Source organism: Pseudomonas sp. MF6747, assembly GCF_963890955.1.
Lineage (GTDB): Bacteria > Pseudomonadota > Gammaproteobacteria > Pseudomonadales > Pseudomonadaceae > Aquipseudomonas.
This window is the reverse complement of record NZ_CAWPSZ010000006.1, coordinates 172,268-264,123: the sequence shown is the minus strand read 5'-3', so window position 1 is coordinate 264,123 and position 91,856 is coordinate 172,268. Positions and strand designations below refer to the sequence as shown.

The window sequence follows — 91,856 nt, the reverse complement described above, 5'->3', positions numbered from 1 at the left end:
CCATGGATGGCCCGTCACGGCGGCCCACGGATTCAAGCCGGAGTGAGGGCATGCCGAGCCTAAGCGAGGCACCGAGTGGTGGGGCAAAGACCTTTTGGTTACTTTTGGCTGGGCCGGCATTCCGGGCGTTTGCCAAAAGTGACCCGCTGTAAGAGCGGAACCACCAGCCGCCCTTACCGCAGCAACGGATATGCCCCCAATCCACCTCCCCCCATTCGCCCAGACAGCCCTGCGGTAGGTGCCCACCCGGCATTTCACAGCTACAATGCCCGCCTCAACCGTGACAAGCCTGACTAAAAAAACTATGTCCTTGCCCAAGCATCACCTGGAATTGCTCAGCCCGGCCCGCGATGTCGCCATCGCGCGCGAGGCTATCTTGCATGGCGCCGACGCCATCTACATTGGTGGACCAAGCTTCGGCGCACGCCACAACGCGTGTAACGAGGTGAGCGACATCGCTCAACTGGTCGAATTCGCCCGCCGTTACCACGCCCGCGTATTCACCACCATCAACACCATCCTGCACGACAACGAACTGGAACCCGCGCGCAAGCTGATCCATCAGCTGTACGACGCCGGCGTCGATGCGTTGATCGTGCAAGACCTGGGCGTGATGGAGCTGGATATTCCGCCCATCGAGCTGCACGCCAGCACCCAGACCGACATCCGCACCCTGGGCCGCGCCAAGTTTCTCGACCAGGCCGGTTTCTCGCAGTTGGTGTTGGCCCGCGAGCTGAACCTGCAGGAAATCCGCGCAATCGCCGATGAAACCGATGCCGCCATCGAGTTCTTCATCCACGGCGCCCTGTGCGTGGCGTTCTCCGGGCAATGCAATATCTCCCACGCGCAAAATGGCCGCAGCGCCAACCGTGGCGATTGCTCCCAGGCCTGCCGCCTGCCGTACACCTTGAAAGATGACCAGGGCCGCGTGGTGGCCTTTGAAAAACACCTGCTGTCGATGAAAGACAACAACCAGAGCGCCAACATCCGCGCGCTGGTCGAAGCCGGTGTGCGTTCGTTCAAGATCGAAGGCCGCTACAAGGACATGGGGTATGTGAAAAACATCACCGCCTATTACCGCCAACGCCTCGACGACGTCCTCGAAGACCGCCCTGACCTGGCGCGCGCTTCCAGCGGCCGTACTGCGCATTTCTTCCTGCCCGACCCGGAAAAAACCTTCCACCGGGGCAGCACCGACTACTTCGTCACCGACCGCAAGATCGACATAGGCGCCTTCGACACGCCCACCTTCACCGGCCTGCCGGTGGGTGTGGTGGAAAAAGCCGGCAAGCGTGACTTGCAGGTAGTCACCCATGAGCCGCTCTCCAACGGCGACGGCCTCAATGTGCTGATCAAGCGCGAAGTCGTGGGTTTTCGCGCCAACATCGCCGAACCCAAAGGCGAGTTCGAAGAAGACGGTGAGAAACGCTACCGCTACCGCGTCGAGCCAAATGAAATGCCGGCCGGCCTGCACCCGTTGCGCCCCAACCATCCGCTGAACCGCAACCTCGACCACAACTGGCAACAAGCCCTGCTCAAGACTTCGGCCGAGCGCCGTATTGGCCTGCAGTGGGTCGCGCGCCTGCGTGAAGACCAGTTGGACGTGACCGCGACCAGCGAAGAAGGCATCAGCGCCAGCGTCACCCTGCCCGGCCCGTTCGGCGTGGCCAACAAGCCGGAACAGGCGCTCGACACCCTGCGCGACCTGCTTGGCCAACTCGGCACCACCGAGTACCACGCCACGCACATCGAGCTGGATGCGCCGCAGGCATTCTTCATCCCCAACTCGCAGCTCAAGGCCTTGCGCCGTGAGGTGATCGAGGCGCTGACCGCCGCCCGCGTTGCCGCTCACCCACGGGGGGCACGCAAGGCTGAGACGTCGCCGCCGCCGGTGTACCCGGAAGCGCACCTGTCGTTCCTGGCCAACGTCTACAACCAGAAAGCCCGGGACTTCTACCACCGTCACGGCGTGAAGCTGATCGACGCCGCCTTTGAAGCCCACGAAGAAACTGGCGAAGTGCCGGTGATGATCACCAAGCACTGCCTGCGGTTCTCGTTCAACCTGTGCCCTAAACAGGCCAAGGGCGTGACGGGGGTGAAGACCAAAGTGGCGCCAATGCAACTGATCCACGGTGATGAAGTGCTGACCCTGAAGTTCGACTGCAAACCGTGCGAGATGCACGTGGTGGGCAAGATCAAGGGCCACATCCTTGGCTTGCCGCAGCCGGGCAGCGGCGTGGGCCATTTCAACCCGGAAAACATCATCTTTCAGGGCACGCACTAACCCTTGGGGAGCGGGGCCACCACCAGCCCCGCTGCAACCCCGCTGCCGCCAGCAGAATCGCAACGACCCCCAGCCATTGCAGCCAACCCAGGCGATGCCCAAAGGCGAACCAATCGACAAAGATCGCCGCAATCGGGTAGATGAACGACAGCGCGCCGGTAAGGGCGGTCGGCAGTTTCTGGATCGCCCCGTACAGCAACACATACATCAAACCGGTGTGCACCATGCCCAGCGTGACCAGCGCAGCCCAGGCCTGGGTCGCGGCAGGCAAGCTGTGCCAGGGCACCAACGGCGCCAGCAAAAGTGCGCCGGTAATCACCTGGATCAACGCCATCAAGTGGGGTGGAACGTCCTTCAAGCGCTTGATGATCAACGCGGCAATCGCATACAAAAACGCTGCGCCCAACGCCAGGGCAATGCCGGTCAGATAATCCCCGCCAGCGCTTTGCTGTTCGCCATGGGCGGTGACAATCGCCAACATGCCGAGGAACGCCACGCTCAACCAGGCGAGCTTCTGCACGGTGATCTTCTCACCCAGAAACAGCGCCGCCAGCATCACCAACATGAACGGCTGCACGTTGTACACCGCCGTGCTGATGGCAATCGATGCACGTGAATAGGATTCGAACAACAGCAACCAGTTGCCAACGATGGCCACACCACTGAGCATCGCCAGGCCGAGCTTGGCCCGGGTCAGCAGGTCTCGGCGCAAGTAACCCAACCACGCACACACCAGCAACAGCGTCAGCGCGCCAATCACGCAGCGCCAGAACACCACTTCGATCACCGACACGCCAGACACCAGCACAAACCAGCCGATGGTGCCCGAAATCAGCATGGCGGCGACCATTTCCCACGACCCGCGACGAATAGATGTGTCCACGATGGCGCTCCTCAAGTGAGGCTCAATTATGGCAATCTGCCGGTCAGCGCCTCCAGCGACTAAAGTAGGCAAAAACCCTCGATTACCTTTTTTAATTAGGCAGGCCGCATGATTGACTCTATCGACCAGCAACTGATCGCCGCCTTGATGGACGACTCGCGCCTGTCGCTCAAGGCGTTGGCGGGTATTACCGGGCTGTCTTCGCCCAGCGTGGGCGAACGTCTGCGCCGTTTGGAGGAGCGCGGCGTGCTGACCCATTACACCGTCGACATCGACCCCAAACACTTCGGCTATTTGCTGCAAGCCATCGTGCGTATCCGCCCATTGCCCGGCAAATTGCAGGAGGTGGAGCGCCAGATCCAGGCGATTCCCGAGTTCACCGAGTGCGACAAGGTCACGGGTGAAGACTGCTTTATCGCGCGCCTGCACGTGCGCACCATGGACCACCTCGACACCCTGCTGGACCGGATCAACGCCTATGCCGAAACCAACACCGCCATTGTCAAGAAAACCCCGGTCAAACGGCGTTTGCCACCCCTGGCCGATTCGTGATTGCACGTCACTAACGCAGTGACGTAATCGCTATTCTGTCATCGCCGGCCGAACTTTATGCTGGGCTCCACACATTGGAACCCACAGGGGTAAAGCGCATGTACGTAATCACTGGCATCACAGGCAAAGTCGGCGGCGCCCTGGCGCATAACCTCCTCAAGGCAGGTCTGCCGGTTCGCGCCGTCATTCGCGACGCCGGCAAAGCGGCATACTGGGCCGACCAGGGCTGCGAAATCGCGTTCGCCGCGATGGAAGATGCACAGGCGTTGACCGAAGCGTTCAAGGGCGCGACCGCCGTGTTCATCCTGCCGCCACCGGGCTTCGATCCGCAGCCTGGGTTTCCTGAAGCACGTGTGGTGATAGCGGCTGTCAGCCAAGCGCTCAAGGCTGCCGCGCCACAAAGAGTCTTGTGCCTGTCGACCATCGGCGCGCAGGCCAAAGAGCTCAACCTGCTGACCCAGCGCACGCTGATGGAGCAGGCGTTGAGCGCCCTGGACATCCCCGTAACCTTCCTGCGCCCGGGCTGGTTCATGGAAAACGCCGCCTACGACGTCAGCAGTGCGCGTGACACCGGTGTGATCCACAGCTTCCTGCAACCGCTGGACAAGCGCATACCAATGGTTGCCACGGCCGACATCGGCACACTTGCCGCGCAGTTGTTGCAGCAAGACTGGGCCGGCCACCGCGTAGTCGAACTGGAAAGCCAATGGGTCAGCCCGAACGACATCGCCCAGACCCTGGCACAAGTGCTCGGCCGTGACGTGCGTGCCGACGTGGTTGAGCGCGATACCTGGGAGCCGTTGCTGCGTGGCCAAGGTGCACACAACCCACTGCCGCGCATGCGCATGGTCGACGGTTTCAACGAAGGCTGGATCTGTTTCGAGCACGATCAGGTGCTCAAGGGCACAACCTCCCTGCTCACGGTATTGCGCGAGCTGGCAGGTAAAACCGCGGAGTCGAATGCCTGATGAACCTGCCTGAATTGGGTTTCGGTACCTTCCGTATGCCCGGCGATGACTGCCGGGCGGTGGTTGAAAGTGCCCTGGCGCTGGGTTACCGGCATATCGACACCGCCGCCCTGTACGACAACGAAGCCGCCGTTGGCCAGGCCATCAAACATTCGGGCATCCCCCGCGACGAGGTGTTCCTGACCACCAAGGTCTGGCATGACCAGTTGGCGCCGGCCGCGCTGCAAAAAGCCTTTGAGCTGAGCCTCGGCAAGCTGGCGGTGGACTACGTCGATCTGTTCATGGTGCATTGGCCGGCTGCCGACATGGACCTGCCCGGCGTGATGAACGCTTTGTTGGCTCTGCGCGACAGTGGCCGCGTGAAGCACATTGGTGTGTGCAATTTCAACATGCCGATGCTGCGCGAGGCGATCGATGTGCTGGGCACGCCGATTGCCGCGGTACAGGTGGAATACCACCCGTTCCTCGACCAGAGCCGCCTGCTCAATTACCTGCGCGGCAAACGCATCCCGATGGTCGCGTATGCGCCGTTGGCACAGGGTCGCGCGGCCACTGACCCGGTACTCACACAGATCGGCGCCAAGCACGGCGCCAGCGCGGCGCAAGTCGCCCTGGCCTGGTTACGCCAACAAGGCGTGGCGGCGATTCCCAAAGCCCAGCGCCCGCAAAGCCAGCAAGCCAACCTCGATTCGCTGCACGTCCCACTCGATGAGCAGGATATGCAAGCCATCGCGCGGTTGCCCAAAGACCAACGCTTTGTGCAGCCGCCGTTTGCACCGCAGTGGGATGCGCTGTAAGCCGATTGAGTGGCTGGTGGGCTAGTTGTAGTCAGTGGGCCTCCTGTGGCGAGCGGGCGGGTTGTGGCGAGCGGGCTTGCCCCGCGTTGGGGCGCGAAGCGGCCCTGAAACCTGACGACTCAATTCATTGGAAGAAACGCGGTGACTGTCCTGGGGCTGCTTCGCAGCCCAACGCGGGGCAAGCCCGCTCGCCACAGCCCGCACGCTCGCCACAGTAAGCCCGCTCACCACAAGCCCGCTTGCCACAAAAGGCCCGTGGAAATATGGGGACACGGAAGTCAACGCGGGTGTTCCGGCTGCGCTGCTAGCGTCACAGCTTCTTATCCATGCAAGGAGCAACGGATTGTCTCGTCAGCCCAACTCTCACCGATTACGCCGCGGTCGTTACTCAGAATCAGGGCGTGCTTATTTGGTTACCGTCGTCGTGCATCAGCGCCAACCCTTGTTCAACAGTTTTGAGCTGGGACGATTATTGGTAGCAGAATTCAAACGAACCCACGACGCGGGTCAAGTCAACTCACTGGCGTGGGTGATCATGCCAGATCACTTTCATTGGTTGTTCGAGCTGCATAACTCGACCCTGCCCGATGTGATGCGCCAGACCAAGTCGCGCAGTACGCTGAGTATCAATCGGGCCCGAGGCAGCCGGGAAAGATTCTGGCAGCGCGGCTATCACGACCGTGCTGTGCGGGCCGAGGAAGACGCTAGGAAAATAGCTCGCTACGTGATTGCCAACCCTCTACGAGCCGGGCTGGTCGAGCACATTGGTGATTATCCGTTGTGGGACGCGGCCTGGTTGTAACGCTGCAGACTCACGTGGCAAGCGAGCCTCTTGGGGTAGATGGGATTTCTGTGGTGGACGGGCTTCCTGTGATGTACGGGCATCCTGTGGTGGACGGGCTTGCTGTGGCGAGCGGGCTTGCCCCGCGTTGGGGCGCGAAGCGGCCCTGAAACCTGAAGACTCAATTCATCGGAAGAAACGCGGTGACTGTCCTGGGGCTGCTTCGCAGCCCAACGCGGGGCAAGCCCGCTCGCCACAGCCAGGCTGCTCGACACAGCAAGCCCGCTCACCACGAGACGCCAGATCAGTCGTGCAGCGCCTTCGCCGCAACCAGTAACCCTTGGAACTTGCGATAGCGCGCTTCCAACACCGGCTGCTGCGTCGCATCAGGCCAATACCGCGCCTTGACCGGCATGCCCGCGTGCAACAGCGACACGCCCTGCCCGATCGCCACAAACCCCAGCTTCGCCGCCCCAATACACGCGCTCAATTCGCTGCCCTGCAAGGTAAAGATCTCGCGCTGCAGGATGTTCGCCAACAACTGCGCCCAGTACTCGCTGCGCGCGCCGCCGCCCACCAAAGCGCAGGCGCCGACGCTGGCGCCGGCCGATTGCACGGCGTGCAAGGCATCGAGCAAGCCAAACCCCACGCCTTCCATCACGGCGTAACCGAGCATCGCCGGGGTGCAATCGTGGCCCAGGTTCATGAAACCGCCGCGCAGCAATGGGTCGTTGTGCGGCGTGCGTTCACCGGCCAGATAGGGCAAAAACAGAGGTGTGTCCAACGGTACCGGCTGCCCCATCGGCAACTGCGCCTGCACCTGGTCCAGTAGCGTTTGTTCGTCCGGCATACCGGTCAAGCGTGTCACCCAGCGCAGGCAACTGGCCCCGGCCAGCATGGCGCCCATGGTGTACCAGCGATCAGGCAGCGCGTGGCAGAAGCTGTGCACGGCGCTGGCCGGGTTGCCGGCGGCATGATCGGTGATGGCGACGATGGCCGCGCTGGTGCCCAGGGTGATGAAACCGTCGCCGGCATTGATTGCGCCGATGCCGACGGCCGCCACCGGGTTATCGCCGCCGCCACCGGCAATCACCACGCCGGGCGACAAACCCAGCCCGCTCGCCGTCACGTAACCCGCCAACGCACCGCCTTCCACCAGCCTGGGCATTTGCGCAGGCGCAAGCCCCGTGGCACGCAGCATCGGCGCGAACCATTCGCGCTGCGCCACGTCCAGCCACAGTGTGCCGGCCGCATCGGACATCTCGCTGATGCGCTCGCCACTCAGGCGTAAACGCAGGTAGTCCTTGGGCGAGAGCACGCAGTCAATGGCCTTGAACACCTCGGGTTCATGCTGCTGCAACCACAGCAGTTTCGGCGCGGTCAGCCCGGCCATGGGCAGGCTGCCGGTGACTTCGGCGAAGCCGGGCCCGAGCTGCTCAGCTTGGGCGACAGCACGCGAGTCGTCCCACAGGATCGCCGGGTACAACACCCGGTCGTCATCCCCGAGCAACACGGCGCCGTGCATCTGCCCGGACAACCCAATGCACACCACACGACTGAACGCCGCATGCGCACGCAACTGCTCAAGCGCCTGCAAACAGGCCTGCCACCAGTCTTGCGGGGCCTGTTCGGACCAGCCGCTGTGGCGTCGCGAGACACTCAAGCGCACACCGGCGTGGGCCAGCACGGCGCCGTCGACGTCCATCAGAATCGCCTTGAGTTCAGAGGTGCCCAAATCAATACCGAGGGAAACAGGACTGCTCATACGTGGGTCATTCCAATCCAATACAGCCACATGAATTACGGTATTGCAGGCTCGGCGCCAGGCGCACACTTTGCACCGGCGCGGCCGGCGAGGCCATGCGTTGCAGCAGCATCTGCACCGCGCGCGCGCCCAGCTCCTGGACCGGCTGGGCAATCAAGGTCAGGCGCGGCACGAAAAAATCCGCCCAGTCAAAATCATCAAAACCCACCAGTGCGACCTGCCCCGGCACCTCGACCCGCGCGTCTCGCAGCGCGTGCATGGCGCCCAGCGTCATCAGGTTATTGCCCGCCATGATCGCCGTAGGCGGCGCACTCAGGGCCAGCAACTGCGCGGTCGCGACGCGCGCCGGCTGGCTGTTCGAGCCACCGTTGACCAGTAACTGCGGGTCAAACGCCACGCCTGCCGCCTGCAACGCGGCCCGGTAACCCGCCACGCGCTCATCGGTAGTGCCCAGCCCCGCGCGCCCGGCAATAAAGCCGATCCGGCGGTGCCCATGTTCAATCAAGTGCGCGACCAGGGCCTGGGTGGACTGGGTATTCTCCACCCCGATCTGGTCAAACTGCGTGCTCATCATGCGGTCCACCAGCACCGTGGGCATTTCATTCGCCTGCAAATACTCCAGGGCTCTGGAATCGGTGGACGGAGCCAGCAAAATCCCGTCAACCCGCCGATGATGCAACGCCGTGACCACTCGCAGCTCCTGCTCCGGGTCGTCGTGGGGGTCGACAAACAGCATCATGTAGCCGTGCTTGGCGCACTCGGTTTCAATCGCGTGCACGGTTTCGCTGAAGTAATGGTTGGACAGCGCCGAGATCGCCACGCCAATCGTGCTGGTGCTGGAACGGGCCAGCGAGCGCGCCAGGGTATTGGGGATGTAGCCCAAGTCCTGAATCGCGCGCTGCACCGCTTGCACCGTGGCCTCGCTGACCTTGCGGGTGCCGTTCAACACGTGGGACACGGTCGACGTCGACACCCCCGCCCTGCTTGCCACGTCATCCATGGTGACCACGACGCTTTCCCCTTTACTCAATGACTCAATGTTTACTCGACCAACCGCTGTACGTAGCCACGTTGTCGCGGGTGATCAGTTTTGGCGTGAGCAGGGTAACCGCTTCGGCCGGGGCCTTGTCATTGAGAATGTCGTTGCCCACGTTGACGGCGGTCTGGGCCATGGCCCAAGGGTCCTGGCTGGCCGAGGCCTGGATTTGCGTGTCGGTCTTCAGCGCGTTTTCGATGTCTGGCGCGCCGTCCACCGAGGTGATGAGGATGCCGCTGCGTTTAAGCTGCTTGGCCGCCAGGTCGCTGCCGATGGCTTGCGGGTCGTTGATTGCGAACAGGCCGTCGATTTTCGGGAAACGCGTGAGGTAACCCTGCATCACGTTCAGGCCACCTTCGCGCGAGCCTTTGCCGTCCTGGTCATCGGACAGCACCTTGATGTTTGGCGCACCGGCGAAGGCGGCCTTGCAGCCTTTGACGCGGTCGGTCACGGCAGTGACTTGCGGGCCATTCTGGATGATCACATTGCCCTTGCCGCCAAGCTTGTCCACCAGGAACTGGCACGCCAGTTTGCCGGCTTCGACGTTGTCGGTTTGCACGGTGGCGTTCACGCCCTTGGCGTCCACATCCACAGCCACCACGACAATGCCGGCATCCCGGGCTTTTTTGATGGCCGAGGCCATGGCCGATGGGTCGACGGCGTTGAGCAGGATCAGATCGACCTTGGACGAAATGAAGTTGTCGATCTGCGAGAACTGCTTGCTCAGGTCATAGTCGGCCGACACCGACGTCACTTTGACATTGGGGTTCAGCTCTTTGGCCCGCGCCGTGGCGCCATCGGCCAGGGTCACAAAATACGGGTTGCCGAGCGAGCCCATGCTGATGCCGAGGGCCTTGAGTTCGCGGGCTTCCACGGTGTGGGAGATCAGGGCAGCCAAGGCCATAACAGGAAAGAGGCGTTTGAAGTTCATGCGGGACTCTCTTGTGATTGTTGTTGGAGTGAAATCAGGTCCGTGCACCGGACTGGCGATAGCGATCCAGCGCCACCGCGCCGATGATCACAATGCCCTTGATGATGTACTGCCAGATATCCGATACACCCAACAGCACCAGGCCGTTGGTGAGCACCGCGATAATCAGCGCTCCGATCAGCGTGCCGCCGATGGTGCCGACGCCGCCGGTAAAACTGGTGCCGCCAAGAATCACTGCAGCAATCGCGTCCAGCTCATAGGATTGCCCCAGTTGCAGGCCATTGGCGGCGAACAGGCGTGAGGCGCTCATCACCGCGCCCAGCCCGGCCAGTGCGCCGGACATGGCGTAGACGAACAGCAGCACTTTCCACACCTTGATCCCCGACAGCCGCGCAGCCTCGGGGTTGCCGCCCACCGAGTAGATCTGCACGCCCATGACGGTGCGGCGCAGAATGAACCACGACAGCGCCACCACCGCGACGGCAATGATCACCAGCCACGGCACGCCCAGCACCGAGTCATTGCCGATAAATGCAAACGGAAGGTCGGGGTTGAACACGGTTTTGTCATCCGCCAACAACCGCGCCAGGCCGCGCATGGCGGTCAGTGCGCCCAGGGTGACGATAAACGGCGGCAGGCGCATGAAGGCGATCAGCCCGCCATTGACCAACCCCAGCAACAGACCGAAACCGATGCCGGCAGCAATCCCGAACATGCCGAACTGTGGCGACATCGAGGCCTGCAACGCGACCACGGCGGACGCCGCGAGAATCGCGCCGACGGACAAGTCGATGCCCGCCGTCAGAATCACAAAAGTCATGCCTGCCGCCAGCACCACATTCACCGAGGCCTGCTGGGTGATGATCGACAGGTTCTGCACGGTGAGGAAGTTTTCACTGGCCAGGGCAAACCCCACCAACAGCAATATCAGCACCGGCAGCATGCCGACCGTGCGCATCAGCTCGCGAACGCGCTCGGCCTTGCCGATAGGTGCGAGGGTCAATGTGTTGTTGTTTGAATCAGCCATGGGCAGCCACCTGATCGCCACCGGTGGCGAGGTCAATAATACTTTCCTGGGAAATGACGTGGCCGGATGCCCCGCCGACTTCGGCCACCAACTGGCCTTCGCGCATGATCAACACGCGGTCGCACGTGCCGATGATTTCCGGCAACTCACTGGAGATCACCACAACGCCAACGCCGGCCAGCGCCAGTTGATTGATGATGCGGTAGATCTCGGACTTGGAGCCGATGTCCACGCCCCGCGTTGGTTCGTCGAGGATCAGCACATGCGGCTTGACCTCCAGCAGCCGCGCCAACAGCACTTTCTGCTGGTTGCCGCCGCTCAAGGCGCCGACATTGACCTTGCCCGACGCCACCCGGATCGACAGCGATTTGATCGCATCATTAGCGCGCTGCCAGCCGTGGCCGCGGTCCAGCACGCCGCCTGTGTGCGCGTCCGGCACACAGGCGCAGACGTTGATGTTGTCGGCCACGCTCATGTCGAGGAACAGGCCCTGGGCCTTGCGGTCTTCGGTGAGGTACACCACGCCGGCGCGGATCGCATCAGCCGGGTTGCGCAGTTGAGTCACGGTCTTGCCCACCACTTCAAGTGTGCCGCTGGTGCGCGGGTCGGCAGCAAAGATCAGCCGCGCCAGCTCCGTGCGCCCTGCCCCGACCAGCCCGGCAATGCCCAATACCTCACCGGCATGCAGGTCGAAACTGCAGGTGCGCACGCGCTTGCCGTCGGCCATGTCACGCACGCGCATCACCACGTTGCCGGGGTTATAGGCGGCGTGTTCCTTCTTGTAGAACCCGGAAAGATCGCGGCCGACCATCATTTTTACCAGCACCTCGGCCGACAACGCTTCGCGCGTCAGCTCGCCGATGTACTGGCCGTCGCGCAGCACCGAAACCCGGTCCGACAACTCGTAGATCTCGGCCATGCGGTGGCTGATGTAGATAATCGCCAGGCCCTGGCTGCGCAGCTGTTTGATCAAGGCAAACAGGCGGTCGGTCTCACGCGATGACAGCGGCGTGGTGGGCTCGTCCATCACCAGGATCCTGGCGTGGGCATGCAGGGCGCGGGCGATTTCCACCAACTGGCGCTCGGCAATCGACAGGCTGCTCACCGGAGTGGTGGGTTTGAACTCGGCGCCCAGGCGTTGCAGCACCTCGACGCAGCCGGCTTGCATGCCCTTGCGGTCGATGGTCCAGCCGCGCCGCAGTTCGCGGCCCAGGTAGATGTTCTCGGCCACGCTCAGGTTGGGGCACAGGCTCAGTTCCTGGTAGATCACGGCGATGCCGAGGGTCTTGGCGGTGGCGGGGTCGAAGGTGGCGACGGGCTGGCCGTCGATGCGGATTTCACCGCCGGGATCGGCCTGGTAGGCGCCGGAGAGGATTTTCATCAGGGTGGATTTGCCGGCCCCGTTCTCCCCCATCAACGCGTGGATTTCACCGGGGTAGACTTTCAGGCCGACATTCTTGAGCACGCGCAAACCGTTGAAGGTTTTGCTGATGCCCTGCATCTCAAGCAAGGGTTCAAGGCTCATGGATGAGCTCCTGGCATTATTATTTTTGTAGTCGAGTGCTGCCGACTCTAGTCCAGTTACATTTCCTTACGCAAGCGCTTGCGTGCGCCGTTTATCGATTGATTAAACGTTTCACCAAGTGCACAAGCGCGAATTGCGCATGCCGGCGCGGTGCATGAAATGAAATTTATACGCCAGCGGAATAAAACCCCGCGCCCGTCCGTTCTGCCCGCAGTCATTGGAAGAAATCAGGATGCGTCATGACCTCCAACGCAAGCGTTGTCGTTTACATCTGGTATCCCCACGGGGCTGATGCCGCGATGTACATCGGAGACCCGGTGATCGGCAAGATGATCGAAGTGCGATACGACCGTTACCGCAACGACGGCGAACGTGATCGCGACCGCGCCTTTATCGAGCAATTCAACACCAGCTACGTCAGCTGGTGGCCCGAAGGCAGAGCCGCCTTGACCGGCAAGCAGCGCCAGGAGCGCAACCTGTTCCTGGAGTCCGACATCAGCGCCGAAGGCTGCCGACCGCATGTGGTCTATACCGTTTGCGGCCTGAACCTGCAGGCCATGCAGGCCGAGTGGTTCAACATCCGCAACAAGCCCAACGCGCATTACCAGATGCTGCGCAAGAGCTGCTCCACCGTGGTACTGCGGGTGCTCAAGGCCGGTGGCGCGCTGAACACGCTGTCGGCGGCCAAACGCGCGTGGTTTTCCAACAACCTCTACGTGACGCCGAAAAACGTCGCGCAAATCTGCAATGAACTGCGCGACGCAGGGCTGGCGACCAAAGCTAAAAGCCAGAACTGCCCGGAAAAAGGCTCGTTCATGTTCGGGCTTCGGTAGGTTTCCTGGTGCCGGTGCCTGACCGCTTGTCTGTGGGAGCTGGCTTGCCTGCGATGGCATCAACCGTGTGGGCCTGATGGACCGAGGCGCCTGCATCGCAGGCAAGCCAGCTCCCACAGACAAGCAAAAGCACTGCGGTGTTGGCAGTTGAACTCGGTCGACTTGTGGGAGCGGGCTTGCTCGCGAAGGCGGTGGGTCAGTCAACTCATGTGTAGCTGAACCACCGCCTTCGCGAGCAAGCCCGCTCCCACATTTGGATCGCAGTGCATCAGATAGAGGTGCGTTGCTGTGCTGTTGATCCGCTTTTGCTTCAACCACTCAGGTCGGCTTTCAGGCCGCCGTGCTCTGCTGTTGATCTTGATCTGATCGACACGTTGAAGATCGACATCGCGTTTATTCGCGAAGTCACCACCAACCCGCAAGACGCGGCCATCACCCGCACGATCATTGAACTGGCCCATAGCCTGAGCCTGCAAGTGGTCGCCGAAGGTGTCGAAACCCAGGATCAGCTGGCATTTTTGAAAGCCGCCGGCTGTGATCAGATTCAAGGGTACTTGTTCAGCCGGCCATTGCCCGCCATCACGCTGGAACGCCTGCTACTGGAGCGACTGCCGAGGCTCTGAAATCTCTTCGCGCAAACACTCGATCAGCCCGCGGTGTGTCGCACTCAATCGCCCCGCGCCACTGACCAGCGCCAGCTCCGAAGGCGCCACCGGCGGCAGTTGCGTGCAGATTCGATGGCTGGCCAGCACGGCGCTGTTGGGCAGGATGCTGACGCTCAGCCCGGACGTCACCGCCGCCTGGATGCCAGTCAGGCTATGGCTGCCGAACGCCACGCGCCAACTGCGTCGAGCCTTGTCCAGGGTGCGGATGGCGCGTTGGCGGTAGATACAGCCTTGGGGGAATAATGCCAGCGGCAAGGTCTCGGCCTGCAGGTCCTGGCCCGCGCCGCACACCCACACCAGCGGCTCCGGCCAACTGGCATGGCACTCGCCGCTGCCGGGCTCGCGCTTGATCAGGGCGATGTCGATCTCGCCGTTTTCCAACTGGCGACGCAAGTCGGTGCTCATGCCGCTGACCGTTTCCAGCCGCGCTTCAGGGTAAGTGCGCACAAACCCCGAGAGCATCGAGGCCATGCGCGTGGCGTCAAAATCTTCGGGTACACCCAGGCGCACCGGCACCACGCTGGCCTCGGTACTCAGCGCCTCGCGGGCTTCGCGCGACAAATTCAGCAGCCGGCGCGCGTAGTGGGTCAGCAACTCGCCATGCTCGGTGGGGCTGACCTGCTGGCCGGAGCGGTCACGCACCAACAGCACCTGGCCGGCGCTTTCTTCAAGCTTGCGAATCTGCTGACTGACCGTGGATTGAGTGCGGTGCACGCGCTCCGCGGCGCGGGTAAAACTGCCTTCGTCCACCACGCAGACCAGGGTGTGCAGCAGCTCGAGATCAAACATGGCGGCGACCTTCATATCGGATATTCAACTGTGTGGCAGAGGTTAATTTAATTTCCAACTGACCGCCACGTTTCCTATGCTGCCAGGGTCACTCACTTTCCGCACAGGTGCCCCATGCCCCTTGAGAACACCCCTCGCCCGCTCTGGTTGACCTTTGACTGCTACGGCACGCTGATCCAGTGGGATGAAGGCCTGCGCGCCGCGATCGATAAAATCCTCGACGAAAAAGGTGATCATCAGGTCGACCGGGATACCTTGCTCAGCGCCTACGATCATCACGAGCACACCCTGGAACAGACGCCACCGCATCGCAGCTTTCGCACGCTGGCAGGCTTGAGCATGCAGTTGGCGCTGAACGCGTTGGGATTGCCGGCCAATGAGCACGACGGCACCCTCCTCACCGACAGCATCAGCGCGATGCCGCCGTTTCCTGAGGTCGTGGGGACGCTCCAGCAGCTTAAAGCGATGGGGTTCAAGTTGTGCATTGTCTCCAATACCGACGATGACGTGATTGCCGGCAATGTTGCGCAGTTGGGCGGCGCGATTGATCGAGTGATCACTGCGCAACAGGCAGGCGCCTACAAGCCCGATCGACGTCTGTTCGACTACGCCCATGAGCAGTTGGGCGTGAACCTCGACCAGGTCGTGCATATCTGCGCCAGCCCGCACCTGGACCACGCGGCCGCGCGGGATATCGGCTTTCGGTGTGTATGGATCGACCGTGGCACCGGCCGCCAGTTGCTGGCGGACTACACGCCTGATGCGATTTTGCCGACGCTTGACCGCGTGCCTGAGCTGTTCAAGGCCGTGGGGTGGTGAGGCCTATCGAAATCACCTGACGCGCCGCGATCCAACGGTGGGAGCGGGCTTGCCCGCGACTGCGCAGTGTCATTCACTGAATCGGTCGGCTGATACGCCCTCTTCGCAAGCAAGCCCGCTGCCACATTGGGGCGTGTACAGGCAGCACTTTATGGGTCCAGCACCCCGCCGCTGTAGCTGTCGGATAGACGCGCGCCCGTAAATTTGGCGACGACCGAACCTTGCGCCACCAGGCGCTCGCGGTGGCGGGTCACCATGCGCCCGGCTTGCGCGGCGTGCAGGGTCACCTCCGACGTCGGCTCACCGGGCCTTGCGATGATCCGAGCGAAACGCTGGCCTTCCTCGACCTCATCGCCGAGTGCTTTTTCGAACACCAGTACACCGGCACAGGGCGCCAGCAGGGTCTCCATGCAGCCCATGTCCACCACTTCTCCCTGCCATTCGTTGATGGCCGCCACTTCATCGATCACGCCATTGATGCACAGCCACGCCCATAAGCCATCGGCGTCTTGCCGCGCCAGCGCATCGCTGACATCAGCCTGGCCGCGCAATTCGACAGTCGCCGCCAACTGTGGCGCCGCGTGGTTGATGAGGGTTTCTTCAAAGGAGCCATCCCCGCCGTCATCCCAGACGATCACCACGTCCACCTGCAACGCCGCCGCCAGCGCCAGGCCTTGCTCCGGCCAGAAACGGCGATGGATGTAGAGGTAAGGCAGCGCCTCATCATCGGTGTGCAGGTCCAGCACCAGGTCGGCGTCGGCGGCCAACTGCACCAGGCTTTTTTGCCACTGCGCCAGGTTGGTCGCCGGGCGCTCCATGGCCAGTGAGTGGTCGAAAGCGCGGTTGAAGTTCTGCCCGGTGGCGTCGTGAAAGCGCCCCAGCAGCCGGCCCTGACGAAATTGGCCGATGCCGAACGGGTTCGCCTGGGGCACAACAGTAACAGTGCCGCGCAGCCGCCCTTGAGCCTGGCAGGCCTGCAAACGCGGGAGCAACTGGTGCAGCACCAGCATCCCGGCGATTTCATCGGCGTGCACGCCCGCCTGCAGGTGCACCCTGGGCCCGCTGCCGTCGCCTTCGAAACGCCAGGCGCCGATGTGCAGCGGGTTGCCTGCATCGCCTTGAACCTGCCATGAAAGGTCGCTTGCCATGCCTTGCCCTCCTCTCATCATTTAATCGCTAGAGATTGAACACGTGTTCAACTAACCTGAGCGCTCTGGTCATCAATACAAGGCACTCCCGTGACTGTCGACCCTCCCAAACTGCGCCGTGCCGACCCCGACGAACGCCGGGACTTGCTGATCGCCGCCACACTCACCAGCCTCGCACGCGACGGTCACGCAGGCATTTCCGTGCGCCGGATCGCGGCCCAGGCCGGGGTTTCCGTAGGCCTGCTCAACCATCATTTCGGCAGCATCGATGCGCTGATCGCCGAGACCTACCACAAGCTGGCCAGTGAGCTGACCAGTGCCCTCTGGGCGCAAGTCGAGCAGGCCGAAGGCGCCGCCGCACGGCTGGATGCGTTTCTCAGCGCGTCCTTTTCGCCACGGGTGATGGACCCCGACCTGCTCGGCGTGTGGGTGGTGTTCTGGAGCCTGATCCGCCACTCGCCCCATGTGAACCAGTCCCACGAAAACAGCTACCGCGCCTACCTGGCGCTGATCCAGCAACTGCTCGACGACCTGGCCCGCAGCGAAAACCTGGTGATCCACGACAGCCACCTGGCTGCCATCGGCCTATCGGCGATGCTTGACGGGCTCTGGCTCGAGGGGTGCCTCAACCCCGGCACGTTCAGCCCCGCCAACGGCTTGCACATCTGCCGCTGTTGGGTACAGGGATTGCGTCACGGCGCATTCGGCGCCGACCACGTCCTGTGATTCAGGGTGGCGCGCGCTGAGCATCGCCAAGGTGCCGCTGAGCGCAATCAGCACCGCACCGATGATCAGCGACACATCCATCGAGGTGTCCCAGATCAGGCTCGACAACACAAACGCCCAGATCAACCCGGTGTACTCGAACGGCGCGAGCAAGGTCGCGGTGGCGCGGCGGAAACTCGCAAACAGCAGGAATTGGCCAACGCCGCCGACCAGCCCTGCCGCCAGCATGCCCAGCCACGCGGGTGTCGGCGCCGGGGTGTGGGTCCACGGCAAGGTCACGCCCATGCACACCACAAACACCGCATTGGTGATCAGCATCTGCTCGAGTACCGAGGTAGTCGGGTCGACCTGGCGCAGCTGGATATAAGTGAACGCCCAGCACAAGGCGGCCGCCAGGGTCAGCGCGATGGGCAGCGGGTCAACCATGTGGCTGGGACGACAGGCAATCACCACGCCGACGAAGCCGATGAGCAGCGAAACCCATTGGCCACGACTGGCGCGCTCCTTGAGGATCAGCGCTGCGAGCAGCGTGACCATGATCGGAGCGGAGAAATACAGGGTGGTCATTTCCGCCAGGGTCAGGTCTTTGGCGGCGGTGTAATACAGCACCCACGCCAGCAATGACAGCAGGCCGCGAATGATCAGCAGCTGGCGACTGGCCGAAGTCCACGCCCGGCGCAACAGGCCCATGCGCCCGGCGATCACACACGCCCCCACCACCACCAGGCTGCGCCAGAACAGAATGCTGAATACCGAATAATCGGCCACCAGCCATTTGATCACGGCGTCCTGCAACGCCAGGAACGCGTAGGCCAATGAGCACAAGGCAATGCCTTGCAGCGCGCGGTTCTGCTTCATCCTGCCGACCTGCGCAGCGGCGTGCCGCGCCGTTCGGCGATGGCGTAGACGCCTTCAATGAGGAAGGTCAGGCACAGGTAGACACCGGCCACCAGCAGCAGCGGTTGATAAATCTGCAAGGTCTGCGCGCGTACCACGTTGGCCGCGCCCAGCAGGTCGACCACGGCAATCGTCGAAGCAAGCGCAGTGGACTTGAGCAACATCACCGTCTCCCCGGCCAGGGTCGGCAGCAGCAGCCGCATCGCGCGTGGCAACCGCACCCGCAGCAACGCCTGGCGCGTGGTCATGCCAAAGGCAGACGCGGCCTCCATCTCGCCCTTGGGCACGGCCAACAGGCCGCCGCGGATCACTTCGCCCACATAAGCGCCCACCGACAGCACCAGGGCGAACACGATGTACCAATAGCCGTCGCGCAGAAAGGGCCACAGGAAACTGCTGCGCACCATCGGGAACTGCGCAAACAGGCTGCCCAGCCCGTAGTAAAAAATGTAGATCTGGATCAACAGCGGTGTGCCGCGCAGCACGCTGGTGTACGCCAGCGCACCCCGGGCCAGCCACTTGCGCTTGGACAGGCGCGCCAACGCCACCAGCACCGCCAGGGCAAAGCCGAGCACTGCCGAAATCGCCAGCAGCGACAAAGTCGTCTGCAACCCCTTGGCGATCAGCCCCGCGTAATAGCTTATCCACTCAGGCATGGCGACTCACTCGACAACCGGCATCCAGCGACGAATACGTCGCTCCAGGCGCCCGGACAGGTAGTTGGAAGCCAGCGTCACCAGGTAATACAAGGCGGCGGCCGTGAGGTAGAACAGCAAATACTGACGGGTGGAACCGGCGGCCTGCTTGGCCGTGTACAGCAGCTCGTTGGTGCCGACCACGCTGATCAAGGCGCTGTCCTTGATCAGGTTGATCCACAGGTTGGACATGCCGGCCAAGGCGTACGGCGCCATGATCGGCAAGGTCACCCGGCGGAACAGGCCAAACCCGCTCAGGCCAAACGCCCGCGCCGCCTCGATCTGACCGTGGGGAATGGCCAGGATGGCCGCGCGGAATATCTCCGAGGCATAGGCGCCCTGCACCAGCCCCAGCACCAGGATCGCCACCAGCGGGCCGCTGATGTTTACCTGTTCGAAACCCAGCCACAGCATCAGCGTGTTGAGGCCCATGGAACCTGCGTAGTACAGCAGCAGAATCAGCAGCAGTTCCGGCACCGCACGAAACACGGTGGTGTAACCGCGCATCAGCTGTGCAATCGGGCGTGGCGCGCTGAGCTTGGCGCAGGCCACCACCAGGCCGATCAGCAACCCCACCGCGAAGGCGCCGGCGGAGATTTGCAGGGTCATCCATAACCCTTTGAGCAGCGCGTTGCCCCACCCTTGTTCGCCAAAGCTGAGAAGGTCGAGCATCTTATTCGGTCTTCTGCGCGATGGGCGGGTACGGGCTGTCGCAGGTCTTGCTCACAAACGCCGGGGTCTCGCCGCGTTTGCACGGGCTGACCGACAGGCCGAAGTAATGCTGGGCCAGGTCGTCATAGTCCTTGCTCACCAGCAGTTCGCCGATCGCCTTGTCGAGACGGGCCTTGAGCGCGGTGTCTTCCTTGCGCAAGCCGGCACCCACGCCACGGCCGATGATCGGGTCGTAGGGCACGCTGGCGATATGCGCCAGGCCGCTGGCTTCAGGGGTCTTGACCATCATCGCGATGGCCGTGTCGTCGGCCATCATGTAGTCGATGCGCCCGGCGATCAGGTCGGCGTTGGCCGATTCCTGAGTGTCGTAGTACTTAAGGTCGGCGATGTTCTCGTAGTACTTTTTCAGGTAATTGGCGCTGACGGTGGAGATCTGCACGCCGATCAGCTTGCCCTTGAGGCCTTCAGGCGTGATATCCACCGTCGCGCCCTTGGGCCCTGCCACGCCCAGCAGCGAATCGTAGTAGGCACGGCTGAAGGCGATCTGTTTTTCACGCTCGTCGGTAACCGACATCGAGGAGAAAATCACGTCGATTTTCTTCGCCAGCAGCGACGGGATGATGCCATCCCAGGCCACTTCCTTGATCTGGCACTCGGCTTTCATGCCTTCACAGAGTTTGTGGATCAGGTCCACTTCAAAGCCGGACCACTCACCGTTGCCGCCTTTGACGGTAAACGGTGGATAGGGTTCTGCCGCCACCGCGAACACGATGGGTTTCTCTGCGGCCTGGATAAACCCGGCGGCCACCATCAACACTGCACTGCTCAACCACGTTGCCATGCGTCTGGATTTCATGATTTGCCCCGTCTTTTTTGGCGTTAGCGAGTTTGATGCGCGTTGACGAACTGTCGACAACGTTCACTGCGTGGGTCGATAAACACCGAGTCCGGCGAGCCGGTTTCCTCGATCATGCCTTGGTGCAGAAAAGCCACTTTGGAGGACACATCCCGGGCGAAGGCCATTTCATGGGTGACCAGGATCATGGTGCGGCCTTCTTCGGCCAGCGAGCGGATAACGCGCAGCACTTCGCCCACCAGTTCCGGGTCGAGGGCCGAGGTGGGTTCGTCAAACAGCATGACTTTGGGGCGCATGGCCAACGCGCGGGCAATCGCCACGCGTTGTTGCTGGCCACCCGAAAGAAACGCCGGGTATTCGTTGCGCTTGGCGGCAAGGCCGACGCGGTCGAGCAAGGCTTCGGCGCGCTCGATGGCCTCGGCGCGGCTTTCGCGCAGCACTTGGATGGGCGCCTCGATGAGGTTTTCCAGCACTGTGCGATGGGGCCACAGGTTGAAGTTCTGGAACACCATGCCCAAGGTCGAGCGGATGCGCACCAGCTGCTTGGCATCGGCCACCAGTGGCGCACCGGGAAGACCGTAATTCAATTTGATGCTTTCGCCATCGACATGAATGCTGCCCTGGTCGGGCACCTCGAGCATGTTGATGCAGCGCAGCAAGGTGCTCTTGCCCGAGCCGCTGGCGCCGATCAGCGAGATCACCTCGCCTTCGTGAGCCGTGAGGGAAATACCTTTGAGCACCTCGATATTGCCGAAGCGCTTATGCAGGTCGACGACTTCGATCATCGTTCTGGCTTGCGCCGGCTGCGCCACTTCGGGGGTCGGCGCGGCGGCGATACGCGGTTCAGCGACCCGCCTGGCGACAAACCCGACGATGCGTCGGCAGGCCTCGGCCAGGCGTTCTTCACCCAGGGTGAAGGACAAGCGCACAAACCCTTGCGCGGGCTCACCAAAGGCGGCGGCATCGAGCACCGACACGCCCGCCTCGCGGAACAGCCGCCAGGCAAAATCCAATGACCCCAAGCCCGTGCCGCGCACGTCCACCAGCACAAACATGCCGGCTTGCGGTGCCTGCACCTTGATGCCCGGGCAGGCACTGAGGCCTGCCACCACCAGGTCGCGGCGGCGGCGGTAGATTTCGCGCATGCCCACCGTCACCTCGTCATGGGCCAACACCGCCGCCGTGGCGGCTTCCATCACAAAGCCCGGCAAGCCATAGAGCATGCTCAGCACCAGGGTTTCGGCGTGCACGATCATCTGCGGTGCGGCGATGATCCAACCGATCCGCCAGCCGGTCATGGCGTGGGATTTGGACAAACTGCCGATCACGATGCAGCGCTCGGCCATGCCCGGCAACGCGGCAAGGCTGTGGTACTCGCCGTCGAACACCAGGCTTTCGTAGACCTCATCGACCACCACCCACAGGTCGTGGGCGATGGCCAGATCGGCAATGGCTTGCAGCTCTTGCGGATTCAGCACCACACCCGTGGGGTTGTTCGGGTTGGAGAAAAACAGCGCCCGGGTCCGAGGCGTGATCGCAGCGCCGAGCCGTTGCGCATCCAGGCGAAACCCGGACTCCGGCGAACACGGCACGCGTGTAAGCGTGGCGCCGCTGGCCTTGAGCGTGGCTTCGTAAGTGACGTACATCGGGTCGAGCACCAGCACTTCATCACCGGCTTGCAGCAGGCACAGCGAACTGATGAACAACGCGTTCTGCGCGCCGGGCACGATGATGACGTTTTCGGCGCTCAACGGGCGGGACAAGGTCTTGCTGTAGCGCGCGGCAATCGCGTTGCGCAACGCTGTACGGCCGGGGATTTCGGTGTAATGGGTGTCGCCCTCGCGCAAGGCGCTGACGGCGGCGTCGGTGATGAATGACGGGGTGGCGAAGTCAGGGTCGCCGACGCTGAGAATGATGACGTCTTCGCCCTGGCTTGCGGCGTTGAACGCGGCGTGATGGATGTCCCAGGCGGCTACGCCCTGCCCTGCAATTCGTTCAACGAAGGGGGAAAACCGCATGCCAGAGCCTCTCGTTCAAGAAGAAAGCGCGAACCCGTGCAGGTGCAAACGGGTGGATGCGGTCAACATAGTGCAAACTGAACAGTCGTTCAATGGGTAGGTTCAGGCGGGTGTCGTTTATCGGTTAAAGAGGTCGCGAATGAAGTGACCGGGTATAGGTCGCCCAGTGTTGGGCCGGTTTAAATTCAGCTCAGTGCGTGTTCAAACCCATGCGGGTACTGGCGTTGCCCAGGCGCACACCGCTGCCGTATGGGATCGCCGCAGGGGCGACAGCGACGAGCAGGAACAGCGAGGGCAACACCGTCAAGCGCAGGCAGGCAGGTCCGAAAGGGGTCAATGTGCATTCATCAAGTCACAGCGATAGTCCTGCAGCTCACCGGCCGACCCCAGGTTCAGTTCGGTCAACGCCAGGTGCGTGGTCAGCAATACCAGGCTGCCATCGGCGCGCGGTGTCATCAGCAGACTGTACTGGCTCATCGCGTCGCCCTGCGCCTCGACGTACTCACGCAGCAGGGCCAGCGGGTCCAGCGTATCGGCGTCCGCCGCCGTCAGCGTGCGGGCGCTGTAGGTGTGCCCCTTCAGGCGCGTCGGCAGCACCTGCCACTGCGCGGTGAGGTCGTTGCTGTGCTGGTTCAGCGCGGCAAACACCTCCGGGCGCAGGCACGCGATGTGCACGTGCAACTGGTTTTGCGAGCGGCCGTAACGTGAGTTGATCGCCACCGAGAGGAACGCGTCCGGAATCGGCTGTTGCAAGCCGTCGGACAACACACTGCGATGCCGCCAGGCCTGGGCAAAGTAATGCGGCAGCAACTGTCGACCCAGCGCGGGGTCTTCAATGCCGGTGACCTTATCAGCCGGAATCAACACATCATGCAGCGGGCCGTTGCGGTCTTTGAACAGCGTGTAGCCACGGTCCAGGTCCACCGCCAGGCACGGGCTGGGGTTTTGCTGCTGTTGCTGATGGGGCACGCATTGCTGGCTGACAATATGCCATAAAGCATCGGGGTTGCCCCGCCACTGCCAGGCGCCGACCAGCGCAAGCACACACAGCAAACCACCAGCGATCTTGAATACGGTACCGCGCTTCATGCAAAAAACCTCAACGTACGGGGATGTCAGTTATTTTTCTCGCTGACCTCCCTGTCGCTAGGGCTAACGTTTAGCTGGGGCCATAAATTCCGGACCAATCGGATCTTTTATCGTGCTGGCGAGAATACGGTCGATATGTGTCAAGTCGTCGGCGCTCAGGTGCCAGCCGAATGCCTCGTCGAAGCCCTTCAATTGCTCCGGCCGACGGGCACCCCACAGCGCGATCGTCGGCCCCTGGTCCAATACCCAACGCAGTGCCAGGGCCAGTACGGATTTGCCATGGCATTCGCGGGCATACACGTCCAGCGCCGCCACCGCCGCCAGGTACTGCTCGAAACGCGGCGCCCTGAACTTGGGGTCGAGATTGCGTACGTCGTCGCCCGCAAAGCGGGTGGCCGAATGCATATTGCCGGCCAGCAACCCTCGGCACAGCGGGCCATAAGCCAACACCACCAGCGAGTGTCGCTTGGCATACGGCAGGATGTCGCTGTCAATGGCGCGCTCGAACACGTTGTACGGCGGTTGCACCGTGGCCAGGGCCGTGTGACGACTGAACTCGTCCAACTGCGCACTCGAGTAGTTGCTCACGCCCACCGCCAGGATCTTGCCTTCACGGCGCAGGCGCTCCAGCGCCTCGGCGGTTTCCTGCTGGGCCACCAGCGGGTCGGGCCAGTGCACCTGATACAGGTCGATGTAGTCGGTCTCCAGGCGTCGCAATGAATCCTCGACCTCTTTGCGAATGCGCTCGGCCGTGGCATTGCGGCGTGGGGTGCCGTCTTCCCATTGCAGCCCGGCTTTGGTGGCGATGACTGCCGAGTGACGTACGCCGCGCAAGGCTTTGCCGATCAGCTCCTCGGACAGCCCAAAGCCATACACCGGGGCGGTGTCGATCAGGTTGATGCCGCAGTTCAAGGCATGGCGCAGGGTCCTGGTCGACTGTTCGTCATCCGCGCCGCCCCACAAGTGTCCGCCCATGGACCAGGTGCCAAGGGCAATCCGCGAGACCGGCTTGTCTATGCCAGAAATCCGGATGGTCTCGATGCGCATAAAAAATACCCCTGCCCACAACATTGCTTAGAAAAGCAATTACTCTAGATCATCCGAGGTTGAATAGGGCTCAACGCCGCATGCAACCGAACTCCCATAAAAGAGGCTTGAAATGGCTGCTTTCAATCGTTCCGAACTGGCCGACCTGAATGTGTTCATGGCGATCATCCGCCGTCGCAGTTTCCGCCATGCCGCCCACGAACTGGGGGTGACCACGTCGGCGTTGAGCCACACCATGCGCAACCTGGAAACCCGCCTTGGGGTCAAGTTGCTGTACCGCACCAGCCGCGCCGTGGAGCCCACCGACGCCGGCACCCTGCTTGCCGAAAAGCTCAGCCTGGGTTTTGCCACCATCCAGGACGGCCTCGACACCCTCGAGCTGTACCGTGAAGCGCCGATTGGCCGCCTGCGTCTCAATGTGCCCAGGGATGCCGCGGTGCTGCTGTTGGCGCCGATCCTCGGCGACTTCGCCACCGCCTACCCGCAACTGCGCCTGGACCTGATCGTGCAGGACGCTATGATCGACATCATTGCCGAAGGCTACGACGCCGGTATCCGGTATGGCGCGACCGTGCCACAAGACATGGTCGCAGTGCCGCTGACCGGCCCGTTGCGCTGGATCGTGGTCGCCTCCCCTGCCTACCTCGCACGTCACGGGACGCCACAGGTTCCCAAAGACCTGCTGCAACACGCGTGCATCCGCATGTACCTGGGAGACAAGACCACTTACAAATGGGAACTGGGCAACGGCCCGCGTCAACAGCGCATCGACGTGCCTGGCCATTTCAGCGCAGCCGACACTGAAACCATCGTCAATGCCGCGCTGCAAGGTGTGGGCATTGCCTACTGCCTGTCCAACCGTGTGCAACAGGAACTGGCCGACGGCCGTCTGGTGGAAGTGATGCCCGACTGGGCCTGCCTGGGCGAACCGTTGTGCATGTACTACGCCAGCCGCCGGCAATCGCAGCCAGGGTTGCGCCAGTTGATGGACATGATTCGGCTGAACACCATCGGCTCGCAGTTAATGCAAAGGCCTTGAGCCTGTAAGGGATGTCAGCCGTTGATGTAGCCGAACGGACACCCCTGGCATCTGAGCATGAAGGCTGACATCAGGGGTAAAGATTATCGCCGCCAGGCGACGGAATCGCTGCACGCACTACTGCCACAAGGGGAGGCCACGCCACTGTGCCGTGGCGTATTCCCCTGCCCAGGTGACAGACTTTATGACCCGTATTTCCAACCCTCACGCTGCGCACGTGCAGCCAACGCAGGTTCCTGACAGCAGCGTTGCGCCGCCCAGGCTCACCTCTGAGCCCGGCGCGCCCATTCAGCCAGACATCGAAGGCACCCGGGCCCACGGTGATCGCGAGCTGGCGGCTCAATACGGCGCTGCACTGCGCGGCGCAACCGGCGTGACCGCCCGCGATGCTGACCAGAAAATCTGGCCCATTCCCGCGCATTCAACCTTCGGCCAGTGGTGGGCGCAGCTGGCAAACGCCTTGCGATCACCGGACGTGGCCCAGTGGATCCATGACAAGGGCATAGACAGCCACTCGATCAGCCTCAACCCGGCGTCGGGGCGGATTCACTTCACGCTCAAGCGCTACCTGGATCCCGCCCAGACGCTGCACACGCTGGGGCTGGACGACAGAGACTGGGGCGCCATCAGCGGCCCGGTGCTCCAGGCGGCACGCGTCATCGCAGCCGGCCAGGCAGATGCGACCTTCACCCTGCCGGGCGCTACAAACGAGCACATCGCGCCCTTGGCGCTGGTGGGCAACTTCTATAAAGAGCCGCCCCACCTTTCGGGCTCAGCGCTAACACAGCGCGCCGACGTACTCAGCCGCGAGCGCCGCTTCGCCAGGCTCGACCCCGTGGTTTTTTCCGACGTGGTGGAATCCCGCAGCGAACGTGCCCTGCAAAGCCAGAAATCCGTCGTCGACGATACGCACGCGCAGCACCAGGCCGCAGCGTCGTTACGGTACTTGTCAGCGCAGTTGAAAGACGGCACGCGATCACATGCCGACATCGCCGATGAGTTACAGGAAAACACCATTCAACTGGGCACCCACAGCACTTACCGCAGCGATCACACGCAGGCGTGGGCCGAGGTCAGCCTCAAGCGGTTCCTGGAAGATAACGGCTGGGATGTGCCGACCAGCCGCGAAGCCATGGACAACCTTGCCCAAGCAATCACCACGCCACCGCCCAATACCCCCACCCACGGGAACCTTGGCGGTGCGCTGAGCTGGCCGCACCCCCTGGATCAGCGCAACCAGCGACTGTTGAGCAGCGGCCTGTACGCAGGCGCCTTTGGCGACATTGATGTGCGCCCGTTTAACAATGTCCTGGAGTACTTGCTCGACAACAGGCCCCTCACGCCCTCAGCGCTGAGCCAGCCGCGACGCTTAGTCGACGAGTTGCTCAACACGCCCAGAGGCAAGGCACTGGGCGAGGCCATCCAGGCCAGCTTCGAGGCACGGTCAATCAAGGGCAGTGCCACCGATTGGCTACTGGCGGCATTGAACGTGGAGCGTGTCAGGGTGGACGATCCGTTTGGCGCTGTGCGGCCAGACACGCCACTGAGCATTGAAGGTTACACGCTGTTCTGCGCCGAAAACGCCGGCAAGTCCGCGTCTACGATCATCAGCGAGATGGAAGAACACCTGGTGGCCACCGGGCGAGCGTCCTCCCCGGCCACCGCTTGCGTGCTGACTCACCTTTTGCTTGCCAGCCGGGCGCCGGCGCTTCTGGTCAAGGACATCCCCGATCAGGTGGCCGTGGGCACCCACAGCTGGGTCAGCTTTGCCACGGCGGTCGCGCGCATCGAGGCAAAATCGCCAGGGGCAACGGCGGCGATGAGCTATGCGCGCGTCATGCTGGAGGGAAGCATTGCACCCGTGACCGATGACGAGCGCCGCATTGAATACGCCGCCCAGCATGAAGCGATCAAGGACTGGGCCGTTGGCAATGGCCTGCACTACCCGACCACCGATGCAGCCATGGCCCTGGTGCGTCAGCGATTCAGTGCCCAGGTCAATGAGTTGAGAGAGGCTGCCCAAACGCAGATCGGCGAGATGCCGACCACAAAAGCGCTGGCGCTGGCACAACTGAAACTCGCTTTGCCGGCGATGGACCCGAACCTGTTCGAAGAAAAATGCATCACCTCGCAGCCCGCCAGCAGGCACTTCCCGGGGCCTTACTCGCTGCTGGATCTGTTTATCGACGGCAGAGCCCTGCTCGGCGCGCCCGACTCGTCCGATGATTGGGGCCGGGCCGGCCGCGCGGCTGCCAGCGCGGTGACGTTGGGCAACGTCGCTTTGCCCACGGATGGCGCGCCGGGGGCTTGGGTAGCGTCCTCGCATGCGATCAACATCAACGCCGCTCTGGCAACGCTTAAAGACCTGCCGCGTCCGCAGGATGCGTTTGATGAAGCGTTTGGGGCTTACGCCAGCCGGGTAAAAAAGACCACCACTGCGCAACTCAAGCACTTGATCGCCAAGCTGCCGCTGGAAGACCGGCAAAACCTGGAATTCGGCAAAATAAGCGTGCGCAAGGAAATTGAATACAGCCGAGACGATCGCCGCGTTGCAGAAGGCGTTCTACTGGTCGAGACCCAGCGCAATGGCAAGGCCATGACCTATGCAGTCGACCGCCTCAAGGGCACGGTGACCCGGCGGCCGGGCCAGACCTACAAAGCGTACCCACCCGCCGGCGGTTGGTATCCGTCACCCGGCAAACGCTACGATGCCGTAAAGCCTGCGGGTGAATACTCATCGGCCCTGCTGGATGAGCGCAAAGGTGCGCACACCGTGCCTGATAGCTTCGCCAGTGACCGAACCCGGTACATGGCCGATGCGCTGATCGAAGACATCAACCTGCCCGCTGTGCACCGCAGCGCCAGAGGCGTGACGACGTTCGACACTGAAGTACCGACCTATAAGGTGGTTGAGGACGTAGCGCTGAATCTGATCCCGTTCAGGTCAGCCATCAAGCATTTCATCGACGGCAACGTGAAGGACGGTGTCGTGGATCTGGCCTTCGATATCTTTGGTTTCGCGGTGGGCCTGGGGGCTGCGGCCAAGGGCACGAAAGGCGCATTTGCCGGCGCGTCGGCCATCTCCAGGCTCGGCCAGACGTTCAAGATTGTCGGGCGTGCGGCGGTCGGCTCGCTCAACCCCCTGAGCGGGGTGGATGACCTGGCGCGCGGAGTCGCCAACGGCGTCCGCAGCTTAGCCGGCGCCAGCTATAAGGGCCTCAAGCACCTGCGCGGGTCTTACCGCAGTGTCAACCTGCTTGAGTTGGCGAAAAAGCCCGATATCGCGCAAGGCACCTTCAGGGCCTCCCACCGCGCGCAAAGCACCCCAGCGCTGGCCACATTCGATGAGGCGACCCAACAGTGGTATGCCGTTAATCCGCGCACCCAACAGGCGTACGGCAAACCGCTGGAAAACTTTGTCGTCGACAGCCCCAACTCAAACGACGCCAGCAGCCTGCACGCCCTCGGCGGCGATGACCTGGTAAAGATCGCCGATCGGCAACAGGGTCTGGCGGCAAACGGCACGTTCAAGGTCGGTCAACACACTGTTGAAGGTCATGCCGTGCTGTTCCAGGGTCACTGGCACCAATACGACGCGGTAAAAAAATACCCCTTTGGCCCCCGGCTCAAAGACTTCACGCCCAAGCGCCTGGCGGCCAGTGGCGAGACCCGGACACTGGACGCCAACCTGCGCGGTTATGAAGCCAGACACATAGCCCCGCACGCGCTGTCGACCAAGGGCTTGCAGGGCAACGTGTACGTAGGCCGCAGTAAAAAAGAATATGTAAAGGTCGACGGAACACTTTATGAGTCACGCTTGAAGGATGGCCAGCGCGTCATCCGGCACCCCAATGGCACGGGGCCAGACATCGCCATCAGGGACCTCGGTGTGTCCGGCTGGGAACCCACCTCCAGGTCCGCCCGGCTGCTGGGTGGCGCTCATGACACACCCACGCCCTGGAAGTTTGGCGACAGCACTTACGTGGTCCCGATGGATGACATCGACGTCGTCGAACATGCAGCCACGCCGTTCAGGCTCAATCACAAAGGCGCCGAACACAGCGTCATCTTCGACAGTTCGGCCGGCGCGTGGAAACTGACCCCGCTCGCCACCGGTATCGATGACACGCCCGCGAAGTATTTCTGGCGAAGTGCCAAGGGCAAGTGGCAACGGGGAACGCTTGATGAGTTCAGCAAAGCTAAAAAGGCCGACGCGCATCAGTACACCTTTATTGATGTCTCACCGCCGTCGGTGCTGAAGCTGCCAAACGAGGTGAAACCGCTGCCCAAGGCGCTGCACTACTTTTGGGCCGGCCAGGAAATACCGTCGCACCTGGCCGACAACATCGCCAGGAACGCCACTCAGGCGCCCGGTTATACCTCCATTCTTCACGTCGATGCTGACAGCCCGGCGGTGTTTCAACGCATAAAAAACACGCTGGAGAGCAAGGTGCCCGGCGTGAAGATCGTGAACCTGCATGAGGACGAAGTCTTCAAGCAGCTCAGGCGCGGCGAAATGTACGATTACTTTCGGCAGGGGCAAGGCAAAAACCTGGCGGCCGCCTCGGACGTTGCGCGTTATCCCATCATGAACAAGCACGGCGGTGTGTACCTGGACACCGATGACGTCATTCAAAAAAACATCGGCACCGACGCATTGCTCGCCGGCGCTGACGATGTTCTGCTCGGCGCGCCGGTCGTGCATAGCCTGACCGACTACACGCCGTTCTATAACACCAGTAACTTCGCGACACGCCCTGGCAACCCGGTCATCGAGGCGATGATCACGCAGATGAACCAACGTTTTAAAGCCAACAAGGCGTACTTCGCGGCCAACCGCCCCACTGCCACGAAATCCGCCAATGGCCGGGTGCACTACACACCCGAATTCAGCGCTTATGAACGCAAGATATTCGAGACCGCAGGCCCGAATCTGTTCAATGACATCCTCAAGTCGAAACGGCCCGACCTGTACGACCTGGGTTTGGATGGATTAGCCAAGGAGTCCAAGCTGGTCGACGGCAGCCTCGTCTCGTCCGGCCCTATCGTCGACATTGAAAACGACGTGCTTGGCGTCTACGCCAGCAAAGGGCTTGCGCCACCGGATCATCTGCGTGAGCAGATACAAAAAATCAAACACCACTACTACCCGCTTCGCTACCGGTTCAACATCAGGATCGGCGCCGACCATTCGTGGATCAACACCTGATCCAACAACTTTGAACCAGTACCGGGTCGTGGTCCTCCAACGGCTACAAACCACGGCCACGGTGCACGTTCGATGACTTTTATTCTTTGGTTGGCCGTACTCGGCGCGGTATTGCTGACCCTCGCCCTCACCTCCTCCTACCTGCGCTGGATGCCGGTGACGACCTCGGCAGTCTGCCTGTTGCTGGGCATCGCCATCGGCCCGCTGGGCATGGACCTGCTGCAGATGGACATCAAGGCTTCCGCACGCTGGATGGAGCACTTGACGGAAGTGGCGGTGCTGTTTTCGCTGTTCGTCAGCGGCTTGAAGCTGCGCCTGCCATTGCGGCATCGCACCTGGCGCATTGCGTTTGGCATGGCAGGCCCGGTGATGTTGCTGACTATCCTGGGCAGTGGCCTCGCGCTGCATTACCTGTTCGGGCTTTCCTGGGGCGTTTCGCTGCTGGTCGGTGCCATTCTTGCGCCGACCGACCCGGTGCTGGCCGGCCTGGTTCAGGTCAACAATGCGCAGGACTACGACGCGCTGCGTTTTGGCCTGTCGGGCGAGGCCGGCTTGAACGATGGCACGGCGTTTCCGTTTGTGATCTTTGCGCTGTTATTCATGCAGCACGGCGGCTTTGACGGTGACTGGCTGGGCGGCTGGGCCCTGAAAAACCTGCTGTGGGCCGTACCGGCCGGGTTGCTGATCGGCTACTGGATGGGCCGGGGCATCGGCCGCGTGACCTTGTGGATGCGCATCACCAATGAAGACAGCACCTTGTCACCCAACGATTACCTGACGCTGGCGTTGATCGCCCTGGCCTACGTGGCGGCCGAGGCGGTGGGCGGATACGGCTTTTTGTCGGTGTTCGCCGCCGGGCTCGGCTTGCGCCAGGCAGAGTTCAGGTCCACGGGCAATTCGCAGACACCCTCCGAGCATTTGGCATTGCCGGTGGTGGGCCATCTGGAGGTGGAACCTGCGCGCGCGCTCCAAGGTGATGTCAGTGAACTGCAAGACACGCAGATCGCCGCCGGCGTGATGATGGGCGACATGCTGTCATTCGGCAGCCTGGTGGAGCGCTCGATGGAGGTTTTCCTGGTGACGCTGCTGGGGATCATTCTGGTCAGTCATTGGGACTGGCGCGCACTGCCGGTGGCAGCGCTGTTGTTTTGCGTGATTCGGCCGGCGAGTGTGCTGGCCGTGCCCTGGGGCAGCCTGATCGACTATCGGCAGCGTGGCTTGATGGGCTGGTTCGGCATTCGCGGGATCGGCAGCATCTACTACCTGTTCTACGCGCTCAACCATGGGTTGATCGGCACCAGCAGTGCGGTGGCGGTGAACCTTACGGTGTCGGTGATCGCCTTGAGCATCGTCGTTCATGGCCTGAGTACCCAGCCGATGCTGGTCTGGTATGAACGACGTGCCAAGGTGAAAGCTCAAAAGATTGCAGCTCAGTCCTGATTTTCGGTATGACCTACATCGGCCGCGTCATCCAGATCGTTCAGCGGCACTTTTGCATCATCCATCAATGAGCCCGGGTCTTCGTTGCCCGGGTCGTTGAGTTCTTCGTCGTCTTGTTCTGACATGACCGTCTCCTCTAACCGCCTTGGGTATCGATATCGGCATCCGTCTCAGGCTTGGCTTCGGGCTCAGGCTTGAAGTCGGGGCTGTAGTCGTTTTCCTTGGCTTTTGGATCGCTGGCAGGCTTGGGGTCTTTAGGCGCGTCGGCGCCAGTACCCGGCGCCGGCTCTCCACCATCAATGGCCGGGTCGTTGCGGTTGCTGACTTGCGGATCGTTGCTTGTGTTCATCGGGGTCACCTCTTCGCAGTTTCGGAAAACACATCCTGCGTAAAGGTAAGGTCCCGCGCAGGACGATGAAGTTCCGATGATTTAAGCAGCAGTGCTCAAGACACAGGGTTATCGATCTGGATGTAGAACGCGTAGACGCCCAGCAACAGCCAGAACACCATGAACAGCCACGGCGCGCGCATGGAAAACAGCAGCGACTTGCGATAGCCCTTGTGCGACGACTCGGTTTCGCAAAACAGCGGCGAATCGTCATAGGCCATGCCCATGACCGGCTCGCTGCGCAGCAATTCGCTTTGTTTGTAGTGCCAGTGGTCGATGATTTCGTACGCGGCACGGATCCCCGGCCAGGCATTCAGGGAACTGAGCACACCCAGCGAGGCCAGGAACACCGGCACGATCAGGGTGAAAAACTTGCCCCATTCCGGGTTCAGGTTGCCCATGCCGGAGACAAACGCGATGACCAGAAACGACTGCGCCGTCAGGTAGGCGTCGGTGCGGTTGGCCAGGATGGAGGTTTCGTACTGGATCTCGCGGCGATAGAAGTCAAGTCGGTCCTTGGGCGAACCAAAAATCTTGGCGTTGTGTTCACTGTGATCGTCCAGCGCTGCTTCGGGGGTGTTCGGGGAGATGATTCTGGGCACGACGGTGCTCCACAAGATTGCGAGTCTCATTAGAAGAATCAGGCAGCGGTGAAGTTCAAGTTTGTTCATGCACCATTGTGGAACAGGCCCTGCACCCTTGTAGTGAGCGGGCTTGCCCCGCGTTGGCGTGCGCAGCGCGCCTGCTTTCCCTGGGGGCCACGGCGCAGCCCAACGCGGGGCGAGGTGGCTGGCCACAGCACGCCCCGCTGCCACCATCAGCCCGCTCGCCGCAGGATTAAATCAACACAATCCCCGGTTCCGGCACACGCATTGCTTTATCCATTCATCTGCCCGGATTCAGGAGCATTCGTTACCCCCCGACCCAGAGCCGACCCCATAAGAAAGTAAGGACCAGGCCTGTTGGCACGATCAGCCACGGGCTCATAAAAAAATGCGTTTTTTAAAGCGGCAGTGCCACCCAAGCACCCCTGGGCACTGACAAGGTACTGGAATGGCTCGATCTTTCTTTGATGAAATGAATGACGCACATGGCGTGTGCCGTGCGCATTATCAGGATTTCTCCCGCTGGCTGGCCAACACGCCGCCGGAACTGCTGGCGCAAAGGCGCCGCGAAGCCGATTTGCTGTTCCACCGCGCCGGGATCACCTTCACCCTCTACGGCGACGAGCAGGACACCGAGCGCCTGATCCCCTTCGACATCATTCCCCGCAGCATCCCCGCCACTGAATGGAGCGTGATCGAACGCGGCTGTATCCAGCGCGTCAATGCGCTGAACATGTTCCTGGCCGACATCTATCACGACCAACGCATCATCAAGGCCGGGATCATTCCCGCCGAACAGGTGCTGGGCAACGAGGGTTATCAGAAGGCGATGGTCGGGCTGGACCTGCACCGCGACATCTACTCGCACATTTCCGGGGTTGACCTGGTGCGCGACGGCGACGGCACCTACTACGTGCTCGAAGACAACCTGCGCACCCCCAGCGGCGTGAGCTACATGCTTGAAGACCGCAAGATGATGATGCGCCTGTTCCCGGAAGTGTTCGCCAAGCAGCGCATCGCGCCGGTGGACCACTACCCCAACCTGCTGCTCAAGACCCTGAAAAGTTCCAGCCGCCTCGACAACCCCAACGTGGTAGTGCTGACCCCGGGCCGCTTCAACAGCGCCTTCTTCGAACACGCCTTCCTCGCCCGAGAAATGGGCGTGGAACTGGTCGAAGGCGCCGACCTGTTCGTGCACGACCTCAAGGTGTTCATGCGCACCACCGACGGGCCCAAGCCGGTGGATGTGATTTACCGGCGAATCGACGACGCCTTCCTCGACCCCAAGGCCTTCAATCCCGATTCGATGCTCGGCGTGCCGGGGCTGGTTGCCGCCTATTGCGCCGGCAATGTGGTGCTGGCCAATGCGATTGGCACCGGCGTGGCCGATGACAAGTCGATTTACCCGTACGTGCCGCAGATGATCCGTTTCTACCTGGACGAAGAGCCGATTCTGCAAAACGTGCCGACCTTCCAGTGCCGCAAGCCGGATGAACTGTCCCACGTGCTCGCCCACTTGCCGGAATTGGTGGTCAAGGAAACCCAGGGCTCGGGCGGCTACGGCATGCTGGTCGGCCCGGCCTCCACCGCCGCCGAAATCGAGGACTTCCGCCAACGCATCAAGGCACGTCCCCACGCCTACATCGCCCAACCGACCCTGAGCCTGTCCACCTGCCCCACCTTCGTCGAAAACGGCATTGCGCCGCGGCATATCGACCTGCGCCCGTTCGTGCTCTCGGGCAAGGAAACCCGCCTGGTGCCCGGCGGCCTGACCCGCGTGGCATTGAAGGAAGGCTCGTTGATCGTCAACTCGTCGCAAGGCGGCGGAACCAAGGACACCTGGGTGGTGGAGGGCTGAGTATGCTGAGTAGAACCGCCGCAGATCTGTACTGGATGTCGCGTTACCTGGAACGCGCCGAAAACCTGGCGCGCATGCTTGAAGTCAGTTACTCGCTGTCGCTGATGCCCCAGGCCGGGCACAGCGATGGGCTGGACGAACTGGCGATGGCGTTGCTCAGCAGCGGCACCCTGGAGAATTACCTGGAGCGTCACAAACAACTGGACGCGACGCTCATGCTGCACTTCTTCGCCCTCGACGAAGAAAACCCCGCCAGCATCTACAACTGCCTGCGTGCCGCGCGGGGCAACGCCCACGCGGTACGCGGACGCATTACCGCCGACATGTGGGAAAACCTTAACGCCACCTGGCTGGAAATGCGCAGCATCGCCGCCGGTGGCCTGGCGCGGCACGGCATCAGCCACTTCTGTGACTGGGTCAAGCAGCGTTCGCACCTGTTCCGCGGCGCGACGTCCGGCACCATCATGCGCAATGACGCCTACCGGTTTATACGCCTGGGCACCTTCGTCGAGCGCGCGGACAACACCTTGCGCTTGCTGGACGCGCGCTATGAGATGTTTGGCGAGGAGTCGGAAGAAGTCAGCGACTTGTCGGCACGCGGCTATTACCAGTGGAGCGCCCTGCTGCGGGCGTTGTCGTCGTTTGAGGCCTACACCGAGCTGTACCCGAATGCCTTGAATGCGCGCTCGGTATCGGAGTTGCTGCTGCTGCGCAGTGACGTGCCGCGTTCGTTGCATGCGTGTATCGAGGAGCTGAGCCATATCCTCGCGGGCTTGCCCGGCAGCTATGGGCGCACGGCGCAGCGCCTGGCGGCGGAATTCGAGGCGCGCCTGCGCTATACCGGGATCGACGAGATTCTGGAGGACGGCTTGCACAGCCGCCTGACGGACTTTATCGACACGGTGCGTGAGCTGGCACGGGCGATTCATAGCTCGTACCTGGAAGTGGTGTGAGTTGCAGTCACTTAACTGTCAGTTCGGGTGATTGACCCTGCTCAGGTGCCGCTCTTATGTTGGGCAGGTGAAAGGCCTTCCCATCCCCAGAACAGGTACAGCGCATGTCCGAACTGACACTGACCCCCGCCGCCGCTCAGACGTTGCAACGCTGGCACGCGATGCTGGCCGGGCGCGATCTGCAATCGCTGCCCGAACTGCTGGCGCCTGATGCCGTCTTCCGCTCACCCATGGCCCACACGCCCTACCCTGGCGCGCCCGTGGTGTCGATGATTCTGAACACCGTGATCACGGTGTTTGAAGACTTCAAGTACCACCGTGAACTGGCCACGGCCGACGGGCTCAGTGTGGTGCTGGAGTTCAGCGCGCGGGTGGGCGACAAGCAACTCAAGGGGATTGACCTGATTCGTTTTAATGAGTCGGGGCAAATCGTCGAGTTTGAAGTGATGGTGCGGCCGCTGAGCGGGTTGCAGGCGTTGGGGGAAGAGATGGGGCGGCGGTTGGCGCCTTATCTGGCAAAAACCAAAGGTTAAAAAATGTGGGAGCGGGCTGGCCCGCGATAGTGGTGGTTCAGTTGCATCGATGGTGACTGAACCACCGCCATCGCGGGCCAGCCCGCTCCCACATTGGTTTTGCGTCGGTTATTGGTTTTTTACCAGTACGGGTTCTGCGCGGTATTGGTCCGGGAACAGTTTTTTCAGCTGCGCCACTTTCGGCAGGTCATTGATCACGATGTAGGGGTAGGACGGGTTCTCGGTGAGGAAGTCCTGGTGATAAGACTCGGCGGGGTAAAACGCCTTGCCCATCTCCACTTTGGTCACGATCGGCTTGTCGAAGGCCTTGGCAGCGTCGAGCTGCGCGATGTAGGCCTGGGCGACTTTTTGCTGCTCGGCATTTTGCGCGAAAATCTCCGAGCGGTACTGGGTGCCACTGTCCGGGCCCTGGCGGTTGAGTTCGGTGGGGTTGTGGGCCACCGAGAAGTAGATCTGCAGCAGCTTGCCGTAGCTGACCTTGCTCGGATCGTAGGTCACCGACACCGACTCGGCGTGGCCGGTGTCGCCCTCGCTGACCGACTCGTACTGCGCCGTGTTGACCGCGCCGCCGTCGTAGCCGGACACGGCGTTTTTCACGCCCTGTACATGCTGGAACACCCCTTGCACGCCCCAGAAACAGCCACCGGCAAACACCGCGGTTTGCAGGTTGCCGGACTCGGCCGGCAGGTCCAGCGCGGGCGGCGCGATCATCACCGCGTCATCGGAGGCGCCGAAAGAAAAGGCCGAGCTTTGACCGACGAAGGTGGCGAAGGCCAATGCGGGTAAAATTTTGAGAAGCCTCATAAAACTCACTCCAGAGCGCGGTCGAGTGTGGGAGCTGGCTGGCCTGCTCCCACATTGATTGGGTTTTCACTTCAAGATTGATGGGTCAGCCGAAGGTGAAGGCATAAGCCGCCACGTGCGGGTCGAGAAATTCGATGCTGAAGGTGCGGTCCTTGACCCCGGCAGGCTGGCGCACGAGCTGATACAGGCGTTGCTCGGTCACCGTGCCGCTGCCATCGGGCGCCACATCCGTGCCGTGGGCATTGCCCGGCGCTTGGCCGTCAATCGTCACCTTGAAACGCACCGGCTTGCCATCGGCACCCGGGCCCAGCACCAGGTGCAGGTCACGGGCATGGAAGCGGTAGACGATGCGCCCGCCAGCCTGGTCGAGGGTGGCTTGCTGGCCGCCGACATTCCATCGGCCTTCCAGGGTCCAGTTGTTCAGCGCCAGAGTGCCGGCTGCCGGGTAATTCACCACGGTGTCGGTGCTCAGGGTGCCGGTGGTGACGAAGTTTTCCGCACGCTGGAAGCCCAGGTAGGTTTCCGGCGATTGCACCTCGTTCATGTCCGGCGCTTGCTGCACGCCCTTGGCGTCGGCTTCGATCAAGCCACCGGCGACGTTGGTCGCGCCAGCCTCACGCAGCAGTTGTTGAATGACGCGTTCGGACTCGGCGTAATCGCCCTCACCAAAGTGGTGATAGCGAATCTGGCCCTTGGCATCGGCAAAGTAGTGCGCCGGCCAGTACTGGTTGTTGAAGGCGCGCCAGATTTTATAGTTGTTGTCGATCGCCACCGGGTAGGTGATGCCCAGATCCTTCATGGCCTTGGTGACGTTGCTCACGTCGCGCTCAAAGGCGAACTCCGGGGCGTGTACGCCAATCACCACCAGGCCCTGGTCATGGTATTTCTCGGCCCAGGCTTTGACATACGGCAAGCTGCGCAGGCAGTTGATGCAGGAGTAGGTCCAGAAATCCACCAGCACCACTTTGCCTTTGAGCGCTTCGGCGCTCAGTGGCGGGCTGTTGAGCCACTGCACCGCGCCGTCCAGCGCCGGCAAAGCCCCTTCGATGGGCAGCGAATCGCTGTGGTTGGCCGCCGCCATCATCGCGCCGCTGTTCTGTTCGGGCTTGGCGCTGAGTGTGTTAACCAGGCTTTGTTCCAGGCCGCCGGTGGAGGCTGTCGACAAGCGCGACAGCACCCCGGTGTCCAGGCCCAGCGCGATGGCGGCCACGCCGACCAACATCAGTGCACCCAGACCGCGGCGCAGCCATTCGCCGGCGCCGAGCGACTTTTTCATCAAGCCAAAGACTTTACCGCCGACCAGCAGCGCCAGCGCCAGTGACGTCGCAGCACCGGCGGCGTAGGCCAGTAACAGCAAGGTCGTGCCGATGCTGGCGCCCTGCAGTGCCGCGCCGGTCAGTACCAACCCGAGGATGGGCCCGGCGCAGGGAGCCCAGAGCAAACCGGTGGCCACGCCGATCAGGAACGAGGCGCCCGGACGCGGTTTGGCGTCGGCTCCAGCGGCTTCGGACAGGCGACTGCCGGCGGCCACCAAGGGCCGCGTCAGGCGCTCCGACAATTGCGGCAGCAACAGCGTGAGTCCGAACAGGGCAACGCACAGCAACGCGAGCCAGCGCCCGTATTGATTGACTTGCACCACCCAACCGCCGCCCACTGCCGCCAGCGAGGCCACCAGGGCGAACGTCACCGCCATCCCCGCCAACAGCGGCAAGCCACTGCGCATAAACGGCTGCCCGGTGCGAGCGAAGACAAAAGGCAGAACAGGCAGGATGCACGGGCTGACAATTGTCAGCACGCCGCCCAGATACGCGAGAACCAGAAGCCACATGGGATCGTCCCTTATAAGTATTGATAAACATCGGCTTAAGCCGCCGTGAACGTCATGGCCGCGCCGTTCATGCAATAGCGTAGGCCGGTGGGTGCAGGGCCATCGTCGAAGACGTGCCCTTGGTGGCCACCACAGCGGCGGCAGTGAATTTCCTTGCGCACCACGCCAAAGGAGGTGTCGACGTGGCTGGCGACCGCGTTGTCCAGTGGCTGCCAGAAGCTTGGCCAACCGGTGTGGCTGTCGAACTTGGTGGCCGAGGAGAACAAAGGCAGCGCACAGCCGGCGCAGGCGAAAGTGCCTGTGCGGTGCTCATCGTTGAGCGGGCTGGTGTAAGGCCGTTCGGTGCCCTCCTCGCGCAGAATGTCGAATTGCTCGGCGCTGAGCAGGCTGCGCCACTGGGCCTCGGTGTGGTTGACCTCGAAGGTTTCCGCGGCTTCGGCGTCGGTGACCAGGTTGAGCTGTTTGAGCTGTTTGAGCAGGCCGCCGGCCAGGACGGCGACACCCAGGCCGCCGGTGGCTAGCAGTATTTGTCGGCGTGAATACATGGGATTTTCCTCATGGATGACTGGCGCTGATCGTCTGGCTGGAGGGTTTGGTGTGGCGAGCGGGCTTGCCCCGCGTTGGAGTGCGTAGCGCCCGCTTTTTTTGGGGCCGCTGCGCAGCCCGACGCGGGGCAAGCCCGCTCGCCACGGGGATCTGGCTCGCCACAAAAACCTGTCGTGTCATAACCAGCGCCCTTGCATTGAGGTCATCCTGGGCCCTGGGCGGTCGCGAAATCCTCACGCAGAGTTAAACAATTCGTGATAACTACACTGTTGCAAAACCCGCACAATGCGCGAACTACAAGCGAAGGTTTTCAGCATGGATCAGCCCAAACGTGTCCTGGTGGTCGAGGACGATGCCCATATTGCCGACTTGATCTGCCTGCACCTGCGCGACGAGCAGTTTGAGGTGGTGCACAGCGCCGACGGCAATGAAGGCCTGCACCTGCTCGAACAGGGCGGCTGGGATGCGCTGATCCTCGACTTGATGCTGCCCGGCGTCGATGGCCTGGAGATCTGCCGGCGCGCCCGCGCCATGACACGCTACACCCCGATCATCATCACCAGCGCGCGCTCCAGCGAGTTGCACCGCATCCTTGGGCTGGAGCTGGGCGCCGACGATTACCTGGCCAAGCCGTTTTCGATGCCTGAACTGGTCGCACGGGTCAAGGCGCTGCTGCGCCGCGTGGATGCAATGGCGCGCAATTTGAAAATGGACGCCGGCAGCCTCGACCTTGGCCAGCTGTTCATCAACCCGCTGACCCGCGACGCGACCCTGCAAGGCCAGCGCCTGGACCTCACGCCGCGCGAGTTCGACCTGCTGTATTTCTTCGCCCGCCAGCCGGGCAAGGTGTTTTCGCGCATGGACCTGCTCAACGCGGTGTGGGGCTACAGCCACGAAGGCTATGAACACACCGTGAACACGCATATCAACCGGCTGCGCGCCAAAGTCGAAGCCGACCCGGCCAACCCGGTGCTCATCCTCACGGTGTGGGGCCGGGGCTACAAGTTTGCCGAGAATGCATCATGAAACTGACCCTGACCCAGCGCCTGTCGGTGGTGTTCGCCGTGCTGCTGGTGATCTGCAGCGGCACCTCGGCATGGCTGCAGGTGCGCTCCAACCGCATGCATGAACTGGAAGTGGTGCAAGGCCTGTCCCGCGACCTGGCTGCGCATATTGCTCGCGACACTCAACTGATGGACGCCGACGGCCTCAAGCCCGAGGCGGTACGCAACCTGTTCAGCCAGTTGATGCTGGTCAACCCGAGTGTCGAGGTGTACTTGCTCGATATTGACGGACGTGTGGTCGGGAATGCCGCGCCCAGCGGGCACTTGCTGCGCGACAAGGTCGACCTCGCACCGGTGCGCCGATTCCTCAGCGGCGCGATGCTGCCGATCCTCGGCGATGACCCGCGCAGCGTCGATGGGCGCAAGGTATTCAGCGCGGCGCCGCTCAAGGCCAACGGCCAGCAAACCGGCTTCCTGTACGTGGTGCTGCTGGGCGAAGCCCATGATGTGTACGACGCCAAAGACGCGACGGGCATGGCGCTGAAGATTGCCTTGTGGTCCATCGGGCTAGTCGCCCTGCTCTGCCTGTTGGCCGGCTTGATCGCCTTTGCCTGGATCACCCGACCGCTGCGCCAGCTCACCGACAAGGTGGGCCGGTTCGACATCAACGGCGCCCCCAAACCCACGCAAATCAATACCCCCGAACTCGACAGCGGCGATGAAATCGCGGTGCTCGACCATGCCTTCGTACAAATGGAAAACCGCCTGGGCGAACAATGGCGCGCCATCACCCATCAGGACCAGGAACGCCGGGAAATGGTCGCGAATATTTCCCATGACCTGCGCACGCCGTTGGCGTCGCTGCACGGCTACCTGGAAACCCTGTCCCTCAAGGACGCCAGCCTCAGCCCCGACGAGCGCCGCCGCTACCTGGGCATCGCCCTCGACCAAAGCCGCAAGGTGGGCGGGTTGGCCCAGTCACTGCTGGAGCTGGTGCGCCTGGAACATGGTTTTGTGCAGCCCGTGATCGAAGGCTTTTCCCTGCCCGACCTGGTGCAAGACATCTTCCAGAAATTCGAACTCACCGCCGAAGCCCGCTCCATTACGCTCACCGCCACGCTGCCGCCACAGGTGCCGACCGTACTGGCCGACCTGGGCCTGATCGAACGTGTATTGACCAACCTGCTCGACAACGCCCTGCGGCATACACCGGTAAACGGCGAAGTCGAAGTGATCCTGGCACCCGAGGCTACTTGTGTGGCGGTCACCGTCAGCGACAGCGGCCCAGGCATCGACGCGCCGCTGCGCGAAGGCTTGTTCCTGCGCGCTTTCACCATCGGCGGCGCGCGCCGCGATGGCGGCCTGGGCCTGCGCATCGTGCACCGTATCCTGCAATTGCACGGGCGCGACATTCAATTGGTGGAGCGCCCAGGCCATGGTGCGACCTTCAGGTTCTCGCTAGAAACGCGAGCATCAGCGCGTTGACCCGCTCGGCCTGTTCGTTCTGGATCCAGTGACCGCAGTTGGCCAACACCTGCTGTTGCAGGTTGGGCACTGCGTCGGGCATGCGCTTGAGGGTGTGAGCTTCAAACACGCCAACCGGATCACGGTCGCCAATCAAGAATAATGTGGGTTGCAGCACGGGCTGGCCGGCGAGGAACTCGGTGCGCTGCCAATTGCGCTCAAAGTTGCGATACCAGTTCAGCGGGCCACGAAAACCGCACTTGCTGAAGGTGTGCACGTAAACGTCCATGTCCACTTGAGTGCACCACGTTGGCAATGCACCGGGGGCCGAGACGCCGTCGAACAAAGTGGCGTTGGCTGGCTTTTTCTGCAGGAACACGTCCTGATCCTGCATGAACAGCCGCAACGTGCGTTCGATGTCGGCATCCAGCTCCCGCTCGGCTACGCCCGGTGCCTGAAAATACAGGATGTAGTTGAAGCGATCGGCGTACAGCTCGCGCATGATCTCGATCACCGGGCGCCGCGCACGTCCGGCAAACGGCACCGACATCGTGATCAAGCGGCTGACCCGCGCAGGCTCCAGTAACGCCAGATGCCAGGCCACCACGGCGCCCCAGTCGTGGCCGACCATCACCACCTGGTGATGACCGAAATGGTCCATGGCCTGCTGAATATCGGCGCACAAGGTCAGTAATTCGTAATCGGCGACCTCGGCAGGCGAACTCGATTCGCCATAGCCGCGCATTTCGGGCGCGAACACCCGATAACCGGCGCCGGCCAGCGCGGGAATCTGCTCTCGCCAAGAGTGCCAGCACTCGGGAAACCCGTGCAGCAGCCAAATCGGCTGGCCTTGCTCGGGCCCGGCGATGTGGACGCTCAACTCAATACCGTTGACCTGAACCTTGTCATGCTGGATAGCGCTCATCACGGGCTTCCTTGTGATCGATGGTGTGAAGGTTATGCAGGGAGCGCTCGCGGTATTCGCGTGGGGTGCACTTCATCTGACGCTTGAATGCGCTGCTGAAGGCGCTGTCCGACTGGTACCCCAACGCCTGGCCGATGCTGGACACACTGCTGCCGGAGGTGTTCAAGGCCTTTATCGCCAAGTGCATGCGCCAACGGGTCAGGTACTCCTGAGGGGCCATCCCGACCTGCTGCTTGAAGCGCAAGGCAAACGTCGAACGGGACTGATTGGCAATACCGGCCATGTCACTCAAGGTCCAGCGCCGCGCCGGTTCGGCGTGCACTTGCGCAAGTACCGGTGCCAACCGTGGGTCGGTCAAGGCTGCCAACCAGCCTCGAGTGCTGGCACCCAGGGAAGATTGATAGAGCCGCAGGATTTGCACCAGCATCATTTGCGCCAAATGCTCGGTCATCAGTGCCGCGCCGAGTCTTGGGCCGGCATATTCCAGGGCCAGCCGCTCCAGACACCAGCGCAACACACCGGCCTGTTCGGACCTGGCGCTGATACGCACCACTGGCGGCAACCCATCGAGCAACAAACGCGCCTCATCGCCGTAGGTGAACAGCCCGCCGATCAGAAACAAATCCTGCGCGTCGCCCACGCGGGCGATGCCGCCCACCGCCTCGCGGTAAACGTCACGCGCGTCAACGCCCTCCGGTGCAAGGTTGCTGGACAATCTCCATGGGCGGTTGTGTGTCAGTAAAAAACAATCGCCCTCGTTCAAGGCGATGGGCACCGGCTCGCCCTTCACTTCCAGCCAACAATTGCCCTCCACCACGGCATTGAACTTGATGCCCTGCGGCGCCGGAAAATTCACCGCCCACGTGCCGCCGGCCTTCAAGCCCGCGAACAACGTGCGGTGGCTTTTCAAGAGGGCCAATACCTCGGAGAGCGTATCCATACTAAAAAGCTCCGGACGATCGCGATAGAAACACGGACTTTAGGGTATTCCGCGTCCGACCTTCAACGAAGAACATAGCCCTACCCCAAACGGAGAACCGCTATGACGCGCAAACAAGCCCCCCTCAACAGTGGTTTTGATGCCAGTACCACCGCGCTGCAAGCACTGGCCGCTAAAGACTTGCGCGCAATGACAGCCATCGTCACCGGCGGATACTCCGGAATTGGCCTGGAGGCCACTCGCGCCCTTGCAAGTGCCGGGGCACAGGTGATCGTCCCGGCGCGTGATGTGCAAAAGGCGCAGCGCAATCTGCACGGCATACAGGGCGTTGAACACGCCCGCCTGGACCTGATCGACGCGGCGTCAATTGAGCGCTTTGCCCAAGGGTTTATTGCGTCCGGGCGGCCATTGGACCTGCTGATCAATAGCGCCGGGATCATGGCCACGCCGTTGCACAGAAGCGCCGCAGGCCTGGAAGCACAGTTCGCCACCAACCACCTCGGCCACTTTCAACTGACCGCCCGGCTGTGGCCGTCCTTGTGCAAGGCTAACGGTGCGCGCGTAGTGTCGGTGTCGTCTCTGGGTCATCGCCTGAGCCCCCTTCACTTCGAAGACCCGCAGTTTGACCGGCGCGCTTATGACAAATGGCTGGCCTACGGGCAATCAAAAACCGCCAACGCACTGTTTGCGGTGGCGCTGGACACACGTGGCGAGGCCCACCACGTGCGTGCCTTTTCAGTGCACCCCGGCGAAATTCTTACTGACCTGGTTCGCTATCTGGACAAAAAGGACTTGGCGTTCGTCGGCGCGCTGGATGAACACGGCACTGTGCGTGCGGCCAGCCATTACAAAAGCCCCGCACAAGGCGCCGCGACGCTGGTGTGGTGTGGCGTCAGCCCGCAACTTGACGGCATGGGCGGCCTGTACTGCGAGGACTGTGAAGTCGCAACACCCACTGAAGATCACACCCAGCGCAGCGGCGTTCACGCCTGGGCCATCGATCCGGAGCAAGCCGAAAAACTCTGGGCGCTGAGCGAACAACTGAGCGGCATCACGCTTGAGTGACGGGCGCCCACCAGCGCGGCAACAATTGGCGAACGCGCGCATCGCCAAAGCGGTCGTCAATCAACATCACCACGCCCTCATCCTGCTGGCTGCGAATCACGCGCCCCGCCGCCTGCACCACTTTCTGAATGCCGGGGTACAGGTAGGTGTAGTCGTAACCGGACCCGAAGATCGACGCCATGCGCGCTTTCATCTGTTCGTTGATCGGGTTCAGTTGCGGCAAACCCAGGGTGGCGATGAAGGCGCCAATCAAACGTGCGCCGGGCAAATCAATGCCTTCGCCAAACGCACCGCCCAGCACGGCAAAGCCGATGCCTTGGCTGTGCTGGGTAAACTGGTTGAGAAAACCCTGGCGTTCGGCCTCGGCCATGCCGCGTGACTGCAACCACAGCGCCACCTGCGGGTGGCGCTCGGCCATTAACTGCGCCACCTGCTGCAGGTAATCGAAGCTTGAGAAAAACGCCAGGTAATTGCCGGGCCGTTGCGCGAATTGCTCGGCGATGAGCTCCACGATCGGTTCCAGCGAGGCTTGGCGGTGCACAAACCGTGTGGAGATCGCGTCGACGATACGCACCTGCAATTGCTCGGCCTTGAACGGCGATTCCACGTCGATCCAGGCAGTATCCGCTGGCAGACCGAGCAAGTCGGCGTAATAGTGGCGTGGGCTCAGGGTCGCGGAAAACAGCACGCTGCTGCGCGCGGCGGTCAGCCTGGGCCGAATGAATTCGGCCGGCACCACATTGCGCAGGCACAGGGTTGAAGCACTGCGCTTGCCACCGAACTGGCGCTTGCTGATATCAAAGATGAAGTGTTCGTTGAACAGTTCGGCAACTTTGGCAAATTGCAGCGCTTCGAAATAAAACGCCTGCAGGTCGCCGCTGAGGGCTTCGGGGTGATCGTTGAAGTAGTCGCCCAAGGCGCTGGCGCAGAGGCTCAGCGCCTGCAGCAGTTTTTCGGGTTTGTTGGCGTAGGCCTGGTACGGCGCGAGCTGGTCCTTGTGCAGGGCGTTCCATTCGCGGTTCAGACGTTGCAAGGGTTTCTTCAGCGGCTCGGGTGCGCTGTCACGCAGGGTCTTGAGGCTGTATTGGTCGAGGCTGGCGCTGTACATCGAACGCGCGCGCTCTACCAGGTTGTGGGCTTCGTCCACCAGCACGGCGGCGCGCCATTGGTTCAACTGGGCCAGGCCGAACAGCATGGCGCCAAAGTCGAAATAGTAGTTGTAGTCGGCCACCACCAGGTCGGTCCAACGCGCCATTTCCTGGCTCAGGTAATACGGGCAAACGTCATGGGCCAGCGCCACGTCGCGCAGGTTGCGCTGGTCCAGCAGGCGCACCTTGGACGCGGCCGTGCGCGCGGCCGGCAGACGATCGTAAAAGCCTTTGGCCAACGGGCAGGAATCGCCATGGCAGGCTTTGTCCAGGTGTTCGCAGGCCTTGTCCCGCGCCACCAGTTCGAGCACGCGCAGGGGCAAATCGGGGCTGCTGTCGTTGAGGACTTGGGCGGCGTCCAGGGCCAGCTTGCGGCCCGGCGTCTTGGCGGTAAGAAAAAACACCTTGTCCAGCTGCTGCGGCGCCAGGGCCTTGAGCAGCGGAAAGATCGTGCCGACGGTTTTGCCGATGCCAGTGGGCGCCTGCGCCATCAGGCAACGGCCGGTACTGACGGCTTTGTAGACCGACTCTGCCAGGGCGCGCTGGCCGGGGCGAAAGTCGGCGTGGGGGAATGCCAGGCGCTGGGCGGCGCTGTTGCGCGCGTCGCGGTGCTGCATTTCCAGTTGGGCCCAGCCCAGGAACAACGCGCACTGTTGGTTGAAGAACCGTTCAAGGTCGGCCGCTTCAAAGCGCTGGTTGAGCAGGGTTTCGCCCTCGCCGACGATGTCGAAGTACACCAGTGCCAGGTCGATTTCACCAAGGCCAAGCTTCTGGCACATCAACCAGCCGTATACCTTGACCTGCGCCCAATGCAGTTGACGGTGGTTGGTGGGCTGGGCGTCGAGGTCGCCGCGATAGGTTTTCACTTCTTCCAGGCGATTGCTGTCCGGGTCGTAGCCGTCCGCCCTGCCCCGTACTGTGAGCTGTTGGTATTGGCCTTCCAGCGCGACTTCGTTCTGGTAGTGCGCGCTGCGCCGCGACGCCACGGTGCGGTGGCCGACGATACCTTCCTGGGCGCTGGGCGACGGCGTGAAGCGCAGGTCGAGGTCGCCGACCTTGGCCGTGAATTCACACAGCGCACGCACCGCAACGCTGTAGCTCAAGCTGATTGCGCCCAGCGCACATAACAGACGGTGACCGGCATCTGGTACTCGCCACAGAACTCCAGCCAGCGCAGCTGGTTATCCTGCAGGCGGTCGCCGGGGCCCTTGACCTCGATCATGCGGTAAGTCTTTTGGGCGGGCCAGAACTGGATCAGGTCCGGCATGCCAGCGCGGTTGGCGCGGATGTCCAGCAGCAAGCGTTCAAACCAGTAGCGCAGGTGTTCGGCGGGCAAGCAGTCCAATGCTTGCTGCAGCAGGTCTTCACTGAGCAGGTTCCAGAACACAAAAGGCGACTGGATGCCCCATTTGTCGACGTAACGCTGGCGGATGGTGGCCTTGTAACGCTCATCGCCAAGCTGCTCGAAACATGCCGCGAACAACGGCGCGCGGCGCTGATGGAAATCCTCACTGTGCAAGTCCACCGGCCCGCGCTGGAACGGGTGGAAAAACGAGCCGGGCAGCGGTGCAAAAATCGCCTCCCAGCACAACAGACCGAACAGGGAGTTGATCAGGCCATTCTCGACGTAATGCACCGGCGCATCGGGCTCACTGAGGTGCGCCTGCACGCAGTACTCCACTGACATCAGCGGCTGCGGCACCTCCAGCGCCAGATCCAGACGCGTGACGGGCCGCGGCTTGGCCTTGGGCAACGCCGGCTCCCCCAGCTTGCGCCGCAGGCGTGGCAGCACGCGCAGCAGGTGTTGCTGCTCGGCGGCGCTTTCCGGAGCCTGTTGCGCGGCGCACGCCAGGGCCATGGCTTGCGGGTAATCCTCCTGGCGCTCCAGCACGCGAATCAGGCGTGAGCGGGCGCCGGGATAGGCGCATTGGCGGTAAATCCGTTGCGCCAGGTCCAGTTCGGCGCTGCGTTCGCAGTACTGGCCGATCTGGAACAACAGCTTGGCGCGACGCTTTTCCAGCCACGGGTTATCGGTGCACAGCGTAGCGATTTGCGCGAGTACGCCGTCCAGTGCTTCCCCCGCTTCAAAGGCCTGCTGGCATTGATGCAGAAATAGAAAACCGACGACGTCGTCACGGGTGCGCAGGCCGCGGGACTCGGCGCAGAACTCGACTTTTTCGTAGGTGTAGATGCCAAGGTCGGCCAGCACGAACTCTGACCAGTCTTGGTGCAGATTGCCAAAGAACATCAGGCGCAAGCGGTCGCACAGGTCCATCACAGTGAGGCTGTACAGTGCATCGCTCAGGTCCGGGCACCACTGGGCAAAGCTGCGCTGCTGCGTAAAATGCTGCGTCAATGGCGCCAGCCAGTCGGCTTTCTTGGCTTTGGGTTGATCAATCCAGGGTTTGAAGGCAGCAAGGACTTCGCCTTTTTGCAGCACGGCGAACAGCTCTTCAACGCACAGCGCGCCTTGATCATCGACCCAACCCTGCTCAATCAGCGCCAGGGCGGCCGAACGTGTGCAACCAATCTCGAGGTAATTGAGCTTGCTTGCGCGAAAATGCACGCCCTTGCGCATGACCATTCGCACCAGCAGCGCCTGTGACGCTTGCGGCAACCTGTCAAATTGCTGAATGAAATGCTGTTCGTCCGCATCAAGCAAATCTGCATAGCGCTGCACCAGCCAGTGCAGGACTTGGCGGAAGTTGTGCAGGTAATACAAGGGATTTTCGAGGGGGTTGGCCATGTCGCGCGCTGATCAAATACTGGTTATGCATACAGAGTGCCGTCGCGCACCCGTTGTTGCAATCGGTAATAGATAAATGGCGCACGCAACTTTTCTAATAAAAAGGATCAGATAGCTCAGTTGATGGCGTAACATTTACGGCCCGCACCCATAGGCTGCGGGACTTTTCAGGGTTAAAGGTAAGGGTTATGAACATGAAGAATTTGGGTCTGCCGCTGGTTGCACTCACTTTTCTGCTTTTGGCCGGTTGCTCAACGCAAACCGTGGTGACATTGCAAAATGGTACGCAGTATCTGACCAAGGACACCCCTAAAACCAAGACGGCCGATGGCTTCTACGAGTTCACCGACATCGCTGGCAAGCATGTGCGCGTCAAGGCCGATGACGTAGCGACGGTACGCAAGGAAAACTGATAAAAAAAGCCCCGCAGATGCGGGGCTTTTTGTTGCAGGTTCAGTACCGGTAGTACGGGTGGTAATACGGGTGATAGTAGGGATGGTAATAGTACGAGTGGTAGTACGGCCGGTAGCAGCATGGGCCCGGATAGGCCGGGTACACCGCACACCCGCCCAGCCCCAGCAGTACCAAGGCGCACAGCAGCAATCGAAGTCGGGACATGCTCAGCTCCTCACATGACGCGCGAAACATCTCGCAGGTGCTGATTAAACGCGTCAGGCGCACTTAATCCGTCGCAAGGCTGCGCCGCTGATCAATGAAGATTTATTTACCGAAGGATTTTCCCCGCCTGGGCGTTTAACCGATAAGCCGCTTTTATTTTCGAACGCGGCACAACGGAGGAACGACGGCCATGGCACTCATGTCCCGCACGGTACGCGCTCTTTTACTGATTCCCCTGACCCTGGCGGCCCTGGCCTGCGCGCCAGCATTCGCCGACACCCTCATCATTCGCCAGCCACCGCGGGTGATCGTGGTGCAACCACCGCCACCGGTTTATTACGGGCATTGGGGCTATGCGCCACGCCCTTACTACTACCCACATCACTATTACGGTTATGGCTATGGCTACCCCCACCGGCCCAATTGGGGCGGTGGCTGGCGGGGGCAGCACTGGTACTGATCGGTTGCGTGAGTAATCAGCCGATCACCACGCCCTCCGTCCACAGCCCGCCATGCCCCACGCCGACCAGCGTCACCGAGTCGGCCCCAAACGTAAGCACCGTATCGGCGCCAACCACCTTCGCGTGGTCACGCAGGTCGGTGCTGCCTTGCACGTCCTTGAACACCAGTTTGTCGGTGGGCTGGTAGCCAATCACGCGATCATTGCCAAAGTGGCCGCTGAACAAAAAGGTGTTGTGCCCGCTGTTGTCGCGGATCGTGTCGTTGCCTTTGCCACCCTCGATGAAGTCCGCACCTTTGCCGCCCTGGATCAGGTCGTTGCCGTCGCTGCCGATGATGAACGTGTTGCCCTTGTGGGGCTCGGCATTGCGGTTGAGGTCCTGCACCCAGGTGTTGGCCCGCGCCGGATCGGACAGGTTGGCAACAATCACCGTGGAGTCACGGGTCATCTGGTCGTAGAAGCCGGACTCGAGGATGCGCGTCATGCCATCGCCGTACGCCGTCGGCAAATGCGAGACCCAGGTGGGCAGGTTGACGATGGAAAACGGCAGCACATTCCACAGCGTCGAGGCGTAGTGGTCGTTGAAGCTGACGATGTTATCGGTGGTGGACTCGTGGGGTTTGTCGTGCACGCCCAGCGACGACAGGTTAAACGACGAGCCGTCCAGCGCGCGGAACACCGGGTCGTTTTCGTAACCGATATTGAGCACCTTGTCGCCGGCACTCTGGGTCGGCGAGGCATAGGCAACATAGTTGGCGTCCTTGTAGAACCCCGCCCATTTGTTGTTGCTCAAGTCCGCCATGCTGTTGACCGCCAGCCCGCCCAGGCTGTGGCCGCTGACCACCACATCCTTGCCGGTCAGGCCATGGGCACCGGCGTAGTCGGCAACATTCTTGAGCAAGCCGCCGAAGGCTTCGCCGGCGTAATTTTTCGCGTAATCCTTGGGCCCCAGGGCCGCGAGCAGATCGCTGATCAAGTCGCCGATCGAGTCGCTGATCAAGGTTTCCCGTGGCCCCGAAGTGCCACGAAAACCGATGCCGATTTCGAGCAGCTTGCCGGCGTCATCGTATTTGCCGAGTACCTCGACCTGGGCCGTGGTGTAGCCAGCTTTTTCCCCAAAGAAGGTGCCACGTGCATCGACCTTGCCGGCGTAGCCCAGGGCACTGGCGCTGATCGGTGTCCAACCGGCTTTCTGCACCGCCTCAAGGGCGGCTTTTTCCGAATCCGGATTCCACGGGATGCCAGGGATCACGCCCTGGGAATCCGTGCTGCCGAGCAGCGCACCGACCAGCGTGGCCGGTAGCCCCAAGCCCAACCCGTTGTGCTGGTAGCCCACGGCAAAGCCGTTATCCAGGTTGTGATAGGAATACAACGTGATCGCCATGGCATCGGCGAACAACGTTTTGGAGCCCTCGGTGCCAAGGTTTTTATAGTCAAAGATACCCATGGTAGTGCCTCTCTGTTGTTGGATTTGTAGAGAAAGCGAAAACACGTTTCAGCGACGGGCCAGGTGTCCGGTGGGAGCTGGCGTGCACCCACCGGACACCTGGCCCGCATGCAAAGGTTATGAAACCTTTAGAACGCCCAGTCGAGGCTCAGCCCCACACCGTGCACTTTGTCCTTGCTGGCCAGCAGGCCGTTGTAGTCAAAGTTCACCCGCGCCTCTTTGCTCAAGGCCAGGCTCACCCGCGCGCCCACCAGCGCGGCATCGCGCACCATCGGCGCACTCTCGACCGCGAACGACGGGCTGCCCGACGCGAACGCCAGGTGCTGCTCGGAATCGGTGCTGCTCAGGTTGTGCTGCCAGCCCAGGGTGCCGGACACCTCCAGTTGCTGGTGATCGTTCACATTGAAGGTCTTCAATGCACGCATGCCCAGGGTGCTCAACACCACATCGCGGCTGTCGTCGTGGCCCTTGAGCGCGGCGGCGTCACCTTTTTCGGTAAAGCCATCGGTGTCCAGGTGCACGTAAGCCAGGTTGGCGAAGGGCTCCAGGGCCAGCGGTTGCAGATTGACGCGGTAAGCCGCTTCGCCAAACACCTGCGTGCTGCTCGCGTCCACTTTGACTTTCTGCTTGCCGGCCACATCACCGTACTGCAGGTCGCGCTTCACATCGGCGCGATGCCAGCTGTAGGTCGCTCCCCCGCTCAAACGCAAGGCACCGATCTCATGCCCGGCGTAGGCGCCAAAGTGGTAGCTGTCGACCGAGGCACGTGAGTGGGTGTCGTTGCCCATGTTCAACGAGGTGTCGCTGTAGCCGGCGACCAGACCTATCCGGGTCGCCTCGTCCAACGCACCGTCAACGCCCACAAGCATGCCGCCCAGCGACGTGGTGTAGCCCGCCGTGTCGGTGCGGCTGTCGGTTTTGCCCCAGGCGCCCAGGGCCTTGACCCACACGTTGCCACGGCTTTCGAGGGTTTCGCTGGTAGCGCCCATCTCGCCATTGCGCAAGCGCTCGCCCACGGCTTCACGCACGTAGCGGCTGTCGTTGACCAGCGCGCTCTGCAACGCCGGGTAGATTTCGCCGGACAGTTGCTGGAACGCGCCCTGCGCCGAGGCCGCCGTCGGTGCCAGCAACAGGCTTTCGTACACCGCGTTGCCCGCGCCCAACTGGTCTGCCGCCGCGGCGACCGCACGTTGGTTGGGCGTAACGGCCACACTGGCGAAGCTGTTGGTACGCGCCACATCCAACTGCACACCGTTGGCGGCATAGTTCAACGTGCCTCCGATAAACAGGTAGTTGGGCAGAACCGCACCGAAGCTACCGGTAACCCCACCCGCGGCTTGCAGGATGTTGTACTGGCGACCGATCAGGCTCTGGGCCTGCGCGTTTGTCAGCAGTGTCGGGCTGTTTTCCAGGGCCAGGGTCACGGTGCCGCCATTGAGTGTGGCCGTGCCACCGGCGACGATCCGATCGCTGCTGGTCGGCGACAACTCGACCGCATAGGTCGAGCCCGCGTCGAAGGTGACATTGCCAGCCACATTCAGCGTGCCGATGGAATTACCCGGCGCCACGGTGCCGCCGCTTTTCGCGGACAGCGAGCCAATACGCCCCGAGCCACCGACCACGCCGCTCTGGCTCACTGTGACGTCGGAGGTAACCGAGCCATTGATCGCCAGCAAGCCCTGATTGACCAGGGTCGGGCCGCTGTAGGTGTTGTTGCCGGTCAGCACCAATGCGCCGATGCCCTGCTTGGTCAGGCCGCCGTGACCGGAGATGTTGTTGCTCCACACGTCCAGCCCGCAGTGCACGTCGGTGCACAGACGCTGGGTCGGTTTGCCGGCATCCACCACGGCGCCGATCCCTGGCAAATTCGCCACGAACTGCCCGTCGCCATACGCACCGTCGATGCGAAACTCGGCCGGGATATCAGCGCCGGTAATGAACATTCCCGGGCCGTTGACCGCCTTGCCCAGGTTGATCATGCCCCAGCCGTACAGCGCGTCGATGCCTGGCGCGCCGAGGTCGGTGGCGGTGGTTTTGAGCACGGTGGAGACCTGGTCGCCGCTCATGTACGGGAAGCGTTCCATCAACACCGCCGCAGCGCCGGCCACGTGGGGTGCGGCCATGGAAGTGCCATTTTTATTGGCCCAGTCGGTGGTGAGGTTTGACAGATCGGTGCCGTTGATGATCGAGCTGAAGATCTTGGTGCCCGGCGCCGACACGCAAAAGCTTGCCGCATACCCGCAGCGCGACGAGAACGTACTGATCACATAAGGATCAGCGCTGGCGGTGTCCGGGTTTTGCTGCAAGGCCGCCACCGACAGCCAGTTTGGCGCAATGTCCGGCACGAAGTAGGCCAGGCCCGACATCGCATCCGGGTTGTTGCGGTTGTAGTCGTTACCGGCGGCAAAGATGGTCAGCACACCACTGCGGGCCGCGTCGATTGCGCCTTGATAAGCCCCGCCGGCAAGCGTGCCGAGGATCGGCCGGATAACGTTGAACTGCGCCTGCGCTTCATTGACCGTGAAGTTGGGGAATGCCGGATCGCGGCCGCCCTTGGCGTACTGGTCACCGATGCCGATGCCCCAGCTGTTGTTGATGATGCGCGCGCCATTGGCGACCAGCCCATCCCAACCGGCTTTGTACACCGCGCCGTCGTTGCCGAGGATGATCCCGTCTTCCGGGCCCGGGTCGCCGTTTTCGGCGCTGAGGATTTGCGCATTGAACGCCACGCCATGCATCGGCCCACCATCGCGATTACCCGCGGCAATGCCGCCGACGTGGGTGCCGTGGTTACCCAGCTTGCCGTTGGAGTCTTTGGATGGCGTGCCGTCATAACGGAACGCATCGCCCGCCTTCACCGGAATGTAGGGGTCGGTGTATTGGCGAATGCCTTCGGTGACAATGGTCACCACCTTGCCGGGGCTGTCGAATTCCGGGTGCTGCGCGTACACCGGCTGGTCGAAGATCCCCAGCTTGACGCCCTTGCCGGTGTAGCCCGCGGCGTAGGCGGCATCTGCGTGCACCGCGCCCAGGCCCCAGTCGGCCTTGAATTCATTGCTGCGCCAACTGGCCGCGTCGCCCAGCTTGCCCGCTTCCACATAGGGTGCGGCCTGGGCGGTTCCCAGGCTTGCCAGGCAGCACAGCAACGCGCCGTATGGCACGCAGCTCAAGGCCTTGAGCGGGTAACCCGGGCCGGTGTGAGTGGCGGTGATTAACCCTGACTTGCGTTTGTTCACGGTGACCTTCCTTAGTTTTCTTATTGCCGGTATGTGAATCACTTTTCTTCAGCGCCGCCCGTCTAATGTGGGCGCTGGCGTGCCAGCGCCCACAGTTCTTGACCTGCGTTGCTCTCTAGAACTGCCAGTTGAGGCTCAGCCCCACGCCCTGGGTTTTCTCGCGGCCACCCAGCTGGCCGTTGTAATCCAGGTTGACCCGCGTGGTCGGGCTCAACGCCAGGCTGGCCTGCACGCCAACCAGCGCCGCGTCACGTAGCAACGGCGAACTGCGCACGGCAAATGACGGCCCGCCGGCAACAAACGCCAAGTGTTCTTCGGATTCCACCGCCGTGAGGCTGTGCTGCCAGCCCAGCGAGCCGGACAGTTCCAGTCGCTGATGGTCATTCAAAGGCAAGGTTTTCAACGCGCGAAGGCCCAGGGTGCTGAGCACCGCATCACGCCGGTCACTGCCACGCTCCAGGGCCGCGGCGTCGCCTTTTTCGTGGAATGAGTCACTGTCCAGGTGCACGTACGCCAGGTTGGCGAACGGCTCCAGCGCCAGCGGTTGCAGGTGAATGCGGTACGCCGCCTCGGTAAACAGCTGCGCCGTGCGTGCATCCAGCTTGGTCTTTTGCTTGCCGCTGACGTCGCCGTATTGCAGGTCGCGTTTCACATCACCGCGATGCCAGCTGTAGGCGCCGCCGACGCTCACGCGCCAGTCACCCAGTTCCCGCCCGGCATACGCACCGAAGTGGTAACTGTCGATGGACGCCGATGAGTGCGTGCCACTGCCCAGGTTCAAGGAGCTGTCGCTGTAGCCAGCCACCACACCCACGCGGGTCTGCTCGTCCAACACACCGTCCACACCGGCCAGCAAGCCACCGATCGAGGTGGTCGAGCCCGCGGTTTCGCTGCGGCTGTCAGCCTTGCCCCAGGCGCCGAGGGCTTTGAGCCACAGGTTACTTTCGCCGCTCACCGGTACATGGCGCAGCCGCTCACCCACAGCCTCACGCAGCTGCAGGCTGTCGTTGATCAGCATCGCGCCAATCGCTGGGTAGACCTCGCCGGACAGTTGCTGCAAGCCTTGCCGAGCGGTTGCCACGGAATCGGACTGAAGCAGGCTTTCATACACTGGGTTGCCCGCGCCCAGTTGCTCGGCAGCGGCGGCGACAGCGCGCTGGTTACGGTTGGCGGCAACGCTGGCAAAGGTCGCACCGTTGCGTCCCACGTCCAGTTGCACGCCGTTAGCCGCATAGTCGAGGGTGCCGCCGAGGAACAGGTAGTTGGGCAGCACTTGGCCAAACTGCCCCTGGATGCCGCCCGCCGCCTGCAGGATGGTGTATTGGCGGCCGATCAGGCTTTGCACCTGGCTCTGGCTCAGCAATGTCGGGCTGTTTTCCAGCGCCAGGGTGACGGTGCCGCCGCCCAGTACGGCTTTGCCACCGGCGACAATGCGGTCGCTGGTGGTCGGGGTCAGTTCCACCGCATAGGTGGAGCCCGCCCCCAGGTTCACATCGCCCGCCACCTGCAAGGTGCCGACCGAATTGCCCGGTGCCACGGTGCCGCCGCTGTTCACCGCCAAGGCGCCGATGCGCCCGGAGCCGCCGAGGGTGCCGCTGTCGTTCACCGTCACTGCCGAGGTCAGCGAGCCGTTTACCGTCAGCAGGCCGCCATTGACGCTGGTCGCGCCGCGGTAGGTGCTGTCGCCGCTGAGCAGCAAACTGCCGGCGCCGGATTTGATCAGGCTGCCTTCATACACGCGGTTCGCGGCGGCTTGATCACGGGCGGTGCCGATCGCGTAGTCGGTCTGGTCCTGCTGGCTGGCAGTCGCGCCCACGCCGTTTTGCCAGCCCTTGTCGATCAGGGTTTGCTGCCAGGCCGTGTGCTCGGCGCGGTCTTCGGCCTGGCGCTGGAGCAACGCCTGGTCGGTGATGCCGTTGCTCCACACATCGCCCTGCCCCGCCGCCAGGTTGACGTTCATCGAGCCGAGCAATTGCCCCGGCCCGTGCATCGCCCGGCCCAGGTCCGGCACGCCCCAGCCCACGGTGGTATTGGGGGCCTGAGTGATCGAGCCGTCGAGTTGCGTGGCGGTGGTCAACAGCACCTGCAACGCCTGCTCATTGTTCAGGTACGGGTAGCGTTCCATCACCAGCGCCAAGGCGCCGGTGGCGTGCGGCGCCGACATCGACGTGCCGGACTTGACCCCATAACCGCCGCCGGGAACGGTGCTGTTGATCAGCGCGCCCGGGGTGGAAATACACCAGTATTTGGCGATGCCGCACTTGTTGTATTTCTGGTTATTCGCCTTGTCCAGGCCCGACACGGCCAGCCAGTGGCCTTCCAGTTCCGGCTGGAAATAGGGCAGCGCCGAACGCACGCTGGCATTCGCGTAACCACTGTTGCCGGCGCTGAACACATTGATCACGCCGGCCTTGGCCACATCCGCTGCCGCATCCAGCCAGGTGCCCTGGTTGTAATGCTGGGCGTAGGCGGCGTGCAGGCCGTCGAGGGTCTGGTAGCTGACGTCCGGCGGCTGGCTGCCCCAGCTGTTATTGATGGCGCGCACGCCGGAATCCACCAACGCGGTGTACACCGCCTTGAAGTATTTGGGGTCCGGGGTCGGGCCAAACAGGAAGCTGTCGTTGGCGTTGGTATTGCCCACGTAGACTTGCGCGTTGTACGCCACGCCATGCATGCCCACGCCATCGCGCGCCGCGCCCATGGTGCCGGTGACGTGGGTGCCGTGGGAGTCGTTGTTGGGGTTGAGCGCGCCGGTGGTGCTGAACGCGCTGCCATTGACGTAAGTGCCGGTGGCCGTGACCGGGTGGAAGCGGTCTTTGGAGGCTTCCGGGTGATCGGTGTCGAACCCGGAGTCCAGCGCGCCGATTTTTACCCCGCTGCCGCTGATCCCGGCGGCGTAGGCCTCATTCGCCTTCTTGCGGTCCAGGCCCCAGTCACTCTGGAACTCGGCCGAACGCCAGCTGGCGGGGTTACCCAGTAAACCGGTCTCGGTGTATTGCGCCTGTGCCGCAACGGACAACAGCAGCAAGGAACCTGCGGTAAAGGGTTTGAAGCGTGATGAATCGGTGATCATCTAAACCATCCTTATTGTTTTTATAACTGCTCATTTCACCGGGCCGAACGCCTCATCGACTTTCGCCAGGTCGGTGTCGCGCAAGTTGCCCGCGTAGTAGTGCAATTTGGTCCAGGCCATCAAATAGTCATAACGCGCCTGGGCCAGGTCGCGACGGGTGCTGTACAGCTGCTGCTCGGCGTTCAACGCATCCAGGTTGACCCGCTCGCCGCCAAGGATGCTCTGCTTGGTCGATACCACCAGCGCCTCGGCCGAGGTCAGGGCTTTTTGATACGCGCGCAATTTGCTCACCCCGGACAGGCACGCGCTGAACTGGCGGCGCAGCTCGATCAGGGTTTCGCGCGTCTTGCCTTCCAGCTCGTACTCGGCCTGCTCCATGCCGCGGCTGGCTTGGCGGGTGGAGGCCGAAATGCCGCCACCGGCATACAGCGGCACGCTGACTTCAATGCCGATGGTGTTGGTGTCGTAGCGCTGGTTGTAGGTGTTGCCGCTGTCGGACTCCTGTTTGCGCGAGCTGGCATACGCGGTGATCTTCGGCAGGTGCCCGGCGCGGTTGCGCTCCACTTCATAGCGCGCCACTTCCACGGCCTGGCGTTGGGATGCGAGGGTTGGGTTATTGGTGATCGCCAGTTCATGCCAGGTGTCGTAGTTGGCCGGCGTCAGGGTGAAAGCGGCGAAGCTTTGGTTCAGTGGCGCCAAATCCTGGATGTTGACGCTCTGCACACCGATCAACGCGCCCAACTCCCTCAGCGACGCGTCCTGCTCATCCAGCGCCTGGATCTCTTCGGCAGTGGCCAGTTCATAACGCGATTCGGCTTCGAGGATGTCGGTGCGCGTGCCTTCGCCCTGCTGGAACAGGTGCTGGTTTTGCTGGAACTGCTGCTCGAAGGCCTTCTTTTTGGCGCGGGCGATGTCGATCTGGTCCTGGGCAAACAAGGCCTGGGTGTAATAGCTCAGCACCCGCACCAGCAGCGCCTGGCTCTTGTCGCGAAAGCTTTCATCGGCGAACAACGACTGGGCCACGCCCTTGCGGTAGTTGGCATAGGCTTCGTAGTCGAACAGCGGCTGTTGCAGGCTGAAGGTCGAGCCATAACTGTTGTAGTTGCGGTCGTCGCGGTAGTTGCCGCCGCGCCCGTCCGGCAGGTGCGCCTCAGAGTTGTTGCGGCCCTTGTTGTAGTTGTACGACAGCTTGGGCAGCAGCCCGGCGCGGCCGATGGTGCGGTTTTCCAGGCCGGCGTCGCGCTCCTTGATCGCGCCGAGAAACACCGGATCGTTGCGCAAGGCTTGCTCATACACATCAAACGGGCCCATGGCAGCCTGGGCAGAGCCACACATCAACAGCAGCGAAATGAACACAGGTTTCATGCTCATTCCTCGGTCAGCGCGGAGCCGGCGCGGTCCAGCAGCGGCTTGAACAGGTAATTGAGCAACGAGCGCTCGCCGGTGCGCACGAACATCTCGGCAGGCATGCCCGGCTTGATCACCAGGCCATGGAGTTTCTCCAGTGCGGCCTCGCTCACCGTGGTGCGCAGCACGTAGTACGGCTGGCCGGTTTTTTCATCAAGTATCTGGTCGGCAGAAATCAGGCTGACTTCGCCCGGCACGCGCGGGGTGCGGCTCTGGTTGAAGGCCGTGAACAGGATATCCACCGGCAAGTGCGTGCCAACCTTGTCCACCAGGTTCACCGGCAAACGCCCTTCGACTTCCAGGCGTGTGCCCTGGGGCACGATTTCCAACAGGGTTTCACCGGCACGCACCACGGCGCCCTCGGTGTGCACGCTGAGGTTGACCGCAATGCCATCGGCCGGAGCGTTGATTTCACTGTGCTGCAGGTCGAAGCCGGCCGAGGTGAGCTGCTGCTCCAGGGTCAGGCTGCGCAGCTGCGCGTCGGCCAGTTGGCTGCGCACCTCCTTCTGATATTCCTCGCTGTGCTGCTGCAACTTGAGCCGTGATTCAAGAATGCCCTGCTCTACGCGGCCGCTTTCGCCGGCGTTCTGCGCCAGGTCCTGTTGCACCTGGGACAGTTGGCGCTGGTAATCGAGCAAGCGATTGCGCGGGATATAGCCGTTGTCGGCCAAGGGTTGCAGGTTGGACAGTTGGTCACGCAGGGATTGGGCCTGGGCGGACAAGTCGCTGCGGGCACGGCGCATGCCATTGAGTTGCGAGGTGGCACCGTCGATATTCGCGCGAATCCCGGCTTGCTCACGGGAAAACGCCTCGCGGCGGCTGCTGAACAGTTGGCGCTGGCCTTCCAGCACCAGGGCCAGGGCCGGATCGGGGTTGGCGCTCAGCTCGGCCGGAAAGGTGATGCTGGAGCGGTTATCGCGCTCGCTCTGCCAGCGCGCCACGCTGGCCCAGGCCATGCGGTACTGGGCTTGCAGGGATTGCACGTCGGCCTGGTTCTGGGTCTGGTCAAGGCGAAACAGCGGCTGGCCTTGTTTGACCACCTCGCCCTCCTTCACCAGAATCCGGCTGACCACGCCGGGGCTGAAGGTTTGCACGGCTTTGCGCTTGCCCGAAACCACCACCGTGCCTTGCACCGGGATGCCTTGGTCCAGAGGCGCCAGGCTGGCCCAGAGAAAGAAGCCGCCGGCGCCGACGATGGTCAGCAGCCAACCCATTTTTACGAAAAAACCGGCATCACGTTGCTCAAATGTAAGGCTGCTCATGCGCCTGGATTCCTTCCGGCTTGGTACTGACGGCTGAGGCTCACGCCGGCCTTTTCTCGTGGTGCTTCCTGCTGCTGCCCCGACAAGGCGCGCAGCACTTCCTGGCTGGGGCCGAAGGCCTGCAAACGGCCTTCGTTCAGCACCAGCAATTTATCGGCCTGGGCAAGCGCCGAGGACCGGTGCGTCACCAGCACCACGCTGCTGCCCTGGGCTTTCATCTGCACGATGGCACTGGCCAGCGCGGCCTCGCCGACGGTGTCGAGGTTGGAGTTGGGTTCATCCAGCACGATCAAGCGCGGCCCGCCGTAGAGCGCGCGGGCCAGGGCCACGCGTTGTTTCTGGCCCCCGGACAGGCCACCGCCGTTGTCGCCCAGCACCGTGTCGTAACCCTGCGGCAGGCGCAGGATCAGCTCATGCACACCGGCTTGTTGCGCGGCCTGCACCACGCGTTCCGGGTCGGCGTCGCGAAACCGCGCAATGTTGTCGGCGATGCTGCCGCTGAACAGTTCGATGTCCTGGGGCAAATAACCGATATGAGGGCCAAGGTCGTCACGGTCCCAGCGATGGATATCGGCGCCGTCCAGGCGCACCGTGCCGGCCAGGGTTGGCCACACACCCACCAGCACGCGCGCCAGGGTGGATTTGCCCGAACCCGACGCGCCGAGCACGCCCAGCACTTCGCCCGCACCGAGGTTGAAGCTGACCTGATGCAAGGTCGGCACGCGCCGCCCGGGCGGGCCCGCGCTGACTTGCTCGAAACTGACCTGGCCGTTGGGCGCCGGCAGCGCCATGTGTTCGACTTCCGGTGGGAATTCGCGCAGCAATTGGTCAAGCCGCTGGTAAGCCAACTTGGCCGAACTCCACTGCTTCCACACCGCAATCAGTTGGTCGATGGGGCTGAGCACGCGGCCCATGAGGATGGAACCGGCGATCATCATCCCGGCCGTCATCTCGCCTTTGATCACCAGAAAGGCGCCCAAGCCCAGCACAAGTGATTGCAGGCACAGGCGAAAGGACTTACTCAGCGAGGTGATCACCGAGCCGGTGTCGCTGGCCTTGTTCTGATAGCCGAGAAATTGTGAATGCACCGCGAACCAGCGCTTGCGCAACGCGCCGAGCATGCCCATGGCCTGGATCGTCTCGGCGTTGTGCAAATGGCTGGTGGCCAACTGGGTCGATTGCTGGGAAAACGCGCCCGCCTCGCCCAGCGGTTTTTTGGTCAGGTATTCATTCAGGCACGCCAGCGCGATCAGCAGTACCGCGCCCGCCGTTGCCAGCACGCCAAGCCACACGTTGAAGAGGAAAATCACGAACAGGTAGATGGGAAACCACGGTGCATCAAAGAACGCGAACAGCGCAGGCCCCGTGATGAATTGACGGATCACGGTCAGGTCGCCAAGGGATTGCCCGGCGTGCCCCTCACCGCGTTGCAGGTTGCGTTCAAAGGCGGCTTTGTAGACGCGCAAGTTGAAGCGTCGCTCTAACTGACTGCCGATACGGATCACGATAAAACTGCGAATGACTTCCAGCGTGCCGATAAACGCAAAGAAGCCGACGACCATCAACGTCAACATCACCAGGGTGGTTTCATTCTGGGAGGACAACACACGGTCGTACACTTGCAGCATGTAAATCGACGGCACCAGCATCAACAGGTTAATCAATGCGGTAAAACAGCCGATGCTGATCAAAATACTCTTGTATTCACCCAACGCCCTGAATAAGGGCGCAACCGCATGGGACTTCGCCATATCTTCTGATCTTCCCTGAAGCGAATTACGCGCACTAGTTGCCCAGGCCCCACATTAGGGCGGCCAACTATTAAAATCGGGTTATATGCTTATAACTTTTAATTAAGGTGTTCGTTGCAGGACAACTTCGGGGATTGAAGGCGTCTGCCCTTTATATTCGCCGTCTTTTTCACGGTTCAAATGAATAATGCCGGTGCCCTGGGCGTTCATCAGCCAGATGCCATCCGGGGTCGGCAACCAGGTCAGCGGTTTATCGCCCAGCCATTGCGCGGCGCACGCCACGTCACCGGCCAGCGCGTTCGGCTGGTCCAACAGGTCCAACGCGCACACTTGATCCTGCTGGTGCAACTGCCAGTGGCCGGCCAACTGGGCGGTGGTGGGTAAAACGAGACTGCTAGCCATTGCGTGGGCTCCTGCCGACACGAACAACACCTGTGAAGCACAGGCGATCAAATGAGAAAAACGCGGCATGTTCTGCTCCATCATAGAGCGCGGCGCCGGAGCGCCGCGCGCTTTACATCACGCTACGATGTCGCTGACCGCAGCCTGGCCAACGGTGGTGACGAGGAAATCCGCCACGCCGTGCCCGGAGAAGTCCACGGCCAAGGTGCCCAGGTTGGTACCCGAGGCATAGCTGAGTACAGCATCGCCGGCATGCCCGGTAAATGCATTGACGAAGCTCAAGCCTGCACCTTTGGTGATACCGGACAGGTCGATCTTGTCCGAACCCGAGGTGAAGTCGAAGATCTTGTCAGCAGCCCCCGGCTTGGAATCGGAACTGGCACCGTACACGAAGGTATCGTTGCCGGCGCCGCCCCACAGTTGGTCCGCACCGCCACCGCCGTAGATGATGTCGTTGCCGGCACCGCCTTTGATGAGGTTGGCTGCGTTGTTACCAATGATCAGGTCGTTGCCCGAACCGCCGAAGGCGTTCTCGACAGTGACGCCCTTGGCGATGGACACGTTGCCCACCAGGCCGCCAACGTCGGAGAACGAGGCCTCATTGAGGTTGATCTTCTGGTTCTGGGTAAAACCGGAGAAGTCCAGGGTGTCGTTGCCACCACCGTCCCATACCGAGAACACCAGCTTGTCGGCATTGGACGTAGCGCTGTAGAAATCACGCCCGGTGTTGGAGTTGAAACCGTAGGTGGTGTCGCCGGCGCGGGTGCTGTAGTTGGCACCGTAGAGCTTCTGGATTGCGGCGATGTCGTCGATCAGCGGGCCCGACGCGTAAGCTTCGACGCCGCCTTTGGTGAAGTTCTGGTTGGTGTTGCTTTCGCTCCAGTAACTCATGACGCTGTAGCCACGCGTGTCCTGTCCATAGTCCGCGTCTTTGTACGAAGGGTTGCCGGTCCCGGCGTTGTAGTCGCCAGGGTGAGCCAGGCCCAGGGTATGGCCGATTTCGTGGGTCAGGGTCTGCCGGCCGTAGTTGTTCACGTCCGGGGTCTTGTTCGGCGTGTAGCTGCTGTTGGTCAGGTACCACGAAGTGCCGTCGTAGCCTGCGCCGGTGCCGGGCAGGTAAGCGAAGGCAGCCGCGCCATCCTGGCCACCGCTGTAGTTGCCGAAGGTCATGTGCGTGTCACCGCCCGAGGCGCTTTCGGTAAAGCTCACGTTGGCGACATCCGACCAGGATTGCATGGCCAGTACGGCCTGTGCTTTCTGCTGGGCGTTGAACTGGCTGAACCCGGAGATACCATGTTTGTTCAGGGTGGCCGAGGAAGCCGAGGTGAGGAAGGTGTAGGTCAGATCGATCTTGCCGTTGTGATTCACATCCTTGTACGAGGCGCCATCGCGCAGCAGGTGGTCCGCTGCCTGGTCCACGGAAAAGGACGGTTTGCCATTCACCGTGAGGTTGCCGCCACGGTCATACAGATGGCTGAAGCTATCGATTTGCGAGTAAGCAGTGCTGGCTTGCGCGGCAGAAACAATAGCTTTGTCTTTTACTTTTGACATAAACGTACTTCCTTGTTTGCAAGTGCATCAGTCTTTGGTCGATAGGAACCCCGCGGGCGAGATCGTCCTATCACTCGCCTCTTTTGAAGGCGTATCGAAACTGACACAACTTGAAATCTTTCGTCTACAAATATTTCCGCAGCGAAAATGTGACGTGGATTCAACTTAAGGAAGTCGCGGGCAATGTTTATTGGGGGCCATTGCATTTGCCCAACGGGCGCAGACCCCGTGTTATTTAAATATTAAATAGAAGTAAAGCCGCTCAAGTTGAGCGGCGCACTTGAATAATGGATCCAATATATTGTCACGGTGTCATTGGCGACATTAAAGAGCCACTACTTACACTATTAATTATTAGTTGCCCCCTATTACCGGGACACACTCCAGCCGGACCTCGCCAATGCCTCGAGCAACGTTTCACCCGCCAACCCTGGCACCGTGACCCCCTGCTCCGTGGTCATGTCCTCACCGGCCAGCAGGGCATTGATGATCGCCTCCTCCACGGCTTCTGCCGCGGCCGTGAACAGCGGTGATATGTGATCGTTGTTGACCATCTGCAACGCAGTGCTCAGTGGCGAGCCTTTGCGCCCGTAATCGGCTGGCGGCAGATCGCGGTTGCCGGTGGCGAAGGCCAGGAACAGGTCGCCGCTGGAGTCCTCGGTGCCGCCGCCGGTACGCGCAATGCCGATCGAGGCGCGTTGCGCCAGACGCCGACACTGATGTGGTAGCAACGGTGCGTCGGTGGCGATGATCACCACGATGGAGCCCATGCCTGGCGTGCCACGCGTGGCGAAGGGGGATGCAATGCCCATCAAGTGACGACCAACCGGGTAACCCTCCACTCGCAGCTCCTGGCGCTTGCCATGGTTGGCCTGCACCAGCGCGCCGACGGTCCAGCCGCCCTGCTCGGCCGGCAATCGCCGCGAGGCGGTGCCGATGCCGCCCTTGAACTCATGGCAGATCATCCCGGTGCCACCGCCCACCGCTCCTTCCTGCACCGCGCCGCCTTGGGCGCTATCCAGCGCCTGGCGCACATGCTCAGGCTTGACGTGCTGGCCCCAGATGTCATTGAGCAGCCCGTCGTAGGTTTCCATCACCACCGGCATGCACCAATACACCGCCGGGTCCGCCAGGCGCTCACGCTCCAGGGCGATCAAGGTGTCACGCACCAGGCCGATGCTGTGAGTGTTGGTGATGGCCACTGGCGTGGTCAGCAACCCCGCTTCGCTGATCCATTCAAGGCCGGTGGCATCGCCATTGCCGTTGAGTACATGGTACCCGGCAAAACACGGTTGCTGGCGCGCCTCGCCCTCGCGCGGCTGGATCACGGTGACGCCGGTCCGCACTTGTTTGCCGTCGATACACGCCTTGAGCGTACTATGACCGACCCGAACGCCCGGCACATCGGTGATGGCGTTCAATTCGCCGGGCGTGCCCAGCCCCAACGTGATGCCGATTTGACGTGCACGCATAGCCACTCCTTACCTGTAATTGCGCGAAATGAGGCTGACGGTAGCGCCTGCCGGCCTGTCAGCCAATGCCCCTATTGGCGTACTCCCCTTGACGGTATTCGCCAAAAGCCGAACCCTTGGCCGATCTTTTGAGGGCGGGAGCCTGTGACATGAGCCTGTTCAAAGAGGTCGGTCTGCACGCAGGCCTTGGCCGCACCGTCGCTCACATCGGCACCGAGCGGTTCTGGAAGCAACTGGTGCTGTTGCTGCAGCAGTGCCTGCCCTTCGATAACGCCCTGGCGATTGTTTATCCACTGGCGGGGCCGCCCCAGGCCCTGGAGGAATACGACGCCCTGCCGAGCAGCAAACCGGCGTCGATGCTGGCCTACCTCAACGGCCTGTATGTGCTCGACCCGTTTTACCAGGCCTGTCGCGAGGGTTATGCCAGTGGCGTGTACCGGCTAGAGGAAGTCGCGCCGGACCATTTTCGCCAGAGCGATTACTTCCTCAACTACTTCCACGACAACGTGCTGGAAGACGAGGTGCAGTTCATCCTGCAGGTGCCGGGCACAGGGACATTGTCGCTGTCGCTGGGCATGCAACGGCGCTTCAGTCTCGAGGAGACCGGGCTGATGACCCTGCTGGCGGCCTGGGTGTTGCCCCTGATGCAGCAACATTGGCAGCAAAGCGCCCAACGCGCGCCGACGATGCACAGCCAGGTCAGGGATGCGCTGAACCAATTCGGCACTGGCGTGCTCTCGGAGCGTGAGCTGGAAGTGGCCCGCCTGGTGCTGCGCGGCTTCTCGTCCAAGGCCATGGCCGAGCGCCTGAAGATCTCGCCGGACACCGTGAAGGTGCACCGGCGACACCTGTACGCAAAGCTGGATATCTCGTCACAGCCGGAGCTGTTTTCGTTGTTTATCCAGTCTTTGGGCCATGATCTGGAAACCCCCTGACGGCATGCACGGTTGTGCCGAGTCGGCGCGTTCCAGCTGGCAGGCTTATTGTGGCGAGCGGGCTTGCCCCGCGTTGGGGCGCGAAGCGGCCCCAGTTGGGATGAGTGCGGTGTATCAGACAGTCTTCATCGGCAGGTTTTGGGGCCGCTTCGCAGCCCAACGCGGGGCAAGCCCGCTCGCCACAGGACGCCCGCTTCTCACAGCAGGTCTTTGCCACAACAGGGCCTTGCCACAACAGGACCTTGTCACAGCAAGCCTGCTCGCCACAGCGGCTAAGCCTATCGCCCGGTACGAATGGTGTTCCACACCCGCGTACGAACCCGGTCGATGTTCAGCGGCATCGCTTCGAGTGCAAACAGCTTGCCCATCATTTCCGGGCTCGGGTACACCTTGGTGTCGGCTTTGATCGCCGGGTCTACCAGGCTGTCGGCTGCGGCGTTGCCGTTGGCGTAGTGCACGTAGTTGGTGATGCTGGCCATCACTTCCGGGCGCAGCAGGTAGTTCATGAACGCATAGCCGGCCTTTTCGTCAGGCGCGTCGGCCGGCATGGCGACCATGTCGAACCAGATGGCGGCGCCTTCCTTGGGAATGTTGTAGCCGATGTTTACCCCGTTCTTGGCTTCCTTGGCACGGCTCTCGGCCTGCAGGATGTCGCCGGAGAAGCCGACGGCCACGCAGATGTCGCCGTTGGCCAGGTCAGCGGTGTACTTCGAAGAGTGGAAATACGCCACGTACGGCCGCACTTTCATCAGCAGGTCTTCAGCCTTCTTGTAGTCCTCGAGCTTTTTGCTGTGGTGCGGCAGGCCCAGGTAGTTAAGCGCCGCCGGCAGCAGTTCCGGGCCGTTGTCGAGAATCGCCACGCCGCATTTTTGCAGCTTGGCCATATTCTCCGGCTTGAAGATCAGGTCCCAGGAATCCACCGGGGCGTTGTCGCCCAGCACAGCCTTGACCTTGTCGATGTTGTAGCCGATGCCCGTGCTGCCCCACAGGTACGGGAAGCCGTGCTGGTTGCCCGGGTCGTTGTTTTCCAGAGCCTTGAGCAATACCGGGTTGAGGTTTTTCCAGTTCGGCAACTGGCTCTTGTCGAGCTTTTTCAGGGCGCCGCCCTGGATTTGCCGGGCCATGAAGTGGTTGGACGGAAACACCACGTCATACCCGGATTTGCCGGTCATCAATTTGCCGTCGAGGGTTTCGTTGCTGTCGTACACGTCGTAAGTGAAACCGATGCCGGTTTCTTGCTGGAAGTTCTTGGTGGTGTCCGGCGCAATGTAGTCCGACCAGTTATAGATCTTCACCGTCTCGGCGGCCTGGCTGATAGCGGCCACCAACATCAAGGGCAACAGGGCAATGGCTTTCATGGTTCGATTTCCTGGCGGTTTTAGGGCTGTTTTTATGGCAGGCGATCAAGGATCAAAGCGTTACAGAATCAATACATAGGTCTTGCGCACGGTTTCCTGGATATCCCAGATTCCGGTGCTGTTGGCCCGCAACATCAGTGCATCACCGGCTTGTATGTGGACGATTTCACCGTTATCGGGCGTGAAGGTGCAGCGGCCCTGGATAAAGTGGCAAAACTCCTGGGATTTGATCTGCCGACGCCAGCGCCCTGGCGTGCACGCCCAGATGCCGGTTTCGACGCCGTCGCCGCGCTCAACACTTAAGGTCGAGGCCAAGGCGACGGGTTCGCCCAAGGGCACGGCCACCGGTGACGAGTCCGGCAAGTGGGCATTCAGCGTGTCTTTGAATTGAGTGATGCTCATGGGTTTTCCCGTGTGAGTGAAACGTCTTAGTGCATGAAACCTTCCATGAACCCGGCCACGCCGGTCGCCAACTTGCGGCGCCAGGGCGCGGTATTGGGGTTGGCCAATACCTGGTCCTCATGGACGAAACTGCGAATGATCGCGTTGTAGCCCAGCCAGCGGCACGGCTCGGGCTCCCAGGCCTTGAGCGCGTCCAGGCCTCGTTCGCGGATCACCCACGGCTGGGTGGTCAGCGGCGTGTCGAGGCCCAGGATCAAGTCGGCCAGGGTACGGCCACCCAGGTTGCTGGCGCCTACGCCCTCCCCGCCGTACCCACCGGACAGCGCGATGCCGGTCTTGTGGTCACACAGCATGTGCGGTCGAAAGTTACGCGACATGCCGAGGTTGCCGCCCCACGAATGGGTAATCCGAACCTTCTTCAACTGTGGGAAAAGTTCGCCGAACAGGTAGCGACGCAGTTCCACTTCGCTGTCGGTCAGGTCGAAGTTGTGGCGCAATTTACCGGCGAACTGGTAACCGCCACGCGCGCCGAACACCAGGCGGTTGTCGGCCGAACGCTGGCCGTAAGTGACCTGGCGGCTGCTTTCGCCGAATGCCTGGCCGTGGCTCAAGCCGATTTCATCCCAGGCGCTGGCGGGCAGTGGCTCGGTGGCGACAATCAGGCTTTGTACCGGCAGTTGATAGCGACCCAGCGGCGGCAGTGTGGTGGCATACCCCTCGACAGCCGGCACCACCCAGGCGGCCCGCACACCCGCCTTGGCGGTGCGCAGGCTGCCGGACTGCCAATGGGTGACCGGGCTGTTTTCGTAGAGGGTGACGCCCATGCTCTCCACGACGCGCGCCAGGCCACGCACCAGTTTGGCCGGGTTGATCGTCGCCACATGCGGCGCGTAGATGCCGCCATAGGGTTTGGCGATACGGACCTGTTCGGCCAGTTGTTGCGGGCTCAGCCAGCGGTAATCGTCTGCCGTCAGGCCTTGGGCGTAGAGTTTTTCGAGGTAGCGGCGCAGGCTGCCTTCCTGCTCGGGGTAGCGCGCGGCGCAGTACAGCGCGCCGCCCTTGCGGTAGTCGCAGTCGATGCCCTCACGGGCCAGCACTCGCGCCACTTCATCGGGAATCCCGTGCAGCAGGTCAAAGGAGGCGCGGCGTTGCTGCGGGTCAAGCCCGGCGAGCAGGCGATCTTCGCCGAGCAAATTGCCCATCAGCCAGCCGCCGTTGCGGCCAGAGGCGCCAAAACCTGCGGTTTGCGCTTCGATAATTGCAATTTTCAGCTCAGGTGCCTGGCGTTTCAGGTAATAGGCCGTCCACAGGCCCGTGTACCCGGCACCGATGATGGCCACATTGACGTCCAGGTCATGCTCCAGCGCCGGCCGCGCCCGCAGCGGGTCGTCCAACTGGTCCATCCATAAACTGATATTGCGCCATGCCGGCATGCCAAGCTCCCCTACCTCGTTTCGATAGGCTGGATCCTAGAGCGCGGTGTTATGGGCTGTCTTGCGCGCGTGCACGCAGAGAAATTTGTTTGACGTAGGCCTTGGGCGACTGGCCGGTGTGCTGGCGAAAGGCACTGTAGAAGGCTGACAGCGAATTGAAACCGGCGGCGAATGCCAGGTCATCGACTTTGATCGGTGGCACGGCGTTATCCAGCGCCGCCAGCAAGTGTTGAAGCCGTGCCTGGTTGACGTAGCGATAGAAGCTCTGCCCCAGCACCTGGTTCAACAGGTAGGAAATCTGATTGCGACTGTAGCCGCATTCCTTGGCAACCCGTTGCAGGTCCAGTTCCGGGTCCAGATAGGGTTGCTTGAGTTCGAAATAGTGTTGCAGGTCATTGGCCATGTGCCCCAATTGCTGGGGCGACAAGCCCAGGCGGCTGACCGTGGGGCGCATGGCCTGGGTCGGCTGTTCGTGCACCAGTGACGCGTATTCGTTGACCCGCCAGATCAGCCCGTCGCGCACGGTGATGGCCTCGCTGGTGCGAAACGACACCAGGCCCTGGCCGCCCCGCAAGGTGATGCGGTACTGGATGAACGCGGTGTCGCCGTCGGCACGAATGCGGTCGGTGTGCTCAATGGCTTCATCGGCGCCACGCGGCATGCTCGCTTGCAGGTATTCACGCAGTTCGGCGTAGCCGATGACGCGGTTCTGGAAGAAGTCGTGGTACTGGATGTCCGGGTGGTAATAGGACATCACGCCATCCAGATCACGATGGCGCCAGCACAGATGGTGACGCAGCACCAGATCGCCCGTGGCTTGGGTGTGTTGGCAATCATCGTCCGGGGCGGTCTGCGGCATGGGCGGCTCTGTTGCGGGTAAACCCTGGAGAGTGCCGAATTTCAGGGCAGCCTTCAATGGTCAATTGGCGCTTCTGAATACTGGCCTTTTGCCTAGTTTGTAGTAGGACATGACCCACATCAAGTTATTGAAAAAGAACTGCCCAACGGGCCTAAAAAAGTCACCTTGCGCTTGCGAACGGATGTTATTTTGAACGTCTTCGATGCCCTGGCCAGTGACGGTCATGGCCCCTGCCGCGAGCTAAAGGAAGCGCTCAATGAAGAAGGTGGGCAACATGAATAAAGTGACGTTTCCCAACGCTTGCCAGCTGATGCGCTGGCATTTTCACCCGATGGGCTTTGAGGGGAGCATGGACGCCCCCGGCAGCATGGTCGCCCGCCTGTTTGATCGCAGCAGCGGCGAAACGTTGATCGCGATTGCCGGCATTCCCTGTGCCACCGTGATGAATGCCGCCGATGTAGAGCGCATCATCGAAGCGGTCGAAGATGAGCTGGAGTGTTTTGTGCCGCCGCTGTCCTTGCGGGCCTGACCTCAGGTTATCAGGCGATGTATAGCTAATGTGGGAACGGCTGGCGCCTTCCCACATCACGTTGCACTCACTGGCCGCGCTGATCGTCGAAAAACGCTTTGTTGCCATCTACCCGTTCCGAAGCCCTGGGCACATTCACGCCCTGGCCTTCCGGCTTTTCCACGAACCAATAGCAATGGCTTACCGCGCGGGTGATCCCGACGTAGGCCAGGCGCAGCACTTCGTCTTTTTGGGCAGAGTCATATGGCTCGCTGTCACCAGCCTTGCCCAGGCCAGCCATGCGGTAGACCTGATTCTTGTAAGGCGAACTGGTCACATGCTGACAATCACCGAGTAGAAATACCGCATCGGCCTGTAGTCCTTTGGCGCTGTGGTAAGTCAGCTGTCTCAGCCTGCGGGCCGGCAGCGGCACGCTAGAATCAGCATTAACTACAGGCTGAATATGCTCTTGAATCAATAACTTATCGCTACTTTTTCGATAAAGCATTAACACCGATTCGCCTCTTTGGTAGTGCGCCAGCAACTGCCGACCCAACGCAGCATCGTCGCGCTCAAGCACCGTCACGGGTACCAATGCCTTGGGCGCCCCACTGGCCTTGGCTTTCTTGCCGGGGATTGCAGGGGCGGCGCGCACAATGTGCTCGGCGGCGTCGATGATGTGCTGGTGGCTGCGGTAGTTCTCACTCAGCATCACGCGGGTGGTGCTCGGCGACGGGAATTCGGTGTTGAATGCCATGAAGTATTGGGGCGAACTGCCGCGCCAGCCATAAATCGACTGCCAGTCATCGCCGACACACAGCAAGGATGAGCGCTGTGCGCCTCGGCCCACGTGCATCGCCGGGCCGCGACTACGGATTTCCCGCAGGCTGGCGCGAATCCACGACACGATCTGCGGTGACACGTCCTGAAACTCGTCGATCATCAAGTGCGACATCGGCCGCAGCAACGGATCGCTGAGCAGCTTGAGATTTTCCGGGGTATTTTCGCCGAACAGCGAAAACATCCGGTTGTAGGTCATGATCGGCGGCGATTGGTCGAGCAAGTGATCTTCCAGGGCTTTCCAGAAGATGCTCAAGGCTTCAAAAAACAAGCGGTCGGGATCGTCCTTGGCAAAGCTCATCTGGCCCACGGCAGTCGGCACGTCCAGGCCGAGGTTCTCGATGAACCCGGCAGCCATGACAAAGCTGTCCAGCAGTGGCGCCGAGGCGAGTTCGCCCTTGACCTTGTAATCGAAGCCCGGCCCTGCGGTAGCATCGCCGGCCAAGCTGCTTAATAGCCGCTTGGAAGATTCGTAACTATCGAGCCAAATCATAGGCTTACGACAGAAAGCTTGAAACAGGGTGCGCTTTACTGCCCACTCGGCACGTACCGAAAGCTTCGAATTCGGCCGGCTGATCTGGGCGTTTTCGCGTGAATCGAAGCCCAGCACCACCCAGGCGTCCAACTGGGGAATATAGCCGTGACAGTGAAACTGCGCGCCATTGATCTCAAACGTCTGACGGCTCGGCTCAATGCCCTTGATCGGCCATGCGCCCGCACGAAACCACAGGTCTTCGATGACATCGCACAGTTCTTCATCACGCTTGGCGGCCAACTCGGTGACGGCGATGCGCTTTTGCACATCCGGATGGTCGCGCTCCAGCTCCTTGAGCTGCAGGCCATGACGGGCCAAGGGTGCAATCAGTTCACGGAAACGCTCGTGCCGGCCGTGCAGCCGGTGGTAGCAGGCATTCATCTGTTGGCGCTGGGCATCGCCGATGCGCAGGTCGAATGGGTTGCTGTCCGCGTCCTCGACACCACTGCTGAGGTTTTCGAACGCCTGCAGCCCTTCAAAGCCAGGCAAGCTGCGTACCATCGGCAAGATGCGCGAGTGAAAGGTACGCACCACGGCCTGGGCTTCTTTGCTGCCAAGGGGTTGGCCCCACAGGCTGAGAATTTCCATGAGCTTGTTGATGAAGTCCTTGCGCGACTCGCGGGTGAACGTCACCACGGTCATCGAGCTCAGTTCAAAGCCCAGGTAATGGGTAAGCAACAGGATCCGCAGCACCAGCGAGGTGGACTTACCGGCGCCCGCACCGGCGATCACCGACGTCGAAGGCGTGTCGCTGAAGATCATTTTCCATTGCGCGCTGCTCGGCTGTGCATGGGCTGGCAGTAAGCGCGCCACATCCGCCTTCATGCGCTTCTTCACGTCGGCGCTGAGCGGCAGCCGCCAGTCGTCGAACAGGCTGTCATCCACGCCTGGCGCCTTGTGCTCTTCGGGCCGGAAGTCACGGATCAGCAATACCTGGCGGCCCTCTTCTATTCCGTCAGCCTTGCCTTCGCGATAGCCATATTCCACACCGGCTTCGTGCCCGCTGCGAAATCCGTCAGCCTGGCCGTGCAGCCAGGAAAACCGATGCTGCGCACGTAGACGCGTCAGGCCGTGGCCAAACAAGCGGGCGGCCAGCCGTTTCAGCAGCGGCATTTCTGCCAGAGGACGAAGCTCAGGGGGCAAATCAGGCGTTTGTTGCGGCACGCGGACTCCAGCGATGAGGTTGGTTTTGGCGAAGGCGCCATGGTCGCCGGAATCGGCGCTCAGTTCCAGCCAATTGCTTTGACGTCATGCAGTTAGGCGATGAAGTGAAAGTTGAAACGCCTGTAACCAATCGAATTATTGGATGAGAATCCAGCAATTTTTACGCTTTTTATCGATCATGCACTGCTGGATCATGGTCCCCATCAACAGGAGACTCTCATGCTCGAACTTCGACCTTTCAACACGCTGGGCGGCGCCCATCATGGCTGGCTTGACGCCCATCACCACTTTTCATTCGCCCAATACCACGACCCCAAGCGCATGCACTGGGGCAACCTGCGGGTATGGAACGACGACATTATCGCGCCGGGCACGGGTTTCCCGCAGCACCCGCACCGCGACATGGAAATCATCACCTACGTGCGCGAAGGCGCCATCAGCCACGCCGACAACCTGGGCAACAAGGGCCGCACCGAGGCCGGCGATGTGCAGGTGATGAGCGCCGGCACCGGGATTGCCCACAGCGAATACAACCTGGAGGCCACCCCGACCAAGATTTTCCAGATCTGGATTATTCCAAACGAAGCCGGCTTGCCGCCTTCATGGGGCGCCAAACCCTTTCCCCAGGGAGATCGCGAGGGCTTTGTGACCCTGGCCAGCGGCAAGGCCGGTGACAGCGAAAGCCTGCGCATCCGCGCTGACGCACGTCTGGTGGCGGCCAACCTGAAAGCGGGCGAAAGTGCCGAGTATCGACTGGACAGCGGGCGCCGCGCGTACCTGGTGCCGGCGACGGGCGTGATTGAAGTCAATGGCTTGCGTGCGCAAGCGCGAGACGGCGTGGCGGTTGAGGATGAACACCTGTTGCGGGTGACGGCGCTCGAGGACAGCGAGATCGTGCTGGTCGATCTGGCTTGAAGGGACTTTCGTTAACCTGAGAATGTGAGAGGGAGCAACTCCCTCCCACAGCCGATATGGCGTGATTACTGGCTGATTGCGCCGTCGACCAGCACCTGCGCTTCTTCTACCAGTTGCTTGAGGTGATCCTCGCCCACAAAGCTCTCGGCGTAGATCTTGTAGATGTCCTCGGTGCCCGATGGGCGCGCGGCAAACCAGCCGTTTTCGGTCATCACCTTCAAACCGCCAATCGCCTGGTTATTGCCCGGCGCATGGCTGAGGATCTGCTGGATGCTTTCCCCGGCCAATTGCGTGGACGTGACCTGTTCCGGCGACAGCTTGCCCAGCAAGGCTTTCTGCGCCGGGGTGGCCTTGGCGTCGACGCGGATCGCGAAGGGCTCGCCCAGCGCATCGGTCAGGCCACGGTAGATCTGGCTTGGGTCCTGGCCTTTGCGCGAGGTCATTTCCGCCGCCAGCAGGGCCGGAATCAAGCCATCCTTATCGGTGCTCCACACAGTGCCATCCTTGCGCAGGAACGAGGCGCCGGCGCTCTCTTCGCCGCCAAAACCCAGAGAGCCTTCAAACAGGCCATCGGCAAACCATTTGAAGCCTACGGGCACTTCGTACAGACGACGGCCGATACGTGCGGCCACGCGGTCGATCAAGCCACTGCTGACCACGGTCTTGCCCACGGCTGCATCGGCGCGCCAGTCCGGGCGGTTCTGAAACAGGTAATCGATGGACACGGCCAGATAATTGTTCGGTGCCAACAGGCCGCCTGACGGCGTGACGATGCCGTGTCGATCGTGGTCCGGGTCGCAGGCGAAGGCCACGTCGAACCGCTCCTTGAGGCCGATCAAGCCTTGCATCGCATAGCTGGAGGACGGGTCCATACGGATCTGGCCGTCCCAGTCGACGCTCATGAAGCGGAAGGTGGAATCGACTTCAGTGTTCACCACGTCCAGGTTCAAGCGGTAGTGCTCGGCAATCGCCGACCAGTAGCGCACCCCTGCTCCGCCCAGAGGATCGACGCCCAGGCGCAAATCGGCGCTGCGGATGGCGTCCATGTCGATCACGTTGACCAGATCGGCCACGTAGCTGTTGAGGTAATCATGGCGGTGCGTGGTATCGGCCTTGAGCGCCTGGGCGTGGGTGATGCGCTTGACCCCGGCGAGTTTGTTGGCCAACAGTTCATTGGCCTTGGCTTCGATCCACTTGGTGACGTGGGTATCGGCTGGGCCGCCATTGGGCGGGTTGTACTTGTAGCCGCCGCTTTGCGGCGGGTTGTGCGACGGCGTGATAACGATGCCGTCGGCCAGGCCCGTGGTGCGGCCGCGGTTGTAGCAGATGATGGCGTGGGAAATGGCCGGGGTCGGCGTGTATTCATCGCCCTCGGCCAGCATCACGTGCACGCCGTTGGCCGCCAGGACTTCCAGCGCGCTGGCACCGGCCGGCGTCGACAGCGCATGAGTATCCAGGCCGACGAACAAAGGACCATTGATGCCTTGGGCTTCGCGATACAAACAGATGGCCTGGCTGATGGCGAGTACGTGCCACTCGTTGAAGCTCAGCTCAAACGAGCTGCCGCGGTGGCCGGAGGTACCAAAAGCCACGCGCTGGGTGGAGATCGCTGCATCAGGCTGGCCTGTGTAGTAGGCCGTGACCAGTCGCGGGATATCCACCAGCAACTGAGCTGGCGCCGGCTTGCCCGCAAAAGGACTGATAGTCATGCATGAACCTCGAAAAGAAGGATTTGGAAAAAACGACAGTTTACTGAGAGTTGGACTACTACGCGACGGTATCGATCCTACAAAACTCAGAGAAATTTCACGCATCTAGCCCGTTTGTGCCTGCCGCAGGGCATCAGCCAGCGCCGCCAGCGCAACGTCCAGGTTGGGCTGCCCATGAAAGGTATGGCTCAAACGCATGTGCTGATGGTGCAGGCCGCCGACGCTGAACAACTCGCCGGGCGCCACCACCACTTGCCGGGCCAGCAAACACTGGAACACCTGGCGCATATCCACTGCCTGGGTCGAACCCAACCAGAACGTAGCGCCGCCGGCAGGCATACGATAAGTCACTTGATCGCCCAAATGCTGGTCGAGCAGCAGGCTCATTGCGCCGGCTTGCTCACGCAGCAACTGACGCAGGGTACGCAGGTGCTGATCAATTTGCCCGCTCTGATACAGGCGGGCAATCGCGCGTTGGCGAATTGACGACAACCGGAACGAGCGCAGCAGAAACTGGCGCTGCAATTGGCTGCTCATGTGCCGGGACAGCGCGTAGCCATACGGCGCTTCTGGGCCGAGAATTTTCTCGAAGGAGGAAAACACCATCAGCCGCTCCGGGTTCACCAGATCGCGCAAGGCCGTGTGGGGCGGTTTGAAACTCAACTCCCCGCACGTGTCGTTCTCCAACAGCCAGCACCCATGCTGGTCGAGCAATTGCGCCACCTTGAGGCGATCGCGCAGGGCCATCGCCACGCCAGAAGGCTGGCTGACCGTCGATGAGAGCAGCACCAGGCTCACGCGCTCGTCGCGCAGCAGGCCTTCGAGCGACACCAGGTCGAGGCTGCCGTCCTGCGCCCAGGGCAATTCGAGCAGGCGGATGCCGGCATCCTGCAGCAGGCGCAGGATCAGCCAGTCGCAGGGCGACTCGATAATCACCGTAGAACCGGGCAGGCCGAGCACCTCGATGAGGATATCAAGCACCCCGCGCAGGTCGGCACCGATATACACGTCATCGGCGTGCCAGCAGCGCGTCGGCGACGAGGTGTAACGCGCCGCCAGCGCTGCGCGCAGCTCCCACACCCCACATGGCTGGGACCAGGGCTGCAAGTGGTGCGGGTATTGGCGCACCAACTCCCGCTCCAGGCGCAACAGCGTGCTGTCCAGCGACGCCAACAAGGCAGGTTCATCGCCACTGAGCACTACCATGCCCGGGCGTCGCGCGGCCACATAGAGGCGCTCGAGCAAATCCCCGCTTGGCCACGTCGAGGTGCCGCCGGCAAGCGGCCAGGCGTAATAGCCTGACTTGGCCACTGAATACACCCGCCCCTCTTTCTCCAGCAGCGAATAGGCGTACTGGATGGTGGAAATGGACACGTTCAGGCGCTGGGATAACTGGCGCAGAGACGGCAGCTTTACTCGGCTATCGCTGCTGACCTCGTCAATCAGGTTGATCATGTAGCGATACACCGCCTGATAGGCGAACTCCACCTGCCGCACACCACGCAGCGTCATCGCCCGGACAGCTGCAAGGCCATGTCGGCACTGGCCATCGACCGTTCCTGACGGCAACCACGAGCGGTACTGCCGCGGCCGCCGGGCATTGGCCGCTTGCGGTACAGATGCTGAAGCAACGGCAGCGGCAGCCCGCTGGCGTCGGTTACCCATTGCTGCAGCATCTCGGCAGCGGGCTTGCCCTGCAGCACTTTGTGCAGTTCCGGCAGGGCCACCAGCATGCCCGAGTGGCACTGGCGCAAATAACCTTCCAGCCGCTCACCGTGGTGGATAAAGGGCGAAAACAGCAGGCAGATCAACTGGCCCTCATCCAGGCCGAAAAACTGCTGGGCGTGCTGGGCCGATATGGCGCGCCCTTCGCGGCTGACGGCTTGGGTGATCAACGCTTCGCACACTTGCCGACGACGCAGGTAATTCGCTGCCTGCAGCATGAACCCTTCGACGCCCGCTTCGTAATCCAGCGCCCTCAGGCTCTCGGCTTGCAGGCCTCGCAGGTGCGCCATCAACATCGGATTGGCAAAGGTCGGATGACTCAGATGAAAGCCCAGTGGGTCCGGGTTATAGGCCATGAACTCGGTGAGCAACGGTGCACAAGCGCGGTCAATGCCGTCCAGCAGGTCGGCGATACCGATGTACGCGAGGTGGCGGTGCCCACCCGGGCTGGTGTCGCTCTTCGCCACATAGTGCTCGCCGTACAAGTCACGATAAATGTCGTCACTCCACTGATCCATGCGCGCGAACAGCCCATTGAGCGTGGCAGGCCTGCCCGCAGGAACCTCGACGCCTGCGGCCTGGGCGGTCTTTTTCAGCCAGGCCAGCAACTGGCCCTGCTTGCGCGCGCAATCGCCGCTGACCAATGCATGCACGCCACCGTCCCAGGCGGTGACGCGCTGGTAGAAGTCGCCCAAGGCCAGATAGGTCTCGTTGCACAGTGTTGCGCGAACGTCACCGGAGGACAGATGCCCCATCATCAACATGTTGCGCTGGCTGACCTCGCGCCCAGTGGCGGAGGCCGGGCGCTGGTGGTTGAACGGCAGCACCTGGTGGTTTTCCACCATCAGCAGCTCAACCCGTGGGTCGTCGTGAAAAAACAACTGGCTGTAGCCGCGGTGAAGCGTGTCGAGCGTGCCTTGGGTCATGCCGCTGTGACGCAAGGTGGCCACGCGCAGTTGGAACGTCTTGGGCGCGCGGCCGGCGATGCTTAATTGCGCGGCACGCAACAACGCCAGGGTGTACCTGCTGACTTCACCGCCGCCATGGGCCACCAGCACCTTGTAATCGCCCACCTGCTCCATACCGCCAGCGGCAACCACAATCCGCTGTATCAACAATTGAAGTGCTGTGCGTTCTGCACGATTGAAGTGCCCAATGAGCCGTTGCAGTACTTGCTGGTAAACATAATTCATAGCTTGTTCGTGAATAGCGCTCATAGCTCTACTACCTGAGTTGAAATATCAGTTTCAAGCAACTACCGAGACGTACTGTCCGGTCTATTGCATCTGTAAGAAGGGGTGCCCGCGCTACCGTGTTCGCGATAAATAAACACTAGCACTGTGCAATTAATCGACATGGAATATGCACCGGAGCGCAGTTGGAGCATCCATTGCGCCAACAGGCCGTGCGTGAGGCGTCCAGGCCGTCAATGCGGCAATCCTAGGAATGCTCTGACGGCCCCCTACACTCATTTATCCTTAAACTAGAAGATGAATCTGACACATAAAAAGCTTCTAACTTTGACCTCCGCTGATTTATCGATTGAGGCTCGCCTGGAAAGTACCCGCATCCTCGGGTCCAGGCAGTTGCTGCATTATCATGGGGAGTTGCAGGCAGCCCCTGTTGGGGTATCAGAGTATCAATCATTACTCGGTCCTTGTGTTGAACGTGAAGACTCAATTATCAGGACTGGAATAATGATTAACAGATACAGAAGCCGGTCGAAAACCAGTTCAGATAATTATCCGTTGCGGCGTAAATAGCGCGCACACAAAGACGCCGCGCTGAAAATCAGGGCGGCGGCAGGGGCAAAGGTATCGTTTACAGGACCGAAAGACGCGCGCGCGTTTCATCCAACGCGCGGGTTAAGCCCTGCTAAATGGCGCATTTGTCTCATGCGCCCAGGGCCCGGATGACTCATTTGCGAATATTCCTACACCTCAAACAGCTTCAACCTGCAACGCAACGCGTTCGCGACACGGGCATTCGTCCATATAGCGGTGCGCTTCCACGAACTGATTGAATGGAAACACCGTCGTTTTCAGCGGCACCAGTACGCGGTCGGCCGTCAGTTGGTTGATATCACGCAGCGCACGCTGCAACGCCACCTGGTCCTGAATGATGCCCAGCTCCGGCTTGCCGGTGAAGTTGCCGATGCAATGCACAAAGAACTGAATGTTCTTCTGGAACGCTGCGCACGCCGGAAACGGTGTCTGGTTGCCGCCTTGCAGACCATAAAGCACCAGGCTGCCACGCGGTGCCAGCACGTCACCGAGCAACGACATCTGCGGGCCGCCCAAGCCATCGAACACCACGTCAACGCCGCGGTTGTCGGTGAACTTGTTGACCTGCATGAGCAAGTCCTGTTCTTCGGTGACAATCACCTTTTCTGCCCCGAGGGACAGCAGGTACTCACGCTCCGCGCTGTCTTTGGTCGCGGCAATCACCCGCACACCCAGGGCTTTGCCCAGTTGTACGAACGAGGGGCCGGCGCAGTGGCTGGCGTCGGTCACCAGGGCAAACTGGCCGGGTTTGACCCGCGCCAGGTCCACATAGGCAAAGTAGGCAATCAGCAGCGGCGTGTAGTGCACGCTGGCTTCGATCGGGCTCAAGACGTCCGGGTAACGGGTCAGGGCCGAACGGGGCAGGACGATCTGTTCGCCATACACCGGGTAATCGTTGGGGCTCTCGGCCGGAAAACTGGCCACTTTATCGCCCACCGCCAAGTCATCCACGCCGTCGCCGAGGGCTACAACCACCCCGGCCATCTCATGGCCGAGGCCGGATGGCAGACGTGCATGGGAAGACGCCAGGTTCTGGCGCCACAAAATGTCGTACCAGCTGATGCCAATCGCGTCGACACGCACCTGCACTTCGCCCGGTGCGGGCAGCGCGGCTACATGCTCTTCGCACTTGAGCACCTCGGCCGGACCAAACTTGTGAAAACGGATCGTGCGGGACATCGCAAACCTCGTCAAAGTAACCTCTAATGCCATGAACTCTATCTGGGCTTTCCAGGTAAGACCACCGGTCGCCGTTAATAGTCGACATGCCTGTCATTGATTCCGCAACTGAGGAATGGACCCCAGATCTTGTAGGAAAACTCAATTAGCCGGTGCAGAGTACCAGCCTTTCCCCGTAAGATTCATGCTGGTCATTGTTTACATGTGGCCGCTCTCGTCAAGCTCGCTGACTCTTCCAGGACACAAGATGAACCGTAACGACCTGCGTCGTGTCGACCTTAACCTCTTGATCGTATTCGAAACCTTGATGCATGAGCGCAGTGTGACCCGTGCTGCCGAGAAGCTGTTCCTTGGCCAGCCGGCCATCAGTGCGGCGTTGTCGCGCCTGCGTGGACTGTTCGATGACCCGCTGTTTGTGCGCACCGGGCGCAGCATGGAGCCGTCCGCCCGCGCTGTAGAGATTTTCGCCCTGCTCTCCCCGGCCCTGGACTCGATTTCCACCGCCGTGAGCCGCGCCGCCGAATTCGACCCAGCCACCAGTACGGCCGTGTTCCGCATCGGTTTGTCGGACGACGTCGAATTCGCCCTGCTCCCCCAGTTGCTCAAACGCCTGCGCGCCGAAGCGCCGGGCATCGTGCTGGTGGTGCGCCGGGTCAATTACATCCTGATGCCGGGTCTGCTGGCCTCCGGCGAAATTTCCATCGGCGTAAGCTACACCGCCGACCTGCCGGCCAACGCCAAGCGCAAGGTCCTGCGCCGCAGCCTGCCGAAACTGCTGCGCGCCGACAGCGTGCCCGGCTCGCTGAGCCTGGATGATTTCTGCGCCCGCCCCCACGCCCTGGTGTCATTCGCCGGCGACCTGAGCGGGTTTATCGATGAAGAGCTGGAAAAACTCGACCGCAAGCGCCACGTGGTCCTAGCCGTGCCGCAGTTCAATGGGCTGGGCACATTGCTGGCCGGCACCGATATCCTGGCCACCGTGCCGGACTACGCCGCCGAGGCGCTGACCTCAGCGGGCGGTTTGCGCGCAGAAGACCCGCCGTTGCCCGTACGCTCGTTCGAATTGCACATGGCCTGGCGTGGCTCGCAGGACAACGATCCGGGAGAGCGCTGGTTGCGCTCGCGGATTCAGATGTTTTTTGGCGACCCTGAGAGTCTCTAAGCATCGTCACGAAGCCAGTTCATCCTGATCACTTCTGCTTTTTGATAGACCATGGAAGTCCATGCACTTCCAGGGAATTGCTACGTTCGAAGGTATATTTTAGGGCATGCTTGGGATGGTTTGAAGCGGATGCCCCCAGCCTCACGTACTACAGTCCCCTCTCGAAAACTGCCCCATTACTCTGCGCAAACACCGCTGAGTGAAGTTAGGCCGATGAGATGCTCCTCTGCGCCCAAGGGTGGGAGCAACCCAGTGTTCCAGCGCAATAGTGGACAGATCAACCACCTGTACCGTGAAGTAGGAATACTCCAATAAGTCCTGTCTAGCGTCCCATAGGAAAACGGCATGTATAACACCTGGTTATCCATGTAGGAAAAATCCGAAGGATAAGTCATCTATTTGGTCTTTACAGCGCGGTACCGGCGAATAAGAATGAACCCCCCACTCACGCCCCACCCTGATTCATTCAACCTGAAAAATAATTTTCCGGAGAATACAGAATGGCCAGCGAAAATAACGCCACGAGAATTTCTACCGCTTATTCCTCGACATCGGTGAATCGCGCCCTCAACTTCAATCGCGATTACTTTCGCCTCAGGGATTACTATGAAACATGGTCTACTGATTATGACAATGATGTGTCCGAAGAGAACTATTGCGGTCCACTCGTAATCAGCGACCTGCTGACATCGCTTCTTGGCAACGCAGACACAAACAACAGAAAACCTCGTAGTGCTTTACGCATCATGGATGCCTGCTGCGGGACCGGGTTGGTGGGGAAACAACTGACCCAACGAGGTTTTAGCACTATAGACGGTTGCGATCTGTCACCGGCGATGACACAGTTGGCGCGTCAGACCCAAGCATATGGGGCGCTCTACGGCGGAGTGGATCTGACCGAACACAACACGTTAATTGCGGACAGCGGGTATGACGCAACCTTGTGCTGCGGTGCGTTCATCGAGGGTCACCTGCCCATAGAAGCCATTCACGAACTTATTCGCATGACTGCCCCCGGCGGACTTTTACTGTTTAGCACGCGATGCACGTTCTATGAGGCAGAAAACTTCGCGGACCTGTTGGGCAGTTTAGTCGCGACAAAAAAACTATCCCCCCTACCGTCACTTATGAATGCTCCTTATTTAGACGAGGTACATGCTCACTACCTAGCATTTAGAATTACCCGATAAGGGGGGCTCGAGCATGGAGGCCTTGAATCGCATTTCACTTGAAGTGCTTGAATCTATTGATACGCCGCGCGAAGTACGACGCCTACGTGAAACCTGTATTAAGGACGGTTTCTTTTATTTAACCGAACACGGTATAAGTCCGCTGCTTATCGATCAGGCGTTTAGTGCGGCGCGACAATTCTTCGCGCTGCCGCTGGAGATCAAGAATCATTTTTCCCAAGACCACCAACAGGTCAGCCCCAGAACTTGCCGGGGTTATGTACATACCTTTGGCGAAACATTGCACGCCCCTACCGGTCCCGATTGTAAACAGCACTTCGACATGGGACGAGAGGCCGCCCTGTGCGAAAAACCTTTCACAGGTCCGAACTTGCTACCCGACGAGCAAATAGCTCCCGGTTTCGCCAAGGCGATGCTGGCCCTGCAAGACCAAGTCATGCACCTAGTGGTGCCTCGATTATTACAAGGGCTGGCGCTTGCCCTGGGGTTGGACAAGCTGTTCTTCGAGCCCTTCTTTTCTGATCCGGTGCTGATACAGCGTGCCCTGTACTACCCACCACTGCGCAGTGGCGCGGGCAAACACACGGACAACGGCATATTCACCTTGCTGTTCCAGGAGGCCGGTGATGCCTGCGCGCTACGCGCTTTTTCCCAAGGACGCTGGATCGATGTTCCGCCTTGCGGGCACGAAGTGGTGATCAACCTGGGGGACATGCTGATGAAGTGGAGTAACGGCCTCTTTACCAGTACACCCCACCAAGTCATTCACCGTGCGAACAGTGGCAGGGTATCGCTGCCGTTTTTTGTGTACCCGAACGTGGACGCCAGGTTCAACCCTCTGGGCAGCGACCAGGTCGTGTCGTGCCAGCAAGTCATGCTTGAAAATTTCAACTCAATCTGGGTAACCGGCCAGGGTGCCGGCAGGGCACGCGAACTCGCTTGACCCCACCATCAGGAGGAATCGATATGCAAGCTGCCAAGCCGAAAGTCGGCTTCATCGGTACCGGCAATATGGGCCGTCCATTGATAGAGCGTCTGCTGAATGCGGGTTATCACGTCCAGGTCCATGATATCGACCCCGCGCATGCTGGACCGGTGATCGAGTTGGGCGCTTTCTGGAAAGACACCCCTGCCCTGTGCGCCCACACATGCCAGATTGTGGTGACATGCCTGCCGCTACCGCACCACGTGCTGGAAAACATGACGGGGGAGCACGGCGCTCTGGCGGGAATGGCCGAAGGTACGGTCTGGATCGACACCTCCACCACCGACTATCACAACACCCAACATATCGCTGAATTGGCCAGGCAAAAAAATATCTTCAGCCTGGAAGCGCCCGTCAGCAACCTGTCACATATGGGCGTGGATTTTGCCAACGTATGCTTCTACATCGGCGGAGATGAACGCGGCTACCCATTGAGCCGGGTCATGCTTGACACCATGGGACGCAAGTCTTTCTACGTGGGAGAGATCGGTGCCGGCCAATCGGTCAAATTGCTCACCAACCTGCTGTTCTACACCGCCACCGTGGTATGGGCCGAACTGCTGGTCATGGCCAGAGCCAACGATATTCCGCTGCACTGGCTGTGGGATTACGTGAAAGTCTCGCGGGGAAACTGCTTTGTCAGCAACCAACTGACCCCATTCATATTCGACGCCAGCTACGATCATTCCTGCACGTTGGAAATCACCGTCAAGGACACCAGCCTCACCGAGGCATTGGCCGATGAGCTGGGGGTGGCCATGCCGCTGGGACGCATCGTCGCGCAGCGCTACCACCAGGCTGGGACGCTGTTCGACAGCCAGGACAATCACGTAAAGGTGGCCGCCATGAGCGAGCGGGAAAACGGACTATCCCTCACCCTGCCCGATTTTCATGCGCCTTCGCCCTATGGCGCCAACCGCGACTATCGCCACAGCGGCGTTGTGATTGAGGACCCCCTGGGCCGCATCACTCCGGCCCTGGCACAGACGTTTCATTCGGGCCTTGTATTCACCGACGACAACAAGATCAAGCTGGCCTCGCACCTGGTGGAATTCCTGGCCTGCATCAACAAGGTCATCCTCGACGAGGCCTGGCAAATCGGTCGCGCAATGGGTCTTTCGGACACGCTGATCGAGCAGGTGGTGAACTGGAGTTGCGGCCCCAGTTGGGTTGCCGAACACCTGGATAGCTATGAACCTTGCCTGGACAGTATCGCAGCGGTTGGCGAACTCCAGCAGGCACTGCAACTGTCCGTCATTGAGCAAATTTTTCACCAGTCGATTCTGGGCTTTCCCTCCCCTGCCCGCGCAGTCGGGCGTGCGGTGCGGCAGGGAGCGTTCGCACCATGAAAATCACCTCCATCAAGGTCTACCAGCTGGATATACCGCTCAAGAACAAATACAGCCTCAGCGGGGGGCGACTGCACTATGACTCACTCGACTCCACCATCGTCCTGGTCACCACGGACAGTGGCCTGGTGGGCGTCGGCGAGAGTTGCCCTTGGGGCGCCACTTACTTGCCTGCCTACGCCAAAGGCGTGCGGGCCGGCATAGAGGAATTGGCGCCGCACCTGTTGGGTGAAAATCCACTGCACCTGGATCAGATCAATGCACGCATGGACCTGATGCTTCCGGGTCACCCCTACGTGAAAGCTGCAATCGACCTGGCGTGCTGGGACATCCTCGGCAAACACTGCCAACTGCCGGTATACGCATTGCTTGGCGGCCGGTTCCAGGCGTCGATAGCCTTGCAAAGCAGCATTCCCACCGACGATACAGTGCAGATGGCGGCCCATCTGGCCTTGGCTCGCAGCGAGGGTTATCGCACCCACTCCTGCAAGGTCGGCATCGGGGTGGAGGAGGATGTGGCTCAGATCCAGCGCCTGCTCGAACAGCGCCTGCCCGGAGAGGTCATCACCTTCGATGTCAATCGTGCCTGGACGGTTTCGGAGGCCGTCGCCGTAATGAACAGCGTGGAAGACCCAACAGTGTGCTTCGAACAGCCCTGCGAATCCTTGGAGCAGTGCCGAGCGGTGCGGGAACTGACACGCAACCCGATCATTCTGGATGAGTCCATTGTGACCCTTGGCGACCTGGTACAAGGCCAGCGCCAGAACATCGCCCAACTGATAGGGTTGAAGATTGGCCGCGTGGGAGGACTGACCAAAGCCCGACAGCTTCGGGACTTCTGCATCTACCACGGCATACGGATGAATATTGAAGACGTCGGCGGCACCCAGGTCAGTGACAGCGCCGTTATGCATTTGGCAGCTTCGACCCCTGGCCGCCTACATCGTGCCAGCTGGAATTGCTGCCGACACCATGAGATGCACGTGGCCGAGGTGGATTTTGAAATCAGCCAAGGCCGTGCCTACCTGCGTGACGGCCCAGGCCTGGGGCTGACGCTTGACTCCCGGCAGTTCGAGCACCCCGTCGCCCAGTACGGATAAATTTCACTGTCCTTCCAACTGATCCATGGAGGTTCCATGACCAGCGTCCCTTCCGCGTTGCACCTGGCCCGCGGGTTCGACATCGACCCTTTTGCTTCTTTTACCTTGCCTAACGAGCATTACATCGACAACCAGTTATTCGACCGGGAAATGGAAGCGGTGTTTGCACGTACCTGGCAATACGTCTGCCACACCTCCGCACTGCCCAACGCGGGTGACTACCGAGTGCGTGACCTCGGTCGGCGAAGTGCGCTGGTGGTCCGTGACAAGGACGGTACACTGCAGGCCTTTCATAATGTCTGCCAGCATCGTGCGCATCGACTGGTCGAGGGCAGCGGCCATGTGCCCGGGTTATTGACCTGCCCGTATCATGCCTGGGCCTACAACACCCGAGGACAGTTGATCAGCGCGCGTAAATCCGAGCACATCAAGGACTTCAGCACGGATCAGATTCAACTCAACCCGGTACGCCTGGAGGTGTTCTGCGGTTTCATCTTCATCAACTTCGACTGGAATGCGCAGCCCATGCAGGTCCTGCTGCCTGGGCTCGACGCATCGATCCGAACCTTCTCGCCAGCCCCGGAAAAGCTGTTTCACGCCTATTCCAAGGAATACGGCGTGCAGTCCAACTGGAAGGTCTCTGTGGAAAATTACTCGGAGTGTTACCACTGCCCGATGTGCCATCCCACGCTCTCGACGGCAACCCTCGACCTGAAGAGTTATCACCTGGCGATCCACGAGCATTATCACGCACATATCAGCAGCGATAGTGGCGTCAACCAGGGCTATACGATGAAGCAAGACTCGGCCCGATCGCGCGAATTCGGCGCCTGGTACCTGTGGCCGAACTTTTGCCTGGAGGTCTATCCAGGAGGGTACATGAATGTGTTGCATCACCTGCCGGTCAGCGTGGACAAGACACTGCAGGTGGTTGAATGGTTTTGCACGGCAGCAACTCCCTCCCGGGAAGAACAGGAGGTCATCGACTTCGTCGCCGTGATCCGTGAAGAAGATATCCCCTTGTGCGCCAGTGTGCAGCGCGGCCTGAACAGCGACGGCTACCAACAAGGTCGCTTTATAGTTGACCCGGCACTAGGGGCCAACAGCGAACATGCCGTGCACGACATTCAGAAAAAGACCCTGGCCGCACTGGGACTGCTGTACACGGACGACGAGGCGTCAGTCTGCGAACGATGAATTCAACCATTCCAGCACGTGGCGAACTGACGGGCTGAGGGTTTCATCACGCCACTTGTACACGCTCAGGGCTTCAGGGAGGTGTATCGATTCGGAAAAAGGCCGTACCAGGTCACCACTGGCGAGCATCTTTTCACTGGTCCGACGCCACCCAAGGGCAAAACCCAGGCCTTCGACACACGCCTGCATCATGACCGGATAACTGTCATAGAACTTACCCTTGAGTTCTCCGGGCCTGATGTGAAACTCCCCCAGCCAGTCGCTCCAAGTGCTCCAGTACTGAGGCGTGGCAACGTGATGCAGTAAAGGCAGATCCACCAAGGTTTGCAAGGTCAGTGGGTGATCGCCCAACGAGGCCAGGTAGCCGGGACTGCACACAGGAAACACGTCATCACTCAAGGTCAACAGCCGTGTGTGATCACCGGATGGGCGCCCCGAGGTTTGGATGGCTATATCGAATTTTTCCGCTGTTTCGGTAATCGGTTGGATGGATGCATTGAGGCGAACTTCCAGGTCAGGGTACTTCCTGTGCAAATGCGTGATATTGGGCATCAACCAGTAAAAGGCTTCGCACAATTGAACCTCCAGGACAATTTCACTGTTGTCTCGTCCTGACTTCAGGTCTTCGGCGCGTGAAGCAATGCCCAGGAACGCCGTGCGCACCGCGTCGCGAAACTCGGCGCCCGCCTCGGTCAGAAATACGGCGCGATTTCTACGCGTAAATAACGCGACGCCAAGGAATTCTTCCAGGGATCGTATCTGTTTACTGATTGCAGCCTGGGTGAGATGCAACTCATCCGAGGCTTTGGAAAAACTTTCCAGACGCGCCGCGGCTTCAAAGGGAACCAGGCTGGAAAGTGGGGGCAGTGAGCGTTTGAAGTTATCCATAATTTTCATTCCTCCTGCGTAACCATAAGTCACTTTAAATGCAATACGAGCTCAACCAGAATCCTCCAGGTCGATCACATCAGGATCCATCATGTCTGCAACCACAACCGTTACCGCCGCTGAAAACCGACAAAGCATCCTCATCGTCGTAGGTTCGGTGTTCCTGTTGTCAGTGTCAGACGCTCTTATCAAGGCCACCAGCGCCGAGACATCGATGTGGCAGCTCTACGTGATTCGCTCGATCCTGGCCATCGGCATGCTCGTCGCCTTGTTGATGTACCGCCGCGGCACAACGCAGCAACGGCCGCTTTCCCCCTTGTGGATAGGGACAAGAAGCCTGCTGCTCGCCCTGATGTGGATCGCCTTTTACAGTGCCCTGCCCTTCATCAGCCTGACCATAGCGGCATTGGCAATCTATACGACACCTTTGTTTATCGCTTTGTTCTCTGCTGTCACCTTGGACGAGCATGTCACACCGCGAAAATGGGTGGCCATTCTAGTGGGGTTCGCCGGGGTGCTGGTCACGCTCGCGCCCAGTCAGGCTGATTTCAACCTATGGACGCTGCTGCCCGTGCTTGCTGCGATTTTCTATGCCCTCGCCGCGGTCGTGACCAAGGGCAAGTGCGCCAATGAGGTGCCGATGCACCTGGCCCTGGCGCTGAACATCGTCCTGTTGTTGATGGGGGTGGTCGGCAGCATTGTCGTCGCACAGACCGGCCCTCACCTGCCGGCCAACGAGGGCCTGCGATTTCTGGTGGGCGGCTGGTCGCCAATGGCGATCAGCGACTGGGGCGTGATGGTCGTGCTGGCGATTCTAATGGTATTGGTCAGTACCGGCATCGCCCGGGCCTATCAAATCGGCGAGACCTCGATCATCGGCGCATTCGATTACACCTACCTGATCTTCGCGATTGCCTGGGGGGCGTTGCTGTTCAATGAAGTGCTCAATGGCCGGACCGCGGCCGGTCTGGCCCTTATCCTGATTTCAGGCTTCATCCTGCTGAAAAAGCCCACCGCCACGCGCTGAACGCTTCACATGCACAGGCCTTAACAAGGAGCTGTTTATGCTGACGTCATCTGATTCCCTGCCCAATGTGATTCTGTGGGCGGTTTCCCGCAGCCGCTCTACCGCTTTCGAGCGGGCCGTGATGCAGCATCCGGACGTCAGGGTGTTGCACGAAAGGCTCTCCGAGCCTTTTCTGGCCAGGCATTTTCCCGAAAAACATGCGCTGATTGAGCGCACCCGCCGGATCAATAACGGGCCGCCCGGCATTCCCGGTTACGCCGAGGCGATGGCGTTGCTCGGCGAACGTCCAGCACGACCGCACCGCTTGCAATTCTCCAAGGAAATTGCTTACTTCGTCGACTTCGACTCGATTGATAGCACGTGGCTGGTGCAATTCAGGCATGTGTTCCTGGTACGCCAGCCGCGGGATGTGATGCGCTCGCTGTATCGCGTCAGCCAGAGCGGTGGCACCACCTATTTCGATGCGGATGAATCCGGCTTCGATGAGCTGGCTCGTATCCATGAGCGGGTGCTCGAACAGTGTGATGCCAGTCAGGTGCTCTACCTGGACAGTGATGAGGACCTGATGGGGGATACGCGAGGCACTCTGGCGCGCTTTTGTGATTTCGCCGGTATCGACTTTTCGCCTCGCCTGTTGAGTTGGGCACCGGAAAAGGTCGAACAATGGCAATTTTTCCAAGGCTGGCATGACGATGCCGAGCGCTCCTGCGGTTTCGCCCACGTCGCGCATCCCGAAATCACGTTTCCGGATGCCGTCGAATGTACGGCTCGGAACAAGCAACCCCTCTACAACTTTTTCCATCTGGCAGCCGCCTGGCAACGCGTGCCCCCCACGAAGGATCACCTTGCCTGCCTTCATGAACCGGCGGAGGCACATCTGCGCGTGCTGTTACTGGCATCGACGAGGCAGCAGCACCTGCGTGCGTTGCAATGGGCAGCGCAATTGCCTGGCGACTACGCCGTTTGGCTATGGAGCAGCCCCGCAGCCTGCCATTTCGACGCAATCATCCGCGAAATCGAGCAGTTGCAGGACCTGCCCCTAGTGACGCTGACGACCTCTGGTGACCCGGTGTCGCTTGAGTTCGTGCGCCGTCTGAGTCATCGCCAGCTGTGCCTGATCTGCCCCGACAGCCCGCAGGCACGCCACACCGAGGTCAAGCTGATCATTGTTGATCGAGATAACCCGGCGATGGATGAAGTCGGCCCACGGATTGCCCAGTACCAGCGGGCGGCAGCTCAATACAGTCGCGAGCTGCAGATCAGGACCCAGCGTCCTGACGCCCCAGCCCACACAACAACGCCGTCCTGGCACATGCAGCTGCGTCAGTTGCTGCGCGATGCCCCGGACAGCACGGTCGCAGCAAGCCCTCAACGAAGCCTGAGCGCCCGCGATCTGAATGCCCAGGCGTGCACGCTGGCTGAGCGGCTTTTGCACAGTTGCCCGCACGGCGGGTGGGTGGCTATCCGCCTGGACAAAGACCTGCGCACGCTGGTGACCATGACCGCCTGCAGCCTGCTGCGCTGGCCTTACCTGGACATCCCGCAATGGTACGGCACCGACGCGACCGCGAACGTCCTGGCGAAACTCGATCCAGTGGTCGTGGTGGGCGATACGCTTACTCTCCAATCCCTGGC

75 protein-coding genes and 2 pseudogenes (1 of these 77 cut by a window edge) are annotated in these 91,856 nt (G+C 61.4%); 31 read left to right on the top strand and 46 right to left on the bottom strand.

Annotation, left to right across the window (positions count from 1 at the left end):
- The first annotated feature begins 304 nt into the window (after positions 1-304).
- Positions 305-2,284 carry a peptidase U32 family protein gene (locus AACW30_RS08595; RefSeq protein WP_119740509.1) on the top strand — a complete coding sequence of 660 codons (1,980 nt, stop codon included), beginning with the start codon at positions 305-307 and terminating at the stop codon, positions 2,282-2,284.
- On the opposite strand, the gene AACW30_RS08590 is transcribed toward AACW30_RS08595, so the two are convergent.
- Entirely contained in the window at positions 2,262-3,167 is a 906-nt protein-coding gene (locus tag AACW30_RS08590; protein WP_200624754.1) for a DMT family transporter, read from the bottom strand. The genes AACW30_RS08595 and AACW30_RS08590 overlap by 23 nt on opposite strands.
- Before the next feature lie 108 nt (positions 3,168-3,275).
- On the opposite strand from AACW30_RS08590, the gene AACW30_RS08585 reads away from it, so the two are divergent.
- From AACW30_RS08585 to AACW30_RS08570, 4 genes are all read left to right on the top strand, one after another.
- Complete coding sequence (locus AACW30_RS08585) at positions 3,276-3,719, top strand: Lrp/AsnC family transcriptional regulator (protein WP_119740513.1); 444 nt, start codon at positions 3,276-3,278, stop codon at positions 3,717-3,719.
- 98 nt (positions 3,720-3,817) lie between these two features.
- The gene (locus AACW30_RS08580) at positions 3,818-4,687 is read left to right on the top strand and encodes an NmrA family NAD(P)-binding protein (RefSeq protein WP_119740515.1); all 870 of its coding nucleotides are present in this window, start codon (positions 3,818-3,820) and stop codon (positions 4,685-4,687) included.
- Entirely contained in the window at positions 4,687-5,484 is a 798-nt protein-coding gene (locus AACW30_RS08575) for an aldo/keto reductase (protein ID WP_200624753.1), read from the top strand. The genes AACW30_RS08580 and AACW30_RS08575 overlap by 1 nt, the downstream gene beginning before the upstream one ends.
- A 343-nt stretch (positions 5,485-5,827) precedes the next feature.
- Entirely contained in the window at positions 5,828-6,286 is a 459-nt protein-coding gene (locus AACW30_RS08570) for an REP-associated tyrosine transposase (RefSeq protein WP_200624752.1), read from the top strand.
- A 283-nt stretch (positions 6,287-6,569) separates the two neighbouring features.
- Here the strand turns inward: AACW30_RS08570 and xylB are convergent, their stop codons facing one another.
- Genes xylB through AACW30_RS08545 form a run of 5 tightly spaced genes read right to left on the bottom strand, consistent with a single transcriptional unit; the run spans position 6,570 to position 12,549 of the window.
- On the bottom strand, positions 6,570-8,030 hold the full coding sequence (gene xylB / locus AACW30_RS08565; RefSeq protein WP_200624751.1) for a xylulokinase: 1,461 nt from the start codon (positions 8,028-8,030) through the stop codon (positions 6,570-6,572).
- Positions 8,031-8,037: 7 nt separating this feature from the next.
- Complete coding sequence (locus AACW30_RS08560) at positions 8,038-9,039, bottom strand: LacI family DNA-binding transcriptional regulator (RefSeq protein WP_200624750.1); 1,002 nt, start codon at positions 9,037-9,039, stop codon at positions 8,038-8,040.
- A 25-nt stretch (positions 9,040-9,064) separates the two neighbouring features.
- Entirely contained in the window at positions 9,065-9,997 is a 933-nt protein-coding gene (locus AACW30_RS08555) for an ABC transporter substrate-binding protein (protein ID WP_169366672.1), read from the bottom strand.
- A gap of 34 nt (positions 9,998-10,031) precedes the next feature.
- Positions 10,032-11,024: an ABC transporter permease subunit gene (locus AACW30_RS08550; protein WP_106580384.1), complete on the bottom strand. Its 993-nt coding sequence runs from the start codon at positions 11,022-11,024 to the stop codon at positions 10,032-10,034.
- A complete protein-coding gene (locus AACW30_RS08545; protein ID WP_200624749.1) occupies positions 11,017-12,549 on the bottom strand; it encodes a sugar ABC transporter ATP-binding protein in 1,533 nt (510 codons plus the stop codon). Before AACW30_RS08545 ends, AACW30_RS08550 begins: the two co-directional genes overlap by 8 nt.
- A gap of 239 nt (positions 12,550-12,788) precedes the next feature.
- Here AACW30_RS08545 and AACW30_RS08540 point away from each other — a divergent pair, with 239 nt between their 5' ends.
- Positions 12,789-13,382: a hypothetical protein gene (locus AACW30_RS08540; RefSeq protein WP_234452642.1), complete on the top strand. Its 594-nt coding sequence runs from the start codon at positions 12,789-12,791 to the stop codon at positions 13,380-13,382.
- Positions 13,383-13,747: 365 nt separating this feature from the next.
- Positions 13,748-14,005 (top strand): annotated as a pseudogene (locus AACW30_RS08535) (EAL domain-containing protein); the annotation flags it as partial.
- Here the strand turns inward: AACW30_RS08535 and AACW30_RS08530 are convergent.
- Positions 13,979-14,836, bottom strand: coding sequence for a LysR family transcriptional regulator (locus AACW30_RS08530; RefSeq protein WP_200624748.1), 858 nt, complete (start codon positions 14,834-14,836; stop codon positions 13,979-13,981). The pseudogene AACW30_RS08535 and the gene AACW30_RS08530 sit on opposite strands and share 27 nt — an antisense overlap.
- 114 nt (positions 14,837-14,950) lie before the next feature.
- Between AACW30_RS08530 and AACW30_RS08525 the strand changes: the two genes are divergently transcribed.
- Entirely contained in the window at positions 14,951-15,655 is a 705-nt protein-coding gene (locus tag AACW30_RS08525) for a haloacid dehalogenase type II (RefSeq protein ID WP_200624747.1), read from the top strand.
- 149 nt (positions 15,656-15,804) lie between these two features.
- On the opposite strand, the gene AACW30_RS08520 is transcribed toward AACW30_RS08525, so the two are convergent.
- Positions 15,805-16,803, bottom strand: coding sequence for a succinylglutamate desuccinylase/aspartoacylase domain-containing protein (locus AACW30_RS08520; protein WP_200624746.1), 999 nt, complete (start codon positions 16,801-16,803; stop codon positions 15,805-15,807).
- 90 nt (positions 16,804-16,893) lie between these two features.
- Between AACW30_RS08520 and AACW30_RS08515 the strand changes: the two are divergent.
- Positions 16,894-17,433 (top strand): annotated as a pseudogene (locus AACW30_RS08515) (TetR/AcrR family transcriptional regulator); the annotation flags it as partial.
- Here AACW30_RS08515 and AACW30_RS08510 read toward each other — a convergent pair.
- From AACW30_RS08510 to AACW30_RS08475, 8 genes are all read right to left on the bottom strand, one after another.
- A complete protein-coding gene (locus tag AACW30_RS08510) occupies positions 17,389-18,387 on the bottom strand; it encodes a DMT family transporter (RefSeq protein WP_200624745.1) in 999 nt (332 codons plus the stop codon). The pseudogene AACW30_RS08515 and the gene AACW30_RS08510 overlap by 45 nt on opposite strands.
- The gene (locus AACW30_RS08505; RefSeq protein ID WP_124417438.1) at positions 18,384-19,082 is read right to left on the bottom strand and encodes an ABC transporter permease; all 699 of its coding nucleotides are present in this window, start codon (positions 19,080-19,082) and stop codon (positions 18,384-18,386) included. The genes AACW30_RS08510 and AACW30_RS08505 overlap by 4 nt, the downstream gene beginning before the upstream one ends.
- Positions 19,083-19,088: 6 nt before the next feature.
- Positions 19,089-19,793, bottom strand: a complete 705-nt coding sequence (locus tag AACW30_RS08500) for an ABC transporter permease (RefSeq protein ID WP_200624744.1) — start codon at positions 19,791-19,793, stop codon at positions 19,089-19,091.
- A 1-nt stretch (position 19,794) separates the two neighbouring features.
- Positions 19,795-20,649: a transporter substrate-binding domain-containing protein gene (locus tag AACW30_RS08495; RefSeq protein WP_164487937.1), complete on the bottom strand. Its 855-nt coding sequence runs from the start codon at positions 20,647-20,649 to the stop codon at positions 19,795-19,797.
- Positions 20,650-20,672: 23 nt separating this feature from the next.
- Positions 20,673-22,667 (bottom strand): aminotransferase class I/II-fold pyridoxal phosphate-dependent enzyme, encoded by a 1,995-nt coding sequence (locus tag AACW30_RS08490; RefSeq protein ID WP_200624743.1) that lies wholly within the window; start codon positions 22,665-22,667, stop codon positions 20,673-20,675.
- 190 nt (positions 22,668-22,857) lie between these two features.
- Positions 22,858-23,004, bottom strand: coding sequence for a hypothetical protein (locus AACW30_RS08485; RefSeq protein WP_200624742.1), 147 nt, complete (start codon positions 23,002-23,004; stop codon positions 22,858-22,860).
- Entirely contained in the window at positions 23,001-23,756 is a 756-nt protein-coding gene (locus AACW30_RS08480; protein WP_200624741.1) for a CDP-diacylglycerol diphosphatase, read from the bottom strand. Before AACW30_RS08480 ends, AACW30_RS08485 begins: the two co-directional genes overlap by 4 nt.
- A gap of 63 nt (positions 23,757-23,819) precedes the next feature.
- On the bottom strand, positions 23,820-24,803 hold the full coding sequence (locus AACW30_RS08475) for an aldo/keto reductase (protein WP_106578131.1): 984 nt from the start codon (positions 24,801-24,803) through the stop codon (positions 23,820-23,822).
- A 112-nt stretch (positions 24,804-24,915) separates the two neighbouring features.
- Between AACW30_RS08475 and AACW30_RS08470 the strand changes: the two genes are divergently transcribed.
- From AACW30_RS08470 to AACW30_RS08460, 3 genes are all read left to right on the top strand, one after another.
- Positions 24,916-25,842, top strand: coding sequence for a LysR family transcriptional regulator (locus AACW30_RS08470; RefSeq protein WP_119740546.1), 927 nt, complete (start codon positions 24,916-24,918; stop codon positions 25,840-25,842).
- 184 nt (positions 25,843-26,026) lie between these two features.
- Positions 26,027-31,051 (top strand): glycosyltransferase family 32 protein, encoded by a 5,025-nt coding sequence (locus AACW30_RS08465; RefSeq protein ID WP_200624740.1) that lies wholly within the window; start codon positions 26,027-26,029, stop codon positions 31,049-31,051.
- A 72-nt stretch (positions 31,052-31,123) separates the two neighbouring features.
- Positions 31,124-32,491 (top strand): cation:proton antiporter, encoded by a 1,368-nt coding sequence (locus AACW30_RS08460; RefSeq protein ID WP_119740550.1) that lies wholly within the window; start codon positions 31,124-31,126, stop codon positions 32,489-32,491.
- Here AACW30_RS08460 and AACW30_RS08455 read toward each other — a convergent pair.
- From AACW30_RS08455 to AACW30_RS08445, 3 genes are all read right to left on the bottom strand, one after another.
- A complete protein-coding gene (locus AACW30_RS08455; protein WP_267911442.1) occupies positions 32,482-32,616 on the bottom strand; it encodes a hypothetical protein in 135 nt (44 codons plus the stop codon). The two genes, AACW30_RS08460 and AACW30_RS08455, sit on opposite strands and share 10 nt — an antisense overlap.
- A gap of 11 nt (positions 32,617-32,627) precedes the next feature.
- Positions 32,628-32,840 (bottom strand): hypothetical protein, encoded by a 213-nt coding sequence (locus tag AACW30_RS08450; protein WP_119740552.1) that lies wholly within the window; start codon positions 32,838-32,840, stop codon positions 32,628-32,630.
- Positions 32,841-32,935: 95 nt separating this feature from the next.
- Positions 32,936-33,481 (bottom strand): hypothetical protein, encoded by a 546-nt coding sequence (locus AACW30_RS08445; RefSeq protein WP_106578126.1) that lies wholly within the window; start codon positions 33,479-33,481, stop codon positions 32,936-32,938.
- Between the two features lie 451 nt (positions 33,482-33,932).
- On the opposite strand from AACW30_RS08445, the gene AACW30_RS08440 reads away from it, so the two are divergent.
- From AACW30_RS08440 to AACW30_RS08430, 3 genes are all read left to right on the top strand, one after another.
- On the top strand, positions 33,933-35,342 hold the full coding sequence (locus AACW30_RS08440) for a circularly permuted type 2 ATP-grasp protein (protein WP_106578125.1): 1,410 nt from the start codon (positions 33,933-33,935) through the stop codon (positions 35,340-35,342).
- 2 nt (positions 35,343-35,344) lie between these two features.
- The gene (locus AACW30_RS08435; protein ID WP_200624739.1) at positions 35,345-36,295 is read left to right on the top strand and encodes an alpha-E domain-containing protein; all 951 of its coding nucleotides are present in this window, start codon (positions 35,345-35,347) and stop codon (positions 36,293-36,295) included.
- Positions 36,296-36,399: 104 nt separating this feature from the next.
- On the top strand, positions 36,400-36,828 hold the full coding sequence (locus AACW30_RS08430; protein WP_179677514.1) for a nuclear transport factor 2 family protein: 429 nt from the start codon (positions 36,400-36,402) through the stop codon (positions 36,826-36,828).
- Between the two features lie 108 nt (positions 36,829-36,936).
- On the opposite strand, the gene msrA is transcribed toward AACW30_RS08430, so the two are convergent.
- The 3 genes from msrA to msrB all read right to left on the bottom strand — a co-directional run bounded on the left by msrA (position 36,937) and on the right by msrB (position 40,005).
- Entirely contained in the window at positions 36,937-37,632 is a 696-nt protein-coding gene (gene msrA, locus AACW30_RS08425; protein ID WP_200624738.1) for a peptide-methionine (S)-S-oxide reductase MsrA, read from the bottom strand.
- Positions 37,633-37,717: 85 nt separating this feature from the next.
- Positions 37,718-39,460 carry a cytochrome c biogenesis protein DipZ gene (locus AACW30_RS08420; protein ID WP_200624737.1) on the bottom strand — a complete coding sequence of 581 codons (1,743 nt, stop codon included), beginning with the start codon at positions 39,458-39,460 and terminating at the stop codon, positions 37,718-37,720.
- A gap of 35 nt (positions 39,461-39,495) precedes the next feature.
- Positions 39,496-40,005, bottom strand: a complete 510-nt coding sequence (gene msrB, locus AACW30_RS08415; RefSeq protein ID WP_200624736.1) for a peptide-methionine (R)-S-oxide reductase MsrB — start codon at positions 40,003-40,005, stop codon at positions 39,496-39,498.
- A gap of 316 nt (positions 40,006-40,321) precedes the next feature.
- Here msrB and AACW30_RS08410 point away from each other — a divergent pair, with 316 nt between their 5' ends.
- Both AACW30_RS08410 and AACW30_RS08405 read left to right on the top strand, forming a co-directional pair.
- Complete coding sequence (locus AACW30_RS08410; RefSeq protein WP_106578119.1) at positions 40,322-41,032, top strand: response regulator transcription factor; 711 nt, start codon at positions 40,322-40,324, stop codon at positions 41,030-41,032.
- Positions 41,029-42,495, top strand: coding sequence for a sensor histidine kinase (locus AACW30_RS08405; protein WP_200624735.1), 1,467 nt, complete (start codon positions 41,029-41,031; stop codon positions 42,493-42,495). The genes AACW30_RS08410 and AACW30_RS08405 overlap by 4 nt, the downstream gene beginning before the upstream one ends.
- Here the strand turns inward: AACW30_RS08405 and AACW30_RS08400 are convergent.
- Together AACW30_RS08400 and AACW30_RS08395 are read right to left on the bottom strand one after the other, a co-directional pair.
- Positions 42,458-43,399 (bottom strand): alpha/beta fold hydrolase, encoded by a 942-nt coding sequence (locus AACW30_RS08400; RefSeq protein WP_200624734.1) that lies wholly within the window; start codon positions 43,397-43,399, stop codon positions 42,458-42,460. The genes AACW30_RS08405 and AACW30_RS08400 overlap by 38 nt on opposite strands.
- Entirely contained in the window at positions 43,380-44,339 is a 960-nt protein-coding gene (locus tag AACW30_RS08395; protein ID WP_200624733.1) for an AraC family transcriptional regulator, read from the bottom strand. The genes AACW30_RS08400 and AACW30_RS08395 overlap by 20 nt, the downstream gene beginning before the upstream one ends.
- Positions 44,340-44,441: 102 nt before the next feature.
- Between AACW30_RS08395 and AACW30_RS08390 the strand changes: the two genes are divergently transcribed.
- Positions 44,442-45,404, top strand: coding sequence for an oxidoreductase (locus AACW30_RS08390; RefSeq protein WP_200624732.1), 963 nt, complete (start codon positions 44,442-44,444; stop codon positions 45,402-45,404).
- Here AACW30_RS08390 and AACW30_RS08385 read toward each other — a convergent pair.
- Positions 45,391-47,655, bottom strand: coding sequence for an ATP-dependent DNA helicase (locus AACW30_RS08385; protein WP_200624731.1), 2,265 nt, complete (start codon positions 47,653-47,655; stop codon positions 45,391-45,393). The two genes, AACW30_RS08390 and AACW30_RS08385, sit on opposite strands and share 14 nt — an antisense overlap.
- Positions 47,652-49,298: a VRR-NUC domain-containing protein gene (locus tag AACW30_RS08380; protein WP_106578114.1), complete on the bottom strand. Its 1,647-nt coding sequence runs from the start codon at positions 49,296-49,298 to the stop codon at positions 47,652-47,654. The genes AACW30_RS08385 and AACW30_RS08380 overlap by 4 nt, the downstream gene beginning before the upstream one ends.
- Before the next feature lie 188 nt (positions 49,299-49,486).
- Here AACW30_RS08380 and AACW30_RS08375 point away from each other — a divergent pair, with 188 nt between their 5' ends.
- The gene (locus tag AACW30_RS08375) at positions 49,487-49,711 is read left to right on the top strand and encodes a YgdI/YgdR family lipoprotein (protein WP_106578113.1); all 225 of its coding nucleotides are present in this window, start codon (positions 49,487-49,489) and stop codon (positions 49,709-49,711) included.
- 40 nt (positions 49,712-49,751) lie between these two features.
- Here the strand turns inward: AACW30_RS08375 and AACW30_RS08370 are convergent, their stop codons facing one another.
- Positions 49,752-49,916: a hypothetical protein gene (locus tag AACW30_RS08370; RefSeq protein ID WP_164487936.1), complete on the bottom strand. Its 165-nt coding sequence runs from the start codon at positions 49,914-49,916 to the stop codon at positions 49,752-49,754.
- Positions 49,917-50,106: 190 nt separating this feature from the next.
- Between AACW30_RS08370 and AACW30_RS08365 the strand changes: the two genes are divergently transcribed.
- On the top strand, positions 50,107-50,376 hold the full coding sequence (locus AACW30_RS08365) for a hypothetical protein (RefSeq protein WP_200624730.1): 270 nt from the start codon (positions 50,107-50,109) through the stop codon (positions 50,374-50,376).
- Positions 50,377-50,392: 16 nt separating this feature from the next.
- Here AACW30_RS08365 and AACW30_RS08360 read toward each other — a convergent pair whose 3' ends face one another.
- The 9 genes from AACW30_RS08360 to AACW30_RS08320 all read right to left on the bottom strand — a co-directional run bounded on the left by AACW30_RS08360 (position 50,393) and on the right by AACW30_RS08320 (position 65,977).
- Entirely contained in the window at positions 50,393-51,823 is a 1,431-nt protein-coding gene (locus AACW30_RS08360) for a polyurethane esterase (protein ID WP_200624729.1), read from the bottom strand.
- Between the two features lie 128 nt (positions 51,824-51,951).
- Positions 51,952-55,059, bottom strand: a complete 3,108-nt coding sequence (locus AACW30_RS08355) for an autotransporter outer membrane beta-barrel domain-containing protein (protein WP_200624728.1) — start codon at positions 55,057-55,059, stop codon at positions 51,952-51,954.
- A 115-nt stretch (positions 55,060-55,174) separates the two neighbouring features.
- The gene (gene eprS / locus AACW30_RS08350; RefSeq protein WP_200624727.1) at positions 55,175-58,132 is read right to left on the bottom strand and encodes an autotransporter serine peptidase EprS; all 2,958 of its coding nucleotides are present in this window, start codon (positions 58,130-58,132) and stop codon (positions 55,175-55,177) included.
- A 30-nt stretch (positions 58,133-58,162) separates the two neighbouring features.
- Positions 58,163-59,497 carry a TolC family outer membrane protein gene (locus tag AACW30_RS08345; RefSeq protein ID WP_106578108.1) on the bottom strand — a complete coding sequence of 445 codons (1,335 nt, stop codon included), beginning with the start codon at positions 59,495-59,497 and terminating at the stop codon, positions 58,163-58,165.
- Between the two features lie 2 nt (positions 59,498-59,499).
- Positions 59,500-60,801: an HlyD family type I secretion periplasmic adaptor subunit gene (locus AACW30_RS08340; protein ID WP_200624726.1), complete on the bottom strand. Its 1,302-nt coding sequence runs from the start codon at positions 60,799-60,801 to the stop codon at positions 59,500-59,502.
- Complete coding sequence (locus tag AACW30_RS08335) at positions 60,798-62,552, bottom strand: type I secretion system permease/ATPase (RefSeq protein ID WP_106578106.1); 1,755 nt, start codon at positions 62,550-62,552, stop codon at positions 60,798-60,800. The genes AACW30_RS08340 and AACW30_RS08335 overlap by 4 nt, the downstream gene beginning before the upstream one ends.
- Before the next feature lie 102 nt (positions 62,553-62,654).
- Positions 62,655-63,023, bottom strand: a complete 369-nt coding sequence (locus AACW30_RS08330; RefSeq protein ID WP_106578105.1) for a protease inhibitor Inh/omp19 family protein — start codon at positions 63,021-63,023, stop codon at positions 62,655-62,657.
- A 48-nt stretch (positions 63,024-63,071) separates the two neighbouring features.
- Positions 63,072-64,505 carry a serralysin family metalloprotease gene (locus AACW30_RS08325; protein WP_106578104.1) on the bottom strand — a complete coding sequence of 478 codons (1,434 nt, stop codon included), beginning with the start codon at positions 64,503-64,505 and terminating at the stop codon, positions 63,072-63,074.
- Positions 64,506-64,873: 368 nt separating this feature from the next.
- Positions 64,874-65,977 carry a DmpA family aminopeptidase gene (locus AACW30_RS08320; protein WP_200624725.1) on the bottom strand — a complete coding sequence of 368 codons (1,104 nt, stop codon included), beginning with the start codon at positions 65,975-65,977 and terminating at the stop codon, positions 64,874-64,876.
- A 149-nt stretch (positions 65,978-66,126) separates the two neighbouring features.
- Here AACW30_RS08320 and AACW30_RS08315 point away from each other — a divergent pair, with 149 nt between their 5' ends.
- Entirely contained in the window at positions 66,127-66,912 is a 786-nt protein-coding gene (locus AACW30_RS08315; protein ID WP_200624724.1) for a helix-turn-helix transcriptional regulator, read from the top strand.
- A gap of 278 nt (positions 66,913-67,190) precedes the next feature.
- Here the strand turns inward: AACW30_RS08315 and AACW30_RS08310 are convergent, their stop codons facing one another.
- Genes AACW30_RS08310 through AACW30_RS08295 form a run of 4 tightly spaced genes read right to left on the bottom strand, consistent with a single transcriptional unit; the run spans position 67,191 to position 70,964 of the window.
- The gene (locus tag AACW30_RS08310) at positions 67,191-68,270 is read right to left on the bottom strand and encodes a polyamine ABC transporter substrate-binding protein (RefSeq protein ID WP_200624723.1); all 1,080 of its coding nucleotides are present in this window, start codon (positions 68,268-68,270) and stop codon (positions 67,191-67,193) included.
- Between the two features lie 60 nt (positions 68,271-68,330).
- Positions 68,331-68,672, bottom strand: a complete 342-nt coding sequence (locus AACW30_RS08305; protein ID WP_200624722.1) for a cupin domain-containing protein — start codon at positions 68,670-68,672, stop codon at positions 68,331-68,333.
- A gap of 26 nt (positions 68,673-68,698) precedes the next feature.
- Complete coding sequence (locus AACW30_RS08300) at positions 68,699-70,105, bottom strand: NAD(P)/FAD-dependent oxidoreductase (protein WP_200624721.1); 1,407 nt, start codon at positions 70,103-70,105, stop codon at positions 68,699-68,701.
- A 49-nt stretch (positions 70,106-70,154) separates the two neighbouring features.
- On the bottom strand, positions 70,155-70,964 hold the full coding sequence (locus AACW30_RS08295; RefSeq protein ID WP_200624720.1) for a helix-turn-helix transcriptional regulator: 810 nt from the start codon (positions 70,962-70,964) through the stop codon (positions 70,155-70,157).
- A gap of 256 nt (positions 70,965-71,220) precedes the next feature.
- On the opposite strand from AACW30_RS08295, the gene AACW30_RS08290 reads away from it, so the two are divergent.
- Positions 71,221-71,493 (top strand): DUF1652 domain-containing protein, encoded by a 273-nt coding sequence (locus AACW30_RS08290; protein WP_106578097.1) that lies wholly within the window; start codon positions 71,221-71,223, stop codon positions 71,491-71,493.
- 67 nt (positions 71,494-71,560) lie between these two features.
- On the opposite strand, the gene AACW30_RS08285 is transcribed toward AACW30_RS08290, so the two are convergent.
- A complete protein-coding gene (locus AACW30_RS08285; RefSeq protein WP_200624719.1) occupies positions 71,561-74,011 on the bottom strand; it encodes a UvrD-helicase domain-containing protein in 2,451 nt (816 codons plus the stop codon).
- A 219-nt stretch (positions 74,012-74,230) separates the two neighbouring features.
- On the opposite strand from AACW30_RS08285, the gene AACW30_RS08280 reads away from it, so the two are divergent.
- A complete protein-coding gene (locus tag AACW30_RS08280) occupies positions 74,231-74,926 on the top strand; it encodes a pirin family protein (RefSeq protein ID WP_200624718.1) in 696 nt (231 codons plus the stop codon).
- A gap of 65 nt (positions 74,927-74,991) precedes the next feature.
- Here AACW30_RS08280 and pgm read toward each other — a convergent pair whose 3' ends face one another.
- From pgm to AACW30_RS08260, 4 genes are all read right to left on the bottom strand, one after another.
- Positions 74,992-76,635 carry a phosphoglucomutase (alpha-D-glucose-1,6-bisphosphate-dependent) gene (gene pgm, locus AACW30_RS08275; RefSeq protein ID WP_106578094.1) on the bottom strand — a complete coding sequence of 548 codons (1,644 nt, stop codon included), beginning with the start codon at positions 76,633-76,635 and terminating at the stop codon, positions 74,992-74,994.
- Positions 76,636-76,740: 105 nt separating this feature from the next.
- A complete protein-coding gene (locus tag AACW30_RS08270; RefSeq protein WP_200624717.1) occupies positions 76,741-78,147 on the bottom strand; it encodes an aminotransferase-like domain-containing protein in 1,407 nt (468 codons plus the stop codon).
- Positions 78,144-79,577 carry a hypothetical protein gene (locus AACW30_RS08265; RefSeq protein WP_200624716.1) on the bottom strand — a complete coding sequence of 478 codons (1,434 nt, stop codon included), beginning with the start codon at positions 79,575-79,577 and terminating at the stop codon, positions 78,144-78,146. The genes AACW30_RS08270 and AACW30_RS08265 overlap by 4 nt, the downstream gene beginning before the upstream one ends.
- A gap of 723 nt (positions 79,578-80,300) precedes the next feature.
- Positions 80,301-81,323: a zinc-dependent alcohol dehydrogenase family protein gene (locus AACW30_RS08260; protein WP_106578091.1), complete on the bottom strand. Its 1,023-nt coding sequence runs from the start codon at positions 81,321-81,323 to the stop codon at positions 80,301-80,303.
- A gap of 247 nt (positions 81,324-81,570) precedes the next feature.
- On the opposite strand from AACW30_RS08260, the gene AACW30_RS08255 reads away from it, so the two are divergent.
- The 6 genes from AACW30_RS08255 (at position 81,571) to AACW30_RS08230 (ending at position 88,306) form a co-directional block, all read left to right on the top strand.
- Positions 81,571-82,485, top strand: coding sequence for a LysR substrate-binding domain-containing protein (locus tag AACW30_RS08255; RefSeq protein WP_010210548.1), 915 nt, complete (start codon positions 81,571-81,573; stop codon positions 82,483-82,485).
- A gap of 500 nt (positions 82,486-82,985) precedes the next feature.
- A complete protein-coding gene (locus tag AACW30_RS08250; protein ID WP_119740604.1) occupies positions 82,986-83,675 on the top strand; it encodes a class I SAM-dependent DNA methyltransferase in 690 nt (229 codons plus the stop codon).
- Between the two features lie 13 nt (positions 83,676-83,688).
- Entirely contained in the window at positions 83,689-84,618 is a 930-nt protein-coding gene (locus AACW30_RS08245; RefSeq protein ID WP_200624715.1) for an isopenicillin N synthase family oxygenase, read from the top strand.
- Between the two features lie 23 nt (positions 84,619-84,641).
- Positions 84,642-86,009, top strand: coding sequence for an NAD(P)-dependent oxidoreductase (locus AACW30_RS08240; protein WP_200624714.1), 1,368 nt, complete (start codon positions 84,642-84,644; stop codon positions 86,007-86,009).
- On the top strand, positions 86,006-87,109 hold the full coding sequence (locus tag AACW30_RS08235; RefSeq protein WP_200624713.1) for a mandelate racemase/muconate lactonizing enzyme family protein: 1,104 nt from the start codon (positions 86,006-86,008) through the stop codon (positions 87,107-87,109). The genes AACW30_RS08240 and AACW30_RS08235 overlap by 4 nt, the downstream gene beginning before the upstream one ends.
- Positions 87,110-87,145: 36 nt before the next feature.
- Positions 87,146-88,306, top strand: coding sequence for an aromatic ring-hydroxylating oxygenase subunit alpha (locus AACW30_RS08230; protein ID WP_200624712.1), 1,161 nt, complete (start codon positions 87,146-87,148; stop codon positions 88,304-88,306).
- Here the strand turns inward: AACW30_RS08230 and AACW30_RS08225 are convergent.
- The gene (locus AACW30_RS08225; protein ID WP_119740615.1) at positions 88,289-89,194 is read right to left on the bottom strand and encodes a LysR substrate-binding domain-containing protein; all 906 of its coding nucleotides are present in this window, start codon (positions 89,192-89,194) and stop codon (positions 88,289-88,291) included. The two genes, AACW30_RS08230 and AACW30_RS08225, sit on opposite strands and share 18 nt — an antisense overlap.
- A 91-nt stretch (positions 89,195-89,285) precedes the next feature.
- On the opposite strand from AACW30_RS08225, the gene AACW30_RS08220 reads away from it, so the two are divergent.
- Together AACW30_RS08220 and AACW30_RS08215 are read left to right on the top strand one after the other, a co-directional pair.
- A complete protein-coding gene (locus tag AACW30_RS08220; protein ID WP_200624711.1) occupies positions 89,286-90,221 on the top strand; it encodes a DMT family transporter in 936 nt (311 codons plus the stop codon).
- A gap of 37 nt (positions 90,222-90,258) precedes the next feature.
- Positions 90,259-91,856 carry the 5' end (the start) of an SDR family oxidoreductase gene (locus tag AACW30_RS08215; RefSeq protein WP_200624710.1) on the top strand. 2,479 nt of this gene lie beyond the right edge of the window, so 1,598 of the gene's 4,077 nt are visible here — the first part of the coding sequence; its start codon is at positions 90,259-90,261; its stop codon lies off the right edge, out of view.

Bases quoted from the DNA above. Each gene is read 5' to 3' on its own strand.
- AACW30_RS08595 (WP_119740509.1), top strand. From the start codon at position 305: ATGTCCTTGCCCAAGCATCACCTGGAATTGCTCAGCCCGGCCCGCGAT.
- AACW30_RS08585 (WP_119740513.1), top strand. From the start codon at position 3,276: ATGATTGACTCTATCGACCAGCAACTGATCGCCGCCTTGATGGACGAC.
- AACW30_RS08580 (WP_119740515.1), top strand. From the start codon at position 3,818: ATGTACGTAATCACTGGCATCACAGGCAAAGTCGGCGGCGCCCTGGCG.
- AACW30_RS08575 (WP_200624753.1), top strand. From the start codon at position 4,687: ATGAACCTGCCTGAATTGGGTTTCGGTACCTTCCGTATGCCCGGCGAT.
- xylB (WP_200624751.1), bottom strand. From the start codon at position 8,030: ATGAGCAGTCCTGTTTCCCTCGGTATTGATTTGGGCACCTCTGAACTC.
- AACW30_RS08555 (WP_169366672.1), bottom strand. From the start codon at position 9,997: ATGAACTTCAAACGCCTCTTTCCTGTTATGGCCTTGGCTGCCCTGATC.
- AACW30_RS08550 (WP_106580384.1), bottom strand. From the start codon at position 11,024: ATGGCTGATTCAAACAACAACACATTGACCCTCGCACCTATCGGCAAG.
- AACW30_RS08545 (WP_200624749.1), bottom strand. From the start codon at position 12,549: ATGAGCCTTGAACCCTTGCTTGAGATGCAGGGCATCAGCAAAACCTTC.
- AACW30_RS08540 (WP_234452642.1), top strand. From the start codon at position 12,789: ATGACCTCCAACGCAAGCGTTGTCGTTTACATCTGGTATCCCCACGGG.
- AACW30_RS08530 (WP_200624748.1), bottom strand. From the start codon at position 14,836: ATGTTTGATCTCGAGCTGCTGCACACCCTGGTCTGCGTGGTGGACGAA.
- AACW30_RS08525 (WP_200624747.1), top strand. From the start codon at position 14,951: ATGCCCCTTGAGAACACCCCTCGCCCGCTCTGGTTGACCTTTGACTGC.
- AACW30_RS08520 (WP_200624746.1), bottom strand. From the start codon at position 16,803: ATGGCAAGCGACCTTTCATGGCAGGTTCAAGGCGATGCAGGCAACCCG.
- AACW30_RS08510 (WP_200624745.1), bottom strand. From the start codon at position 18,387: ATGAAGCAGAACCGCGCGCTGCAAGGCATTGCCTTGTGCTCATTGGCC.
- AACW30_RS08505 (WP_124417438.1), bottom strand. From the start codon at position 19,082: ATGCCTGAGTGGATAAGCTATTACGCGGGGCTGATCGCCAAGGGGTTG.
- AACW30_RS08500 (WP_200624744.1), bottom strand. From the start codon at position 19,793: ATGCTCGACCTTCTCAGCTTTGGCGAACAAGGGTGGGGCAACGCGCTG.
- AACW30_RS08495 (WP_164487937.1), bottom strand. From the start codon at position 20,649: ATGAAATCCAGACGCATGGCAACGTGGTTGAGCAGTGCAGTGTTGATG.
- AACW30_RS08490 (WP_200624743.1), bottom strand. From the start codon at position 22,667: ATGCGGTTTTCCCCCTTCGTTGAACGAATTGCAGGGCAGGGCGTAGCC.
- AACW30_RS08480 (WP_200624741.1), bottom strand. From the start codon at position 23,756: ATGAAGCGCGGTACCGTATTCAAGATCGCTGGTGGTTTGCTGTGTGTG.
- AACW30_RS08475 (WP_106578131.1), bottom strand. From the start codon at position 24,803: ATGCGCATCGAGACCATCCGGATTTCTGGCATAGACAAGCCGGTCTCG.
- AACW30_RS08470 (WP_119740546.1), top strand. From the start codon at position 24,916: ATGGCTGCTTTCAATCGTTCCGAACTGGCCGACCTGAATGTGTTCATG.
- AACW30_RS08465 (WP_200624740.1), top strand. From the start codon at position 26,027: ATGACCCGTATTTCCAACCCTCACGCTGCGCACGTGCAGCCAACGCAG.
- AACW30_RS08460 (WP_119740550.1), top strand. From the start codon at position 31,124: ATGACTTTTATTCTTTGGTTGGCCGTACTCGGCGCGGTATTGCTGACC.
- AACW30_RS08455 (WP_267911442.1), bottom strand. From the start codon at position 32,616: ATGTCAGAACAAGACGACGAAGAACTCAACGACCCGGGCAACGAAGAC.
- AACW30_RS08450 (WP_119740552.1), bottom strand. From the start codon at position 32,840: ATGAACACAAGCAACGATCCGCAAGTCAGCAACCGCAACGACCCGGCC.
- AACW30_RS08440 (WP_106578125.1), top strand. From the start codon at position 33,933: ATGGCTCGATCTTTCTTTGATGAAATGAATGACGCACATGGCGTGTGC.
- AACW30_RS08435 (WP_200624739.1), top strand. From the start codon at position 35,345: ATGCTGAGTAGAACCGCCGCAGATCTGTACTGGATGTCGCGTTACCTG.
- AACW30_RS08430 (WP_179677514.1), top strand. From the start codon at position 36,400: ATGTCCGAACTGACACTGACCCCCGCCGCCGCTCAGACGTTGCAACGC.
- msrA (WP_200624738.1), bottom strand. From the start codon at position 37,632: ATGAGGCTTCTCAAAATTTTACCCGCATTGGCCTTCGCCACCTTCGTC.
- AACW30_RS08420 (WP_200624737.1), bottom strand. From the start codon at position 39,460: ATGTGGCTTCTGGTTCTCGCGTATCTGGGCGGCGTGCTGACAATTGTC.
- msrB (WP_200624736.1), bottom strand. From the start codon at position 40,005: ATGTATTCACGCCGACAAATACTGCTAGCCACCGGCGGCCTGGGTGTC.
- AACW30_RS08410 (WP_106578119.1), top strand. From the start codon at position 40,322: ATGGATCAGCCCAAACGTGTCCTGGTGGTCGAGGACGATGCCCATATT.
- AACW30_RS08405 (WP_200624735.1), top strand. From the start codon at position 41,029: ATGAAACTGACCCTGACCCAGCGCCTGTCGGTGGTGTTCGCCGTGCTG.
- AACW30_RS08400 (WP_200624734.1), bottom strand. From the start codon at position 43,399: ATGAGCGCTATCCAGCATGACAAGGTTCAGGTCAACGGTATTGAGTTG.
- AACW30_RS08395 (WP_200624733.1), bottom strand. From the start codon at position 44,339: ATGGATACGCTCTCCGAGGTATTGGCCCTCTTGAAAAGCCACCGCACG.
- AACW30_RS08390 (WP_200624732.1), top strand. From the start codon at position 44,442: ATGACGCGCAAACAAGCCCCCCTCAACAGTGGTTTTGATGCCAGTACC.
- AACW30_RS08380 (WP_106578114.1), bottom strand. From the start codon at position 49,298: ATGGCCAACCCCCTCGAAAATCCCTTGTATTACCTGCACAACTTCCGC.
- AACW30_RS08375 (WP_106578113.1), top strand. From the start codon at position 49,487: ATGAACATGAAGAATTTGGGTCTGCCGCTGGTTGCACTCACTTTTCTG.
- AACW30_RS08370 (WP_164487936.1), bottom strand. From the start codon at position 49,916: ATGTCCCGACTTCGATTGCTGCTGTGCGCCTTGGTACTGCTGGGGCTG.
- AACW30_RS08365 (WP_200624730.1), top strand. From the start codon at position 50,107: ATGGCACTCATGTCCCGCACGGTACGCGCTCTTTTACTGATTCCCCTG.
- AACW30_RS08360 (WP_200624729.1), bottom strand. From the start codon at position 51,823: ATGGGTATCTTTGACTATAAAAACCTTGGCACCGAGGGCTCCAAAACG.
- eprS (WP_200624727.1), bottom strand. From the start codon at position 58,132: ATGATCACCGATTCATCACGCTTCAAACCCTTTACCGCAGGTTCCTTG.
- AACW30_RS08345 (WP_106578108.1), bottom strand. From the start codon at position 59,497: ATGAAACCTGTGTTCATTTCGCTGCTGTTGATGTGTGGCTCTGCCCAG.
- AACW30_RS08340 (WP_200624726.1), bottom strand. From the start codon at position 60,801: ATGAGCAGCCTTACATTTGAGCAACGTGATGCCGGTTTTTTCGTAAAA.
- AACW30_RS08335 (WP_106578106.1), bottom strand. From the start codon at position 62,552: ATGGCGAAGTCCCATGCGGTTGCGCCCTTATTCAGGGCGTTGGGTGAA.
- AACW30_RS08330 (WP_106578105.1), bottom strand. From the start codon at position 63,023: ATGCCGCGTTTTTCTCATTTGATCGCCTGTGCTTCACAGGTGTTGTTC.
- AACW30_RS08325 (WP_106578104.1), bottom strand. From the start codon at position 64,505: ATGTCAAAAGTAAAAGACAAAGCTATTGTTTCTGCCGCGCAAGCCAGC.
- AACW30_RS08320 (WP_200624725.1), bottom strand. From the start codon at position 65,977: ATGCGTGCACGTCAAATCGGCATCACGTTGGGGCTGGGCACGCCCGGC.
- AACW30_RS08315 (WP_200624724.1), top strand. From the start codon at position 66,127: ATGAGCCTGTTCAAAGAGGTCGGTCTGCACGCAGGCCTTGGCCGCACC.
- AACW30_RS08310 (WP_200624723.1), bottom strand. From the start codon at position 68,270: ATGAAAGCCATTGCCCTGTTGCCCTTGATGTTGGTGGCCGCTATCAGC.
- AACW30_RS08305 (WP_200624722.1), bottom strand. From the start codon at position 68,672: ATGAGCATCACTCAATTCAAAGACACGCTGAATGCCCACTTGCCGGAC.
- AACW30_RS08300 (WP_200624721.1), bottom strand. From the start codon at position 70,105: ATGCCGGCATGGCGCAATATCAGTTTATGGATGGACCAGTTGGACGAC.
- AACW30_RS08295 (WP_200624720.1), bottom strand. From the start codon at position 70,964: ATGCCGCAGACCGCCCCGGACGATGATTGCCAACACACCCAAGCCACG.
- AACW30_RS08290 (WP_106578097.1), top strand. From the start codon at position 71,221: ATGAAGAAGGTGGGCAACATGAATAAAGTGACGTTTCCCAACGCTTGC.
- AACW30_RS08280 (WP_200624718.1), top strand. From the start codon at position 74,231: ATGCTCGAACTTCGACCTTTCAACACGCTGGGCGGCGCCCATCATGGC.
- pgm (WP_106578094.1), bottom strand. From the start codon at position 76,635: ATGACTATCAGTCCTTTTGCGGGCAAGCCGGCGCCAGCTCAGTTGCTG.
- AACW30_RS08270 (WP_200624717.1), bottom strand. From the start codon at position 78,147: ATGACGCTGCGTGGTGTGCGGCAGGTGGAGTTCGCCTATCAGGCGGTG.
- AACW30_RS08265 (WP_200624716.1), bottom strand. From the start codon at position 79,577: ATGAGCGCTATTCACGAACAAGCTATGAATTATGTTTACCAGCAAGTA.
- AACW30_RS08260 (WP_106578091.1), bottom strand. From the start codon at position 81,323: ATGTCCCGCACGATCCGTTTTCACAAGTTTGGTCCGGCCGAGGTGCTC.
- AACW30_RS08255 (WP_010210548.1), top strand. From the start codon at position 81,571: ATGAACCGTAACGACCTGCGTCGTGTCGACCTTAACCTCTTGATCGTA.
- AACW30_RS08250 (WP_119740604.1), top strand. From the start codon at position 82,986: ATGGCCAGCGAAAATAACGCCACGAGAATTTCTACCGCTTATTCCTCG.
- AACW30_RS08245 (WP_200624715.1), top strand. From the start codon at position 83,689: ATGGAGGCCTTGAATCGCATTTCACTTGAAGTGCTTGAATCTATTGAT.
- AACW30_RS08240 (WP_200624714.1), top strand. From the start codon at position 84,642: ATGCAAGCTGCCAAGCCGAAAGTCGGCTTCATCGGTACCGGCAATATG.
- AACW30_RS08235 (WP_200624713.1), top strand. From the start codon at position 86,006: ATGAAAATCACCTCCATCAAGGTCTACCAGCTGGATATACCGCTCAAG.
- AACW30_RS08230 (WP_200624712.1), top strand. From the start codon at position 87,146: ATGACCAGCGTCCCTTCCGCGTTGCACCTGGCCCGCGGGTTCGACATC.
- AACW30_RS08225 (WP_119740615.1), bottom strand. From the start codon at position 89,194: ATGGATAACTTCAAACGCTCACTGCCCCCACTTTCCAGCCTGGTTCCC.
- AACW30_RS08220 (WP_200624711.1), top strand. From the start codon at position 89,286: ATGTCTGCAACCACAACCGTTACCGCCGCTGAAAACCGACAAAGCATC.